Source organism: Bradyrhizobium lupini (genome assembly GCF_040939785.1).
GTDB classification, from domain to species: Bacteria; Pseudomonadota; Alphaproteobacteria; order Rhizobiales; family Xanthobacteraceae; genus Bradyrhizobium; species Bradyrhizobium canariense_D.
Genome location: NZ_CP162553.1, coordinates 4826281 through 4937567, shown reverse-complemented (window position 1 = coordinate 4937567; position 111287 = coordinate 4826281). Strand labels below are relative to the sequence as shown.

At 64.0% G+C, this 111287-nt stretch carries 109 protein-coding genes, 2 tRNA genes and 6 pseudogenes (2 of these 117 only partly in view); 54 read left to right on the top strand and 63 right to left on the bottom strand.

All coding sequences use genetic code 11. The features are described from left to right. Nucleotides 1-381: the 3' portion of a hypothetical protein gene (locus AB3L03_RS23450; protein ID WP_368507100.1), read on the top strand. The gene continues 93 nt to the left of window position 1, outside the view; only the last 381 of its 474 coding nucleotides appear in the window; the start codon falls outside the window, past its left edge; it ends in the stop codon at nt 379-381. A 3-nt stretch (nt 382-384) separates the two neighbouring features. Here AB3L03_RS23450 and AB3L03_RS23445 read toward each other — a convergent pair whose 3' ends face one another. Continuing rightward, nucleotides 385-984: a TetR/AcrR family transcriptional regulator gene (locus AB3L03_RS23445; protein WP_368507099.1), complete on the bottom strand. Its 600-nt coding sequence runs from the start codon at nt 982-984 to the stop codon at nt 385-387. 110 nt (nt 985-1094) lie between these two features. On the opposite strand from AB3L03_RS23445, the gene AB3L03_RS23440 reads away from it, so the two are divergent. Continuing rightward, nucleotides 1095-1472 (top strand): tautomerase family protein, encoded by a 378-nt coding sequence (locus tag AB3L03_RS23440; protein ID WP_026232569.1) that lies wholly within the window; start codon nt 1095-1097, stop codon nt 1470-1472. A gap of 10 nt (nt 1473-1482) precedes the next feature. On the opposite strand, the gene AB3L03_RS23435 is transcribed toward AB3L03_RS23440, so the two are convergent. Together AB3L03_RS23435 and AB3L03_RS23430 are read right to left on the bottom strand one after the other, a co-directional pair. Further along, nucleotides 1483-2412: a GTP-binding protein gene (locus AB3L03_RS23435; protein ID WP_026232568.1), complete on the bottom strand. Its 930-nt coding sequence runs from the start codon at nt 2410-2412 to the stop codon at nt 1483-1485. A gap of 3 nt (nt 2413-2415) precedes the next feature. Next, nucleotides 2416-3906, bottom strand: a complete 1491-nt coding sequence (locus AB3L03_RS23430) for an amidohydrolase family protein (RefSeq protein ID WP_368507098.1) — start codon at nt 3904-3906, stop codon at nt 2416-2418. A gap of 925 nt (nt 3907-4831) precedes the next feature. Here AB3L03_RS23430 and AB3L03_RS23425 point away from each other — a divergent pair. Continuing rightward, nucleotides 4832-5857 (top strand): alpha/beta hydrolase, encoded by a 1026-nt coding sequence (locus AB3L03_RS23425; protein ID WP_204512316.1) that lies wholly within the window; start codon nt 4832-4834, stop codon nt 5855-5857. On the opposite strand, the gene AB3L03_RS23420 is transcribed toward AB3L03_RS23425, so the two are convergent. The 3 genes from AB3L03_RS23420 to AB3L03_RS23410 form a co-directional block, all read right to left on the bottom strand. After that, complete coding sequence (locus AB3L03_RS23420) at nt 5854-6279, bottom strand: hypothetical protein (protein ID WP_204512317.1); 426 nt, start codon at nt 6277-6279, stop codon at nt 5854-5856. The two genes, AB3L03_RS23425 and AB3L03_RS23420, sit on opposite strands and share 4 nt — an antisense overlap. A gap of 503 nt (nt 6280-6782) precedes the next feature. After that, a tRNA-Glu gene (locus AB3L03_RS23415) sits at nt 6783-6857 on the bottom strand. Nucleotides 6858-7084: 227 nt separating this feature from the next. Continuing rightward, nucleotides 7085-7429 carry a hypothetical protein gene (locus tag AB3L03_RS23410; protein ID WP_018453628.1) on the bottom strand — a complete coding sequence of 115 codons (345 nt, stop codon included), beginning with the start codon at nt 7427-7429 and terminating at the stop codon, nt 7085-7087. Here AB3L03_RS23410 and AB3L03_RS23405 point away from each other — a divergent pair. The 3 genes and pseudogenes from AB3L03_RS23405 to AB3L03_RS23395 all read left to right on the top strand — a co-directional run bounded on the left by AB3L03_RS23405 (nt 7428) and on the right by AB3L03_RS23395 (nt 10082). Then, nucleotides 7428-8434: pseudogene (locus AB3L03_RS23405) on the top strand (RluA family pseudouridine synthase). The gene AB3L03_RS23410 and the pseudogene AB3L03_RS23405 sit on opposite strands and share 2 nt — an antisense overlap. A 217-nt stretch (nt 8435-8651) precedes the next feature. Further along, the gene (gene rpoH / locus AB3L03_RS23400) at nt 8652-9551 is read left to right on the top strand and encodes an RNA polymerase sigma factor RpoH (protein WP_007596598.1); all 900 of its coding nucleotides are present in this window, start codon (nt 8652-8654) and stop codon (nt 9549-9551) included. Between the two features lie 189 nt (nt 9552-9740). After that, the gene (locus tag AB3L03_RS23395) at nt 9741-10082 is read left to right on the top strand and encodes a hypothetical protein (protein ID WP_018453625.1); all 342 of its coding nucleotides are present in this window, start codon (nt 9741-9743) and stop codon (nt 10080-10082) included. A gap of 184 nt (nt 10083-10266) precedes the next feature. Here AB3L03_RS23395 and AB3L03_RS23390 read toward each other — a convergent pair whose 3' ends face one another. The 4 genes from AB3L03_RS23390 to AB3L03_RS23375 all read right to left on the bottom strand — a co-directional run bounded on the left by AB3L03_RS23390 (nt 10267) and on the right by AB3L03_RS23375 (nt 13747). Continuing rightward, a complete protein-coding gene (locus AB3L03_RS23390) occupies nt 10267-10893 on the bottom strand; it encodes a peptidoglycan recognition family protein (protein WP_085349601.1) in 627 nt (208 codons plus the stop codon). A gap of 34 nt (nt 10894-10927) precedes the next feature. After that, nucleotides 10928-12139, bottom strand: coding sequence for a GGDEF domain-containing protein (locus AB3L03_RS23385; protein ID WP_204512319.1), 1212 nt, complete (start codon nt 12137-12139; stop codon nt 10928-10930). Between the two features lie 565 nt (nt 12140-12704). Next, a complete protein-coding gene (locus AB3L03_RS23380) occupies nt 12705-13316 on the bottom strand; it encodes a LysE family translocator (protein WP_368507097.1) in 612 nt (203 codons plus the stop codon). A 56-nt stretch (nt 13317-13372) separates the two neighbouring features. Next, a complete protein-coding gene (locus AB3L03_RS23375; RefSeq protein ID WP_018453620.1) occupies nt 13373-13747 on the bottom strand; it encodes a response regulator in 375 nt (124 codons plus the stop codon). Nucleotides 13748-13877: 130 nt separating this feature from the next. On the opposite strand from AB3L03_RS23375, the gene AB3L03_RS23370 reads away from it, so the two are divergent. After that, nucleotides 13878-14711 (top strand): SDR family oxidoreductase, encoded by an 834-nt coding sequence (locus AB3L03_RS23370; RefSeq protein ID WP_204512321.1) that lies wholly within the window; start codon nt 13878-13880, stop codon nt 14709-14711. 195 nt (nt 14712-14906) lie between these two features. On the opposite strand, the gene AB3L03_RS23365 is transcribed toward AB3L03_RS23370, so the two are convergent. Next, nucleotides 14907-15713, bottom strand: coding sequence for a lytic murein transglycosylase (locus tag AB3L03_RS23365; RefSeq protein ID WP_018453618.1), 807 nt, complete (start codon nt 15711-15713; stop codon nt 14907-14909). Between the two features lie 503 nt (nt 15714-16216). Between AB3L03_RS23365 and AB3L03_RS23360 the strand changes: the two genes are divergently transcribed. Beyond that, nucleotides 16217-16453 (top strand): hypothetical protein, encoded by a 237-nt coding sequence (locus AB3L03_RS23360; RefSeq protein ID WP_007614643.1) that lies wholly within the window; start codon nt 16217-16219, stop codon nt 16451-16453. A gap of 18 nt (nt 16454-16471) precedes the next feature. Here AB3L03_RS23360 and AB3L03_RS23355 read toward each other — a convergent pair whose 3' ends face one another. The 3 genes from AB3L03_RS23355 to dnaG form a co-directional block, all read right to left on the bottom strand. Then, nucleotides 16472-16849 carry a DUF393 domain-containing protein gene (locus AB3L03_RS23355; protein WP_368509068.1) on the bottom strand — a complete coding sequence of 126 codons (378 nt, stop codon included), beginning with the start codon at nt 16847-16849 and terminating at the stop codon, nt 16472-16474. Nucleotides 16850-17058: 209 nt separating this feature from the next. Beyond that, complete coding sequence (gene rpoD / locus AB3L03_RS23350; RefSeq protein WP_368507096.1) at nt 17059-19209, bottom strand: RNA polymerase sigma factor RpoD; 2151 nt, start codon at nt 19207-19209, stop codon at nt 17059-17061. A 377-nt stretch (nt 19210-19586) separates the two neighbouring features. Further along, nucleotides 19587-21599 (bottom strand): DNA primase, encoded by a 2013-nt coding sequence (dnaG, locus tag AB3L03_RS23345; RefSeq protein ID WP_018453614.1) that lies wholly within the window; start codon nt 21597-21599, stop codon nt 19587-19589. Nucleotides 21600-21760: 161 nt separating this feature from the next. Here dnaG and AB3L03_RS23340 point away from each other — a divergent pair, with 161 nt between their 5' ends. Beyond that, a complete protein-coding gene (locus AB3L03_RS23340) occupies nt 21761-22324 on the top strand; it encodes a chlorite dismutase family protein (RefSeq protein WP_368507095.1) in 564 nt (187 codons plus the stop codon). On the opposite strand, the gene AB3L03_RS23335 is transcribed toward AB3L03_RS23340, so the two are convergent. Beyond that, on the bottom strand, nt 22321-22719 hold the full coding sequence (locus AB3L03_RS23335; RefSeq protein WP_018453612.1) for a gamma-glutamylcyclotransferase: 399 nt from the start codon (nt 22717-22719) through the stop codon (nt 22321-22323). The genes AB3L03_RS23340 and AB3L03_RS23335 overlap by 4 nt on opposite strands. A gap of 45 nt (nt 22720-22764) precedes the next feature. Further along, nucleotides 22765-23676, bottom strand: coding sequence for a transglutaminase family protein (locus AB3L03_RS23330; RefSeq protein ID WP_018453611.1), 912 nt, complete (start codon nt 23674-23676; stop codon nt 22765-22767). A gap of 91 nt (nt 23677-23767) precedes the next feature. Between AB3L03_RS23330 and AB3L03_RS23325 the strand changes: the two genes are divergently transcribed. Continuing rightward, the gene (locus AB3L03_RS23325) at nt 23768-24574 is read left to right on the top strand and encodes an N-formylglutamate amidohydrolase (protein WP_247296173.1); all 807 of its coding nucleotides are present in this window, start codon (nt 23768-23770) and stop codon (nt 24572-24574) included. Between the two features lie 11 nt (nt 24575-24585). Here AB3L03_RS23325 and AB3L03_RS23320 read toward each other — a convergent pair whose 3' ends face one another. Next, a complete protein-coding gene (locus AB3L03_RS23320; protein WP_085384410.1) occupies nt 24586-25206 on the bottom strand; it encodes a LysE family translocator in 621 nt (206 codons plus the stop codon). Nucleotides 25207-25317: 111 nt separating this feature from the next. Here AB3L03_RS23320 and AB3L03_RS23315 point away from each other — a divergent pair, with 111 nt between their 5' ends. The 3 genes from AB3L03_RS23315 to AB3L03_RS23305 are packed head-to-tail and all read left to right on the top strand — an operon-like array spanning nt 25318 to nt 26604. Continuing rightward, a complete protein-coding gene (locus AB3L03_RS23315; protein ID WP_368509067.1) occupies nt 25318-25632 on the top strand; it encodes an ArsR/SmtB family transcription factor in 315 nt (104 codons plus the stop codon). Continuing rightward, nucleotides 25625-26095 (top strand): SRPBCC family protein, encoded by a 471-nt coding sequence (locus AB3L03_RS23310; protein ID WP_204512327.1) that lies wholly within the window; start codon nt 25625-25627, stop codon nt 26093-26095. Before AB3L03_RS23315 ends, AB3L03_RS23310 begins: the two co-directional genes overlap by 8 nt. Continuing rightward, nucleotides 26092-26604, top strand: coding sequence for an SRPBCC family protein (locus AB3L03_RS23305; RefSeq protein WP_247361000.1), 513 nt, complete (start codon nt 26092-26094; stop codon nt 26602-26604). The genes AB3L03_RS23310 and AB3L03_RS23305 overlap by 4 nt, the downstream gene beginning before the upstream one ends. Nucleotides 26605-26622: 18 nt before the next feature. Here the strand turns inward: AB3L03_RS23305 and AB3L03_RS23300 are convergent, their stop codons facing one another. Beyond that, the gene (locus AB3L03_RS23300; protein ID WP_007614662.1) at nt 26623-26847 is read right to left on the bottom strand and encodes a hypothetical protein; all 225 of its coding nucleotides are present in this window, start codon (nt 26845-26847) and stop codon (nt 26623-26625) included. Nucleotides 26848-27207: 360 nt separating this feature from the next. Here AB3L03_RS23300 and AB3L03_RS23295 point away from each other — a divergent pair, with 360 nt between their 5' ends. Both AB3L03_RS23295 and AB3L03_RS23290 read left to right on the top strand, forming a co-directional pair. Further along, complete coding sequence (locus AB3L03_RS23295; RefSeq protein WP_018453605.1) at nt 27208-28014, top strand: transglutaminase family protein; 807 nt, start codon at nt 27208-27210, stop codon at nt 28012-28014. Beyond that, nucleotides 28014-28205, top strand: coding sequence for a hypothetical protein (locus tag AB3L03_RS23290; protein ID WP_368507094.1), 192 nt, complete (start codon nt 28014-28016; stop codon nt 28203-28205). Before AB3L03_RS23295 ends, AB3L03_RS23290 begins: the two co-directional genes overlap by 1 nt. A gap of 27 nt (nt 28206-28232) precedes the next feature. Here AB3L03_RS23290 and AB3L03_RS23285 read toward each other — a convergent pair whose 3' ends face one another. Next, on the bottom strand, nt 28233-29006 hold the full coding sequence (locus AB3L03_RS23285) for a DUF2189 domain-containing protein (RefSeq protein WP_018453603.1): 774 nt from the start codon (nt 29004-29006) through the stop codon (nt 28233-28235). A 310-nt stretch (nt 29007-29316) separates the two neighbouring features. Here AB3L03_RS23285 and AB3L03_RS23280 point away from each other — a divergent pair, with 310 nt between their 5' ends. Continuing rightward, nucleotides 29317-31545, top strand: a complete 2229-nt coding sequence (locus tag AB3L03_RS23280) for an ATP-binding protein (RefSeq protein ID WP_368507093.1) — start codon at nt 29317-29319, stop codon at nt 31543-31545. On the opposite strand, the gene AB3L03_RS23275 is transcribed toward AB3L03_RS23280, so the two are convergent. The 6 genes from AB3L03_RS23275 to AB3L03_RS23250 all read right to left on the bottom strand — a co-directional run bounded on the left by AB3L03_RS23275 (nt 31546) and on the right by AB3L03_RS23250 (nt 36791). Further along, nucleotides 31546-31989, bottom strand: a complete 444-nt coding sequence (locus AB3L03_RS23275; RefSeq protein ID WP_018453601.1) for a hypothetical protein — start codon at nt 31987-31989, stop codon at nt 31546-31548. It abuts the gene before it with no gap. An 81-nt stretch (nt 31990-32070) separates the two neighbouring features. Next, nucleotides 32071-32538: a MarR family winged helix-turn-helix transcriptional regulator gene (locus AB3L03_RS23270; RefSeq protein ID WP_018453600.1), complete on the bottom strand. Its 468-nt coding sequence runs from the start codon at nt 32536-32538 to the stop codon at nt 32071-32073. Nucleotides 32539-32547: 9 nt separating this feature from the next. Beyond that, on the bottom strand, nt 32548-34158 hold the full coding sequence (locus AB3L03_RS23265; protein WP_204512330.1) for an acyl-CoA synthetase: 1611 nt from the start codon (nt 34156-34158) through the stop codon (nt 32548-32550). Nucleotides 34159-34276: 118 nt separating this feature from the next. Beyond that, on the bottom strand, nt 34277-35413 hold the full coding sequence (locus AB3L03_RS23260) for an epoxide hydrolase family protein (RefSeq protein ID WP_247296249.1): 1137 nt from the start codon (nt 35411-35413) through the stop codon (nt 34277-34279). Nucleotides 35414-35573: 160 nt separating this feature from the next. Then, nucleotides 35574-36029 carry a GatB/YqeY domain-containing protein gene (locus AB3L03_RS23255; RefSeq protein WP_018453597.1) on the bottom strand — a complete coding sequence of 152 codons (456 nt, stop codon included), beginning with the start codon at nt 36027-36029 and terminating at the stop codon, nt 35574-35576. A 33-nt stretch (nt 36030-36062) separates the two neighbouring features. Beyond that, nucleotides 36063-36791, bottom strand: coding sequence for an alpha/beta fold hydrolase (locus AB3L03_RS23250; RefSeq protein WP_204512331.1), 729 nt, complete (start codon nt 36789-36791; stop codon nt 36063-36065). 146 nt (nt 36792-36937) lie between these two features. Here AB3L03_RS23250 and carA point away from each other — a divergent pair, with 146 nt between their 5' ends. Then, nucleotides 36938-38128, top strand: coding sequence for a glutamine-hydrolyzing carbamoyl-phosphate synthase small subunit (gene carA / locus AB3L03_RS23245; RefSeq protein ID WP_026232561.1), 1191 nt, complete (start codon nt 36938-36940; stop codon nt 38126-38128). Between the two features lie 165 nt (nt 38129-38293). Then, nucleotides 38294-38815 (top strand): hypothetical protein, encoded by a 522-nt coding sequence (locus AB3L03_RS23240; RefSeq protein WP_247360997.1) that lies wholly within the window; start codon nt 38294-38296, stop codon nt 38813-38815. Between the two features lie 124 nt (nt 38816-38939). On the opposite strand, the gene AB3L03_RS23235 is transcribed toward AB3L03_RS23240, so the two are convergent. Then, nucleotides 38940-39464, bottom strand: coding sequence for a Dps family protein (locus AB3L03_RS23235; protein WP_007596666.1), 525 nt, complete (start codon nt 39462-39464; stop codon nt 38940-38942). A 113-nt stretch (nt 39465-39577) separates the two neighbouring features. Between AB3L03_RS23235 and AB3L03_RS23230 the strand changes: the two genes are divergently transcribed. Then, complete coding sequence (locus AB3L03_RS23230) at nt 39578-40279, top strand: class I SAM-dependent methyltransferase (RefSeq protein WP_247296182.1); 702 nt, start codon at nt 39578-39580, stop codon at nt 40277-40279. 264 nt (nt 40280-40543) lie between these two features. On the opposite strand, the gene AB3L03_RS23225 is transcribed toward AB3L03_RS23230, so the two are convergent. Beyond that, nucleotides 40544-40915, bottom strand: a complete 372-nt coding sequence (locus tag AB3L03_RS23225) for a helix-turn-helix transcriptional regulator (protein WP_247296184.1) — start codon at nt 40913-40915, stop codon at nt 40544-40546. A 112-nt stretch (nt 40916-41027) separates the two neighbouring features. Between AB3L03_RS23225 and AB3L03_RS23220 the strand changes: the two are divergent. The 3 genes and pseudogenes from AB3L03_RS23220 to greA all read left to right on the top strand — a co-directional run bounded on the left by AB3L03_RS23220 (nt 41028) and on the right by greA (nt 46490). After that, nucleotides 41028-42196 (top strand): annotated as a pseudogene (locus tag AB3L03_RS23220) (MFS transporter). Nucleotides 42197-42339: 143 nt separating this feature from the next. Beyond that, nucleotides 42340-45804, top strand: a complete 3465-nt coding sequence (carB, locus tag AB3L03_RS23215) for a carbamoyl-phosphate synthase large subunit (RefSeq protein ID WP_204512333.1) — start codon at nt 42340-42342, stop codon at nt 45802-45804. Between the two features lie 212 nt (nt 45805-46016). Continuing rightward, nucleotides 46017-46490: a transcription elongation factor GreA gene (gene greA, locus AB3L03_RS23210; protein WP_007596674.1), complete on the top strand. Its 474-nt coding sequence runs from the start codon at nt 46017-46019 to the stop codon at nt 46488-46490. 116 nt (nt 46491-46606) lie between these two features. On the opposite strand, the gene AB3L03_RS23205 is transcribed toward greA, so the two are convergent. Further along, nucleotides 46607-47086, bottom strand: a complete 480-nt coding sequence (locus AB3L03_RS23205) for an Lrp/AsnC family transcriptional regulator (RefSeq protein ID WP_007596676.1) — start codon at nt 47084-47086, stop codon at nt 46607-46609. A 264-nt stretch (nt 47087-47350) separates the two neighbouring features. On the opposite strand from AB3L03_RS23205, the gene trxB reads away from it, so the two are divergent. From trxB to AB3L03_RS23180, 5 genes are all read left to right on the top strand, one after another. After that, complete coding sequence (gene trxB, locus AB3L03_RS23200; RefSeq protein WP_018453588.1) at nt 47351-48316, top strand: thioredoxin-disulfide reductase; 966 nt, start codon at nt 47351-47353, stop codon at nt 48314-48316. A gap of 5 nt (nt 48317-48321) precedes the next feature. After that, a complete protein-coding gene (locus AB3L03_RS23195) occupies nt 48322-49245 on the top strand; it encodes a LysR family transcriptional regulator (RefSeq protein WP_007614700.1) in 924 nt (307 codons plus the stop codon). 462 nt (nt 49246-49707) lie between these two features. Beyond that, complete coding sequence (locus AB3L03_RS23190) at nt 49708-50616, top strand: 4-hydroxy-tetrahydrodipicolinate synthase (RefSeq protein ID WP_204512334.1); 909 nt, start codon at nt 49708-49710, stop codon at nt 50614-50616. A 178-nt stretch (nt 50617-50794) separates the two neighbouring features. Further along, entirely contained in the window at nt 50795-50941 is a 147-nt protein-coding gene (locus tag AB3L03_RS23185; RefSeq protein WP_166517545.1) for a hypothetical protein, read from the top strand. Between the two features lie 96 nt (nt 50942-51037). Next, a complete protein-coding gene (locus AB3L03_RS23180; protein WP_007596684.1) occupies nt 51038-51217 on the top strand; it encodes a hypothetical protein in 180 nt (59 codons plus the stop codon). 131 nt (nt 51218-51348) lie between these two features. Here the strand turns inward: AB3L03_RS23180 and AB3L03_RS23175 are convergent, their stop codons facing one another. Both AB3L03_RS23175 and AB3L03_RS23170 read right to left on the bottom strand, forming a co-directional pair. Next, nucleotides 51349-52026: a ParA family protein gene (locus tag AB3L03_RS23175; protein ID WP_007596685.1), complete on the bottom strand. Its 678-nt coding sequence runs from the start codon at nt 52024-52026 to the stop codon at nt 51349-51351. A gap of 459 nt (nt 52027-52485) precedes the next feature. After that, complete coding sequence (locus AB3L03_RS23170; RefSeq protein ID WP_085348773.1) at nt 52486-52860, bottom strand: hypothetical protein; 375 nt, start codon at nt 52858-52860, stop codon at nt 52486-52488. Nucleotides 52861-53183: 323 nt separating this feature from the next. Between AB3L03_RS23170 and AB3L03_RS23165 the strand changes: the two genes are divergently transcribed. From AB3L03_RS23165 to AB3L03_RS23145, 5 genes are all read left to right on the top strand, one after another. Beyond that, nucleotides 53184-54350 (top strand): CaiB/BaiF CoA transferase family protein, encoded by a 1167-nt coding sequence (locus AB3L03_RS23165; RefSeq protein WP_368507092.1) that lies wholly within the window; start codon nt 53184-53186, stop codon nt 54348-54350. Beyond that, nucleotides 54347-55276 carry a CoA ester lyase gene (locus AB3L03_RS23160; RefSeq protein ID WP_368507091.1) on the top strand — a complete coding sequence of 310 codons (930 nt, stop codon included), beginning with the start codon at nt 54347-54349 and terminating at the stop codon, nt 55274-55276. Before AB3L03_RS23165 ends, AB3L03_RS23160 begins: the two co-directional genes overlap by 4 nt. A 6-nt stretch (nt 55277-55282) precedes the next feature. Then, nucleotides 55283-56221 (top strand): AEC family transporter, encoded by a 939-nt coding sequence (locus tag AB3L03_RS23155; protein ID WP_247296200.1) that lies wholly within the window; start codon nt 55283-55285, stop codon nt 56219-56221. A 237-nt stretch (nt 56222-56458) separates the two neighbouring features. Continuing rightward, nucleotides 56459-57529, top strand: coding sequence for a hypothetical protein (locus tag AB3L03_RS23150; RefSeq protein ID WP_085354353.1), 1071 nt, complete (start codon nt 56459-56461; stop codon nt 57527-57529). A gap of 47 nt (nt 57530-57576) precedes the next feature. After that, entirely contained in the window at nt 57577-57750 is a 174-nt protein-coding gene (locus tag AB3L03_RS23145) for a hypothetical protein (RefSeq protein WP_368507090.1), read from the top strand. On the opposite strand, the gene tenA is transcribed toward AB3L03_RS23145, so the two are convergent. Then, on the bottom strand, nt 57744-58418 hold the full coding sequence (tenA, locus tag AB3L03_RS23140) for a thiaminase II (protein WP_368507089.1): 675 nt from the start codon (nt 58416-58418) through the stop codon (nt 57744-57746). The genes AB3L03_RS23145 and tenA overlap by 7 nt on opposite strands. 489 nt (nt 58419-58907) lie before the next feature. Here tenA and AB3L03_RS23135 point away from each other — a divergent pair, with 489 nt between their 5' ends. Further along, nucleotides 58908-59312 (top strand): nuclear transport factor 2 family protein, encoded by a 405-nt coding sequence (locus AB3L03_RS23135; protein ID WP_368507088.1) that lies wholly within the window; start codon nt 58908-58910, stop codon nt 59310-59312. 211 nt (nt 59313-59523) lie between these two features. After that, nucleotides 59524-60408: a hypothetical protein gene (locus AB3L03_RS23130; RefSeq protein WP_368507087.1), complete on the top strand. Its 885-nt coding sequence runs from the start codon at nt 59524-59526 to the stop codon at nt 60406-60408. Nucleotides 60409-60619: 211 nt separating this feature from the next. Here AB3L03_RS23130 and AB3L03_RS23125 read toward each other — a convergent pair whose 3' ends face one another. The 3 genes from AB3L03_RS23125 to AB3L03_RS23115 form a co-directional block, all read right to left on the bottom strand. Then, the gene (locus tag AB3L03_RS23125) at nt 60620-61828 is read right to left on the bottom strand and encodes a hypothetical protein (protein ID WP_368507086.1); all 1209 of its coding nucleotides are present in this window, start codon (nt 61826-61828) and stop codon (nt 60620-60622) included. A 324-nt stretch (nt 61829-62152) separates the two neighbouring features. Then, nucleotides 62153-62229: transfer RNA gene (locus AB3L03_RS23120), tRNA-His, on the bottom strand. 193 nt (nt 62230-62422) lie between these two features. Next, nucleotides 62423-62854 (bottom strand): phasin, encoded by a 432-nt coding sequence (locus tag AB3L03_RS23115; protein ID WP_368507085.1) that lies wholly within the window; start codon nt 62852-62854, stop codon nt 62423-62425. Between the two features lie 526 nt (nt 62855-63380). On the opposite strand from AB3L03_RS23115, the pseudogene AB3L03_RS23110 reads away from it, so the two are divergent. Together AB3L03_RS23110 and AB3L03_RS23105 are read left to right on the top strand one after the other, a co-directional pair. Beyond that, a pseudogene (locus AB3L03_RS23110) lies at nt 63381-66796 on the top strand (PAS domain-containing protein). A gap of 185 nt (nt 66797-66981) precedes the next feature. Then, a complete protein-coding gene (locus tag AB3L03_RS23105; RefSeq protein WP_018453571.1) occupies nt 66982-68151 on the top strand; it encodes an AI-2E family transporter in 1170 nt (389 codons plus the stop codon). Nucleotides 68152-68241: 90 nt separating this feature from the next. Here the strand turns inward: AB3L03_RS23105 and AB3L03_RS23100 are convergent. Then, nucleotides 68242-68388: pseudogene (locus AB3L03_RS23100) on the bottom strand (acetyl-CoA C-acyltransferase); the annotation flags it as partial. Between the two features lie 90 nt (nt 68389-68478). Here AB3L03_RS23100 and AB3L03_RS23095 point away from each other — a divergent pair. After that, nucleotides 68479-68973, top strand: coding sequence for an MAPEG family protein (locus AB3L03_RS23095; protein WP_143273320.1), 495 nt, complete (start codon nt 68479-68481; stop codon nt 68971-68973). A 3-nt stretch (nt 68974-68976) separates the two neighbouring features. Here AB3L03_RS23095 and AB3L03_RS23090 read toward each other — a convergent pair whose 3' ends face one another. Further along, on the bottom strand, nt 68977-70980 hold the full coding sequence (locus tag AB3L03_RS23090; RefSeq protein WP_368507084.1) for a BTAD domain-containing putative transcriptional regulator: 2004 nt from the start codon (nt 70978-70980) through the stop codon (nt 68977-68979). Between the two features lie 151 nt (nt 70981-71131). Between AB3L03_RS23090 and AB3L03_RS23085 the strand changes: the two genes are divergently transcribed. The 3 genes from AB3L03_RS23085 to AB3L03_RS23075 all read left to right on the top strand — a co-directional run bounded on the left by AB3L03_RS23085 (nt 71132) and on the right by AB3L03_RS23075 (nt 73066). Then, nucleotides 71132-71320: a hypothetical protein gene (locus AB3L03_RS23085; RefSeq protein WP_018453567.1), complete on the top strand. Its 189-nt coding sequence runs from the start codon at nt 71132-71134 to the stop codon at nt 71318-71320. Nucleotides 71321-71362: 42 nt separating this feature from the next. Then, complete coding sequence (locus AB3L03_RS23080; protein ID WP_368507083.1) at nt 71363-71590, top strand: hypothetical protein; 228 nt, start codon at nt 71363-71365, stop codon at nt 71588-71590. Between the two features lie 570 nt (nt 71591-72160). Further along, on the top strand, nt 72161-73066 hold the full coding sequence (locus AB3L03_RS23075) for a hypothetical protein (RefSeq protein ID WP_368507082.1): 906 nt from the start codon (nt 72161-72163) through the stop codon (nt 73064-73066). 87 nt (nt 73067-73153) lie between these two features. Here the strand turns inward: AB3L03_RS23075 and AB3L03_RS23070 are convergent, their stop codons facing one another. The 11 genes from AB3L03_RS23070 to AB3L03_RS23020 all read right to left on the bottom strand — a co-directional run bounded on the left by AB3L03_RS23070 (nt 73154) and on the right by AB3L03_RS23020 (nt 84399). Next, nucleotides 73154-74326 (bottom strand): acetyl-CoA C-acyltransferase, encoded by a 1173-nt coding sequence (locus AB3L03_RS23070; RefSeq protein WP_007596708.1) that lies wholly within the window; start codon nt 74324-74326, stop codon nt 73154-73156. A 151-nt stretch (nt 74327-74477) separates the two neighbouring features. Continuing rightward, nucleotides 74478-76067 carry a phosphoglycerate dehydrogenase gene (gene serA / locus AB3L03_RS23065; RefSeq protein ID WP_247337608.1) on the bottom strand — a complete coding sequence of 530 codons (1590 nt, stop codon included), beginning with the start codon at nt 76065-76067 and terminating at the stop codon, nt 74478-74480. A gap of 213 nt (nt 76068-76280) precedes the next feature. Then, on the bottom strand, nt 76281-77453 hold the full coding sequence (locus AB3L03_RS23060; protein ID WP_085348790.1) for a phosphoserine transaminase: 1173 nt from the start codon (nt 77451-77453) through the stop codon (nt 76281-76283). A gap of 79 nt (nt 77454-77532) precedes the next feature. Beyond that, on the bottom strand, nt 77533-77724 hold the full coding sequence (locus AB3L03_RS23055; protein WP_368507081.1) for a hypothetical protein: 192 nt from the start codon (nt 77722-77724) through the stop codon (nt 77533-77535). Nucleotides 77725-77895: 171 nt separating this feature from the next. Then, nucleotides 77896-78360 (bottom strand): GNAT family N-acetyltransferase, encoded by a 465-nt coding sequence (locus tag AB3L03_RS23050; RefSeq protein WP_368507080.1) that lies wholly within the window; start codon nt 78358-78360, stop codon nt 77896-77898. A gap of 25 nt (nt 78361-78385) precedes the next feature. Next, nucleotides 78386-78976 (bottom strand): glutathione S-transferase family protein, encoded by a 591-nt coding sequence (locus AB3L03_RS23045; protein ID WP_085348793.1) that lies wholly within the window; start codon nt 78974-78976, stop codon nt 78386-78388. A 68-nt stretch (nt 78977-79044) separates the two neighbouring features. Next, complete coding sequence (locus tag AB3L03_RS23040) at nt 79045-79923, bottom strand: outer membrane protein (protein ID WP_231190258.1); 879 nt, start codon at nt 79921-79923, stop codon at nt 79045-79047. A 167-nt stretch (nt 79924-80090) separates the two neighbouring features. Further along, nucleotides 80091-80930 (bottom strand): outer membrane protein, encoded by an 840-nt coding sequence (locus AB3L03_RS23035; protein ID WP_204512350.1) that lies wholly within the window; start codon nt 80928-80930, stop codon nt 80091-80093. Between the two features lie 235 nt (nt 80931-81165). Then, nucleotides 81166-82416 carry an MFS transporter gene (locus tag AB3L03_RS23030; protein ID WP_247296232.1) on the bottom strand — a complete coding sequence of 417 codons (1251 nt, stop codon included), beginning with the start codon at nt 82414-82416 and terminating at the stop codon, nt 81166-81168. Between the two features lie 251 nt (nt 82417-82667). Beyond that, complete coding sequence (gene glmM / locus AB3L03_RS23025; protein WP_018453554.1) at nt 82668-84011, bottom strand: phosphoglucosamine mutase; 1344 nt, start codon at nt 84009-84011, stop codon at nt 82668-82670. 220 nt (nt 84012-84231) lie between these two features. After that, on the bottom strand, nt 84232-84399 hold the full coding sequence (locus AB3L03_RS23020) for a hypothetical protein (RefSeq protein WP_368507079.1): 168 nt from the start codon (nt 84397-84399) through the stop codon (nt 84232-84234). 53 nt (nt 84400-84452) lie between these two features. Between AB3L03_RS23020 and AB3L03_RS23015 the strand changes: the two are divergent. Next, nucleotides 84453-85669, top strand: a pseudogene (locus tag AB3L03_RS23015) (L-lactate dehydrogenase). A 116-nt stretch (nt 85670-85785) separates the two neighbouring features. On the opposite strand, the gene AB3L03_RS23010 reads toward AB3L03_RS23015, so the two are convergent. From AB3L03_RS23010 to AB3L03_RS22975, 8 genes and pseudogenes are all read right to left on the bottom strand, one after another. Further along, nucleotides 85786-86409 carry a hypothetical protein gene (locus tag AB3L03_RS23010; protein WP_204512353.1) on the bottom strand — a complete coding sequence of 208 codons (624 nt, stop codon included), beginning with the start codon at nt 86407-86409 and terminating at the stop codon, nt 85786-85788. Nucleotides 86410-86424: 15 nt separating this feature from the next. Next, nucleotides 86425-87051 carry a hypothetical protein gene (locus AB3L03_RS23005; RefSeq protein WP_368507078.1) on the bottom strand — a complete coding sequence of 209 codons (627 nt, stop codon included), beginning with the start codon at nt 87049-87051 and terminating at the stop codon, nt 86425-86427. 66 nt (nt 87052-87117) lie between these two features. Then, complete coding sequence (locus AB3L03_RS23000; protein WP_368507077.1) at nt 87118-87951, bottom strand: shikimate dehydrogenase; 834 nt, start codon at nt 87949-87951, stop codon at nt 87118-87120. A gap of 94 nt (nt 87952-88045) precedes the next feature. Continuing rightward, entirely contained in the window at nt 88046-89800 is a 1755-nt protein-coding gene (locus tag AB3L03_RS22995; protein WP_018453548.1) for a SulP family inorganic anion transporter, read from the bottom strand. A gap of 109 nt (nt 89801-89909) precedes the next feature. After that, nucleotides 89910-90182: a helix-turn-helix domain-containing protein gene (locus AB3L03_RS22990; protein ID WP_007614761.1), complete on the bottom strand. Its 273-nt coding sequence runs from the start codon at nt 90180-90182 to the stop codon at nt 89910-89912. A gap of 358 nt (nt 90183-90540) precedes the next feature. Beyond that, nucleotides 90541-92588 (bottom strand): annotated as a pseudogene (locus AB3L03_RS22985) (elongation factor G). Nucleotides 92589-92756: 168 nt separating this feature from the next. Then, nucleotides 92757-93236, bottom strand: a complete 480-nt coding sequence (locus AB3L03_RS22980; protein WP_026232551.1) for a DUF992 domain-containing protein — start codon at nt 93234-93236, stop codon at nt 92757-92759. A gap of 160 nt (nt 93237-93396) precedes the next feature. Beyond that, nucleotides 93397-94599 carry a pyridoxal phosphate-dependent aminotransferase gene (locus AB3L03_RS22975; protein ID WP_007596745.1) on the bottom strand — a complete coding sequence of 401 codons (1203 nt, stop codon included), beginning with the start codon at nt 94597-94599 and terminating at the stop codon, nt 93397-93399. A 635-nt stretch (nt 94600-95234) separates the two neighbouring features. Between AB3L03_RS22975 and AB3L03_RS22970 the strand changes: the two genes are divergently transcribed. From AB3L03_RS22970 to AB3L03_RS22945, 6 genes are all read left to right on the top strand, one after another. Continuing rightward, on the top strand, nt 95235-95885 hold the full coding sequence (locus tag AB3L03_RS22970) for a glutathione S-transferase family protein (protein ID WP_018453545.1): 651 nt from the start codon (nt 95235-95237) through the stop codon (nt 95883-95885). 151 nt (nt 95886-96036) lie between these two features. Beyond that, on the top strand, nt 96037-96213 hold the full coding sequence (locus AB3L03_RS22965) for a hypothetical protein (protein ID WP_007614766.1): 177 nt from the start codon (nt 96037-96039) through the stop codon (nt 96211-96213). A gap of 37 nt (nt 96214-96250) precedes the next feature. Further along, nucleotides 96251-96445: a hypothetical protein gene (locus AB3L03_RS22960; RefSeq protein WP_018453544.1), complete on the top strand. Its 195-nt coding sequence runs from the start codon at nt 96251-96253 to the stop codon at nt 96443-96445. Nucleotides 96446-96574: 129 nt separating this feature from the next. After that, nucleotides 96575-97387, top strand: a complete 813-nt coding sequence (locus AB3L03_RS22955; RefSeq protein ID WP_368507076.1) for a PAS-domain containing protein — start codon at nt 96575-96577, stop codon at nt 97385-97387. Nucleotides 97388-97453: 66 nt separating this feature from the next. Next, nucleotides 97454-97909: a GNAT family N-acetyltransferase gene (locus AB3L03_RS22950; RefSeq protein ID WP_085348803.1), complete on the top strand. Its 456-nt coding sequence runs from the start codon at nt 97454-97456 to the stop codon at nt 97907-97909. A 274-nt stretch (nt 97910-98183) separates the two neighbouring features. After that, nucleotides 98184-99125, top strand: a complete 942-nt coding sequence (locus tag AB3L03_RS22945; protein ID WP_368507075.1) for an aldo/keto reductase — start codon at nt 98184-98186, stop codon at nt 99123-99125. 18 nt (nt 99126-99143) lie between these two features. Here the strand turns inward: AB3L03_RS22945 and AB3L03_RS22940 are convergent, their stop codons facing one another. The 3 genes from AB3L03_RS22940 to AB3L03_RS22930 form a co-directional block, all read right to left on the bottom strand. After that, complete coding sequence (locus AB3L03_RS22940; protein WP_007596764.1) at nt 99144-99467, bottom strand: antibiotic biosynthesis monooxygenase; 324 nt, start codon at nt 99465-99467, stop codon at nt 99144-99146. An 80-nt stretch (nt 99468-99547) separates the two neighbouring features. Beyond that, nucleotides 99548-100765 (bottom strand): DUF1501 domain-containing protein, encoded by a 1218-nt coding sequence (locus AB3L03_RS22935; RefSeq protein WP_026232550.1) that lies wholly within the window; start codon nt 100763-100765, stop codon nt 99548-99550. A 2-nt stretch (nt 100766-100767) separates the two neighbouring features. Further along, entirely contained in the window at nt 100768-102357 is a 1590-nt protein-coding gene (locus tag AB3L03_RS22930) for a DUF1800 family protein (RefSeq protein WP_018453539.1), read from the bottom strand. Nucleotides 102358-102471: 114 nt separating this feature from the next. Between AB3L03_RS22930 and AB3L03_RS22925 the strand changes: the two genes are divergently transcribed. Next, entirely contained in the window at nt 102472-102663 is a 192-nt protein-coding gene (locus tag AB3L03_RS22925; protein ID WP_083926324.1) for a cysteine-rich CWC family protein, read from the top strand. A 69-nt stretch (nt 102664-102732) separates the two neighbouring features. Here AB3L03_RS22925 and AB3L03_RS22920 read toward each other — a convergent pair whose 3' ends face one another. From AB3L03_RS22920 to AB3L03_RS22910, 3 genes are all read right to left on the bottom strand, one after another. Next, the gene (locus AB3L03_RS22920) at nt 102733-103431 is read right to left on the bottom strand and encodes a glutathione S-transferase family protein (RefSeq protein ID WP_018453538.1); all 699 of its coding nucleotides are present in this window, start codon (nt 103429-103431) and stop codon (nt 102733-102735) included. Between the two features lie 113 nt (nt 103432-103544). Further along, nucleotides 103545-103775 carry a hypothetical protein gene (locus tag AB3L03_RS22915; RefSeq protein ID WP_018453537.1) on the bottom strand — a complete coding sequence of 77 codons (231 nt, stop codon included), beginning with the start codon at nt 103773-103775 and terminating at the stop codon, nt 103545-103547. Next, nucleotides 103772-104551, bottom strand: a complete 780-nt coding sequence (locus tag AB3L03_RS22910) for a TSUP family transporter (RefSeq protein ID WP_368507074.1) — start codon at nt 104549-104551, stop codon at nt 103772-103774. Before AB3L03_RS22910 ends, AB3L03_RS22915 begins: the two co-directional genes overlap by 4 nt. A 122-nt stretch (nt 104552-104673) precedes the next feature. On the opposite strand from AB3L03_RS22910, the gene AB3L03_RS22905 reads away from it, so the two are divergent. From AB3L03_RS22905 to uvrB, 4 genes are all read left to right on the top strand, one after another. Then, complete coding sequence (locus AB3L03_RS22905) at nt 104674-105591, top strand: LysR substrate-binding domain-containing protein (protein WP_368507073.1); 918 nt, start codon at nt 104674-104676, stop codon at nt 105589-105591. A 116-nt stretch (nt 105592-105707) separates the two neighbouring features. Next, nucleotides 105708-105935 (top strand): hypothetical protein, encoded by a 228-nt coding sequence (locus tag AB3L03_RS22900; RefSeq protein ID WP_007596778.1) that lies wholly within the window; start codon nt 105708-105710, stop codon nt 105933-105935. A gap of 58 nt (nt 105936-105993) precedes the next feature. Next, entirely contained in the window at nt 105994-106224 is a 231-nt protein-coding gene (locus AB3L03_RS22895; RefSeq protein WP_018453534.1) for a hypothetical protein, read from the top strand. Nucleotides 106225-106325: 101 nt separating this feature from the next. Then, the gene (uvrB, locus tag AB3L03_RS22890; RefSeq protein WP_368507072.1) at nt 106326-109298 is read left to right on the top strand and encodes an excinuclease ABC subunit UvrB; all 2973 of its coding nucleotides are present in this window, start codon (nt 106326-106328) and stop codon (nt 109296-109298) included. A gap of 250 nt (nt 109299-109548) precedes the next feature. Here uvrB and AB3L03_RS22885 read toward each other — a convergent pair whose 3' ends face one another. Together AB3L03_RS22885 and AB3L03_RS22880 are read right to left on the bottom strand one after the other, a co-directional pair. Then, nucleotides 109549-109752, bottom strand: a complete 204-nt coding sequence (locus AB3L03_RS22885; RefSeq protein ID WP_231190249.1) for a hypothetical protein — start codon at nt 109750-109752, stop codon at nt 109549-109551. A 120-nt stretch (nt 109753-109872) separates the two neighbouring features. Further along, complete coding sequence (locus AB3L03_RS22880) at nt 109873-110112, bottom strand: hypothetical protein (protein WP_018453532.1); 240 nt, start codon at nt 110110-110112, stop codon at nt 109873-109875. Between the two features lie 266 nt (nt 110113-110378). On the opposite strand from AB3L03_RS22880, the gene AB3L03_RS22875 reads away from it, so the two are divergent. After that, nucleotides 110379-110831, top strand: a complete 453-nt coding sequence (locus AB3L03_RS22875) for a nuclear transport factor 2 family protein (protein ID WP_247299169.1) — start codon at nt 110379-110381, stop codon at nt 110829-110831. Between the two features lie 218 nt (nt 110832-111049). Then, nucleotides 111050-111287, top strand: partial view of a nuclear transport factor 2 family protein gene (locus AB3L03_RS22870; protein ID WP_018453530.1) — the 5' portion only. It continues 203 nt past the right edge of the window; only the first 238 of its 441 coding nucleotides appear in the window; it begins with the start codon at nt 111050-111052; its stop codon lies beyond the right edge, outside the window.

The following is a 111287-nucleotide window of genomic DNA, read 5'->3' as shown; positions in this document are numbered from 1 at the left end:
GTCGAGAGTTACGATGATTTTGGCCGCGTCACGCTCTCGCTGTTCCGGTTCATCACTGCCGCCTATGAGACCGGCGCGTCCGATTGCTGGGAGGCGGCCTATCGCTTTGCCGACGAGGCGCCTGGCATCACCGACAGTCCGCTGCTGGTCGCACGCGTTGCCGCGCTGGTCAGAATCCTGCGCAGCGGCCGGCCTTGCCAATTGTGCTTCATGCCGCCATCGTGCCGGCGCCTGTCGAAGGACGAGGCGGAATTGATGCGGCTGCTGGCGGTCGCACGCGGCAAGCAGCCGGGCGAGCTCCAAACTGTCGTCTGCCAGTTCGTCGGCAACGAGAACGAGACCGTGACGACGCGGGCGGTCAACGCGCTCGCGGTCTGCTGACCCCTAGCCGCCCTTCCTGCCGAGCACGAGATCGATGGTGTGGGACGCGATCTTGCGCAGCTGGGGCTCGTCGCCGAAGGCACGTTCGAGCACGGCGAGGCCGCGCGTCACCGTGATGATGTGCAGCGCTGCGGACGCGGAATTGCCGTTGAATTCACCGCGCGCCGCACCCGCCGACAACGTCTCCTGAACCAGAACGGTGATGCGCGAGATGAGGTTCGCGAAGGCCTGCCGAGCCTCCTCGTCGAGCCCCTCGCCTTCGGCCGCGCCGAGCTCCATCAGCCCGCGCGTCGTCGGACATCCGCGCGGGGGCGTGCCGGCGCGGAAGTTGCTGATGGTCAGGTCGAAGAACGCGGTGAGGCGTTTTCGCAATGAGCCCGCACCCAGCGCCTTTTGCAGGGCGACGAGATAATCGCCCGCGTAGCGCTCGTAGGCCTGGAGGAACAGCGCCTCCTTGCTGCCGAAGGCGCTGTAGAGGCTACCGCGCTGGACACCGGCGTCGCGCGCGATATCCGACAGCGAGGTGCCGCGGACGCCCTTGCGCCAGAACTGGTCGAAGGCGATACGCAGGACATCGTCGTGGTCGAACTCGCGCGGCCTCAAGCTTTGCTCCTAGCAAGCATATTTGACACGATGTCAAAAACATGATTTCTTGACGCCGCGTCAAAAACAAACTGGGGCCGATGCGCCCTTTCGTCAATGAGGATTTCGCGATGCCTCTCCTCCACATTTCGATGCGCGCCGGAAAGCCGGAAGTCTACCGGCAGGCGATCCTCGACGGCCTCTACCGCGCCATGCGCGAAGCGCTGAACGTCCCTGAAGGCGACGAGTTCATGACCATCAGCGAGCTTTCGCCCGCGAACTTCCGCTGCGGCAATGCCTACGGCGTCACGCGCAGCGACGATGCCGTGCTGATCCAGATCACCGTGTTCGCCTCGCGCACCCCCGAGCAGAAGAAGGCCCTGTACCGGCGGATCGCGGACCTGCTCGGCGAAAAACCGGGCCTCCGCCCCGAGGACGTGTTCGTCAACGTCCTCGATGCGCCCGCGGAGAATTGGTCCGTTGGAAACGGCATCGCACAATTCGCCTGAAGCGGCAGCTTCAACGATCCGCAACGCAGGTCTCCATGATCCCGTCGAGCTCCGCCTTCGAGAGCACGCCTAGCTCGACGATGAAGACAATCCGCGCGCACGGCACGCCCGGCGTCGGCGCTTCGCCTGGGGCCAGCGTGGCGCGGCCGGCGGCGAATTGAAACACCATCTGGCGCCCCGGCTGCTCGACGGTCTCGAACAGGCCTTTTGCCCGCGCGAGTTTTGGCGCCAGTCGGCCGATCGCCTGCTGCAGGCGGGCCAGCGAAAGTGGCTGGTTCGAGGTCCAGCTCAGCGTTTCGAAGCGTTGCTCTGCCGGACGTTTCGGTCCGGATTTGCGCGGCGCGGGCGCACGATCGACGGTCGCGGGAAACAGCAGCGCGGATGGAATCTCGCCGTGCTGCGCGTCGACCACCACGGCAGGAACGCGCTGCGCGCGGATGGCCTCGCGGATACGCGCGCCCGCACCCTCATCCGCCAGATCCAGCTTGCTCAGCGCCACGATGTCGGCGACGCGCAGCTGCGAACGGTGCAGCGCGTCGTCGAGAGCGGCCGGCGGTGTCGCCGTGTCCATCACACAGAGCACCGTTTCCAACGGCGCTTCGCGCAGGATCACGGGATCCATCAAATTGCGGACGATCTCGGCGGGATCGGCGACGCCGCTGGTCTCGATGACGATGTATTCCGGCTTCGGATCACGCCGCAGCAGCGTCGCAAGCGTGCGCAGCAGGTCGCCTTCGAGCGAGCAGCAGATGCAGCCATTGGCGAGGCTGACCACGCCGTCGCTCGCGCCCGCAATCAGCTCGGCATCGATGTTGATCGCACCGAAATCGTTGACCACAGCGGCGATCCGCCGCCCCTCCGCATGCGCCAGCAGATGGTTCACGACAGTGGTCTTGCCGGCCCCCAGAAAGCCCGTCACCAGGAGAATGGGGACCGGCATGTCTCAGCTCCCGACGACGGGACGGCGCACGGGACGGCCGGGCCGCACCGCGACGTCCAGCACACCATCTGTGATTAACGGCTGGCCGCTGACGATCAGATGCCGCACGCCTTCGGAGGGACGGTTCATCGCCGTGAACGTCGCGCGGTCCGAGAGCTTCTCGTAGTCGAACACGACGATGTCGGCATCGGCATCCTTCGCGAGCCGACCTTTTGCGCGCATCGCGGGCGTGCTCTGCGACAGGATCTCCGCCGGGATCAGCGCGCATTTGCGCACGCCTTCGAGCAGCGACACGGTCTTGCGCTCGCGCACCCATTCGCAGATGAATTTCGTGAAGCAGCCCGCCGAGCGCGGATGCGAGGTGGCGTCATCCGGCAGCGGCCAGGCATCGCCGGTGTAGGTCTTGCCGTCCGACGTCGTCCACGGCATCGCGTCGGAGGCGATCGCGCCGCCGGGATAGAGCACCGACATGTCGAGGAGGTCGCGGTGATGCGCATTGTTCTCGGTGTCGAGGATGTGCCACAGCACCAGCGAGGACGGCTCTTCCGCCTGCGCCTTCAGGAGCTCCTCGCGATCGCTGAAGCGATGGCCGTCGGTGACCCGCTGCACGGAATCGTAACCGGTGCCGTTGCGCTCGACGAATTCGGGGTCGCTGAAGAAGGCGGCCGCCAGCACGGTCGAGCCGGTGCCGTAGGGATAGGCCTCGACCGTGATGGGCAGGCCCTGCGCCTGCGCTTTCGCGATCAGCACGCGGCAGCGCTCGACGTCGGTCTTGCTCGACGAGTTGAAATGGCAGATGTGCATGTGCGCGCCGGTGGCTCCGGCATAGCCGATCAGGCGGATATAGGCTTCCGCCGCGCTCTCGGGATCGATGCGCGACATGTAGGCGACATGGGTGAAGGTCGGCACGTCCTGCGCGGCCGCGAGCTGGCAGACCGCGGTCAGCTCCTGCACGCCGGCGCCCGGCGCATAGGCGTTCAAGATCCCGATGCCGATGCCGCCCTCGTTCAGTCCGCGCGAAAGGCGCTCGAGGATGCCGGCAACCTCCGCATCGCTCGCCACGTTGTCCATCCAGCGGCGATCGCGCATGGCGTTGCCGAACGCCTCCAGCGAGCTCTCCGCATTGGAGCCCGTCATCGCGCCAATACGCGCGAAAGCCCAATTGGTGGCCGCGCCGTAGTTCAACACGCGCCCCTTCCGCGCCTGGCGCTCATACCAGGACCCGACCGGCAGCACGCCCGCTTCGAGATCGAGCGTCGTCGTGACGCCGTCGAACGCCTGCATGCGATCGGCGGGGAGCGACTGGCCATGCGCGTGCAGGTCGATGAAGCCGGGGGCGACCACTAGCCCCGTCGCGTCGATCGTCCGCTCGGCGCTGCCGAGCGAAGCGCCAACCGCGGCGGCCTTGCCGTCCACCACCGCCACATCCCCAACCGCGTCCATTCCGCTGGCGGGATCCACCACCCGGCCGCCAGAGATCACCAAGCCGCTCATGTCAAAATTCCTCCGCGCTGAATTCGCATCAAGGCAGATTCCGGGAGGGACGACCACCTCCACCGATGCTGACGCATCATGCTCGCAAGGAAGGCTCGAAAGGGAGGCTCGAAAGGGAGGTCAGTTTGCATGCGGGTTGCGGACACGCGCTCACAGCCTCGCGGCATGTTTTGCCCGAGCTATGCTTCTCGCTTCACCCCCTCGAAAAGAAAGGGCGCAGGGAAGACCGGGCGCAGGCTGGCACCCATAAAAACCCCCATGCGAACTGATTGCACACGCAATGCATAGGGGAGACACAGGGCAGCCGAGACCAGGCCTTCCCTGCGCGATGGTTTGACGGCCTATGCCGCGCTCTCCCCGGAGACGAGTTCCTTTTTGTCTCCGTCACCCCCGCGAAATGCACGGCACCGCGCCGGTTGACGCGCTGACGCCTTCGCAAAGGCTTGACCGTAGCAACGACGGCCAGGACCACACGGTTTCGCCGTACGCAGGCTGACCCTGCTTCGCCCAAGCTTCGCAGGACATGGCCCTGCTTCGCCAGAGGCTTCGCGAGGTTTGAGCGCCGTCCGTCGATGCGGTTCGTGCCATGCTCACGAGGTTCATCTCGCCCTGCACGCACAAGCCCGCCTTTAACGCCGCCCGCGTCCACCGCCACTCCCAACCCGCGTTCGTGACGACGTACGACCGCCCCTTTTGTGGGCTGGGATGGCCGACACATACGATATTTCCGAATTTCGGTAAGCTGGAATATTTTTGCGGAGAGGGATTGACTTGCGTTTGCGCCTGTTTCGCCCGACCCTCGGAGACGACGGACGTCACGACCATACAAGGGACCCGCGAAGCTGCTTCGCCGTCTTCTTGCCCCCATTGTCATTCAGGAAGTTAGATGGGGCGCTACGGTGGACAAAGTTCCCAAAGGTTTCGTGTGATCGCTCGACCTCTTCTGCAACGCGACCCCTGTCATTCTATTTCGCGCCGCGCTCTCCTCGGCGGATTTATGTCGGCGGGGACCGCCCTCGCGCTTGGCGGATGCGCCGGCTTGGGTGCGACCGGGGCGCGTTTCGACGCGTCATCGCTATCCCTTGACCCCACATTGCTCGTCGCTACTACGCGCAAGCCCGTCAACGGTGGTCGCACGAAACCCTGGTTCGGGCCGGAGCGCGCAACCAACATGACGGTCGCGCGGGCGAAGCTGGTAGCGCCGGACGAGAGCCGACTTTCTCTCGCCTCGGTCGGATTTGGCGATTGGCGCCTTGATCGGCTCGAACCGGTATCGGCAGACGTTGGCGATCTGGTTGCGCAGGCCGGCGGAGGAGACGTGCTGATCTATGTGCACGGCTTCAAGCAGACGTTCGAGACGGCGGTGCTGGATGGCGCCCATCTCTCCGATGGGATCAAGTTCCGCGGCCGGACCATGGTGTTCTCCTGGCCCTCCAAGGCAGGACTGTTCGACTATGCCTATGACCGCGACAGTGCGATGTGGTCCCGCGACGAGTTCGAGCGCGTGCTCTCCACACTCGTGTCGGCGCCAGGCACCGGCCGCGTGAACATCGTTGCGCACAGCATGGGAACCATGCTGTCGCTCGAAAGCCTGCGTCAGCTCTATGCGCGATACGGCGACACAGTGACGAGCAAGATCGGCGCCGTGGTGTTTGCCGCGCCCGATATCGACATGGACGTGTTCTCGTCAGCGATCCAGCGCATCGGTCCGCTTGCGGGCAAAATCACCGTGATCGCCGCGACGAACGATCGCGCACTGGCGTTGTCGGGACAGATCGCAGGTGGAATGACCAGGGTCGGCGCCGCCGAAAAAGCCGTCATCGCGCGCCTCGGCGTACGCGTGGTCGATGCGTCAGCGGAAGGCTGGGGCATCATCAACCACGATCTTTTTCTGTCGAATGCCGAAGTGCAGCGGGTGATCCGCCGCTCGATCGACGGCACGATCGCTTAGGAGAGCGCCTGCGCCAGGTCGCTAGAAGCTTGCTCGTGCGCACGAAACGGTTTGGTTTTGCAGTGTCGCACGCGAATGGCGCGCCCTGGTTGGTTTATATCGGCTGTGCGGCAGCCCACATGGTACGGTAGCTGTCCAATTTTAGAATCGGCCGCCTCTGACTCGAATCGCGTTACGGAGGCCGGCGCCCGTTCCGCCAAATGAGCGAACGACTGAGTGACTATCCAAACTTCTTTGTCGTCAACAATGATCAGGCGATCATGCAGTTGGCGAGGCGAAGTTAAACGCGCCTCCAGTGGCCGATTTTGAAACTGGCTTTGCCAGCGCTCGACGGCGGGCTTAAGGGACGATTTCACATAAAACGGATCGACCAGAATCTTAAGCAGAACATTTTCCGCCGCGAGCGGTGCAAAATCACGCAACAGCTTCTCATCAGAATAGGGATCGACAATGAATAGCTCAGTGTCGCTAAGCTGAAAACTCGAGCGATAGCGGCGAGTGCATCAAACGAGTTGCCGGCGGGAATATAGGCGCCTTGCAAGTTGGGAGTCGATTGTGACTCTACACGCGCAAACGTTCGAAAGAGAATGCTAGCCGCTTTAGAGACCGCTTGCCCATGCCTATAGGAGTTCGATTCCCCGATGACGGCGTCCATCGCGAGTACGAACCCCGCTGCATCGAGCGACGATCCGCCGGCTTCGACCATAGCCGCGGCACGACCGAGCCACATTCGCCCTTCCGGGGTGTTGGATGCCGAATTGTGAAAGTTTGGCATCGTATCGATGAGGTTGCGTAGCTCGAAAAGTACTCGCTCGATTTCCACTCGGCAAAATCCGGCAGGGGATGAACGGAGAACATACGCGATCCCACTCTATCGGGAGTGGGACGATTGCCTGAAAAAAATCGAAGGAAATCAACCGAAACTTGGCGCTCCCTAGGGGAATCGAACCCCTGTTTCAGCCTTGAGAGGGCCGCGTCCTAACCGCTAGACGAAGGGAGCGTTGAGCGAGAGGACATAGCCTCGAATTTTGCCGGCGGCAAGCGGGGATCGAGGGGTTTCGGATGCTCGCTCTCCGCTGTCGTCCTGGCGAATGCCAGGACCCATTACCCCGTATGCGGATGGTTAAGGCATATCTGAACGACGATCTCGTTCGTGCAACCGGATTCGGTGGTTATGGGTCCTGGCCTTCGCCAAGACGACGATGGCGGCGAGTTCCGAGGCCGTACTCACGGCTCATTGGCGAATTTCAGCTTTCCAGCCGGCTTCAACGTGTGGGCATCGAAGGTGCGGATCTCGGTGACGCCGCCGATGTCGAGCGTGATCACGAGCCGGTCGCCGGCGACGCCGCTCGAGACGATTTTGGCGCCCTTCGGGAGAGTCGCGGTGACGTCGCCTGCCGGCTCGGGCGCCCTTCCCTCGGACTTGAAAAGGCGGTAGCCCACCGCGATCAGCACGGCGCAGATTGCCAGCGCCGTGGTCAACCCCGCGATCAGCATCATCCGCCGCACCCGCGCGAACAGCGCGGCCTGCTCGGGGCTCGGTTCGGGAACAACGGTATCAGACGTCGTCATGGAAAATTCTGGCTCTGCGCAAAGGTTGGAGGTTGTCGTCGAAGGCTCCGAGGGCTCGACCCGGCTCGACCGCGTGCTGGCGCTGCACCTTGCCGAGCTATCGCGATCGAGGCTGAAAGCCCTGATTCTGGGGGCGCGGTGAGCCTCAGGGACGCCGCGATCCGGGACCCCGCTTATCACGTCGCCTCCGGCGATACGATCACAATCGACGTGCCGGAAGCGGCCGCGCCGGAGCCGAAAGGCGAGGATATCGCCCTCGACATCGTGTTCGAGGACGACGACATCGTCGTCCTCAACAAGCCGAAGGGGCTGGTGGTGCATCCCGCGGCGGGCCACGAGACCGGTACGCTGGTCAATGCGCTGATCGCCCATTGCGGCGGCTCGCTCTCCGGCATCGGCGGGGTGCGCCGGCCCGGCATCGTGCACCGGCTGGACAAGGACACCACCGGGTTGATGGTGGTCGCTAAGAACGACCTCGCGCATGCCTCGCTCACCGCGCAATTCGCCGATCACGGCCGTACCGGGCCGATGCGGCGCGGCTACATGGCCTTCGCCTGGGGGCTGCCGGGCCGCCATCGCGGCACCGTGGACGCGCCGATCGACCGTCACCCGCATGCGCGCGAGAAAATGGCGGTGCGCCAGGGCGGCCGCGAGGCCGTGACGCATTGGGAGCTTCTGGAGAGTTTTGCCGGACGCGACGGCAAGCCGATCGCGACGCTGCTCGCCTGCGAACTCGAGACCGGACGCACCCATCAGATCCGCGTCCACCTCGCCCATATCGGCCACCCCCTGATGGGCGACGCCGTCTACGGCCCGCATTTCAAGACCAAGGCGAACCAGCTGGGCCCCGAGTCGCAGGCCGCCCTCGCCGCGCTAGGGCGGCAGGCGCTGCACGCCTACCTGCTGGTATTGGAGCACCCGAGGACTGGAGAATTACTTCACTGGGAGACGCCTCTGCCGGAGGATTTGCTTCTCCTTCAGGGGGCCCTCAAGGCGGCGCTATGACGCAGGCCGCTTCAGAAATGCTTTACATTACAAAAAGTTATAGCTGCCACACGGGGACGTGACGTCAGCAATCCTTCCCTTTTTGCCTTCCGATGGAGTATATTGCGCTTGCGTTGAAGACCAACGCGGAACATCGCAGCACCGATCGGCTTTAACCAAGCGGTCGTCTGCCTGGCCCGCCGCTATCGGGGGCCTGAACCTGTTTGGAGGGCGCACTATGGCCCGTACAGCTACCCTGCCGGTCCTTAATGGCGAATCCGGCCTTTCCCGTTACCTCGGCGAAATCCGCAAGTTTCCGATGCTGGAACCCCAGCAGGAATACATGCTCGCCAAGCGTTGGCGCGAGCACGATGATCGCGACGCCGCGCACCAACTCGTCACCAGCCATCTCCGTCTCGTGGCCAAGATCGCCATGGGCTATCGCGGCTACGGCCTGCCGATCTCCGAGGTCGTCTCGGAAGGCAATGTCGGCCTGATGCAGGCGGTGAAGCGGTTCGAGCCCGAGAAGGGCTTCCGTCTCGCAACCTACGCGATGTGGTGGATCAAGGCGTCGATTCAAGAGTACATCCTGCGTTCGTGGTCGCTCGTGAAGATGGGCACCACCGCGAACCAGAAGAAGCTGTTCTTCAACCTGCGCAAGGCGAAGAGCAAGATTTCCGCTCTGGACGAAGGCGATCTTCGCCCCGACCAGGTGGCCATAATCGCAAAGCGTCTCGGCGTCACGGCTCAGGACGTGGTGGACATGAACCGCCGCCTCGGTGGCGACGCGTCGCTCAACGCTCCGATCCGCGACGACGGCGAAGCCGGCGAATGGCAGGACTGGCTGGTCGACAATTCGCCCAACCAGGAAGCCATGCTGGCCGAGCACGAGGAGTATGATCACCGTCGTGACGCCCTGAACGGCGCCATGGGCGTGCTCAACCCGCGCGAACGCCGCATCTTCGAGGCCCGCCGCCTCGCCGACGAGCCGATGACCCTGGAAGACCTTGCCGCCGAGTTCGGCGTGTCGCGCGAGCGCGTCCGCCAGATCGAGGTCCGCGCCTTCGAGAAGGTGCAGTCTGCGGTCAAGGGCACGATCGCAAAGGCCGAACAGGCCGCGCTGGAAGCCGCGCTCTAAGCGCGAGGTTTTGGCGCCAGAGATTGGCGGATCGACAAGAGACAGAAAGCCGGCGGCGACGCCGGCTTTTTGTTTGCGTGTGAGGCGCAGCATGTTCGCGGGGACGCGGACCAGGCATCTTGAACCCGCGCTGCCGGTTGACCGACCAAAGGGATCGGGCCGACAGCATCAAGAGAACGGACACGCGCCGTGTCGATCATCCTGCAATCCACCGTGGGCGGCTTCTCCGCCCAGTTCATGCGCAAGCTGCCGCTGGTCGAGCAGGCGATGCGCGAGCACGGGCTCGAGCCGTCGGAGTTCGTGATCTCGAAGGACTATGCCTCGACCGCGACGATCCCGCTCATGGGCCCGTTCTTCTTCAATTACAGCGTCTATTTCGGCGAGGAGACATTCACCGTCACCGAGCCGAACGACATGGTGTTCCTGGACTACTTCTTCAAGCGCGTGCTGGCCGCGGACGGCCCGCCGGAACTGCCGCGGCGACCGGGCTTGATCCGGCGGCTGTTCGGGTGGATGTCGGAGCCGGTGTGATTGATCTTCCCCTCTCCCCTTGCGGGAGAGGGTGGCTCGCCGCGATAGCGGCGAGACGGGTGAGGGGTTGTCTCCGCGAGCACGTCTCTCACATCGTCATTCGCGGAGACAACCCCTCATCCGGCGCTTCGCGCCACCTTCTCCCGCAAGGGGAGAAGGGAAGAGCGCATCGTCGGCGCTTCGCTCACTCCTCCCATGTCCGCGCCAGCGTCGCGAGCCAGCAGCCTTCGCAATAGCGGGCGTCCTTGTAGTCGATCCAGTTGTGCGCATAGACGCGGTCGAGCGGGATGCCGTAGCGCGCGCGCAGGATCTGGACGAGGATCTTCCACGCCGCGACCTGCGCCGCGGTCGGGCCCGTCGTGACGTCGGGATAGTTGCCGGCGAACTCGACGCCGATCGAATTGTCGCGCACCACCTGGCGATAGGTCGGCTTGTTGTCGATGTACTTGTTGTCGTTGCGGTTGGCACCATCGCCGTGGGTCGGCACCAGGTTTTCCGCGACCGCCCAATAGACGGTGCCGTCGGTCTCGACCCACAATGTGACGCCGCGACGCGTGGGGTTCTTCGCTTGCACCTCGGCACCGCCCCGCGCCGAGCCGGCCGGTCCCTCGGTCTGGTGCACGATGATGTTGCGCCACGGTTTTGCGTTGCCGACGTCACCCCATGGCGCCAGCCACACCATCTTCAGGCCGGGAATGTCGGGCGTGCCGGAGGCGCGCGCGAGCTTTGCGAGCTCGGCGTCGGTCGCAGCGGCAGGTGCGATCAGAGTGAGAGCGGCGAGAACGGCCGCGAGCAGGCGAGAGATCATCATGTGGGTCCAATGCGGACCTGACGTTAGCACGCCCTTACGCGAATTTGCGCAAGGCCTCGCCTGGACCGATCGGGTCAGGCATGAGCGGCGGCGCCGGATCGTGGACGGCAAAGTCGTTCTTGCCGTTCTTCTTGGCCGCATAGAGCGCGTGGTCGGCATGCGCGATCAGGCGGTCCGGAAAATGGCCGACGCCGCGGTCCCACTGCGCTACCCCGATCGAGATCGCGATCGGAATGTCGACGCCGGTGCAGGTGACGGCATCCTGGCGGCAGACCTCGAGCACGCGGCGGGCGATCGCAGCCGCCTCGCGCAAGGTCGACGAGGGCAGCACGACGCAGAATTCGTCGCCGCCGGTGCGGGCGAGCATGTCGCCGGGCCTCAAGCGCGTCTGCGCCATCAGGGTGAAGTGCTGGAGGCAGGCATCGCCCGCGGCATGGCCATGGGTGTCGTTGATGGTCTTGAAGCCGTCGAGATCGATGACCAGCAGCGAGAACGGCTCGCTGCTGCGCTCCGAGCGGGCGCATTCTTCGCTCAGCCGCTGCAACAGATGCCGCCGGTTGGCGACGCCGGTGAGATCGTCGAGTAGCGCGAGGTCGGCGACCTCGTTGCGCAAGCTGTCCATCGCCATCAGCAGGAAGCCGAAATTGAGCGTCATGGACAGGAACAGGAGACCCAGCACCATGACGCCATGAGCCTGGCCGCCGGCGCTTGCCGAGAAATCGCCGCCGAGCAGATTGCCCACCGTGCGGACGACGAGGATCGCGATAATGGCGAGGATGACGATGCCGGACAGCCGGGCGCCCGGACTGACGCGGCCTTCCGGCGGCGACAGCAACAGACGCAGCGCCAGCACCAGCGGCACGGCCTGACCGAACGTGTAGCAGAGCATGCGCAGCTGCATGTTGTCGAAGCCGACCACGAAGAACACGACGCCGGCGAGGCTTAAGCCTGCTGTTGCGATCATGACGCGCCATGAGACGGGCCGGTGATAGAAGCGTTGAATGCCCATGGCGGCAAGGCAGCTCGCCGCGATGACGCCGGCGGCGCCAAGCAGGAGCGGCAACGGAGACGCGACGAACAGGCGCAGCAGGGCCGTCATCGCGCCGGTCGCGCCGATAAAGGACGATGCCATCCAGAACCGCGCGGCCGCGAATTTCGGATAGGTGCGCATCACGTAGGCCCAGATCAGGCCGAGCGCCAGGAAGTTGACGACGAACACGGTCCAGAGTGTCGGCACGTTCAGCATGGCGCACGCGGCGCGCGCAGCGTCGCGCCCTCCGTCCCTGCCAGCTGACCGTCCATGATCCCGTCCCCGTTTTCTTGGGGGGACAATGCCGCCGCCGCGCTTAACGGAGTCTCACTGCGATCCGCGAAAGCATGACTTTGGTTTTGGATTCATGAACGGCTGGCGCATTGTCGGATCGTTAGGCATGCCGGCGACGCGGATTCGTGAGCCAAAATCACCCGAAAATGCATCTGAGCTGTGGATAACGCGATGACACGGATGTGACAGCGCGGGGCAGAAGCGCGCGAATCTGCTGAGCTTGTCATCGAGGATGTTGCGAGGCTGGCCCTCCGCCGAGCATCCCTCGTGTCGCGTTTCACCATTAACCCTGAAGAGGATCCTATGGCTAAGAAAGCGAAGAAGGCGAAGAAGGCGACGAAGAAGAAGGCCAAGAAGGCAGCGAAGAAGAAGTAGCGAGGCTTCTTATTCTTTGCCCGGGTGGAGCACGCTCCGCCCGGGCGTCGGGTGGGAGTTCTGAGTTGGAAGATGGCGGGCGCAAGGCCCGCTTTTTTATTGGCTGGAGAAGCTATCGCTCCGCGAACGCCAGCTTGGCGCCGAGCGCGGCGAAGCCGGCGGCAAAACTCCGGCGCAGCCAGGCCATGACACGCGGGCGGGAGATGACGCGCTCGCGCACCGATGCCGCACAGAGGCCGTAGACCACGAACACCGCAAACGTCATCGCCATGAAGGCGCCGCTCAACTCCAGCATTCGCGCCAGCACATGGGCTTCGTCCGCGGCGATGAACTGCGGCAGGAAAGCCAGGAAGAAGATCGACAGTTTTGGATTGAGGATGTTGATCAGGAAGCCGGTCACGATCACCCGACCGACCGAACGCTCGCGGATCTCGCCGTCGACTGCCAGCGCCCCGGTCTCGCGCAGCGCCTGCCAGGACATGTAGAGCAGATAGGCGACACCGCACCATTTCAGCGCGGCGAAGGCGAGCGCGCTGGTGTGGAGCACGGCGGCGAGCCCCAGCATCGCGGCCGTCATGTGCGGCACGATTCCGAGGGTGCAGCCGAAGGCAGCGGCGATGCTCGCGCGCGAGCCGCGGGTCAGCGCGGCCGCCAGCGTGTAGAGCACGTCGGTGCCGGGCGAGGCGACGACGATCAGCGAGGTGAGCAGGAAGGACAAGGTCATGGACCGACCTTATCACCGCGCCGCGGACCACGAAAGCCGGCCTGCCGGATCGACCCTCAGGACAGCTGCGCGATCTCGGCCTCGCGGAGCACGTCGAGCGGCGCCCATGGCTTGGCCCAGAACTTCGCGCCGTTCGGCAAGGCCTGCATCAAGGGCCGGCCGGAGGTGACGACGACGTCGAGCTTCGGGTTGCGGTCCTTGGCGACATGCGCGAGCTCGACGCCGTTCATGCGGCCGGCAAGCTGAACGTCGGTCATCATCAGGCAGAGCGCGCCGGCGCTCTTCTCCAGCACAAGCTCGGCCGCCTCGGCGCTCTCGCATTGAATGACGTCGTAGCCGCTTTCTTCGAGAAGAAGACTGAGCATCTCCCTCTGCATGAGGTCGTCTTCCACGATCAGTGCGGTGGCTCGAAACGGCTTTGCTTGTCCCATCGGCGGCTCCCAATGCTGCCTGTCTTCATCAAGTAACGTAGGTTAAGGTGGGAACCGCCATGCGGTTCGGTTCCAATATGAAAAAATGTAAATCATAGTTCCGCTCAAGTGGCTCGACGGGTGGATCATCATGACTGCAATCCGCGGCGCCGCCGCTATCACCGGAGCGGCAAGCGGCATCGGCCGCGCACTGGCGATCGAGCTTGCACGGCGCGGCTGCGATCTCGCGCTCGCCGATCGCGACGAGCCCGGGCTGAAGACGCTCGCGGCCGAGATCGGCGCCGCAAGCAAGCTCAGCCTGCATCGCGTCGATGTCAGCGAGCCCGACGACATCGCGCAATTCGCGCGTGAGGCGGCCACCGCGCATCCCGCACTTGGCATCGTCGTCAACAATGCCGGCGTTGCACTGATGGGATCGTTCGAGGAGATCGACCAGGCGCAGATGGACTGGCTGTTCGACATCAATTTCTGGGGCGTGGTGCACGGCACGCGCGCCTTCCTGCCGCATCTGAGGACGAGGCCAGAGGCGCACATCGTCAATTTGTCCTCGATCTTCGGCATCATCGCCCCGCCGGGACAGTCGGCCTATGCCGCGGCGAAATTCGCGGTGCGCGGCTTTTCCGAGAGCGTGCGGCACGAGCTGGCCATGGCGGGCAGCCCTGTCAGGCTGTCGGTCGTGCATCCTGGCGGCGTCGCCACCGCCATCGCCCGCAACTCGCGCACCGGGGTCGGCGTCACCGACAACGCACGCCGGTCGCAATCGATCGAGCGGTTCGAGAACGCGGCAAGGACCACGCCCCGGGACGCCGCGCTGCGCATCATCAAGGGCATCGAGAGAAACGAGCCGCGCATCCTGATCGGCAACGACGCCCGCTTCATGGATCTCCTGCAGCGCTTCCGCCCGGCAACGTACTGGGCGCCGTTGCAGCGCAAGCTGGAGAGGATGGCGAAGGGGACGGAGTGAGGGGCGCCGTCGAATTAAACCGTCGTCCTGGCGAGCGTTCACGGACCTCTCCGTTGTCATTCCCCGCGAAGGCGGGGAATCCAGTACGCCGCAGCCTCTCCGTATTCTCGCGCGGTCTCTGGAATACTGGATCGCCCGCCTTCGCGGGCGATGACACCAAGTATGTGCGCGAGTGCTCCGTCTCTTTGGCTCCCCTCACTGCCCCGCCAGCCGATCGGCAAAATACCCGATCGTCTTGCGATAGATCACCGCCCTGTTCCATTCGCGCATGGCCTCGAAATTGGCGGTGCCTTCGCTGTAGGGCTGGCCCATCTTGAAGCCGCTGGTGTGGAGCAGGTTCGCGGTCGAGGCGAGCACGTCGGGGACGCTGTGGCGGAGATCGACGTGGCCGTCGCCGTCGAAATCGACGCCGTACTTGATGTAGGAGGACGGCAGGAACTGGGTCTGGCCGATCTCGCCGGCATAGGCGCCGATCAGGTCGCGCAGCGGCAGGTCACCGCGCTGCACGATCTTCAGCGCCGCGAGCAGCTCGCCCTGGAATAGCTCGGTGCGGCGGCAGTCATGCGCGAGCGTCGCCAGCGTGCGGACCACCGGCAGCTTGCCGATGTCGCCCTTGCCGAAATCGCTCTCCAGCCCCCAGATCGCAACCAGGATATAGCGGGGCACGCCGAACTGCTGCTCGATGCGTGAGAGCAGCGCGGCATGGCGCTGCAACAGCGCCTTGCCGCCATTGATGCGGCCGGGGCCGACGCGGGTCGAGACATACTGCTCGAAGCTCTTGTTGAAGGTGTAGCGCTGGCGCCGGTCGAAGGCGAGCACCGCGCCGTCCTGCTGCACGCCGCTGAGCGCCGCGCTGGTCACGCTCGCCGAGACGCCGGCGGCCTGCGCTTCCGAGGCCATGCTGGCGACAAAGCTGTTGAAGTCGCCGCCGCAGCGCGCGGCTTGCGCCGATCCGCCGGCCAGACAGGCGATGAAGGCGATGGCCAAGGCGTATTTCGACATTCGGATGAATCCTACAGGGAATGGGCGGGAGAGCGGCGCGCGATCATGCCCGGGAACCAGATTCGCGTCAAAGCGGCAAATCCTCACCAGAACCAATCGCATCCTGGCTCGACGAATGAAGTCCGATGTCGCGACCACTGCATATCTCATGCGCTCGCTGCGGCATCGCAGCGCCAGCGATTTGCCTTGCCATGGCATGGCGCCGGTTATAACATTCTATTCTAGGTTGTCGCCCCGCCAGCCCCGGGCGACGCTGAAGACCAAAATAAACGGCGGGCTTCGCGGCCCGCCGTTTGTTGAGGCAAGGGTGAGGCAAGGATCTCCTAAGGAGCGCATCGGGTTTTACGAAGCGTTGGACTCTTCCGCCCGACATCGAGGCGCCTCGTAAATGGGTTCGTCGATCGATCGCGCAGCTGGTTCTGCCGCTGCAGGGTCCGCGCCCAGCCACCGGAAACCTGCCAAAGTCATTTGACTATGGCCCCCTGATCGACGAAAAGCCGGCCATGGCCAAAAAACCCGGAACCAATCCCAAGGGCGAATTCGCCTTTTTCAACGTCTTCTATGAAGACGGCTCACAACGCTCCAACCGGCGCGTGCCCGCCGAATTGCTCGGCGGCCTCGACGGCGACGAGCCGGCCCGCGCCTATATCATGGAGCAGGACCGCGAGATCGCCGAAAAATCCGGCCGCCCGGCGCTTGAGATCAAGAACCTCGAGCGGGTCGGCGCGAAGAAGAAATAGGTCGACCCAGGCAGGCGCTCACCAGCGCCCGCTCCGCCTGTTCCAGGCAAACAGCAGATCGGCAAACCGGTTATAGAAGAACCGGGTGAACGGCAGCGCCACGCGATTGCCGAACAACTCCGCAAGCCGCCCCTCCCCCGGCGTCAGGCCCCACAGCGCAACCGCGACATCCGCGCCGACGATGAGTTGGCCGGCCTCATCGGTCGCATGCAGGCGGCGCCTGACGTCGTCGAGCGTGGCGCCAAAGTGCGCCAGCGCATCGGGCTGCTCGTTGATATCCCTGAATTGGATCGTGCCCGCGCGCACCAGCGCCAACAGCTTGTTGCGCTGCCAGTCGATGCCGGCATCGCAGACAGGGCAACGGGTGTTGTACCAGACGGTGAGGTGAGCCGGCATCATCGAAGCATAGATGTCGATCTGTGCGACGTCGAGGCTGGAGCCATCCACCCGGAATTCCAGAATCGATGCGCCTCTCTCGTCGGATGTATATTCGATTGGAAAAGCATGAGCCTCTTTGGGCTGAACGCTGTCGAACTAGGCATGAACGAAAACGGCGGGCTTTCGCCCGCCGTTCTTGTTTCAACAGCCAAGTGGCGGCGTTTGAACTAGTTATCCAGGAACGACCGCAGCTTCCGCGACCTTGACGGGTGCTTCAGCTTGCGCAGCGCCTTCGCTTCGATCTGACGAATACGCTCTCTCGTCACCGAGAACTGCTGGCCGACTTCTTCCAGCGTGTGGTCGGTGTTCATGCCGATGCCGAAGCGCATGCGCAGCACGCGTTCTTCGCGCGGGGTGAGCGAGGCCAGCACGCGCGTGGTGGTCTCGCGCAGGTTGGACTGGATCGCGGCGTCGATCGGCAGGATCGCGTTCTTGTCCTCGATGAAATCGCCGAGATGTGAATCCTCTTCGTCGCCGACGGGCGTCTCCAGCGACAGCGGCTCCTTGGCGATCTTGAGGACTTTTCGGACTTTCTCCAGCGGCATGCCGAGCTTCTCGGCCAATTCCTCAGGAGTGGGCTCGCGGCCGATCTCGTTGAGCATCTGGCGCGAGGTGCGCACGATCTTGTTGATCGTCTCGATCATGTGCACGGGGATGCGGATGGTACGCGCCTGGTCGGCGATCGAGCGGGTGATCGCCTGCCGGATCCACCACGTGGCGTAGGTCGAGAACTTGTAGCCGCGGCGATACTCGAACTTGTCGACCGCCTTCATCAGGCCGATGTTGCCTTCCTGGATCAGGTCGAGGAACTGCAGGCCGCGATTGGTGTATTTCTTGGCGATCGAGATCACGAGACGGAGGTTGGCTTCCACCATCTCCTTCTTGGCCTGGCGGGCTTCGCGCTCGCCCTTCTGCACCGAGTGCACGATCTTGCGGAACTCGATAATCTCCAAGCCGGTCAGCGCAGCTAACTGATGCACCTCGTGGCGGAGGTCCTTGATGCGGTCCTTCTCGTGATGGACGAAGTTCTTCCAGCCCTTGGCCGACAGCTTCGAGACACGGTTGAGCCAGCGCGGATCGAGCTCCGAGCCGGTGTAGTTGCGCAGGAAGTCTTCGCGCGCGACGCCATGGCTGTCGGCAAGGCGCATCAGGCGGCCCTCATGCGAGACGAGGCGCTTGTTGATGTCGTAGAGCTGCTCGACGAGACTGTCGATACGCGCCTGGTTCAGGCGCAGCGACTTCACCTCGACGATGATCTCGTCCTTGAGCTTGCGGTATTTGCGCTCCTGGTGCGGCGAGAGCGAGGGCCCGTGCGAGGTGCTCTCGAGCTGGTTCTGGATGTCCTGCTCTTGCAGCTTGCGCAGCTTCTTGTAGCTGTCGGCGATCTTGTCGAAGATCTCGACGACCTTCGGCTTGAGCTCGGCCTCGATCGCCGCAAGCGACATCTGGTTCTCGAACTCGTCGTCCTCGTCCATGTCGGCTTCGGCGGCGGACTCCGCGGGATCCTTCGCGGCGTCGCCGGCATTGCCGGGCGCAGGCGCGGCGCGGAACGGGGTCGGCGCCGGCGGTGCGGCGGGCGGCGCGACATGCGCCGGCGCGGCGCCGGTAGCCTGGCCGCCTTCGGCCGACGCTTCACCGGTCTCGCCGTTCGGACCGGCGATCATCGCATTGTTCATGCCGGCCTTGGCGTCGGGCCCAGCATAGGTGGCTTCGAGATCGATGATGTCACGAAGGAAGATCTTTCCTTCGTTGAGCTCGTCGCGCCAGATGATGATGGCCTGGAAGGTCAGCGGGCTTTCGCACAGCCCTGCGATCATCGCCTCCCGGCCGGCCTCGATGCGCTTCGCAATCGCAATTTCGCCTTCGCGCGACAGCAGCTCGACGGTGCCCATCTCGCGCAGATACATGCGCACGGGATCGTCGGTGCGCTCGCCCGGCTCGCTCTTCTTGACCTCGGTGACGGCCTTCTGGGTGACTTCGACGAGCTCGTTGTCGGTCTCGTCCTCGCCGCCCTCGTCCTTGTCCTCCTCGCCTTCGCTATCGTCGGCTTCGGTGACGTTGATGCCCATGTCCGAGAGCATGGACATGATGTCCTCGATCTGCTCGGGAGAGGTCTGGTCGGACGGCAAAACTTCGTTGAGCTGATCGAAGGTCACGAAGCCGCGCTTCTTGGCCTGCTTGATCATCTTCTTCACGGCCGCGTCGGACAGATCGAGCAACGGCGAGGGCGCGTCCTGGGAGTCCTTCTCCGGCGCGTCCGCTGCCTTGTCGTCTTTTTCCTTGTCCTTCGCCTGCAGCGTCTTTGCCTTGGTGGCCATCCATTGCTCCTAAACGCGTTTCACACAGACGTTCGCCGCGCCCGCGTGAAATCACTTGAACCTGTTGCTCGATGCTCTCGCTTCGTCAGATCTCGACACGGAAAGGGCGGCGCGGACCTCTTGTCGCCACCCCCGACCTTTCACTCGCCGGATTTGCCTAACGCTTCGTAGAGCCTCTTTGTCGCAGCGGATGCAGGTGTAGTGCCAACAGCAATTGCGCGGATTCATTCCTGACGCGTCTGTTCTGCCTGCGGCCGCCTGGTGGCCAAAGTGCTACAAGACCGTTAAGCCTCGATTAACCCTGTTTTTGCCGCCAAACCTCGGATTTGGCGAGTCTTTTAGCGGTTCCGGTCCCGGCCGTCCGCATGATTCTTTCATCACACGCTCTTCTGGAACCGGCCCGACAGCTCGCCAAAACCCTCGATCAGGGCCTCGGTGCCGTCGACTTCGCCTATCCGAGCCTTGACGTCGCGCAGCCACGCCATGTTGGCCTCGCTGGGATCTTCCCCCAAGGCCAGCTCGGCGTCTTTCAGCTCTCTAAGTAGTGAATGGTACTGCCGATGCAAGGCGACCAGCTGATGCCAGGTGGAGAGAACGTCGTCCCGTGCGGCGCCCTCGCGGGCGCCCCACACCGCCGCGGTCGTGATGCCGCCCTCAACCCTTTGAAGGGCCTGAGAAAATCCACCCTTCTCGAGGTCGCTGCGCATCTTCTCGGCGAGCTCGCCGGGGTCCGGCGAATGGTGATGGTCGTTGGCGAAGGCGGCGATGATGCCGGCCCGGAGCTTATGGACCTCGGGATGGGCCAGCTCCAGGGCCGCGACTTCCTCGAGATGATCGTGGAGGAGCCAGGGGTGGTTGATCAGGATTTGCAGGATCAGGGCCTCCCGGCGGGAGATGGCGCTGCGTTGGCCGCGCATGATCGGGCTTGCCGCCAGCTGCGCGCTCGCCGCCTGATAGGGCCCGGAGGGCAGCTGGATCGGGCCGGGCGGGCCGCGGCGGCCACCAAATCCCTGACCGCCGAATCGATTCGCGCCTCCCCCACCGCGGGGCTGGAACTGGCGACCGCCGGGCCCGGGGCGGAAATTGCCACGGCCGGCGCCAAAGCCGCCGCGCCCGCCTTCGGGGGCAAAGGCACGCTGGAGCCGCTCGGCAAGATCCTGCCGATAATAGCGCCGCACCACCTCGTCGCGGATGCCGTTGGAGAGCTCCTTGATGCGCGCCTCCAGCGCGGCGCGGCGCTCGGGAGTGGCGAAATTGCCGCCTTCGAGCTCGCGCGACCAGATCATCTCGGCGAGCGGACGCGCCGCCGCGATCACCTCCTCGATCGCGCCGCGACCGCCGGAGCGCACGAGGTCGTCGGGGTCCTGCCCTTCCGGCAGCAGGGCGAAGCGCAGACTCTTGCCGGGCGCGAGGAAGGGTAAGGCGAGATCCGCGGCACGATAAGCGGCTTTCTGGCCGGCGCGGTCGCCGTCGAAGCAGAGGATCGGCTCGTCCGCCATTTTCCAGAGCAGCGCGAGCTGGTTTTCAGTGAGCGCGGTGCCGAGTGGCGCCACGCTGCCGGCAAAGCCCGCGGTGACCATGGCGATGACGTCGACATAGCCTTCGACCACGATGAGGGGGCTGCCGTCATGGGTGGCTTTGCGCGCGGTCTGGTGGTTGTACAGATTGTCGCCCTTGTGGAAGAGCGGCGTCTCCGGCGAGTTCAGGTACTTGGCCGGAACGTCCTTCTCCAGCGCGCGCCCGCCGAAGGCGATGACGCGGCCGCGCAGATCCGTGATCGGAAACATCACGCGATCGCGGAAGCGATCATAGGGCACCGGGATGTCGTTGCCGGCCACCAGCATGCCGGTTTCGACCATGTCGTCGACGGAGACGCCGAGCTTGCCGAGATGCTCTTTCAGCGCAAAGCGATCAGGTGGCGCATAGCCCAGCCGAAACTGCAATTGCGTCGCCGGCGAGATCGCGCGGTCGGCGAGATAGCCGCGCGCCTTGGCGCCGACGCGAGAGGCCAGCGTCTCGGCAAAGAACTTGGCGGCGAGATCCATGACGTCATGCAGCGAGCGGCGCCGCTGCTCCTGACGCGCCGCATCCGGTGTCACCGCTGGCAGCGGCAGGCCCGCCATATTGGCGAGCCGCTCCACGGCCTCCGCGAACGGCAGGCCGTCGGTCTCCATCATGAAGCTGATGATGTCGCCGTGCTTGCCGGAGGAGAAGTCGTGGTAAAAGCCCTTCTGGTCGTTGACGTAGAAGGACGGCGTCTTTTCCTGCTGGAACGGCGACAGCCCCTTCCACTCTCGCCCCGCCTTCTTCAGTTTGACGCGCTTGCCCACGACTTCGGAGACCGAAAGCCGGGCCCGAAGCTCGTCGAGGAATTGGGGCGTGAAGCGCATCAGGTTGATTTCTGGGGTGAGTCGGGCGTTTTGCCAACGAATAGGCATATAAGGATGCCCCCGGGAAATACGATGCACTTAGGGCTTCTCCCGGCTATTCACAGGTCGAAGATTCGACGGAAAGCTTGAACCCGCCCCGGTTCCACGCTTCCATGGGGGCCATGTTCAGGACCTTCCGAGGCGGCCAGAGCGGGGGTTGGCGCATCACCTCGATTTCGCCGGTGACGGGCGAGCCCCTCGCCTTCATGCCAACGCTGTCGGTCACCGACAGCGAGGCCATCGCGTTGCCGCTGGTGCCCTCGCGCAATGCCTGGCGCCTGGTCGGTGTCGCGAGCAGCTTGCGCTACACCGAGCGCCCGGAGAAGCAGCATCTCACTTCCGTGCAGGCCGGCCTCGGCCGGCTGGAAGCAACCAGTGGGGCGCTGATCCCGATCCGCAAGTCGCAGGCCTGGTGGGATCTGACCCAGGAAGAGCGCCGCAGGATCTTCGAGGACAAGTCGCATCACATCGCGAACAGCCTGCGCTTCCTGCCTGCGATTGCGCGGCAGCTCTATCATTGCCGCGACCTCGGCGGGCCCTTCGACTTCCTGACCTGGTTCGAATTCGCGCCTGCGCACGCCTCGCTGTTCGAGGAGCTGGTCGCGATGCTCAGGCGAACCGAGGAGTGGAGCTATGTCGAGCGCGAGGTCGACGTGCGCGCAGTGAAGGAAGTGCTGTCGGGCTAGAGCCCAAGAAAGCGGCCGGATTCGATGCGCGGCAGATCGGTGACGGGCCAGTTGTAGATGTAAGTCCAGGCCGGTGCCGTCACCCCGTCTGCACCTGTCACGTCGACCAGCTGGCGCAGATATTCGGTCGGCTCCGGAAAGCCCTCGCCGCAGGCCTCGTACATGTCGAGCTCGCGCAAGAGTTCGTCGGGCACGCGCAGGTGAAAGAGTTCGCCGTGGACGCGGTCGGACGGCACATCGGAGAGCAGCAGCCCCGGATAATGCTTCACCAGAACGAGCCGGCCGCGGCAGGTCGCTTCACCCAGAAAATCCGCGTGGCCCGCAAGCAACCGCGCCATCGGATGGTCGAAGCCGCGCATCAGCGTGCCGTAGACGAAGAGACGATTGGAGGTCATGGCCTTCTATAACCATCAATCGGCAGCGTGCAAATCGCAGCGGATCTACAAAACCTCCGCCTCGAGTGTCTCGCCGCTGCATTGCTCGTCCGACACCACCCTGATGGTCACGTCCATGGCGTCGAACGCGCCGGCAGGGCCGATATAGACGCCGTGCAGCGGGATTGCCTGGCGCGGATCGCGGGCGACCGCGACGCGGATGAGGTCGCGGGTGCCGACGATGCCGTTGGTCGGATCGAACTCGATCCAGCCCGCGCTGGGCAGGTAGACCTGGACCCAGGCATGCGTCGAACCGCCGCCGACATGGCGCTGCTCGATATCCTCCGGCAGGAAGATGTAGCCGGAGACGAATCGTGCGGCGATTCCGAGATGACGCAGCGCCTCGATCATGAACAGAGCGTAGTCGCGGCAGGTTCCGCTACCGGACTGCAAGGTGTCGAGCGGATGCTGCGTGCCCAGCTCGTGGCGCTTGCGGTACTTGAACCGCTCGCGGATACCGTGGGTCATGCCGCTCAGGATCTTGAAGGTCGGCGTCGGCGCGTCCTCGTCGAGAAAGCCGCGCGCCCATTCCGCGATCTCGCCATCGGGATCGGTATATTGCGGCGTGATGTAGTGGACGAGGTCGGGAAACTCCTCATCGTCATACGCGAAAGGATAGAAATAGGCCGAGTCGTCCGGCGTCAGCGCGAACTCCTCGACCGGATTGTGCTCGACGGTGACGTGCCAGTCGAAGATCAGCGCGTCCGCGCGCTCGTCGAAATTCGCGATCGCGACGGAATTGCCGAACACGTCGTGGATCCAGTGCAGCGACATCGGCTCGGGCGATATCTCGAGCCTGGAGTCGAGCACGCGCAGATCATGCCCGTCGCGCGGCCGCAGCATGATCCTGTGTTCGCCGAACGCCACGGGGCGGGTGTAGCGATATTCGGTCTTGTGATGAATCGTCAGCAACGGCATCGTCAGGCAATCATGGTGATGTCGGGCGGACCAATCTATAGCAATCCCGCCCGATTCTTCGGGGTGACTGCTGTTTCATTAGGCAATCAGGATGGCTTTAGACACAATCGGGGCGACCAATCAACTCCTCAGCGAGGGTGACGTCCCCCCGGTGCACGAGGTGAATGCGCAAGGGACATCGCCTTTTTTGCTCACCTCGGACCACTACGGAAGGGTCCTGCCGGCTGCGCTTGGCGATCTTGGCGTCGCCGAGAACGAGCTGACGCGGCATATCGCCTGGGACATCGGCATTGGGGGCGTCGCCGACCGGCTGGCAGAGATGCTGGGCGCACATCTGATCGCCCAGCGCTATTCGCGGCTGGTGATCGACTGCAACCGCCCGCCCGCCGCCGTGAGCTCGATTCCCCTGATTTCCGAAGCAACCGCGATCCCGCGCAACGAGGGAATTTCGGAGCAGGAGCGCAAAGCGCGCCGCCGCGAGATTTTCGAGCCCTATCACCGGCATATCCATGCCGCGATCGACCGCCGCGTGCACGACAAGCGGCCGACGGTGCTGGTGTCGCTGCACAGCTTCACGCCCGTTTACGCCGGCGTCGCGCGTCCCTGGCACATCGGCGCGCTCTACAATCGCGACACCGTGCTGCCGCAGCTGCTGCTCAGGCATCTCCGCAGCGAGAGCGATCTCGTCGTGGGCGACAACGAGCCCTATGCGGTGAACGACCTCACCGACTACACCATCCCCGTGCACGGCGAAGCTCGCGGCCTCGTCAATACCGGCATTGAGATCCGCCAGGATCTGATCGCCGACCAGTCTGGCCAGCAACAATGGGCCGAGCGGCTGGCGCGGATTTTTGCAGAGATCGAGGTTGAACTGCGGGCGGAAAGGCTGGTCGATTAGCCCGACGGCGGTTATTTCGCCCTGGTCAGCGCCAGCCAGATGCCGCCGCCGATCATGAAGCCGCCGGAGATGCGCGACATCATGCGGGTGCGGCGAGCCGAGAAGAACTTCCGGGCCCGCCCCGCGGCGATGGCGTAGAGCGCGTCCGTCATCACCGCAGTGACCATGAAGGTGGCTCCCAGCAGCGCGACCTGCGGGAAGTGGTCGCGGTTCATGTCCATGAACTGCGGGATGAAGGCGCCGAAGAACACCAGCACCTTCGGGTTCGACAGCAGCACCAGGAAACCTTGCAGGAAGAATCCGCCGCGCGGCGGCGCCGGCGGCTCATCCACATTGACGCCCTCGACCGGCGCCCAGATCAGCTTGATGCCGAGCCAGACCAGATAGGCGGCGCCGGCAAAGCGCACCCAGTCGAACCAATACCCCATGGTCGCCATCAGCGAGGTCAGTCCGACCGCGACGATGCCGATGACGATGGCGAGGCCGGCCTGCGCACCGGCCACATTGGTCAGCGCCGCGCGCGTGCCGTGGCGCAGCCCGTTGGCGATAACGAGGGTGACGATCGGCCCCGGCAACAGCGCGAGCGCGATGCAGGCGGCAAGGAAGGCGAGATAGGCTTGCAGAGACATCATGGGGAGGACTCGCTGGGAGCGGTTTGCGGCATTAATGCATGGCGAGGGCGGGAACGGAAGTCACGACCTTGCGCTTGACATGCAATCATTTGGTTGCCTATTATCGCCGCCATGGATGAGGTCTTCAAAGCGCTCGCCGATGCGTCACGACGGTCGCTGCTCGACAGACTTCACGCCAGGAACGGCCAGACGCTGAACGAACTCTGTGAAGGCCTCGCGATGACGCGCCAGGCCGTGACCAAGCACCTTGCCATTCTGGAAGAGGCCAATCTGGTCACGAGCATCAGGCACGGCCGCGAGAAGCTGCACTATCTCAATCCGGTTCCGATCCATCAGATCGGCGAACGCTGGATCAAGAAATTCGAGCGCGGCAAGCTCGCCGCACTCGGCGAGTTGAAACGCCAGTTGGAGAAGCGTGATGAGTAAGCCGCAATTCGTCTATGTCACCTACATCGAGACAACGCCAACGAGGCTGTGGGAGGCGCTGACATCGAGCGAGTTCACCAAGCAATACTGGTTCGGCGCCGAGGTCAGGTCCGACTGGAAAATCGGCTCCCCTTTCGCGCTGCTGCTGGACGGCGAGACCACCGATTCCGGCGAGATCCTCGAAGCCGATCCGCCGCGGCGGCTGTCTTACAGCTTCAAGCACCAAAAATACGAGGAGCTGCGCGGTGAGCCGATCTCGCGGGTGGTCTTTACCATCGAACCGTTCGGCTCGCTCGTGCGTTTGACGGTGCTGCATGACGGCTTCGTCGAAGGCGGCAAATATTTCGGCGCCGTTTCCAACGGGTGGCCGGCGATCCTGTCCGGGCTCAAGAGCCTGCTGGAAAGCGGCAAGGTGCTGGCCATTCCGCACGCAGCCCTCAACAAGGGATTCGATGCAAGATGAACCTCGATCGGTTCAAGCCGCTCACCGTCTACACGATTTACATCGCCGCGACGCCGGACCAGGTGTGGGAGGCGCTGACCTCCGCCGAGTTCAGCCGCCAATATTTTTCCGGCTTTGCGGTCGAGATGGAGCCAAGACTCGGCGGCAAATTCGTCGTGCGCGCGCCTGATGGCTCGGAACACATTTCGGGCGATGTGTTCGAATACGATCCGCCGAACAAGCTGACGGTGACGTGGAACGTCAACTGGCCCGACCTCGTCGCAAAGCTCGGCGCGACGCTTGTCACTTACGAGATTGAACAAGCCGGCGAGGCCGTCCGCCTCACCGTGAGCGAACGCCACGACCGCCCGCTCAGCGACGACATCCTTTCCGGCGGCCGCACCGGCTGGCCCGCAATCCTGTCGGGGCTGAAGAGCCTGCTGGAAACGGGCAAGGCGCCGCAGATCAAGATGGCGCCGCCGGCGCAGATGCTGGAAGCGTTGAAGGCGATGGGTATCAAGACGCCGTAGCGGGCGAACTCCGTGTCGTCATCGCTTCTTCTTCACCGGAGGCGGATTGATTTCGTCGATCTTGCGACTGCAATCCGCTTCCGAGTCGTGCGGGCCCGAGACAAAGGTCCCACTGACCTTGATCGCGTACCAGCCCGACTCGACGCCGAGCCGGAGCGCTTCTTCTGTCTTGACGTGCCGTGGCGAGAGAGCTTGCATCGGTTGAGTTTGCATCGGGTGCTTTCGGTTGGCGTTCGATCTCATGATCGATCGCGGTGAAACCTTCAGGTGTCCGCGGCACGCGCCTGCCGCGTCCAACTCACCGCTGGAGTGGGCAATATGCGCGACGACCGCTGTTACGACGTCGCTACGAGTCGGCTCCGCCGCTGCGAGGGAATGAGGCGCTTCACGTCGCGCGAATAGTCGTGGCGCTGCATAGGCGCAGAAACGACAGATCTTTCGACATTCCCGCACCGTGCGCGCAATCGCCGCAATTAGCTATCATTTTCTCGCCCGTGCCGCACTTTTGAGGCGCCAATTGCCGCCCGCGACCGAATAAGCCGTCAAAGCCTTGTGATCGGCCGCTTCGTAGCCATGTTACGAGCTTAGCCAAGGGAAAATCGTATGAAGCTCCGCGTCGGGTTTGAGATGCTGTACGAATTCCCGCAGCCCACGCCTATGATCATGGTGCTGGGCACGCACTTCACCCGCGCCTCCGATGTCATCGTGCCCGACCTGCTGACCACCAGACCCTCGGTGCCGATCACGCCCTATCGCGACCTCTTCGGCAATTGGTGCAGCCGCATCGTGGCGCCGGCTGGCGCCTTTCGCCTTGCCGGCGACGGCGTCGTGAGCGACAGCGGCCTGCCCGATCCAGTGTTCCCGAACGCGGCTCAGCACGCCGTCGAGGCGCTGCCGACCGACACGCTCGTCTATCTGCTCGGCAGTCGCTACTGCGAGACCGATCGCCTGTCGGATATCGCATGGAAGTTGTTCGAGCACACGCCGCCCGGCTGGGCGCGGGTCCAGGCCATCTGCGATTTCGTTCATCGTCACATCGCCTTCGGCTATGAGCACGCGCGCGCGACCAAGACGGCGCGGGAAGCCTACGACGAAGGCAAGGGCGTGTGCCGCGACTATGCTCATCTTGCCATCGCGTTCTGCCGCTGCATGAACATCCCGGCGCGTTACTGCACCGGTTATCTCAGCGACATCGGCACGCCGAAGCCCTGGGCCGTGGGAGATTTCGCCGGCTGGTTTGAGGCTTATCTCGGCGGAAGCTGGCACATGTTCGATCCGCGCAACAACACGCCGCGGATCGGTCGCGTGTTGATCGCACAAGGACGCGATGCCGCGGACGTCCCGATCACCCAAACCTTCGGTCCGAATACCCTTGTCAATTTCAAGGTATGGACCGACGAGGTTGCCTGATGAGAGACAGCAGCGTTGCACTCAGCGCCGATGAATTTGCGTCCTTGGCCGAGATCGGCAAGGGCAAGGCGCAAGGCGAAATCCCGCAAGCGCACGGCGAGCGCCTGACCAACCTCGGTTATGCAATCAGGCGCCTCGGCGAACTCGAACTGACCTCATCCGGCGAACGCCGGCTGGCAACCGGCGAATAGCTCGCTGCCGTTGCGTCCGGCTTCCCGCTACGCCACCGGCACCACGATCCGCCGATAAAGATGCCAGGTCGCGTGCCCGAGCACGGGCAGCGTCACCACCAGCCCCAGAAAATACGGCAGCGCCGAGACGATCAGGACCATCACGATCACCGCGGCCCAGCCAATCATCGGCAGCGGGCTGGCCACGACCGCGCGCACGCTTGTCACCATCGCCGTGACGAAATCGACCTCGCGGTCGAGCAGCAGCGGAAACGACACGACCGTCAGCGAAAACAGGATCAGCGACAGCACCGCGCCGACCGCGTTGCCGATGCCGAGGAACAGCAGGCCCTCGTTCGTGGTCAGCACCACCGTCATGAACTCCTGCAGGCTCGAGAACGAGGCATGCAGGCCAAGCAGCAGCGCGATCAGAAGCCGCACCTGATACATCCAGACCACGAACACGAACAGCGTGACGAAGGCCATCCAGCCGATCTCGCTGCGCGCGCGCACAGCCGACCAGATCGCGCCGAGCGAGACGGGCTCGCCGCGCTCGCGACGGCGGCTGACTTCATAGAGCCCGATCGCCACGAATGGCCCGAGCAGCGCGAAGCCGGCGGCCAGCGGATAGACCAGATAGACCATGCCGAACGCAGTGAAGCACAGCATGATGGCGATGCCGCCGGCGGCGTAGAGCGTACCGAAGCAGAGGCCGTAAAGCGGCAGCGCCTGGAAATCCCGCAGGCCTTCGACCAGCGCCTCGGCGATGTCGGTCGCCGCGACGGGACGCACCACCGGGTCGACCTTGCCCGAAATGGACATCAGCTTCCTCCTCGTTCGCCGGCGCGATCTCCGTCGCACGCGGATTGACTCGATCTTAGCGTCCCCGCGGCAGGTGCGCACGCGCGAGTTGTTGGCTGGACGACAGTATCCCGAAGCCGCCGGCGCAGACCCGGGAAAACCACCGCGCCGACGGCGCGCGTCCTTCGGGAAGCTCATCCGTCCTGCCCGCGGCTCGAAATCTTTCCCCGTCGGGGACTTTTTCGACCCGATGCCTATGGACTGAGCGGCGGGTGGTGCCGCAAATTGAGTCTTTGAACGAGCGCGATGACTCGAATGGACCGTCCGACCGATGAGCTTGCGTACCCGACTACTGATACTCGTCATCGCGGCCATGCTGGTGCCGGCGAGCCTCGTCGGGCTGCGTTTCGTGCAGAACCGGAGCAGTGAAGTCAACGCCGCCCTGGCCAATCTGTCGGCCTCGGCCGACGACATTGCGAGCGATCTGGGTGGGAAGATTCAGGGCACCGCTCAGCTTCACTATGGTCTGGCCCGCGCGCGCGACCTCGACACGCGCGACAAGGCGGCGTGCTCGGCGTTTCTGTCGGACGTGCGCGAGGAATACCCTCAGTTCACGGGAATCCTGACCATCGATCCGGACGGCAGCCTGTTCTGCGACTCGCTGCGGACCAACCGCACCCTCGATCTGAGGGATCGCGCCTATTTCAAGCAGGCCCTGGTCTCGCGCAACGTCGTGGTTGAGCCGGTATTCGGCCGGCTGACCGGAATATCGGTGCTCCAGATCGCATATCCGGTGCGATCGGAGGCGGGCGCGCTGAAGCTGGTGCTGCTTGCCTCGTTCAACCTGCGCAAATTCGCCGAGTATCACCACAAGCGGCTGCTCGCCGAGAAGGATATTCTGCTCATCGACGGCAAGGGCACCGTTCTCGTCGCTCCCTCGGGAGCCGGCTGGACCGCGCCCGTGGGCGCGTCGATCGCGGGATCCGACCTGCTCGGCTTCGCGACGGCTCCCGATCAAAAGGCATTTCAGGAAGTGACCGATCGCGACGGCCGCACGCAGGTCTGGGCCGTCGCCCACTCACCTTCGATCCGTGATGCCGGCCTCTACATCCTGGTCGGACGGTCCAAGGACGGATTGGTCGCGGCGGCGAATCGCCGGCTCTATGAGGATATGGCGATCCTCGCGGTGGCCTTGCTGCTGCTGCTGGCCGGCGTATGGATCCTCGCGACCGTGAGCGTCGGGCGCCAGGTCGGGCGGCTCGCCAACATGGCGAAGAGACTCGGGCTCGGCGATCTCAACGCGCGAATTCCTCCTCCCCATCCGCGCGGCGAGCTGGGCGGATTGATGACCCTGCTCAACGACACTGCCGAATCGCTTGAGCAGCAACGGGCGGCCATCGCGGACCTCAACCAGAAGCTCAGCCAATCCCAGAAGATGGAGGCCATGGGTCAGCTCACCGGCGGTGTGGCGCATGACTTCAACAATCTCCTCACCGTCATTCTCGGCAATTCGGAGCACCTTGCCGACAGGCTGGCGGGGAACAAGGAGTTGCACCGGATCGCCGGCGACATCGCGACAGCTGCCGAACGCGGCTCCGACCTGACGCGGAGCCTGCTCGCCTTCGCGCGCAAGCAGCCCCTGAGGCCGCGAGACATCGACATCGGCGAAAAGATTAAGGAGGTGGAGCACTTGTTGCGCCGCCCCTTGGGCGAGCACATCGAATGCACCTTCGCGCTCGCACCGGACCTGTGGTTGATCAGCGTCGATCCCGGCCAGCTCACGACTGCGCTGCTCAATCTCGTGCTCAACGCGCGCGATGTCATGCAGTTGGGCGGCAGGCTGACCATCGAGGCGCGCAACGTCTCGCTCGGTGAATCCGACTTGGACATCAATGGCGAACCGCGACCAGGCGACTATGTCATGGTGGCCGTGATCGACACCGGCAGCGGCATGACCGCCGAGGTGGCGAGCCGGGCGTTCGAGCCGTTCTTCACCACCAAGGAGGTCGGCAAGGGGACCGGGCTCGGCCTGAGCATGGTCTACGGTTTTGTGCGGCAGTCCGGCGGGCTGGTGCAGATGCAGTCCGCACCGAGACAAGGCAGCACCGTCAGGCTGTTCTTTCCCCGCCTGGCAACACCGCCAAACGAGGACGCCTCACCCGCCGAAGGGATCGTCACGCGCGAAGGAAGCGAGACCATTCTCGTCGTCGAAGACAACGACATGGTTCGGACTTATGTCGAAAGCGAGCTGAAGACGCTCGGCTATCGCGTCATCACGGCCGCGAGCGGCCCGGCGGCGCTCGACTTGTTGCGCCAGTCCGGGGATATCGACCTGCTGTTCACCGACGTCGTGATGCCCGGCGGCATGTTCGGGCCGGAGCTTGCCCGGCAAGCAATCCAGCTGCGACCCGGGCTCAAGGTGCTCTTCACCTCCGGCTACAGCCAAAATCCGGTCTCGGCGCCCGACGCAATCGGCGATGCCCGCATCCTGACCAAGCCGTTCCGGCGGCGAGACCTCGCCGCCATGCTGCGATCTGCGCTGTCGACGCCGTCGCGGTAGTCAGGAGCGCGACGCGAGGAGAAGCGCCGCACCCAGATTGGCCACGAACAAGGCCGCGTCGATGACGAAGATCCTGAGCATCGGGCCTTTCAACACGGGCCAATAAGCGACCCCGACGCGTCCTCCGCGCAGCAGGACCGGAAGGTTGTAGGCGAACTGGCTGAAATGGCAGGCGGCAAAGAACAGGAACAGCACCAGCTGCGCTTCGACCGGCTGGAAGAAGACCGGACGGGCTGCCAGAAGGTAGAGCGACAGAAGGCCGATCGGCAGATTGATGCCGCCAAGGAATGCCACGCTGGCCGACAATGTCGGCGCGATCGGATTGGTGCGCTCTTCCCGCGGCAGGAGAATCTTCAGTGTATTGGCTTGCGCAATGCTGAACTGGATGAAGGCGCCGCCGAACCAGAGCGCGTTGAGGAGCAGCACGATATCCGAAAGACGCATGGCGGAGCCCTCCCACGGCTCGTTGGCCAGGAAAGTGGCAAAGCCCGCTCCTCATGTCAACCATGTTGACTTCAGGAATCGTCAGTTGGTGTCGGCGATCGCCTCCATCACGCCCATCCACGCAGCCGCACCTGTCGCTCCGACGCGATCGAACGCCTCGCGCAGCACCTTGCGCTCGTGGTCCGATGCGCGCTGCTCGATGCGCTGCCCCGCGGCCGTCAGGCGCAGCAGCTTCGAGCGATGCTGCTCGGGCGAGCGTTTTGAGGTCAGGAGCTTGCGCTCAAGCAACAAATTGAGCGGCCGGTTCAGGGCCTGCTTGGAAATGCCGAGGATCTCGATCAGCGAGCCGATCGCGATATCGGGCCGGCGCGCCACCACGTAGAGGATGCGATGGTGCGGGCGCGACAGTCCTTGCTTGGCGAGATATGCGTCGGCTTCGAGTGTCATGCCGCGCCAGCCGTAATACATGAGCTCCAGCGCCGCATCGAGTTCGCTCAGCTTCGCAAGTGAAGCGCGGTGAAGCCCCGCGGCTTGAGACGTCTTTGCCATTGCAGGAAGCTAACCCCTCGTCCGCAGCTCGCGCCGCAGCACCTTTCCGGTGGCGGTCATTGGAAGTGTCTCCGCGAACTCCACGAACCGTGGGTATTCGTGGGCGGCGAGTTGCACCTTGACGAACTCCTGGATCTCGCGCGCGAGTGCGTCGCTGGCGGCAAAGCCCGGGCGCAGCACGATCCAGGCCTTGATCGATTCAGTGCGGATCGGATCGGGAATGCCGACCACCGCCGCCATCGCCACCGCCGGGTGCTTCATCAGCGTGTGCTCGATTTCGGACGGGCCGACACGATAGCCGGCGGTGGTGATGACGTCGTCCTCGCGGCTGACGTACCAGAAGTAACCGTCCTCGTCCTGCACCCCGAGATCGCCGGTGAGCAGGAACTCGCCGGCATATTTCTTCGACGTTGCCTCCGGATTGCGCCAGTATTCGAGCATCGTGCAAGGACAGGGTTGGCGCACCCCGATGATGCCGCGCTGGCCACGTGGCTGCTCCTCGCCTCTGTCATTGACGATGCGGACGTCGAAACCCGGCGTCGCCTTGCCCATCGAACCGGGGCGGATCGGAAACAGATTCGCGTTGCTGCCGATCACGAGATTGCATTCGGTCTGGCCAAACACCTCGTGCGCGTCGACGCCGAAGGTCTCGCGCACCCAGCCGAGCAGCTCGCCGCCGAGGGACTCGCCGCCGGTAAAGATGCTGCGCAGCTTGATGCCGGAATGCGTCACGCCGGCCTGCCGCATCAGCTTCAGCGCGGTCGGCGGCAGGAACACATTACGCACGCCGAGATCGGCCATCATCTGCATCGCCGCTTGCGGCTCGAACTTTCGCGCGCGGTGACCGACCAGGGGAATGCCGTGGTACCAGAACGCGAACAGGCCGTTGATGAGGCCGCCGATCCAGGCCCAGTCCGCCGGCGTCCACATCAGATCGCCGGGGCGCGGCAGGAAGTTGTGGCACATCTCGACATTGGGGAGATGTCCGAGCACGACGCGGTGGGCGTGCAGCGCGCCCTTCGGATTGCCCGTCGTGCCCGAGGTGTAGATGATCAGCGCGGGATCGTCAGCAGACGTGTCCACCAGCCTGAAGTCGGGCGATGCAGCCTTGACCGAATTCCAGAACGATGTCGTACCCGCCGGCGTTCGTTCGCCAACGATGTAGACCTTCTTCAGCTCCGGCAGACGGTCGCGAATCTTCGAAAGCTTCTCCCAGCCACCCTCGTCGGTGACGATCGCCCTCGCTTGCGAGTTCGACAGGCGGAATTCCAGCGCGTCTTCGCCGAACAATGCGAACAGCGGAATGGAGATCATCGCCGAACGGAACGCGGCCATGTGCGCGATCGGCAGCTCCAGCGACTGCGACAGGAACACCGCGACGCGGTCGCCGCGGACAAGGCCATCCGCCCTCAGCACATTGGCGAAGCGGCGCGACATCTCCGCGACATCGTCGAAGGATGTGCGCGTGATGGCGCCGTTCTCATCGAGATAGACCAGCGCCAGCCGGCCGGTGCCGTCGGCGTGGCGATCGCAGCAGGCCTCCGCCAGGTTGAAGCGCGCCGGGATCTCCCAGCGGAAATTGCCGTAGAGTTCGTCATAGGTGCTGGCTTCGGTGAGCATGGTCGTTTCCCGGCAGCGTCGTCTGACCGGACTTGTCCCGGCCATCCACGTTCTTGTTTGACCTGAGTTTAAGGGCGCGGATGCCCGGGACAAGTCCGGGCCTGACGGAGAATGCGTCTCAGCGCACCGTCCGGAAGAACTTTCTGACCTCGCCGACATACAGCTCCGGCTGCTCGAATGCGGCGAAATGGCCGCCCTTCTCCATCTCGCTCCAATGCGTGATGTTGCGGAAGTTCGGCTCCATCCAGCGCCGCACCGGCGTGATGATCTCCCTGGGAAAGACAGCCACGCCCGTCGGCACCTTGACGACCGGCGTGGTCCGGCGCTTGCCAAAGCTTTCCCAATAGAGCCGCGCCGACGAGGTCGCGGTCTCCGTCGCCCAGTAGAGCATGACGTTGTCGAGCAGCTCGTCCTTGGTGAAGATGTTCTCGGGATGACCGTTGCAATCGGTCCAGGCCCAGAATTTTTCCAGAATCCAGGCCGCCTGCCCGCTCGCCGAATCCGTCAAGCCGTAGCCGAGTGTCTGCGGCCGCGTCGATTGCTGCTTCGAATAGCCGGAGTCGAGGTCGACGTAATGCTGGAGGCCGGCGAGCGCGCGCTTCTCTTCCGGCGTCGGTTCGCCCTCGACTTTCGGCGCGGCGTTGAAGGCGAGCGTGATGTGGATGCCGGCGCAATGCTCGGCGTCCTGCATGCCAAGCGAGGTCGTCACTGCCGAGCCCCAGTCGCCGCCCTGCGCGCCGTACCTGATATAGCCGAGCCGGTCCATCAGCTGGGCCCAGGTCGCGGCGATACGATCGACGCCCCAGCCGGTGGTCTTGGGTTTGCCGGAAAAGCCAAAGCCCGGCAGCGACGGGCAGACAACGTGGAAGGCATCGGCAGGATTGCCGCCATGCGCGACAGGATCGACCAAGGGCGCGATCACCTTCTGGAATTCGACGATCGAGCCGGGCCAGCCATGGGTGATGATCAGCGGCAGTGCCGACGGCTCCTTCGAGCGCGCATGCAGGAAGTGGATGTCGAGCCCGTCGATCTCGGTGGTGAACTGCTCGAAGCAGTTGAGTTTCGCTTCGCGCGCGCGCCAGTCGTAGCCATCAGCCCAATAGGTGCAGATTTCCTGGATCCATGCCAGCGGCGCGCCCTGGCTCCAATCATCGACCAGCTCCGCCTCCGGCCAGCGCGTGCGGGCGAGGCGCGACTTGAGGTCGGTGAGGACGTCGTCGCTGATGGCGATGCGGAACGGCTTGATGGCGGTCATGGGAGAGGCCCTGCTCATCGGAGGTTCTCGTCATGGCCGGGCTCGTCCCGGCCATCCACGTTCTTTCTCTCCATTTTGAAGAACGTGGATGCCCGGCACAAGGCCGGGCGTGACCAGGATGATAGTCTGTCAGCTCCTGGCAAACCTTCGGCGCGGCCGCCTAGCCCGTCAGAGCAGCCTTCACCAAACCAGAGGCCTTGCCGAAATCCATCTGGCCGGCGTACTTGGTCTTCAACACGGCGATCACCTTGCCCATGTCCTTCATGCCGGCGGCGCCGGTCTCGGCGATCGCGTCCGAGATCACCTTCTTGACGTCGTCATCCGACATCTGCTTCGGCAAGTACGCGGAGATCACCGCGATCTCGTCGCGCTCCTGCGCGGCGAGTTCGGCACGGCCGCCCTTCTCGTAGAGCTCAACCGATTCCTGGCGCTGCTTGATCATCTTCTGAAACACGCCGAGCAAGTCCGCGTCCGAGAGCGGCGGCTTGCCGTTGCCGCGCGCCTCGATGTCGGCGTTCTTGATGGTCGAGTTGACCATGCGCAGCGTGGACAGCTTGCGCTCTTCCTTGGCCTTCATGGCCTCCTTGACCGCATTGTTGATGTCGTCGCGCAGCATGATCGTGATCCCCTAGACTATCCGACGCCTGATCTAGGCCGTTCGCAGCCCGGAGACAACCGGGGTTCCCAGCCATTCGACCAGCGCCCGCACCGTCGCCGCAGGCTGCTCCGGTTGCGGCAGGTGTCCGCAATTCTCCAGAACGACGAGCCTTGCGCCGGCAATGCCCTCCGCCATCTCCTTCGAGAATGCGTTGGGAATCGTGTTGTCCTGATCGCCCGTCAGCACCAATGTCGGGCATTTGATCGTCGCAAGCGTCGGCCGTGAATCCACCCGCGCGATGATCGCGGTCTGCTGCCGCAGATAGCCTTCGACGCCGACGTCATCGCCCTGCTCGTGTACGAGCTGGCGAATGCCTGCATCGTCGCGGCGCGACGGATGCACCAGTTCGGGAAACATCTCCTCGCGCGCGGCACGCAGCTCCCCGCGCCGGGCCAGCTCCATCAGGCCGCGGCGGCGTGCGGTCGCCTCCTCCGTGTCGGGCCGCGCCTGAGTGTTGATCAGCGCGAGCCTGGCCACCCGCTCGGGCGCCTGGCGCATGATCTCGAGGGCGATGTAGCCGCCCATGGAATGGCCGGCGAGCGCGAAGCGCGGCGGCGCCTCGCTCAGCACCCGCCGGGCGATCGCCGCCATGCTGTCATCGCGAATATGGTTGGCGACCATCACCGGGCCGAACTGCCACAGCGACGGGATCACCGGTGCATAGATCCGGGCCGAGGAGGCTAATCCCGGAACCAGCAGAATCGGCGTCGTCTGGTCCATTATTGCCTCCCGAGCCCCGGAATTTGCCGGAAATTATGCTGCGGAGCTTAGGGGCCCAAGCCGACCTGTCAAATATGCAAAAACGCATGTGAATCGGCGCATCTCCGCTTTGACGGCAGCGCCCGCGGGGACTATGAACCGGGCTCATGACACAACATGATAACGATCACGCTTGGCCGGACCACAAACCGACCGCGCTGTTGGTGCTTGCCGACGGCACGGTGCTCGAAGGCTTTGGCCTCGGCGCCGAAGGCCAAGCCGTCGGCGAGGTCTGCTTCAACACCGCGATGACCGGCTATGAGGAGATCCTCACCGATCCCTCTTATGCCGGCCAGCTCATCACCTTCACCTTCCCGCATATCGGCAATGTCGGCACTAACGACGACGACATCGAGACGGTGAACATGGCCGCGACGCCCGGCGCGCGCGGCGTGATCCTGCGCACCGCGATCACCGATCCCTCGAACTATCGCGCCACCAAGCACCTCGACCAGTGGCTGAAGGCGCGCGGCATCATCGGCCTCTCCGGCATCGACACCCGCGCGCTGACCGCGCTGATCCGCAACAAGGGCATGCCCAACGCCGTAATCGCGCACGCCAGGGACGGCGAGTTCGACCTGCACGGCTTGAAGGAAGAAGCGCGCGAATGGCCCGGCCTCGAGGGCATGGACCTGGTGCCAATGGTCACCTCAGGCCAGCGCTTCACCTGGGACGAGACGCCCTGGCTCTGGGACAAGGGCTTTGGCCGCCAGGACAAGCCTGAGTTCAACGTGGTCGCCATCGATTACGGCATCAAGCGCAACATTCTGCGCCTGCTCGCCGGCGTCGGCTGCAAGGTAACGGTGGTGCCGGCAACGACGTCGTCCGAGGATATCCTGGCGATGAAGCCGGATGGCGTGTTCCTGTCGAACGGTCCCGGCGATCCGGCCGCGACCGGCAAATATGCCGTGCCCGTGATCCAGGACGTGATCAAGTCGGGCACGCCGACATTCGGAATTTGCCTTGGCCATCAGATGCTCGGCCTCGCCGTCGGCGCCAAGACCAAGAAGATGCACCAGGGCCATCACGGCGCCAATCATCCCGTGAAGGACGAGACCACCGGCAAGGTCGAGATCACCTCGATGAACCACGGCTTTGCCGTCGACGAGAGCACCCTGCCGACGGGCGCGACGCAGACCCACATCTCGCTGTTCGACGGCTCCAATTGCGGCATCCAGCTCGACGGCAAGCCGGTGTTCTCGGTGCAGTACCACCCCGAGGCCTCACCGGGTCCGCGCGACTCGCACTATCTGTTCCAGCGCTTTGCCGATCTGATGCGGCAGAACAAGAGCGTGTAGGGCGCGCGCTCTCCTGCAACTGCTTTGACGACATCGAGCCCGGGCCTTCGCCCGGGCTCTTGTCGTTCCGGGCGCAGCGCAGCGCGAATCCGGAATGACAGCGGAACGAGGAACGCCGCTTAACTCCCTTCGTTGATCACTGCTACGCTCACGCAGGAGCCTCTTATGTCTGTCGTCCGCGACAATGCCGAGCCGCTCGCCATCGTATTTGAGGATGACGGGCTCGTGCCCAACAATATCCTCCCCTTCCTGGTCTACCAGGCCGCGGTGAAGCTCGATTCCAGACAGCCGGAAGAGACGATCGAACGCTTGTTCGAAGCGAACGGCTGGGGCGGCACGTGGCGCAATGGCGTGTTCGATTATCTGCATTATCACGCAACGGTGCACGAGGTGCTCGGCGTTGCGCGTGGCAGCGCGCGCGTCCGCTTCGGCGGCGACCACGGCCAGGAGCTGGAGATCAAGGCCGGCGACGTCGCGATCCTGCCCGCCGGCACAGGTCACCAACGCATCAAGGCCAGCGCGGATTTCTGCGTGATCGGCGCCTATCCGCCGGGCGCGAAGATGGAGGTCACCCGCGCAACACCGGAGAACCACGCCAAGGCGCTGAAGACGATTCCAAACGTCGCGCGGCCGCCGGCCGATCCGGTGACGGGCAAGAACGGGGCGTTGATGCGGTTGTGGCGGTAGCTACAAAGACGGTGCAGTAGGGTGGGCAAAGCGAAGCCTGCCCACCAAACAGTTTGAACTGCGGAGAGATAGTGGGCACGGCGCGCGAAGAGCGCGCCTTTGGCCACCCTACGACAGTGTGCCCCTACGCCTCGTTCGCGCCTTCCTGTCTTGTGGCTTCGAACAGGAACCAGGTGCGGCGCTCGGTCTCGTCGATGAAGTTCTCGAGGATGCTGGCGCTGGCGACGTCGCCGGCGTCGTCGCAGACCTCGTGCGCCTTGCGCATTGCGGCGGCGACATGCTTGTTGTCCTGCATCAGCTCGCGCAGCATCTCGCGCGGCGGGACATAGTCTTCGTTGTTGTCCTTGATGGTCTGGAGCTTGGCGATCTGCCCGATCGATTTCAGCGTGGTGCCGCCGATCTTGCGGACGCGCTCGGCGAGCTGGTCGGTGGTGGCGAAGATCTGGTCGGACTGCTCGTCGAGCAGCAGATGATAGTCGCGGAAATGCCGGCCGCTGATGTGCCAGTGGAAATTCTTGGTCTTCAGATACAGCGCGAACGCGTCGGCCAGAAGCACGTTGAGTGCCTCCGAAACCTTGTTGACCGCCTGGGACGACAGATCGGTGGGCGTGTCGAGGTCGGGCGAGACCTTTTGTGGAGCTTTGCTCACGGGAAACCTTCCTGTTAGGACGCAGACATTGACGGCGCGCCGCCGCACCCCTAACGCAGGCGGGCAGCGCCGGTTCCTGCAACGGAACCGTTTGGCCGGGGCCCTCGACGACCATGGACGATTGGATCGATTATTACGACTCGACGCACACGATCTATGTCAGCAAGCTGCATCGCGACTTGCACTTCCAGATCATCGCGCGGGACATCATCGGCTACATCTCTTCGCCCGAGGCGACCGTGCTCGACTATGCCTGCGGCGAGGCGCTGTCGGCGAGCCAGGTCGCGGCGGCCTGCGGCAAGCTGATCCTCGCCGAGCCTGCGCCCGGCGTACGCGGCCGGTTGATCGCGCGGTTTGCCCCGAACACGAAAATCCGCGTCCGCTCGCTCGACGACGTCCGCAAGATGCAGGAGCAGTCGATCGATCTCGTCGTGATGAACTCGGTCGCGCAATACATGACGCCGGACGAGCTCGACGCCGCGCTCCTCAACTTCTCCCGTATCCTGAAGCCCTCGGGCAAGCTCGTGCTGGGCGATATCCTCCAGCCCAATGTCGGCATGTTCAGGGACGTTACGGCGCTGCTCAGCTTCGGCCTGCGTCACGGCTTTTTGAAAGATGCACTGATCGGGCTGATCAGCACCGCACTGTCGGATTACCGTCAGCTGCGAACGCGCATCGGGTTACAGCGCTACAGTGAGGAGGAGATCACCGCCACGCTCAAGGGAGTCGGCTTCGCGGTCCAGCGTGCTCACCGCAATATCGGCCACAATAGCTGGCGCATGACGTTCGTCGCGCGGCCGCCGCTGGTCCGTTGAGCTTGGTGGATCCGTTAAGCATAACGTCTGCCTGAGGTGGCTTGTCGCACCCCGATCGGTAATGATCGCCGCGGCCCGGTGGCGGAAGTGTCTACGCGAGGGCGATGCATCGCTCTTTATCCTGGTTCAAATCCAGGCCGGGTCTCCACGCTTCGCCCCTCACGGGGCTACGCGTGGCGCAGCCACGCGAGGCCCGAAGGGGGCTAAGCGTGTCCGGCGTAGCTGGAGCGAAGGGCAAGCGTAGAGGGACTGGCCGCCCAATCCTCAATCAGCCTCAACCACTTCACATTCCGACACAAGCCGCAGCCGGTCGGCATCTTTTGCCGCGGAGGTGATGACAGCATCGAGCAGGCCCGGAAAGCGTGCGTCCAGATCGTCGCGGCGCAGGCGCACGAAGCGGTTGGTGCCGGCGACGCGGGTCTGCATCAGGCCGCATTCGCGCAGCTTGGCGAAGTGATAGGCAAGATTCGACTTGCCGCTGAGCCCGTTGAAATCGCCACAGCACAGCTCGCCGCTGACACGTTCCTGCTGCGCGAGCTGGTACACGATCGCCAATCTGATCGGATCGCTCAGGCAATCCAGAACCATCGGCAGTTCGATCTGCTCGCGGGTGGGGTGGGGTGGGGTGCGGCTCATCGTCCGAAGAGCATAGCGAAATGACCTGGATGTTCAATAGTTCTTGAACCAATTGACTCCTGACCCGGTCCCATCAATAGTTCAATAAACGTTGAACATAGGGATTTCTCCGATGAGCGTATTCTGGTTGGCCTTGGGAGCCTTTGCGATCGGCACGGAAGGCTTTGTCATTGCTGGGCTTTTGCCGTCGATCGCCACGGACCTGGCGATTTCCGTCCCCGCCGCCGGGCAGTTGGTCACAGCCTACGCCCTCACCTATGCGGTCGGCTCGCCGATCTTGGCGGTGACACTGAACAATATCGACCGCCGCACCGTGCTGGCCTTGGCGCTATCGACCTTCATCGCCGGAAACCTCGCGGCGATGGTGGCGTCGAATTACGCCCTGCTGCTGGCCTCGCGCATGCTGATGGCGCTGGGCTCCGGGCTGTGCATGCCGACCGCGCTGGCCGTATCCGTGGCCGTCGCCGCGCCGGAGCGACGCGGCCGCGCGGTGGCGCTGGTTACCTCGGGCCTCACGGTTGCGACCGTCATCGGCGTTCCCCTCGGCAATCTCGTCGGCAGCCTGCTCGGCTGGCGCGCGACCTTGCCATGGTCGCCCTGATCGGTGCCGTTGCGCTCGCCGGCCTCCTGCTCGGTCTGCCCCGCGGCCTGCCACGCAACACGGCCTCGCTCAGCGATCGGCTGGCAGTGGCGCGTCACCGCAATGTCCTGACGGCGCTTCTGATCACGATTTTATGGGCGCTCGGTGGCTTCACCGTCTTCACCTATTTCGCGGTCCCGCTGCGCGGCCTTGGATTCGATGCGTCGCAGATCAGCCTCGCGCTGCTGGTGTTCGGCGGCGCCGCCGCGATCGGGAACATGTTCGGTGGCGTCCTGGCCGACCGGCTCGGCACGCTCGCCACAGCAGGTCTCGGACTTGCCGGCATGGCCAGCGCGCTGATCCTGCATTCGCTGGTCCTGAAGCTGATGCCGGAACAGGCGCATTACGCGGTGCTAGGTGCGATCTTCCTCTGGGGCATCTCGGGATGGGCGTTCTACCCGGCCCAGGTCGCCAGCATCATCCGGATCGAGCCACAGGCCTCGATGATCGCGCTCTCGCTCAACGCCTCGGCCATGTATCTCGGCTTTGCGATCGGCGGTGCCTTGGGCGGCGCCGTGCTTGCGGCGTGGAGCCCCGCCGATCTCGGCTGGGTCGGCGGATTGAGCGTTTCGGCCGCTCTTCTGGTCCATCTCGCCCGCGGTTGGCAGGCCCGGCCAAAACCGATCAAAATTGCCGGTTGATGGGCGTTTTTCGGGGTTTCGCCGCCCCGAAAACTGGTCTAAGACCCACCCCGCGCGCGAGGGGGGACCACCGCGCTCTCGGCCAAAGGGACGCGCAGCAGGCGCGCCCTTTTTGTGCCCAGATTCCACTTCGGCGAGAGTTGATGCCCAAACGTACAGACATCACCACCATCCTGATCATCGGCGCCGGTCCCATCGTGATCGGCCAAGCCTGCGAGTTCGACTATTCGGGCACCCAGGCGGTGAAGACGCTGAAGGAAGAGGGCTATCGCATCGTCCTCGTCAATTCCAATCCGGCCACCATCATGACCGACCCCGAATTGGCCGATGCGACCTATATCGAGCCGATCACGCCCGAGATCGTCGCGAAAATCATCGAGAAGGAACGTCACGTCATTCCGGGCGGCTTCGCGCTGCTGCCGACCATGGGCGGACAGACCGCGCTGAACTGCGCGCTCTCGCTGCGCCAGCAAGGCACGCTGGAAAAGTATGACGTCGAGATGATCGGCGCCACCGCGGACGCGATCGACAAGGCCGAGGACCGCCAGCTGTTCCGCGAGGCCATGACCAAGATCGGGCTCGAGACGCCGAAGTCGCGGCTCGCCAACGCCTCCGCCCTGAAGAAGTCCTTCCGCGACAAGTACCAGGCCGAACGCGCCAAGGCATCGGGCGCTGCACTCGAAGAGCTCGAGCGGCAATGGGCACTCGGCGAAAGCGACCGCCGCAAGCGCTACCAGGAATATGCGCTTGGCCAGGCGCTGATGGCGCTGTCCGAGATCGGCCTGCCCGCGATCATCCGCCCCTCCTTCACCATGGGCGGCACCGGCGGCGGCATTGCCTACAACAAGGAAGAGTTCCTCGACATCATCGAGCGCGGCCTGGATGCGTCTCCCACCAACGAAGTGCTGATCGAAGAATCCGTGCTCGGCTGGAAAGAGTACGAGATGGAGGTGGTGCGCGACAAGAACGACAATTGCATCATCGTGTGCTCGATCGAGAACCTCGATCCGATGGGCGTGCACACCGGCGATTCCATCACGGTGGCGCCGGCGCTGACGCTGACCGACAAGGAATACCAGATCATGCGCGACGCCTCGCTGGCGGTGCTGCGCGAGATCGGCGTCGAGACCGGCGGCTCCAACGTGCAGTTCGGCGTCAACCCGGAAGACGGCCGCATGGTCGTCATCGAGATGAACCCGCGCGTGTCGCGCTCTTCCGCACTGGCTTCGAAAGCTACCGGCTTTCCGATCGCAAAGGTCGCCGCCAAGCTTGCGGTCGGCTACACGCTCGACGAAATCGCCAACGACATCACCGGCGGCGCCACGCCGGCCTCGTTCGAGCCGACGATCGACTATGTCGTCACCAAGGTGCCGCGTTTCGCTTTCGAGAAATTCCCCGGTGCCTCCACCACGCTGACTACGTCGATGAAGTCGGTCGGCGAAGTCATGGCGATCGGCCGCACCTTCCAGGAAAGCCTTCAGAAAGCATTGCGCGGGCTCGAGACCGGCCTCACCGGACTTGACGAGATCGAGATCGAAGGCCTCGGCCGCGACGACGACAAGAATGCGATCCGCGCTGCGCTGGGCACGCCGACACCGAACCGGCTGCTCCAGGTCGCGCAGGCGATGCGGCTCGGCTGGTCGGACGAGGAGATCTTCAATTCCTGCAAGATCGATCCGTGGTTCCTCAGCGAGATGCGCGGCATCGTCGAGATGGAAGCGAAGGTCCGCAAGAACGGCCTGCCGGGCAACGCCTTCGGCATGCGCACGCTCAAGGCCATGGGCTTCTCCGATGCCCGGCTCGCGGTGATCGCGGAGACGACGGAGGCCGAGGTCACGGCGAAGCGCCACGCGCTCGGCGTTCGCCCGGTCTACAAGCGCATCGATACCTGCGCGGCCGAGTTCGCTTCGCCCACCGCCTACATGTACTCGACCTATGAGGCGCCATTCGCGGGCACGCCTGCGGACGAGAGCTCGCCGTCCGACAGGAAGAAGGTCATCATCCTCGGCGGCGGACCGAACCGCATCGGCCAGGGCATCGAGTTCGACTATTGCTGCTGTCACGCCTGCTTCGCGCTGCACGACGCCGGCTACGAATCCATCATGGTCAACTGCAACCCGGAGACGGTGTCGACCGACTACGACACCGCCGATCGGCTCTATTTCGAGCCGCTCACCGCCGAGGACGTGCTGGAGATCATCGCGAAGGAACGCACCAACGGCACGCTGCACGGCGTCATCGTGCAGTTCGGCGGCCAGACCCCGCTCAAGCTCGCGCGTGCGCTGGAAGCCGCCGAAGTGCCGATCCTCGGCACCTCGCCCGACGCCATCGACCTTGCGGAAGACCGCGACCGCTTCAAGCGGGTGCTCGACAAGCTGCGGCTGAAGCAGCCCAAGAACGGCATCGCCTATTCGGTGGAGCAAGCGCGCCTGGTCGCAACCGATCTCGGGCTGCCCCTGGTGGTGCGCCCGTCCTACGTGCTCGGCGGCCGCGCGATGCAAATCGTCCGCGAGGAAAACCAGCTCAGCGATTACCTGCTCGGCACGCTGCCGGAGCTGGTGCCGGGCGACGTCAAGGCGCGCTACCCGAACGACAAGACCGGCCAGATCAACACCGTGCTCGGCAAGAATCCGCTGCTGTTCGACCGCTATCTGTCCGATGCGACCGAGATCGACGTCGACTGCCTCTGCGACGGCAAGGACACCTTCATCGTCGGCATCATGGAGCACATCGAGGAAGCCGGCATCCATTCCGGCGACAGCGCCTGCTCGCTGCCGCCGCACTCGCTGGACGACAAGATGATCGAGGAGCTGGAGCGGCAGACCCGCGAGCTGGCCCTCGGCCTCGACGTCGTCGGCCTGATGAATGTGCAATACGCCATCAAGGACGGCGAGATCTACGTGCTCGAAGTCAATCCGCGGGCCTCGCGCACGGTGCCCTTTGTCGCCAAGGTGGTCGGTACGCCTGTCGCGAAGATCGCGGCGCGCGTCATGGCCGGCGAGAAGCTTGCCGATTTCAAGCTGAAGAAGGCGAACCTCGATCATGTCGGCGTGAAGGAATCGGTGTTTCCGTTCGCCCGCTTCCCCGGGGTCGATACCGTGCTCGGCCCCGAGATGCGCTCGACCGGCGAGGTCATGGGCATCGACCGCTCCTTTGCGGTGGCGTTCGCCAAGAGCCAGCTCGGCGGCGGCACGCGGGTGCCGCGCAAGGGCACGGTGTTCGTTTCGGTTCGCGAGAGCGACAAGACGCGCATCACCGAGGCCGTTCGCGAGCTGCATTCGCTCGGCTTCAAGGTGCTGGCGACGTCGGGCACGGCCCGCTTCCTGACCGACCAGGGGATCCCGACCGAGAAGGTGAACAAGGTGCTGGAGGGCCGGCCGCACATCGTCGATGCCATCACCAATGGCGACGTCCAGCTCGTCTTCAACACCACCGAAGGCCCGCAGGCGCTCGCCGACAGCCGTTCTCTGCGGCGCGCGGCCCTCTTGCATAAAGTGCCGTATTACACCACTCTTTCCGGGGCCGTGGCGGCCGCGCAGGGCATCCGCGCCTATCTGGGCGGGGACCTTGAGGTTCGGACCCTGCAGAGCTACTTTTCGGAAACCTGATCGCGAGCGGAAGGCCCAACCTTCTGTTAAGTGATTGGCGGTGAAGCCACTATGGCCGGAGGAACTGTCCGGCCATATGGTTGTTCTGTTCCGGTGCCAAGCCCATATGAACGTTCGGCGGCACGCGCGTTGAGCCCCCGGACAGACTGACGAATCAAGTTGCGTGCGCGCTGACTTTTCAGGGCGCGCGCGACCGAAGGACGAGAGAAGAGATGGAAAAGGTACCGATGACAGCGGGCGGCTTTGCCGCGCTCGGGGAAGAACTGAAGAAGCGCCAGTCGGAGGACCGTCCGCGGATCATCGAGCATATCGCCGAGGCGCGCTCGCACGGAGACCTTTCGGAGAACGCGGAATACCACGCCGCGAAGGAAGAGCAGTCCCACAATGAAGGCCGCATCGCCGAGCTCGAGGACAAGCTGGCGCGCGCCGACATCATCGACATCTCGAAGCTGTCCGGCGACACCATCAAGTTCGGCGCGACCGTGACACTGGTCGACGAGGACACCGAAAAGAAGACGGTGTGGCAGATCGTCGGCGAGGTCGAGGCCGACGCCAAGAAGGGCCGCATCTCCATCACCTCGCCGCTCGCGCGCGCGCTGATCGGCAAGAAGAAGGGCTCAACAGTGGAGGTCAACGCACCCGGCGGCGCCAAGGCTTATGAGATCACCAAGGTGGAGTGGCGGTAACGATTTGCCGTCGCGCGTGATTTGAAAAGGCCGCGCGATGCGCGGCCTTTTGTATCTAGTGTTGCCGAGGGGGTGCGGCTTACTCCACCTCGCTCCGCCTGCGGGGAGAGGACGAACTACCTTCTTCCTCTCACGTCGAGCGGCACGGCCGCCTCGTATTTCGAATTGTGCAGCACCAGCGAGGTCCGCACGTTGCGGACGTGCGGGGCGGCGGTCAGGTGGGTGACGAAATCCTGGAAGGTGGCCATGTCGGGTGCGACGCATTTCAGGATGAAATCGACTTCGCCCGACAGCATCCAGCACTCGCGCACCAGCGGCTCGGCGCGGACGAACTCCTCGAAGGCGCGCAAATCGGCCTCCGCCTGGCTGGAGAGGTGCACTGCGGCAAACACCGTGACGTCGAAGCCGAGCTTGCGTGCATCCAGAAGCCCGCGATAGCCGTGGATATACCCCTCCTCCTCCAGCGCCCGCACGCGGCGCAGGCAGGGCGGGGGCGAAATGCCGACGCGCTTGGCCAGCTCGACATTCGTGATTCGACCGTCGGCCTGAATCTCGGTGAGAATCTTCAGGTCGATCTCGTCTAGGTTCCGCGACACGTGATTGGAACTCCTGGTCTTGCGGCGGTATCGGTGGCTTTGTCGCAATCCTCATAGCCCAGACCGCACGACCGGCGCAATTTTATTGCGCGTGCAGCGCAATCGACTTTTGTTCCCTGTTGGAAAAATCCGCCGATAGGGAATGCAATTCTTGCATAGCTCACCAGAAGGCTTAGATTACCTCTGATATTTCAGCGCCTCCGCGAGGCCTCCCGGCACGTTCCGCGCCCGCGCTGCAGTCCCCCGTGAAAGGCATCTGTCGAAATGTCCGCCGCTGTCCATGCAAAGGTCGTCATCATCGGCTCCGGCCCCGCAGGCTACACGGCGGCGATCTACGCCGCGCGCGCGATGCTCGAGCCGATCCTGATCCAGGGCATCCAGGCAGGCGGCCAGCTCACCATCACCACCGACGTCGAGAACTATCCCGGCTTCGCCGACGTGATCCAGGGCCCCTGGCTGATGGAGCAGATGGAGAAGCAGGCGCTGCATGTGGGCACCCAGATCAAGACCGATCTGGTGACGAAGCTCGACACCTCGCAGCGACCCTTTCGCCTCACCTGCGATAGCGGTGACGTCTATCTCGCCGACACCGTGATCCTCGCCACCGGCGCCCAGGCGCGCTGGCTCGGGCTGCCGTCCGAAGCGAAATTCCAGGGCGGCGGCGTGTCGGCCTGTGCCACCTGTGACGGCTTCTTCTACCGCAACAAGCAAGTCGTGGTGGTCGGCGGCGGCAATACCGCGGTCGAAGAAGCCCTGTATCTCACCAACCATGCCTCGCAGGTCACCATCGTGCATCGTCGCGATCACTTCCGCGCCGAACGCATCCTGCAGGAGCGTCTGTTCAAGCACCCGAAGATCAAGGTGGTCTGGGACTCAGCCGTCGACGAGATCTGCGGCACCGAGAACCCGAACAAGGTCACCCATGTGCGACTGAAGAACGTCAAGTCCGGCGCGTTGACCGATGTGCCGACCGACGGCGTCTTCATCGCCATCGGGCATGCCCCGGCGACCGAGCTCGTGGCTGGGCAGGTCAAGCTGAAACCGTCGGGCTATGTCGAGGTCGCCCCGAACTCGACCGCGACCTCGGTCCCCGGCCTGTTCGCCGCCGGCGACGTCGCCGACGAGACCTATCGTCAGGCGGTCACGGCGGCCGGCCTCGGCTGCATGGCGGCGCTCGAGGCGGAACGATTTTTGGCCCTGCGCGCCAGCGAGCGCGCGGCAGCGGAATAGACATCATGGCAAGAACACGCGACGGATTTACGGATATGGACTGGGACAAGCTGAAGGTGTTTCACGCCGCGGCGGAAGCGGGCAGCTTCACGCACGCGGGCGAGCAGCTCGGCCTGTCGCAATCGGCGGTGTCACGCCAGGTCTCGGCACTGGAGCAGGAGCTCTCGGTCTCGCTGTTCCACCGCCACGCCCGCGGCCTGATCCTCACCGAACAGGGCGACCTCCTGTTCCGCACCGCCCATGACGTCTTCATGCAGCTGCAGGCGGCGCGCGCGAAACTGACCGACAGCCGCGAGCGGCCGAGTGGCGATCTCAAGATCACCACCACGCCCGGCGTCGGCATCAACTGGCTGATCCCCAGGCTCGGCGAATTCACCGCGCTCTATCCGGAAATCCGGATCTCGCTGATCGTCACCGACGAGGAGCTCGACCTGTCGATGCGGGAGGCCGACGTCGCGATCCGCACCCGCAAGCCGACGCAGCCGGATCTCATTCAGCGCAAGCTGTTCGCGATGGGCTTCCACGCCTATTGCTCGCCTGATTACATCAAGCGCTTCGGCACGCCGCGCACGCTGGAGGAGCTCGACTCCCACCGCATCATCACGCTCTCTGACGGCAACTTCGCCCCGCATCTTCAGAACCGCAACTGGCTGGTCGAAGCGGGGCGCAACGGCTCGGGTCCGCGCGAAGCCTATTTCAGGGTCAACAACATTCTCGGCCTCGTCCGCGCCTGTCAGCAGGGCCTCGGCATCGCGGCGCTGCCGGACTATCTGATCGAAGAACAGAGCCGCCTCGTGCAGCTGTTCGGCGAATCGGATTCGATCCAGCTCGATACGTATTTTGTTTATCCGGAAGAGCTGAAGACGGTCGCGCGCGTGCAAGTGTTCCGCGACTTCGTGGTGAGCAAAGCGCAGCGCTGGCCGTCCTGATTTCCGCATGTCTGACATGCGGCTTGGACGCTTGATGCATGGCGCGAGGCTAGCCCATAATGTTTCTACGCTGAGCCTTCGCGTTGCGCATTTGTCCCCCTCCTCCAGTGGCGCGGGAGTTCAGTAATCCCTCTTGGAAGGTGATTGTGTCGGCCTCACGTGGCCAATACCTTAAGCCGGGCTCGATCGAGCCCGGCTTTTTTTGGCAAATCCGGCCATCGCCCTCCGCGTGTATTGACAGTTCCATGCTTACCCCGCATCATTTGCGAATGATCACGAAGTCGTGCGCAATCTCTTCGCAGGCAGTCGCCTCGAAAAAAGGCCCCCATCTGGGGACCTCGGATTTTTGCGCGCGCTAACAGCCTTCGTCATCGCGAGCCGAAACTTCGAAAACCCCGCCGCCTGGACGGGGTTTTTTTCATGTGCCCCGTCTCAGGATTTTTCCCGAGAAGGAGATGGAACATGACCGGACTACAGGAACAATTGCACGGGCTCTGGCTGCCGCTGATAACGCCGTTTCGCGACGGCGCTCTCGACGAGAGGTCGCTGCGCCGGCTGACACGGCATTACAGCGGGCAGGCCGTCGACGGCTTCATCCTGGGGGCGACCTCCGGTGAAGGCATGACGCTGCGCGAAGCCGAACTCGAACGCCTCGTCGCCATCGTGCGCGACGAGCTGACCACCGGCCACAGCAAGCTTCCGATCTGCCTCGGACTTTCAGGCGCGGACACCTCGCGGCTGAAGGAGCGTCTCGACGAGACCGCGGACTGGCCGATCGACGGTTATCTGATCGCGAGCCCGTATTATGTGCGGCCCTCGCAGCGCGGCCTTCTGGCGCATTTCGAGGCGCTCGCCGATCACGCCGCCTGGCCGCTCGCGCTCTACAACATCCCCTATCGCACCTCGGTCAACATCACCAACCAGACGCTGCTGCGGCTTGCCGGGCATCCGAACATCATCGGCCTGAAGGATTGCGGCGCAAGCCGCGAGCAATCCATCGCGCTGCTGCGCGACAGGCCTGCGGACTTTCGCGTGCTGACCGGCGAGGATGCGAATTATTTCGAGGCGCTCAGCGACGGCGCCGATGGCGGCATCGTGCTGTCAGCCCATCTCGAGACCGCGACGTTCGCGGCTGTCCATGCCGAGCTGAAGCGCGGCAATCACGATGCAGCGCTGGCGCGCTGGCAGGAGGTCGCGGACCTGACGCGCCTGTTGTTCACCGAGCCCAGTCCCGCGCCGGCAAAATACTGGCTGTGGCGCACGGGTTTGATCGACAGCCCCGAAGTGCGCCTGCCGATGGTCGAGATCGGCAGCGAACTCGCAGTCCAGCTCGACCGCGAGATCGAACGGCGGATGCAAGTCGCGGCGTAGCTGATAGCCCCTCACCCCACCCTCTCCCCGTAAGAACGGGGAGAGGGTGTGATAGAGCGTGCGCGTGGTTAACCCCGCCCCAACGGCCTTCGCTGCTGCCGCATGGCGCATCCACGGCTCGTTTACGCAATCGCGCCTATCGTCTTCATTCAAAGTCTTTTCAAATGGGGGAATGATCATGGGGCAACGCATCCGCCCGACGGCGGCAGACATGTTCGCGTCGGCTGATTTCTTGCGGGGAATTGTGGTGGTGTCGTCGTTCGGCTTCTGGGCGGTGATGCTCGGCCTGATGCCGGTGCTGGTGTTTCGAGTCTGGCTGGCGTGATGCCAGCGCGCCGCGATGGTTAACTCGTGGTAGCAGCTGTGTTCAAAAGCGCGCGAAACTGCGACCCGGAATTTTAAAATATCCCGTGTAGCGTTCATGCCCATAAGCGAAGAAATCGCGGGGGCGTTTGTGAATAGTCATAACGAGATGGCGTCGCATTACGACGCTGGACAGCAGGGCTTTACCACCGAGGACATTCTCTGGGCCGCCGGCATCTGGTCGGTGATCCTCACTCTGTCGCCGGTGATCGTGTTCTACATGCTGATGGTGGCGTAACTTCCATCCACTTTCTTGAGCACGATCTTATCGGAAAACCGCTTCACACTTTTCCGGATCGTGCTCGCCCGAAAAACGCAAAACGCGCGGAGGTCCGCGCGTTTTTCGTCCGGGGAATGGATTTATGAAAATTACGCCGCCTGCTTGTGCATTGCGCCGGACGCCGACGCCGTGCCGCGAATAGCCTTCACCGAACGTTCGATCGCCGCCCACAGCCTTGCGATTTCCTGCGCCGCACGGCTCTCGGCCTGATATTCCCGCGCGCCCTCGCCGTGGCTCAGCGCCATCAGCAGATCCGAACGGTTGGTGATCTGGCCGCCCCACACCGGAGCACGGAACTTCGCCAACGCCTCGCGGGCGATGGTGACGATCGGGCTTTCGGACTCGTCGCGGCGCGCCGGCGCACCGTTGAGCACGACCGCGTAGGGCTTGCGCGCCGCACGGCACATCTGGATGGTTTCCTGCACCGCGTTGACGTCGAACACGCCGGGACGGGCAGGAATCACCACCATGGTGGCATTGCGGATGGCGTCGTCGACGACGGCCGACAGGTTTGGCGGCGTGTCGATCAACACCCATTCATAACCGTCGCGCTTGGCCGCGGAGACGATGCCGCTGACCGAGTTCACCGCGGACTTGATCGGCGGCTCGTTGGTGCCACGCAGCTTGTGCCACAGCGTGAGCGAGCCTTGCGGATCGGCATCGACGAGCAGGATCGGCTTGGTCGCCTTGATCTGCGCGGCGAGATGCGCGGCCAGGGTACTCTTGCCTGAGCCACCTTTACGCGATGCAAAAACAATAACGTTCATACCTCTGCCTCCAGATTGACCCCAGGCGGCGAAAATGAATCACCGCGGTGATTCGGGAAAGAAAAATTTATCATAAGTTATGCTGGCGCCATGAAATAACAAAGCGCGTTGGCTTTTGAGTCACACTACTGCGTGCGACGACGGCTGCGAGCTGCATCGCAACACCTTTCGCGCCAGCAATCGTGCGTTTTTTGAGCAGCCTTGGCAGGACGAAGCGGAATGCAACCTCGCCGCGCAATCCGTTTCGCTAGCCGTTTCCATCCCGCCTTATCGCAAGCGTCCGCACGCGGAGGCGAACAAAGGAGTCCGGTGGCTGGTGTGGGGCTGATGCCTGGGTCAGTTTGACTCAAGGGGCGAGCGAACGAGGGCCGCGACACGCAAATGCCCGGGACTTCAAACGCACTGCGCGCTGTGGCCCGGGCATGATCGAGTTTCAAAAAGGGAACGCGGCGCCCGCGCTCAGCCTTCGCTGGCTTTCTTCTTCTTGGCCGGCTTGGTGCTCTTCTTCGCCGTCCGGGCCGAGCTCCTGGGCGCGATGCTGGTCGGCTTGCCGGCGCGGGGCGCGGCCGCCATGCCCGGCTCCGGTCCAGGCCGGAAGAAGGCCCGGCACTGCGGCGAGAGCTGCGACTTCTTCTGGATCATGCAGGCGGTGATGGCGTCGACGTTCGGAACGAACTCGCCGCACAGCCGCATCGCATCCGGCGTGCAGGCCTGCTGCTCCTCCTGGGAGTAGGCAAAGCCTTCACCCGGCTGGATCAGGACGGCCAGGGCGATCCCCGTGATCGCGGCAGCCGTGTATGTCTTCACGGATTTCTTAAAGCGGAACGCCGGCATCGATCCCCCCAAATGTCGAGTCGGAGGCGATAGTGGGTGAACGGGGGTTCGTTGGCAACCGAGGGGAGATGCGAAAGGCGGGACGTGTGCGGTCTCGGCAACAGGGACCCCCAAAAACAAAAACCGCGAAAACAACCCCATGCACAGTAGCCAAGTCCATGTGGCGATTGAACTTTGCGGATCGCATTTTTGCGGATTTTACGAAATAGATTTGACTCGTCGGGCAAAACAGGAGCATGATGCCATCATCACAGAACGTGCGTGGGGTGGTCGGCTTGTCTCCTGCGCTGGACAAAAGCGTGAGCGGGAGCGGAGACGATTGCATGGAGCGACATGAGGCGGAGCTGCCGCTGTCGGGCGTGACGGTGGTCTCGCTCGAGCAGGCGATCGCGGCTCCTCTGGCCAGCCGGCATCTTGCGGACTGGGGCGCGCGCGTCATCAAGATCGAGCGGCCGGGCGATGGCGATTTCTGCCGCGACTACGATCACGTGATGAACGGGATGTCGAGCCAGTTCGTCTGGACCAACAGGTCGAAGGAAAGCCTCGCCATCGACATCAAGAGCCCTGATGGCCAGAAGGTGCTCGAGGCCCTGCTGCCGCAGGCCGACGTCTTCATCCAGAACCTGGCGCCCGGTGCGGCGGAGCGGCTGGGCCTCGATGCCGCTTCGCTCCTGCGGAAGTTTCCCCGGATCATCGCCTGCGACGTGTCGGGCTATGGCGCGGGCGGTCCCTACAGCGACAAGAAGGCTTACGATCTCCTGGTGCAGTGCGAGGCCGGCGTCCTCGCCATCAACGGCACCGAGGCGGAGCCTGCCAAGGTCGGGCTTTCGGTGGTCGATATCGCCACCGGCATGTACATCCTCAACGGCGTGCTGATGGCGCTGTATCGCCGCGAGCGCACCGGCAAGGGCACCGCCTTCCAGGCCTCGCTGTTCGATTCCATCACGGACTGGATGAGCCATCCCGCCTTCTACACGCAGAGTACGGGCCGGCCGCTGCCGCGAACCGGGGCAAGGCACGCAACGATAGCGCCGTATGGCCCGTTCCGCGTCGGAGACGGCAACACGATTTTCTTCGGCATCCAGAACGACCGGGAATGGCGATCGCTGTGCGCCGTCGTGCTTGGCGAGGCGGCCCTTGCCGACCACCCCCGCTTCCGCAGCAATCCGCTGCGCATGCAGAACAGAGACGATCTGCAGGTCCATATCGAGCAGCGTTTTGCAGCGATGACCAGTGACGAGGTGCTGCGGCTGCTCGACGAGGCCTCGATCGCCAACGCGCATCTGAATTCGGTCGAGGCGTTCCTGGAGCACGAGCAGCTCCGCGCCCGCTCCCGGGTGCAAACGGTGGGCACTCGTTGCGGCCCGGTGATGAGCTTCCTGCCGGCTCTCACCATTCCGGGCCTGTCGCCGCGGATGGATCCGGTGCCTGACGTCGGGCAGCACAACCAATCCATCCTCAGCGAGCTCGGTCTCGCAAAGGAAACATGACGATGGCGCCTCAGCGGCCGACGCGGGTCTATCTGGCCGTTCCCGCGCATCGCTCCCGTCTCGTCGCCAAGGCGGCTGCCTCGGCCGCGGATGCGGTGTTCATGGACCTCGAGGACGCCGTGCCGCCCTCCGAGAAGAGCGCGGCGCTGGAGGAAGCTGCGCGGGCGCTGTCCTCGCTGGATTGGGGCAACAAGGTCGTCGCGGTCAGGCTCAACGCCGTCGACAGCCCCTTCATCGCGCAGGAAATCCGCAAGCTCGCCGCACTGCCCCGGCTGGACTCGGTGATCGTGCCGAAGGCGGAGCGCCCGAGCGACATCGCCGCCATTGCCGATCAGCTGCGTGCGGCCGCGCCCGATCGCCCCTCGCCTGTTGCGCTCGAACTGCTGATCGAGACCGCGCTGGGTCTCGTCAATGTCGACGCGCTCGCCGCCGCGCACGACAGCGTCGCGGCCCTTCATCTCGGTGTCGGCGATTTCGCGGCGTCGATCGGCGCCCGCTCCTCGGAAATCGGCGCATCGCCGGACGGCTACCGCCACGTCGGCTCCGCCCAGAGCGGCTATGCCTCCGCGCCGCTCGACCTGTTCGCCTATCCGATGATGCGCCTGCTGGTGGCCGCGCGCGCGTTCGGCCTGCGCGCCATCGACGGTCCGTGCGGCGCGTTCCGGGATGGCAGACTGACGGAAAGCAGCGCGCTCAAGGCGGCTGCGATGGGTTTTGACGGCAAGCAGGTGATCCATCCCGACCAGATCGAGCCGACGCTGCGGGCGTTCGTCCCGTCCGACACCGAGCTCGCGCACGCGCGGCGGGTGGTCGCGGCCATGGAGCACGCCGAGGCGCAGGGCCAGGGCGCGGTGACGCTCGACGGCAAGATGATCGACTATGCCAATGTGCGGATGGCGCGCCGGATCATCGAGATGGGGTCGTAGCGGCGCATGACCACGGTGCTGATCGTCGCGCCGGTGTTTGCGCTGATCGCGGCCGGCTATGCCGCGGTGCTGTTTCGCTTCGTCTCGGAGACCGCGCACAAGGGCATCAGCGAATTCGCCTTCAGCATCGCGATTCCCGCGCTGCTGTTCCGCACCATCGTCGTCTCGGAATTTTCCGGCGTCAGCCCGTGGCGGATGTGGGGCGCCTATTACGGCGCGCTCGCGCTGACCTGGATCGCGGCGCTCCTGCTCTCGGCGCTGCTGCGGCAGCGGCGCGAGGACCGCGAGGACGGCGTCGTGTTCGCGATCGGCTCGGTCTACGGCAACATCGTGATGCTCGGCATTCCCCTGACGCTCTCGGCGCTCGGCAATGAGGCGGCAGGCCCGATGGCGCTGATCCTGTCGGTGAACACGCCGCTGCTCTGGCTCTGCGGCACGCTGCAGATGGAGCTGGTCGACCGCAAGCAGACCGCCTCTGCCGCGTCGCTGATCCTGCCGGTGCTGCGCGATCTCGCCCGCAACCCGATCATGCTCGCGATCGGCTTCGGCCTCGTCTGGCGCCTCACCGGCCTCGGCCTGCATCCCGTCGTCGACCGGACCGTTGAGCTGCTGGCGCAGGCGGGATCGCCGGCGGCGCTGATCGCGCTCGGCATCAATCTGTTCAGGTTCGAGGTCAAGGGCGAGATGTTGAGCGTGGTCGTGATGAGCGCGCTCAAACTGCTGGCGATGCCGGCGGCCGCCTTCGCGCTGGCAAGGATGCTCGACCTGCCGCCACTCGCGGCCGGCGTCGTCGTGCTGTTTGCGGCGATGCCGACCGGCGCCAATGCGTATATCTTCGCGGTACAGTATCAGCGGCTGGTGAACCCGGTATCGGGCGCGGTGGCGCTGGGCACGCTGCTGGCGGCTGTGACGTTGCCGGTGGTGGTGTGGGTGGTGGCGAGGTGAGGCAGGCTGTGCGCGATAACTCGCTTGGAGCAAAACTTCTTTGATGTCATCCAGCTGTTGGCATCGAACGCAATCCGCATATCAGCGTTCGTGGCGACACCTTGTCGTCGCTGTCCAAAGCTGTGTGATCTGCGTGGAACCCCTGACAGCACACGCGTGATAAATCCATTTCGGCGCATTGAACCGGTCGAAACGCTCAACTGACCAAAAAGAGATCTGCAATAAAGGAGCAGTTCCATGGGCATTCCCAAAGATGGGACGGTTTCGGTCCGCATCACATGCGTTGGTCACGCCAGCCGACGCTGGAGAGGTGCCCGCACGAAGGCGGCGGCGTCCGCACTGAATCAGCGCCTGTCGGAATTCAGGGCGAAAACGATCTTCGACCAGGTCGATCCCATCGTCAAAATGCAGCTGCCGGGATTGCCCGTCGCGCTTGGCCAAAAGGCAGTCGGGAGCACGGAACCGTTTCCGACGGCCGGCGAAGATAACGCCGCCATCGATCGCAGTGTCGTCCTCATGGTCGACCTGGTTTGGACAGGTACGGGCGGTTACAAGAAGGTGCACCGTCCGCCTCGGCTTGTTTATGCGCCGAGCACCTTCTGGGAGATGAAAATTGCAGCGCTCTTTGGTGCCTCGGGTATCGGCGTCAAATCGAGCTTGCTCCGCGTGAAGATCAAGAACTTGAGTACAGGGCGCGAACTTTCGCTTTTTGGGCCGATTATCGGCGGTGATCTGACCATCGGAGCCGGCATGTTCAAGAAGGTGCCCAAGGTGTCGCCCGTGAGCTTCGACAAGTTCGATCCCAAACAATTGCGGGATGCGCAAGTGGGCAAGCCGGTCGTGTTCACGACACCGCTCATGGACTTCGACGACTGGATCAACGGATCGGAAGGCCAGCTCGTGCGGGTCGTTCACGGTCATCTTAAAACCGGCGTGACCAAGTCGCAGACCAGCTTTCTCCAGTTCGTCAGCGTCGATACTCATCCCGGCTCATTGGTCTTCGATCTGAAGGCGCTCGGTTTCTCGTTGGGTATTCCCGAGGTATCCAATCAGGTGCAATCCGGAACACTCAAAGCCGAAAATCATCCGTCAGACCAGTATCTCGTCGACACACCTGATGACGTCGTTCCTGTCCAAGTCGCACAGCACCGCAGCGAAGGCCTTCTGATCAGCTTCCCAACTGAAAAACATCACTGGACGGATTTGAGTTCGAGCCAGCAAGAGGAAGTGAAGCGATTTGTGTTGAACAGAACGGCAGCCATTCGCGCTTTGTCTGACTTCAAGGATGTGGTCGCCCCGACGCCGTGATGGGGCGGGTAGCTGGCAGACTGATTTCCCGACGGAGCTGTGGCTTCGTGCTTCGAGGGGGCGAGAAGCCGAGCATCCTGGCGGGATGCGCGCTCGAGCCACTGCAGGTGCCGACCTGCGCGAATACGTACATCTTCGCGGTGCAGTATCAGCGGCGGGTGAACCCGGTGTCGGTTGCGGTGGCGCCGGGCACGCTGCTGGCCGGCCGAAAGAGTTATTGAACGCGCTGGCCCGCGCGCCAGGCCATCTCCCAGAAGTCTGCCTCGAGTCGGGTGGCTTCCTTGAAGATCGCCATCAGCTCTGCCTCGCGCGCCGGCGTGGCGTAGAGATCGGCCAGATGCTCCATATGCGCCCGCGCCTTGGCAGCGACCTCCTGGTACGGCGCGCCGGCGTACTCGGCGATCCAGACGCGATAGGCGTTCGTCGCGGCGTGCGCGAGGGGTAGCGAGGCGAGCCGCGTTGCGATCTCCGCGTACCCGATCACGCAGGGGGCAAGCGCCACCTTGAGTGCCAGCAGATCGCCGCGCATTCCCGCGTCGAGCACGTAGCGTGTATAGGCCAGCATCTCGGCCGCCGGCGGGGCCTGTTCAAGGTCGGCCGGGGACAGACCCCAATCGGCGCAGAGCTTCACATGCAGGTTCATCTCGACATCGAGGATCGCCGACAGGCCGGCGGCGGCTTCACGCATGTCGGCAAGTCGGGGCGACTTGTAGACCGCGAGCGCGTAGGCGCGAGCGAACTCGATGAGGAACAAGTAGTCTTGAACGAGATAGTGACGAAACGCCGCTTCGGGGAGCGAGCCGTCTGCCAATCCGTTCGTGAAGGGATGCTCGGTGTAAGCCCGCCACTCAACGGATGCTGCTGTCTTGAGACGCTCGAAGAAGCTCACGATCTTTTTTGCCCGGCTTGCTTGTCGGTAAACGTCTTTGGTTCGCTACCGATAGCGCATTGCCGACCGAGGAGCTACGGTGACCGCGCACAAATACTGGCTTTGAGCGGCGTTGCGGACACTCCCCGCGTCGAGAGCTTTGTGCACTGTCACCGTAATGCTGGAGAGTGCGCCGCACCAATGCCCAAATACCCAATCAGCGCAGGCCCAGGAACGAGAGCACCACACCAATCACGACGACGAGTCCGACCAGATAGATAATACCGTTCATGTCTCAGCTCCTCAGCGTTGTCAGTCCTGCCGCAACACAAACACCCAAGGTCGTGAAAAGGTTCGGCGTGGCCCCACGCCGTTTTCTCCTGAAATCGGGGAACGAAAGCGAACGCCCCTGCTTCGTGGCGTGCTGAGCCCTCCCCCTCATCTCGATGATTTTGCGTTTACACGCAAAGGTCGATAGGCTGCACCGATACGTCCTGCAGGGAGGGTGACATGGGACAGCGTGAAGAGATGCTGGCATTGATCAGACGCGCTTACGCCGCACGCGACGGCGGTGACGCCGAGGGCTTGGTGACAGCCTTTCATCCCGAAGGTCTGTTCACCCTGATGGGCGACAAGAGCGCCCTCGAACTGACAGGGAGTATGCAGGGGCACCCGACCCTGCGTGGGGCCTTCAGTAGATTGATTGAGGAATTCGGCTTCGAAGGTCGCCAAATCCTGGCCGAGCTGGTCGACGGAGATCGCGTCGCCGTTCATTCCCGCGTCGTCGTTCGACACCGCCCGACCGGGCAGGCTTCCAGCACCGAGATCCTGGACCTGTTCAGATTTCAGGACGGCAAGATCGTCGAGCTGATTGAATTTGCGGACACTGCACAGATCAAGGCGATGATCTCCTGAGGGGGATGAGGTTGGATTGTATCGTCCTCGCGCAGGGATAGACGCCCGGGCATCCGTGATATGCGCGTTAGAACTGCCGGCGATGCCGGCGGCTGCGTTCGTGCTAGCCAAGCTGCTCGGTTTGGCTCAGGTCGCGGCCGGCCTGGATCGTGCTGTCGCCGCAAACCGGATAATTTGCTTTTGCTTCCTTCATTTCTATAGGACGGAATTCATGACGTTGATCGTGGGCTATGCGAATGAAGAAATCGGCTTTCTAGTGGGGGAGACTCTTTTAACTCCTCTATTGGAGGTGAAAGGTAATCCGATCGGGCCAGTGAGTGGCGAGTTTCACGGCCTAAAGATACAGATCATCGACGATAACACGGCCGTTGCGTTTGCATCATCAAATGCAGCTGATGCGGCACTCACACTGATTGGCCAGCTTGCACAAGAACTCGTGCAGAACGCAAAATTCGACCCGGCGACCCGACTGGCTGAGCGTCACGCCGAACTCTTAGCCTCAAAAAAAAGCGATCCACCAGACTGTGAGTTTCTCGTGCTCCGGATTGATGGTGATCGCAAACGCCTTGCACACATCACAGACGGCGTCCTCAAATATGTTGAACGAGCCTATATTGGCGACCCTGCCCAATATAGGAGACTTTTAGAGCTGAAGAAGCCATACGTCGGCCCGAAACAGCAGACGACAGTGCACTTAGACGGCACAACAACAATCGAATCCATCGTGAACAGTGCAGGACTAGTAGAATTCGTAGAAATCGGATTGGCGCTTCAAGCGCTGGTGGAGCAGCGACGAGGTGAGGGAATCGGCGCGATTGCCGGGAATATCATCCGAGTCGTGGACGCGAGAATCTCTCGTAAGCTGGAATACCTACAGACGCACGAAGCGAGTATTACGCAGGCAGAGGGAAAGGCGGGCTATTCGCTCTTAGCATCCAATTCAGGGAAGCGCGGAGTTGGTATCTACTACGTTGCAGGCAAAGTTGGGTTCGTTATGATTGCTGGAGATACGGAACCATGCCGTAAGCTGCCAGCGGAAACGATGGATGAATTTAAGCAATTTGCGAAAAGCCAATTCGATCTAAATCTCTGTTAGCCGTTTAAGGTTGAGGCATCATGATTTAGTCAGGTGCGCGATCATCAATCCTGCTTAAGAATCGCGTGATGCCATCTAGTTGGGCTGTATTTTCGGGCATTCTATGCAAGTGCCTAGGCGATCGCTCTATTCTTTTCCCGGAGGAGAGCTTCGAGATTACCGGGGACTTCCAGACCGCGTCCGGCTCGTGCGATTATCCACCACGCGGATCCTAGGACGCCTGTGCAGGAACGTCCTTCTTTTTGTCCGCTCGTAACAAGTCAACCTCTTTTTGAATCACGCGGCGACACATTGAACGTAAGCGGCTGAGAAGCGTGCGCTCGTGAGCATTCAAGCGATGCTTACCCCGGTGGACTATCTGGGATCGAACATCATAAATGTCGCTGAACGTTTTATAGAGATCCTCACGCTCCTCTTGGCTTGATCCGATCAAGTACGCACATCTGTTTCGAAGTAGCTCATTGAGCCCAATTTCTTTTGAGGCAGCTTTGTCTCCGAGCAAAATTTCCAGGACCACCATGGCTTGGATAAAGGGCAGAAGTGGATCTGAGCCTGTTGCGCTGTCAAAATACCATTGCGACGCAAGCATTATTGGCTCGGCGCGTTTGCCCGCCGCGATGACCTGAGCCATTTCCTCTAGGATACGCGGACACCAATGAACTCGTTTTTCTGGCGTGTTGACTAAGTCGCCCATTTCGAGTTTTTCGAGGCCCCAGCTTATCCTATCGTCGAGCTCCAGTTTTCGCTCCGCTCGCCAATTCCCTTCGTTATCCTTGCGATGGACGAAGTAGCCATATTTCGGAGGGTAAACCGGATAACTTGAGTTGACTTGAAAGAGCCGTAGCGCAAGGCCGAGACCGCAGACGGAGCGTATAAATCGACGCGCCTCTAGGTCAGGGGCTGAACCTCCATACGGACCAATAAATCCTTCGACGTCCCGCTGGATGTGCACTGCATTTTCTTCCCAAGTCAGCGGCCCCGTAAGAAGCGAAGACAGTAACCCGCCTCCGAAGCGCTGCGCTTTGTCCGCATCTTCCTGCACGTGCAGCGGAAGTAAATCAGACAAGTCTTTCGAGGTACGCACCAAGCGTGAGGAAGTCGTCTCGAACGTCCATTGATTTCTCTCGTCGGGCAGACATCCCCATAGCGCCTTCGGTAACGGGCACGTTGTCCTGTATTGGTTGGGTAGAGTTTCAAATTGACCAATAAGCCGCGCTGTGACCGCAGCGGAATTTTCATAGCCAGCGACTTCAACTAGTTTCTTTCGAGCCGGCTCTTTCTCATATTCGGCGCTTTGTAGCTCGATCGCGAGCGTGTCCAAGATGAACTCGACCAATGGATAGTCGTCGACATACGCCAGCAGGGCGTCGTGGATCGGCCCACGTTGAGGCAGCGCCTCGTCCGCCATTAAAAGCAACATGACGCCTCCTGATGCTCGTCTAAGGAATTTGCCGTGATCCATCTCGATCAACGGGAGCGCACGCGCGACAATCTCCGCAATTTCTAGCTTTTGCGTTTGGATGAAGGTCGATGGCCACAGCTCTTCCCCGCGGGTGATTTCGAGAATGGTACACGCGGGAGTTTATTTGGGACGGGAGAGACGCGCAGGAGGCGCAGTTATGCAAGGGGAAATTTTGGAGATTCAGTGTACATTCCACTTGCGCTGACATGTTTCGCCCTCTCAGACGACGCAAATAGAAGTGTCTATCAATGAGATTCTGACAATGAGGGCCGTCCGCGCCGCTGGTACAGTTGGGTGGGCTCGAACCACCGACCTCCTGTTCCACAGACAGGCGCTCTAACCAACTGAGCTACAACTGCATCCTTGCGAGCCGCCCGAGGGGCGCCCTTGATAGGGCCGGTCACCGAGGGGGCTGGACGGGGCGGAAACTAGGTGCAACGGGCGTTTTTGGCAAGGCCGCAACACCCTCAAAACGTCCCGCAAACGAGGTTATTTCCAAAGCAAAACCCGGGCTCTAGGCCCGGGTTTCTTAATTGAGACGGCCGCGCCAGATCAGGCGGCGGGGTAGAGCTTCGCGGCAGAGGCCTTGATCGGCTCGGCGGCGGCAGTGGCCGCGCGCTGGGTGATCTCGGCGAGCTCCCGGGCCTGGGCCTGGAAGGTTTCGAGCTGCGCCTTGGAATGGTTGGTCCACAGCGCGAACGCATCCTGCGGCGCCTTCACGCTGAACAGCTCCTGGGTGAAGTCGAGATGGGCCTTGGTGTTGGCCTTCGCGAACTCCATCAGCTTGGCGGTGTATTCGCTGACGCCCTTGTGGGCGGACGCGAACACGGCCTCGACGGTGCCGTTGTGGGTCTCGGCGGCGTCCTTGAACTTGGCGTAGTTCTCGCGGGCCTGCGACACGCCCTTTTCGGCGAACGCACGCATCTGCTCCGGAACCTCGAACGGAATGACGGAGGCGGAGAATGGATCAGTCGTACCTGTCATGCTTTGTCCCTCACACTAATGAAAAAACGGAGTGAGCCTTCAGGCGCGCCCGCCGGCCAACCGGGTGACGGGTGCGAAGACTGGAAACACAAAACGAATGATGGCTCGCCCAGCGCGGAGACCATGCCTGCCTAAGATGTCAACATTGTGCAACGCAACGGGTTTTGGGGTGCATTGCGCAAATTTAATCGCGGGGAGGATGAGGTTCCCGGGATCGGGAACCGGTGGTTGAGGTAATCAGGTGGTGCCTGAGCGCGCGCCTCGTCCTTCGAGACGACCGCTGCGCGGTCTCCTCAGGATGAGGCTGGGCGGCATGGGTATCTGCGGACGCGGGGATCTCGAAGGATGGGGATGCGAACGGGCTACGGCTTGCGGGGTCAGGGACATTAAGGTTATCGCGGCTTTAGGCCTTGGCGGCTAGGCTTCGGCCGTGGACCTGCCCGGCCCTGCGGGCGATACTAACCCTTTCTTAAGGCTGTCATTCCCGGCAGCCTGATGCGCACAAGCGGGACGCGAAGCCGGTCGGATGACGAGTTCGGATTTCCAGTTGCGAGGCGTGGGCGATCCCCGGCTGGCCGTGCACGCGACCTCGCCGCTGCCCGCCTGGCTCTGGTCGATCGACGGCACGCGCGTGCTCTGGGCCAATCCGGTCGGGGCAAGGCTGTTCGGCGCGGCCAATGCCACGGCGCTGGCGGACAGGATTTTCGGGCCCACCGACGGCCACCGCCGCCAGATCATCCGGCTTGCCGGCCGGCTGCCTCCGAACGGCGCGATCCGGCTCGAACGGCTGCGCGGCTTCGGCGCGCGGCTCGGCACGCTGATGACCTGCGCCTGCGCCCGGCTCGACTTCGCCGATGGCGGCCGCGCTGTGCTCGTCACGGCGATGGACCCCGGCTTGCGCACCATGCCGCTGGTCGAGCGGCTGCTTCGTCTGGTCGACGGCGCCAAGACGCCGATGGCGGCGTTCGCGCCCGACGGACTGTTCGTCGGCGCCAGCGAAACGGCCCGCACCCTGCTCGGCTTCCGCGATCTCACCGAGGGGGCCTCGAGCAGGCGCGCAGCGATGCGCTTCGCCAGGGCCGCGCCGAGACGCCGATCGGCATCGGCCAGATGGTGCTGCAGCGGGTCGGCAGCGGGGCCGATGTCGGCCTGGTCGCGCTGATCGAGCCTGCCGTGCAGCAGGCGGCGGCTGGGACTGATGAGGTCGAACCCGAGGCCGCTGAAGAGGTCGCGCGCGAAGAGATCGCCCGAGAAGACATCGCTCAGCATGAGGCTGCGCCGCCCGCTGCTCCAGCCGCCGTGCCGCAGGATGTGCAAGCCGCGCCGTCGCACGAGGCGCCATCAGAGATCGCGCTGTTCGACGCCTTCGCCGAGCCGGTCGACGCGCCGCAAGCAACGATCGCGCACGAACCGCCTGCAAGCGAGCCGGCGACCGAGATCGTCTCGATCCAGCAAGCCGTCGAGCAAGCGGCCGAAGCGCGCGCCGAGGTCGAACCGAAGACTCCGGTTGAAAACTCGGCCGAAGCCATGGTGTCGCCGCAGGCCGCGCCGACCGTAACCGGCATGGTCGAGCCGCCGTCGGGCCACGAAGAGCCGCCCGCACCGCGTCAGCATCCGCTGCGCTTCCTCTGGAAGGTGGATGCAGAGGGCCGCTTTGTGCTTCTCTCCGACGAATTCATCCACCTGATCGGGCCGCGCACGGCCGCCGGCTTCGACCGCCCCTGGCGCGAGATCGCCGACGCCTTCGCGCTCGACCCTGAAGGCCGCGTGGCGCAGGCGCTTGCCAGCAAGGACACCTGGGCCGGGATCACCGTGAACTGGCCGGCCGATGGCGGCGAGCATCTGCCGGTCGAGCTTGCCGGACTTCCGGTTTATGACGGCGAGCGCAATTTCGCGGGCTTCAGGGGATTTGGCGTCTGCCGCGATCTCGACGGCCTCAACCGGCTCGATGCGCTCAGGCGTTTTGAGCTTTTGGCCGAACCGGCGGCGCCGCAAAGCCTGTCCGCCGATGTGATCGAGCCGGAGCCTGAGCCAGAGCCGCCGCCTCCGCCGATCGAGCCGCCCGCACCTGAGCCCGCGCCTGAAGCCGAACTGACCGACCCCACAACCGACGCGAATTCACATCCAACCGATCCGGAAACGCCAGTGGAAACGCCTCCCAATGTCCTGCCGTTCCGAGCGCCCGGCGACACGCGATCGCCGACGCTGACGCCGGTCGAGAACAGCGCGTTCAACGAGCTCGCCCGCCAATTGTCCGAGCGCCTCGAACGCGACAAGGAAACCATCGCGGCATCGTCCGAGCCGCCGGATGCCGAGATCACGCCTGAGGCGCCGACGCCGGAGCCCGAGCCTGAGACGCCGCACGCGCCGGCCGAATGGCTGACCGCGCCCGCGCCGCCCGCGCACGGCCACAGCCCGCGCGACCGCGCGCTGCTCGACCTGCTGCCGACCGGCATCCTGATCTATCGGCTCGACCGCCTGCTCTACGCCAACCCCGCGTTTCTCGCGCGCATGGGCTATGCCAGCCTGAGCGCACTTGAGAACGCCGGCGGGCTAGATGCACTCTATGTCGAGCCCGGCGTGTCCGCGGCCAGCAGCACGTCGCAAGCCGGCACGCCGGTCACGATCAGCGCGACGCTCGCCAATGGCGAAGCGCCGCTGCCGACCACCGAGGCGCATCTGCACGCGATCGACTGGGACGGCGAGAGCGCGCATGCGCTGATCTGCGCGCTGCCGCAGGCAGCGCCCGCTGCGCCCGTCATCGCCGAGACCGTCACCGCCGAGACCATTGTCCCCGAGACCTTCCCCACCGCGCCGGAGCCCGACGCCGGCGAGGCGGCCGCGGAAGATCTCGCCGCGATCCTCGACACCACGGCCGAGGGCATCGTGATGTTCGATGCCGAAGGCAACATCCACGCCTGCAACCGCAGCGCCGAGGCGCTGTTCGGCTATGACGGCGAGACGCTGATGCAGCAGAATCTGGTGACGCTGTTCGCGCCGGAGAGCCAGCATGTCGTGATCGACTATCTGGAAAACCTCAAGAGCCAGGACATCGCGAGCCTGCTCGACCACGGCCGCGAGGTGCTGGGGCGCGAGAAGAAGGGCGGCGTCATTCCGCTCGCGATGATCATGGGCCGCACCCGGCCCGACGGCCCGAACTTCTTCGCCGTGTTCCGCGACCTCTCGCACAGCAAGCAGGGCGAGAGCGAGCTGACGCAGGTGCGACGTCTGGTCGACGGCGCGGCCAATGCCAAGGCGGACATGCTGGCGCGGATCAGCCACGAGATCCGCACGCCGCTCAACGCCATCATCGGCTTTTCGGAGGTGATGATCTCGGAACGCTTCGGCACGCTCGGCAACGAGCGCTACGGCGAGTACATGAAGGACATCCGCGCCTCCGGCGAGCGCGTCATCGCCATCATCGACGACCTGCTCGAGCTGTCGCGGATCGAGACCGGCAAGCTCGACCTCAACTTCGCCAACCTCAACCTCAATGATCTGGTCGAGGCCTGCGTGGTCGTGATGCAGCCGCAGGCCAATCGCGAGCGCATCATCATCCGCACCTCGCTCGGCCATGCCCTGCCGCAGGTGAGCGCGGATGCGCGCGCGATGCGGCAGATCACCATGAACCTGATCTCGAACTCGATCCGGCTCGCCAGCGCCGGCGGCCAGGTCATCGTCTCGACCGCGCTCACCGACCGCGGCGAGGTCGCACTTCGCATCCGCGACACCGGTCACGGCCTCAGCGAGCGCGAAGTCGCCGCCGCGATGGAGCCGTTCCGCACGCCGCCGCCCGGCGACGCCGAAGACAGTTCGGCGCTGAGCTTGTCGCTGACCAAGGCCCTGGTCGAAGCCAACCGCGCCCGCTTCAACATCAAGAGCGCGGCGAACTCCGGCTCGCTGATCGAGGTGGTGTTCGCACCGGCACTGGCGCAGGCGTAAGCGGCGAACGCGATTTCCTGCCCGCGGTGCACGGGCGGCTTCGGCCGAGCCGCGCCCCGCGAAGGGCGCCATTGCGACTTCTTCCCGAGCGGAACCGAAGCCCCTCGTTGCGGCTTGAAGCCTGGACCCAGCGTTTCTCCTGCTGATCAGTTCGACACTGCAGCTCCCGCACCCAGCGACTTCAAATGACCGAACGAGCGAAATCCGTGGCATCGAAGCAGCGTCCGCCCAAGCGGAGCGAGGCGGCGCGGAGCGAGGGCGGCCCGACCACGACTGAGCGAAAGCCGCTGCCTACCGGCGCGGGCGCGCGCATGAACGCACGGGTCGTGCTTGCCCTTGCGCTGGTCGCACTCGCGTTGTGGACGGCGGCGGGCTTTCTGCCCGCAGTGATCTGGGCCGCGATACTCGCAACCAGCCTGTGGCCGCTCTACACCAAGTTTGCGGCACGCGTGACCTCCGGCCGCTCCAGCCTGGCCCCGCTGGTCTTCACGCTCGTCGTCGCCCTCATCCTGTTTACGCCGATGTCGCTTGCCGTCTATCAGATCGCGCAGCAAGGCGATCTGCTCGTGGGCTGGATGAAACAGGCCGGAGAGAGCGGGATCGAAGTGCCTGATTGGCTCGCCCGCCTTCCGATCGCCGCAGAGAGCATCGAGCAGTGGTGGCGCAGCAATCTTTCCGATCCCAAAGCCGCGACCGCATGGCTGAAAAGCGTCAACGCAGACAACGCATCGGAACTGTTTCGAACGTTCGGCGGACAGCTGCTTCATCGCCTGTTTCTTCTGTTCTTTTCGCTGATCGCCTTGTTCGTCTTGCTGCGCAACGGCCGGTCGATCTCGGACCGCGTGCTGGAAACCTGCGATCGGCTTTTCGGTGAGGCGGGAGAGGGTCTCGCCGAGCAAATGGTCGATGCGATCCGCGGCACCGTGAACGGTACGGTGCTGGTCGCCGCAGGCGAGGGATTATTGATCGGCGTGGCCTATTTCGTCGCGGGCGTGCCGCATGCCATCGTATTCACGATATTGACCACGGCCTTCGCCATGCTTCCGTTCGGCGCCTGGCTCGCTTTCACCGCTGCGGCGGTGGTGCTGGTCTCTGGCGGAGGCAGCGGCTTCGCAGCCGCGGGCGTCTTCTTCTGGGGCGCGATCGTCATGTTGGCCGGCGATCATTTCGTCTGGCCGACCCTGGTCGGCGACTCCGCGCGGCTGCCGTTTCTGTTCGCGTTCGTCGGGATCTTCGGAGGCTTGGCTGCCTTCGGCCTTCTGGGCTTGTTTCTCGGCCCGGTGATCATGTCGGCGTTGCTGGTGGTCTGGCGCGAGTGGGTGTTCCGACCTGTCGCGCCCGAGAAGAACGGTTGAGTTGCCGCGGGCGTATCCCCAAGCACACGCCAGAAAGCAAAAGGCACGGCGCTTGCGACGCCGTGCCTTCCGCATTCACGAGGCTCGATCTCAGCTGTAGATTTCGAACAGTCCCGCGCCGCCCTGGCCGCCGCCGATGCACATCGTCACGACGCCCCACTTCGCCTTGCGGCGCTTGCCCTCCTGGAGGATGTGGCCGGTGAGCCGCGCGCCGGTCATGCCGAACGGATGGCCGATCGGCGCTGGCGAAGGCATAAGGCGAGATCAGGCTGGGACTGGACTGGCGGCTGCCTTTACGTAGTGGCGCAACCCGCTCGGACATGTAGTATGGCCCTGCCGGAGCGGGGTACCAAATTGGACGGAATCAATCTTCACGATCCCCTCTTCGCCACCTATGTCGTTGCCGCCAGCTTGATCATCCTCAAGGCCGTGGCGATGTCGTGGCTCACCGTGGTCCGGATGGTGAGGGCCCAGGGCGGCTACCGTTCGCCGGAGGACATCAAGAAGACACCACTGAATCCCGCACCCGATCCGGCGCAGCTTCTTCCCAACGAAGATGTGGAGCGGATCCGCCGGATCCAGATGAACGATCTCGAGAGCCTGCCGTATTTCCTGGCCGCGGGCTTTCTTTATGTTCTCACAAAGCCGTCGCTGCTTCTCGCGCAATGCCTGCTCTACGGCTACGTTGCCTCACGCCTGCTGCATTTTCTCGCCTATCTCACCGGGCAAATTCACGACATTCGCGCAATGCTGTGGACCGTCGGCTCGGTCATCCTGGTCTTCATGACCGTGCGCACGCTGCTCGTTGCACTCGGCGCTTGAGGCTCAGTCGGCCACGCCGGCGATCTGCTGGGCCGAAAGGTAGCGTTCAAGCGCCTCGTGCTGCTTGAAAAAGCGCATGGCGCGCAGATCGCGGATCGTCGTTTTTTGTGCCGCATCGCGAACCCGGGTGACCTCGCGGGCTTCCTCCAGCCGGCCGACCCCGACCAGGTTGGCCGCGAGCATGCGATGTCCGGTGCCGTTGCTCGGATTGTGCCGAACCGACTTGCGCGCCCAGGCAACGCCCTCCTCGTACTGCCCGAGGGCAAAGTAGGACGCGGTCAATCCCGTCATCCACATATGGAGCATGCTGTCCTCGGGGCTGAGGACGAGAGACCGATGCAGGCATGCGAGTGCGTTGGCATAATCGCCTCCCATGCTGTCGATCATTCCGAGTACACCCCATGCGAAAGCCGAACTCGGATTGAGCCTTGCGGCTTCGCTGGCGTGAATGCGCCCCTGATCGTTGTCGCCGGCGGGCCCAAACAGCGTGAAGCCATAGACAGCGTGGGCGAAAGCGTCCCCACTATCCTGCTCGACGGCGCGGCGCGCCAGACCGACCGCCTCGGACGCGGCATCCGCAGACATGTTGGCGCCGAGCGGCGGAGCCATCACGAGTCCCCAAGCCAGCGCCGCCAGCGTCGCCGTTCGCTCCTGATCGAGGCTCAGAGACCGCCGAAGCAGATCGATGGCCTTGACGATACCTTCGCGGGTGCCGCCCCATAAATGATGAAGGCCGCGCAAATACAGATCATAGGCCGAAAGATCAGTTGGCGGCTTGCGGCGTGCGCGTTCGATCTCGGCGCTACGAACGGCGGGATCGACGACTGCGGCAACACTGCTGCTGACGTCGTCCTGCAGGTCGAAGATGTCGACCAGGGGGCGATCGTAGCGATTGGACCAGACCTGGGCCTCGCTTCCGGTATGAGTGAGCTCGGCCGAGACGCGAATGCGGTTGCCCGCCTTGCGAATATGACCGCTCAGGACGTATTGCGCACCGAGTTGCTGCGCAATCTGCCGGCTGGTCATTCCCTTGTCCCGAAGGGCAAAGCACGATCCGGCCGCGATCACCACCAGCTCGCGAAAGCGCGATAGAGCGGTGATGATGTCTGCAGTGACGCCATCGGCGAAGTAGTCCTGTTCGGTTTCATCACCCATGTTGCGGAACGGAAGCACCGCCACGGAGGGCCTGTCGTTGCCGAACACGTGCTCCGCCTGGTGCGAAAGGTCTGCCGTCGGGTCCGCTGCCGGCAGAACGATCTTCTGCTCCTGGACCTTGCGCAATTCCGCAGCCAGCGCGCTGGTTGTGGCATCGGGCGCGGTGCCGAGCTCTTGCTTCAGAAAGGCAACGACGGCCTGATAATATTTGAGCGCCTCGGCGTTGCGGCCGGCCGCGGACAACGCGCGCATGATCAGGCGGTGCGCATCCTCGCGCATGCTGTTGAGTGCATTGGCGCGCTGGCCGGCGAGCAGGGCATCGCCGGCACGTCCGTCGGACAGTTCCTGGTCGCCGAGCGCTACCATCGCGCCGACAGCCAGCTCCGATAACCGCTCGCGTTCGCCGGCCACCCACTCGCTCCAGCCCTCAGCGTTGACCGCGATGTCATCGACGAGGCGCCCGCGATAGAGATCTGCCGCCGCGGTCAGCGCGTCACGGCTGCCCTTTCTGACAAGCCGCTCGAATTGCGGCACATCGCAGGTGATCACAACGGCATTCAACGAAATGAATTCGCCGTCACTCCTGAGAGCACTCTGACCAAGAACTTGACGCAGCTTGAACAGGGCCTGTCGCAGGTTTTGCTTCGCCTGCGCTTCGAAGTGCGATCCCCACAGCAAGGTCGAGAGTTTTTCGCGGTGCTGAGGCTGAGGTGCCGTGCAGGCCAGATAGGCCAGCAATCCCGCGAGCTTCTTGTTCGGTAAGCTGACGGCACCGTCCGGCCCGATCAGTTCAAAACGTCCAAGAAGTGCGAGAGTAAAACTTGGGCTGGGCGCGGGTGCAGTTTCGGTCATTCCGCCTCAAAAATAAGCAGATGCGCTCACGGATATACATCCTACACGAATTGCCGCCTTAGCGAACAATATTAACGCTGCAGTGACGGCCGAGTGACGCCGGCGACGACGACAGTGGGTTCAGATCGCATCGCGACGAGATGCCGGTTGGTTGATCGACGCGGAGCAATTTCATCCGGAAGTCAGCGTGCGCGCGCATCACCTCATCATGATCGTCGTTGGCTTGTTCGTGGTTCTCGCCGGATTCGACGCAGCGTTGACGACCTTTGCACACCCGACACTCAGGGCCGCTTCGCAGTCGGCGCCGCCCGTCGCACCGCTCCTTTTCGGAGGCGACTGATCGCACGCCGGCATCACAACAGCCATCAAACAGGAGGTCGCATTGACCGACATCGCACAGCAGGGAAGACAATCGCAGAGGTTTCTCGCGTCCGATCAAGAACAGCGATTGGTTGCGATGTGGAGACTTGGAGTGGTCGCCTTCTATGGCTCGCTCCTGGCGCTGGTGATTGCCTTCGCGGCAATGAGCAAGGCGCCCCGAGAGCGCCAAGCCAACCTGGCCTCCGACGATTTCGTTACCCACTACATTTCGAACCCGTCGGCGCCGTAGGCGATCGGGACGAGCGACAGCAAAGCATATGAGGACAATCGTGAACAATCACAACCGTGCTGCGTCTCCAATTCGGGCCAGATCTCCAGCATCGCACGACAGAAAGCGAACAGGCGGCGAGACGCGCCTGATGATCCTCGTTCTGCTGGGATTCGGCCTCGTTCACGTGATCGGCGCGATCCTCATTCAGCGCGCGTCGACCGAGCGAGGTGATCCGCCCCTGATCCTCGCTTCGCACACCGACTGACGGCCGCCACATGCAGCCGGTTCATGGGATTTGAAAACCAGGAGGCAACATTGCCAGCAATCATACGCACGATTTCCCGCACGGTCCTCTCGGTCATCGGTGCCGAATTGGCGAAGCACGCCCTCCTGTTATGCGCAGCGTGCGCCTTTGTGTTCGTGCTCTCACGAACCTACGGCCTGGATTTGAGCGCCGGATTCTTCTGACGTTCGCAATGGTGGCCGACATGACTGAAATCTGAAGACGCATCGTCGTCGATGCGCAAGTCCTGAGGAGCTGAGATGTACGTTGGCCGGATATTGTCCACGCTTGGCGGACAAGGACCTATGCTCCTGGTGATCTCGCTTTGCGCAGGGCTGATGATCACTCCCTTCGCTCATCTCGGCTACGATCTTTTGCCTTTTTCGGCATTTCTTCTGACGCTGGGCTCGTTTCTTACGGCGGGTCTTGCCCCCTCTGAAGCCAGCATTCGTCCGCTCCTGATGGGCGTGGTACTTGCCTGGGTTGGCCTGGTGCTGCCATTCGCTGCTGCGATTCTGCTGTCCTTTGCTCCGCTTGATCCTGCGCTGCGGGCCGGCGTTCTGCTTTCACTGCTGGCGCCGCCGGTCGGAAGCGCCGCTGCGATCGCCGGAATGCTCGGTTTGCGACCACGTCTTGCACTGCTCGTTTCCATCGCACTGACCTTGCTCACGCCGATCTCGATTCCGAGTTTTGCCACGGTGCTCGGGCTTGGAATTGCATTCGACATGGGCGGGCTGGCAATCCGGCTCTTCAGCATTATCGGCGCTGCAGGCCTGGTGGCCTTCTTAGCCATGAGGTTTCGTCGTCATGTGATTCCCGTTCTGCCCGATCAAAGCGCCGCCACCGGGATCGCCGTTGTCGGGCTCATGATCGTGGGGCTTGCCACCTCGCAAGGCATACGGGCGCAATGGACCAGCAACGCCCTGCGTTTCGACGTGATGCTCGCCGCGGCGATCGTGTTCAATTTCGGTCTGTGCGTCCTCGCTGCCGTGACGTTCGCGAGGCTGGGGTGGCAAACCGCCGGTACCATCGGTCTCGTGAGCGGAAACCGCAACGTCACGCTCGTGTGGGCAGCGGCGAGCTTCGGTCTGCCGTCGCTGGCGGAAGGTTATGTCGCTGCGTGCGTCATCCCGGTCCTCGCGCTTCCCCTCATCATCAAGCTTTGTCTTAGACTACCATCCTTCAGCCGCTTCATCCCACAAAACCGGTGACCCAAAGAGTACACGCCTGACCTGGTGCTCAAACAAAAAGGCACGACGCTTGCGACGCCGTGCCTTCCGCATTCATGAGGCTCGATCTCAGCTGTAGATTTCGAACAGTCCCGCGCCGCCCTGGCCGCCGCCGATGCACATCGTCACGACGCCCCACTTCGCCTTGCGGCGCTTGCCTTCCTGGAGGATGTGGCCGGTGAGCCGCGCGCCGGTCATGCCGAACGGATGGCCGATCGCGATCGAGCCGCCGTTGACATTGTACTTGGCGGGATCGATGCCGAGCTTGTCGCGCGAATAGAGACACTGGCTGGCGAAGGCTTCGTTGAGCTCCCAGAGATCGATGTCGTCGATCTTCAGACCGTGACGCTTCAACAGCTTCGGCACGGCAAAGATCGGGCCGATGCCCATCTCGTCCGGTTCGCAACCCGCCGCCGCCCAGGCGACGAAGCGGCCCATGGGATTGAGGCCGCGCTTCTCCGCGTCCTTGGCTTCCATCAGCACCACGGCCGCAGCACCGTCCGACAGCTGGCTGGCGTTGCCGGCCGTGACGAACTTGCCGGGGCCCCTGACGGGCTCGAGCTTGGCGAGACCTTCCAGCGTGGTCTCGGGCCGGTTGCACTCGTCGCGGTCGACGACGTAATCGACGATCGACTCGGCCTTGGTCGCCTTGTCGACCACCTTCATCTTAGTCTTCATCGGGACGATCTCGTCCTTGAACTTGCCGGCCTGCTGCGCGGCGGCCATGCGGCGCTGCGACTCCAGCGAATACTCGTCCTGATATTCACGGCTGAGATTGTAGCGCTCGGCGACGATATCGGCGGTGTCAATCATCGCCATGAAGATCGCCGGTGCCGTCTTGAGCAGTTCGGGATCGATCGATTCCTTCGGCGTGCCGCCGCCCGGCATCGAGATGCTCTCGACGCCGCCTGCGACGATGCAGTCGGAACCGTCCGAGCGGATCGAGTTGGCGGCCATCGCGATGGTCTGGAGACCGGACGAGCAGAACCGGTTCACCGAGACGCCCCCGGTCGATTTCGGCATTCCCGCCAGCAGCGCGGCCTGGCGGCCGATGTTCGGCGCGCCATGAGCGCAATTGCCGAGATAGCAATCCTCGACATAGTCCTTCTCGACGCCGGCGCGGTCGACTGCGTGGTGAATGGCGTGGGCCGCGAGCGACATCGGCGGGGTGATGTTGAACCCGCCGCGGCCGGATTTCGCGAGGCCCGTGCGTGCATAGGAAACGATGACGGCTTCACGCATTGTTTTCTCCCTTTCGAACGATTTTGACCGGAGCATCGGTCGAGGTTTCTCGGCGCCATTGGTACACAATGTCCGGCGGTCGCGGGAGAAATAAAAACGCCGCCCTCGCGAGAGGGCGGCGTTGTTCCGCGGGTCGGAATATGTCGGCGGATCAGAACGTCAGCGCCTTGACCTGCTTGACCTGCGGCAGAGCCTGCACCTTGGCAAGCAGATCGGCCGGCACCGCGCCGTCGACCTCGATCAGCGCGATGGCATCGGAGCCCGGCGCAACGCGGCCAAGATGGAAGGTCGCGATGTTGATCTTGGCATCGCCGAGCAGGCTCGCGAACTTGCCTATGAAACCCGGCTTGTCCTCGTTGGTCACGTAGATCATCGACTTGCCAAATTCAGCGTCGACGCGGATGCCCTTGATGTCGACCAGGCGCGGCTTGCCGTCGGCATAGACCGTGCCCGAGACCGACCGCTCCTGCCGCTCGGTGGTGACGGTGACGGTGATCAGGCTTTCATAGTCACTCTGGGCGGCGCGGACGATCTCGTCCACCACCATGCCGCGCTCCTTGGCGACGACGGGCGCGGAGACGACGTTGACCTCACCCAGCATCGGCCGCAGCAGGCCCGACAGCACGGCGGAGGTGATCGCCTTGATCTTCATCTCGGCCACGTGGCCCTCATAGGTGATCTCGACCTTGAGGATGCCGCTCTCGGTGAGCTGTCCCGCGAACGAACCGAGCTTTTCAGCGAGCGCGATGAACGGCTTCAGCTTCGGCGCCTCTTCCGCCGTGATCGAGGGGAAGTTGACGGCATTCGAGATCGCGCCGGTGAGCAGGTAATCCGACATCTGCTCGGCAACCTGGAGCGCGACGTTCTCCTGCGCCTCGGTGGTGGACGCGCCGAGATGCGGCGTGCAGATCACGTTGGGATGACCGAACAGCACATTCGCGGTGGCGGGCTCCTCGACAAAGACGTCGAAAGCGGCGCCGGCGATGTGCTTGGAATTCAAAGCGTTGACCACGGCCTGCTCGTCGACGAGACCGCCGCGGGCGCAGTTGATCAGGCGCACGCCCTTCTTCATCTTGGCGATCGCGGCTGCGTCGATGATGTTCCTGGTCTTCTCGGTGAGCGGGGTGTGCAGGGTGATGAAGTCGGCGCGCTTGAAGAGGTCGTCGAGCTCGACCTTCTCGACGCCGATGTCCCTGGCGCGCTCCGGCGACAGGAACGGATCGAACGCGATCACCTTCATGCGCAGGCCGAGCGCGCGGTCGGCGACGATCGAGCCGATGTTGCCGCAGCCGACGACTCCGAGCACCTTGCCGGTGATCTCGACGCCCATGAAGCGGTTCTTCTCCCACTTGCCGGCCTGGGTCGAAGCGTCCGCCTGCGGAATCTCGCGCGCCAGCGCCAGCATCAGGGTGATGGCGTGCTCGGCGGTCGTGATCGAATTGCCGAACGGCGTGTTCATCACGATGATACCCTTGGCCGTGGCGGCAGGAATCTCGACGTTGTCGACGCCGATGCCGGCGCGGCCGATCACCTTGAGGTTGGTCGCCTTCTCGAGGATCTTCGCGGTCGCCTTGGTCGCGGAGCGGATCGCGAGGCCGTCGTAATTGCCGATGATCTCGGCGAGCTTGTCCTTGTCCTTGCCGAGATTGGGCTGGAAGTCGACCTCGACGCCGCGGTCTTTGAAGATCTGCACGGCAGCGGGAGAGAGCGCGTCGGAAATGAGAACTTTGGGTTTGGTCATGGAGATGTGTCCTTCGCCGTCCCTAGAGGGAGATCGGCCTGAGGGCCGGAATGGGGAATTGCTCGGAAGCTCTTTGCTCTCCCTCTCCCCGTTCTTACGGGGAGAGGGTCGGGGTGAGGGGGCAGCCACAGGCGAGGTGCTCGCGGAGAGAGCCCCTCACCCGGATCGCTGCGCGACCCGACCTCTCCCCGTAAGAACGGGGAGAGGTAAAAACTACGCCGCCTTGGCGAGCGCGGCCTTGGTCTCGGCGAAGGCCCAGTCGATCCACTGGGTCAGCAGCGCGACATCACTGGCCTCGACGGTGGCGCCGCACCAGATACGCAGGCCGGCGGGCGCATCGCGATAGTAGGCGAAGTCGTAGCCCGCGCCCTCTTTCTCGACCAGCGCCACCAGCTTCTTGCTGAACTCGGCCTGCGCGTCCTCGGAGAGTGAGGTGATCGCGGGATCGGTGAACTTCAGGCACACCGAAGTGTTGGAGCGGATTGCGGCGTCCTTGGCGAGGAAGTCGATCCAGGGCGTCTTAGCCTTCCAGTCGGCGAGCACCTTGGTGTTGGCGTCGGCGCGCGCGATCAACGCCTTCAGGCCGCCGATCGACTTGGCCCAGTTCAGTGCGTCGAGATAATCCTCGACGCAGAGCATCGACGGCGTGTTGATGGTCTCGCCGACGAAAATGCCTTCGTTGATCTTGCCGCCCTTGGTCATGCGGAAAATCTTCGGCAGCGGCCAGGCCGGCTTGTAGGTTTCGAGCCGCTCCACCGCGCGGGGCGACAGGATCAGCATGCCATGCGCGGCTTCGCCGCCGAGCGCCTTCTGCCAGGAGAAGGTGACGACGTCGAGCTTGGCCCAGTCGAGGGGTTGCGCGAACGCGGCCGAGGTGGCGTCGCAGATGGTCAGGCCTTCGCGGGTCGCGCTGATCCAGTCGGCGTTCGGCACGCGCACGCCCGAGGTGGTGCCGTTCCAGGTGAAGACGACGTCGGACTTCGGATCGACCTTGGAGAGGTCGGGGATCTCACCGTAAGCCGCGTTGAGCTTGGTGACATCCTTGAGCTTCAATTCCTTGACGATGTCGCTGACCCAGCCCTCGCCAAAGGATTCCCAGGCGAGCGTGGTGACGGGCCGCGCACCCAGCATCGACCACAGCGCCATCTCGACCGCGCCGGTATCGGAGGCTGGCACGATGCCGATGCGATAATCAGCGGGCACTTCGAGCACTTCGCGCGTCAAATCGATCGCGAGCTTGAGCTTGGTCTTGCCGACCTTCGCGCGATGCGAACGGCCGAGCGCTGCGTCCTTGAGATTTTGGGCATTCCATCCGGGGCGCTTGGCGCAGGGGCCGGAGGAAAAATGCGGCACGTTCGGCCGCGAAGCGGGCTTCGCTACAGTCATCGTCTACCCTTCCAGATAGTAAGCCTCCCGTTGGGGGGAGGTGTCCCGCCGCGGCTGATACGGGAATCGGGAAGACCAGTCAAGGAAGTTCCGGCGGTTCACGCGCGGGTGATGGCGCCTCCGGTGCGATCTTGGGGGAATCGACCACCGCCAGCGCGTTCAGCAAGCCCGTGGCATCGCTGATCAATTGCGCGGCGCGGCGGCGGCTGCCGACTTTCAAAATGCATTTGTCATTGGCCTGCACGACGTAGCCGTTGCCGACCTTGATCATCGAATAGCTTGTCATCGAAATCCCCGAACCGATCGAGCCCGGTTTCGACGTCCCGTAGCACCGTTCGTTCCTTCACCAACGTGAACGCCGTGACGGTGGTTTATCAGCTCTTAATATGAACGTACGCGCGATCCGATTTCGCTGATCGCGCAAGGCTCATAGCGTGCTGCGTCAAAAGCGGACAGTCATGCCGACGTGACTCGCCGTGAACCCAAGCCGCTTGTAGAAGCGCTGCGCATCTGTTCGCGTCTGATGCGTCAGCAGTTCGACGAGATTGCAACCGCGCGCTTTCGCTTCCGTCACCGCCCATTGCACCAATTGCTCGCCGATGCCGCGGCTGCGGCAATCGGAAGCGACGCGGACGTCTTCGAGCAGACCGCGCAAGCCGCCTTGCGAGCTGAGACCCGGCAGGATCGCGAGCTGCAGGCAGCCGACCACCCTGCCCTCATTCTCGACAACCACAAGCTGGATATTTTGATCGCGCTCGACCCGCGCGAATGCCTCGTAATAGGACGCATGCAACGGGTCTTCCACGCGCTCGCGTGCGCTCCCGAGATGATCGTCGGCGAGCATCGTCACGATCGCAGCAACATCTTCGCGGCGCGCGGGACGAATGGAGACAGATTGGGCGTTCATAAAGTTACTCCTGCCTCAAGCGCGCCTAACGCACCTTGGGTATCCCGAGAAAGGTCTCGGCTTCGCCGATCCAGCGGCGGATGGCGGCATAGCGACCGAGATCGAAGCCGCCTTCATGCGCGACGCGCGTATAGGCAAGCAGCGAGACGTCGGCAAGCGAAACGTCATCACCGGCGAAGAAGCGGTTTGCCGCCAGATGCTGCTCCATGCGATCGAGCGCCGCGTAGCCGCGCTTGACCTTTTCAGGATCGAGCTCGGAGGCGTCCTTGCCGAGATAGACGAGCTGGAAGCGGCACACCGCGATATAGGGCTCGTGGCTGTATTGTTCCCAGAACAGCCATTCGTCCATCTTGGCGGCAGTGAAGGCGTCGCCCGGAATGAGCGCACTGTCGCGCGCGAGATAGCGGATGATGGCATTGGACTGCGCCAGCGTGCGACCGTCGTCGAAAGCGACGGTGGGCACCTGGCCGGCACCGTTCATCTGGAGGAATTGCGGCGTACGGGTCTCGCCCTTGCGGGTGTCGATCTCGATCCACTCGTAGAGCACCGCGAGCTTGTCGCAGACCCACTTCACCTTCAGACAATTGCCGGAATTGCTATCGCCGTAGATCCGCATCGGTGCCCCCGCGCATTCGGCGACAGAGCATCAGGACGGAAGGAACCTGTCAACAGAAAGCGGGCGACTCAGAACTGGTAGCCAATGCCGACGCGGAAGTTATTCAGGCCGACAGTGATGTCCTTCACGTCCGAGAAGCCGACATGCTCCCATTCGCCGCGAACCAGGATGTTGTTGCAGATCGCGTACTCGACACCGATACCGGCCGTCCATCCATACATGAAGCTGTTGGTGCGCAGCTCAGTCTTGTTAAACGTACCCGTGTCAATCGTGACCTGTCGATGGATCGTCGCCGTAACACCGCCCAGGACAATCGACTCGTCATAGTCGTCATGCTTGATGTAGGACACGGTCGCGAATCGCGAAACTTCAGCGCGCCCAATCGCCAGACCGGCGAAGGCATAGGGCATGAAGTCGCCGCCGTCCCAACCGACCCGACCGCGGAAGGTGGCGTAATCCTTCAGCTTTAGCGCAGCACCACCACCGAGTGAAGTGACGTAGGTATAGGTATGGCCCGTTGGCGCCGTCTCACCGTCGAGAATGCGTGTCATGGAATCACTTGCCGAGCTCGATATATTCTTCATGTAGCTGTAATTGGCCTCGACGCCGAACACTGCATCGTAGAGCTGCCAATTGCGGCCGACATAGGCGCCAAACCCGGTCGACTGCACGTGGTTACTCGGCAGCAGCGACCAGCCGCCGACTGGCGCCTCAAGGATGCTGTTGCGAAGCATGAAGTCGGTCATCGTCTTCGGAGCATGACTGAAATCAACATCGGTCGTGGCAAACCCGAACTGGCCGCCAACATAAAAACCGTCCCAATTGTGGGACGTCTTTGACAGCCCGTCGGTGAAGCTACCTCGGAGGATGGGAAGATCGGAGAGATCGGCCGCGTGCGCCGCGGAGACCGTCCCCAACATCGCCGCCGCCAACAAAAGCCTACGCATCGAACACTCCATCGAACTCGAACTTTCACTCGTGATCATGGCTCGTTAACCTTAACCAATGGTTGCGTAGGAGGCTTTCGTCGCCGCCCGCCATGAAAAATACGCAAAGCAAAACGGCGCGGGATGATCCCGCGCCGTTAAGAAGTCCTAACCGATCAGGCTGACGATCAGCCCTTGGTGACGAGCGGCGGCATGTAGGCCGGCGGGCTGTTGAGATCCCAGCGCACGCCGAGCTTGACGTCATGCGAGGTGAGCTCCTTGATCTTGATTGTGGACGGACCCGAGGCGCTGTTGTCGAACAAGCGGTAGTTGCCGGGCGCAGCATCGCCGAGGTTCATGTAGCTGTAGGCCAGTTCGACCGTGAAGCCGGGGTTGACCTTGTAAGCGAGACCGGCGTGTGCGGCCCAAGCCAGGTTCCACTTTCCGCTGTCGGCGAAGTAGGCGACGCTGGCGCTCGGGGTCGGGGTCAGCGCGGCGAGATATGCAACGCCGTCGTCACGGAAACCGCTAATTTTGTTGTAGGAGCCGCCGACACCGGCGCCGATGAACGGCGTGATGCACCACCAGGTGCCGAGATCGACATAGGCGTTGGCCATGACGACCCACTCCGACTTGCTGCCGCTATAATTGTCCGAGCCAACGAAGCCCGGCCCAATGACGTTATCAGCACCGTGCAGGTTGGCCTTGCCCCGGTATTGGCCGATCACGTCGGTGCGAAACCAGTTGTTGAAGCGATAGCCGACGCCGAGGTCGAACAGCGGTGACGAGTCGAAGCCAAGCCCCTCCGTCGTTTTAGTAAACCCAGGCGCTACCGCGCCGTCGATGCGCTTGGCGCTCTGGTTGGTCATGCCGACGTCGCCGCGCAGGTACCAGCCACCGAAGTCGGCGGGCGGAGCCGGGGGCGCGTACATCGGAGGGGGCGCCGCGATCGGCATGTCGGCGGCGAACGCCATCGAGGAGATCAGGGTTGCCGCACCCGCGGCAAGGAGAGACTTAACGCTACGCATTGGCTTCGTCCTTTTGGCCGGTGAGGCAATACGGCGCCTCACGTTCTGGAAACTCACGGCCCGGACGATGCCAGCAAATGCTTAAGCGCCACTTAACCCTAATTTTTAAGGTTGATTTTTTCTCAACTCGCACGCGCGGGCGTCGCGAGCGTTGCAAAAATGCAGCGCCAAATGCGACGCCGTCGCCGCATTTCCTAACGATGTATGAAGCCGCGTTGCAGCAAGTCAGAATATGTTAACGCGCGTGCCGCGGCAGCTTGGGCAGGAATACCGCAAGCAGGCCGATCGCCGGCAGATAGGCGCAGACCTGATAGACGAACGCGATCGAGGTGTGGTCGGCGAGCTTGCCGAGCACGGCGGCGCCCAGGCCGCCGATGCCGAAGGCGACACCGAAGAATACGCCGGAGATCATGCCGAAGCGGTGCGGTACCAGCTCCTGCGCGAACACGATGATCGACGACGTCGTCGAGGAGATGATCAGGCCGATGAGCACGGACAGCACCGCGCTCGCATAGAGCCCGGCATAGGGCAGCGCCAGCGTGAACGGCAGCGCCCCCAGGATCGAGATCCAGATCACGATCTTGCGGCCGAAGCGATCGCCCAGGGGACCACCGAGAAAAGCGCCGACCGCGTTCGCTGCGAGGAAAATGAAGAGATACATCTGCGCGGCTTGCGTCGATACGCCGAAGCGGTCGATCAGATAGAAGATGTAGTAGCTCGACAGGCTCGAGACGTAGAGCTGCTTCGAGAACAGCAGCGCGACCAGCACGAGGAGCGCAACGACGACGCGACGCGAATTCGGCGCGTCGGGATGGGCTTGATCCACCACCGCCTTCTTCGCCTTGATCTGCGGTTCGTACCAGCGGCCGATGCGCCAGAGGATGAGGATCGCGAGGAAGGCGATCGAGGAGAACCAGGCGATGCTGCCCTGCCCGAACGGCACGACGATGAGCGCGGCGAGCACCGGTCCCATCGAGGTGCCAAAACTGCCGCCGAGCTGGAACACCGATTGCGCAAAACCGTAACGGCCGCCGGAGGCGAGCCGCGCGATGCGCGCCGACTCCGGGTGAAACACCGCCGAGCCGAGGCCGACCAGAGCGGCGGCGACGAGGATGACCAGATATTGGTGGGCGGCACTGAGCAGCAACAGACCGAAGAAGGTCGAGGCCATGCCGATCGACAGCGAATAGGGCTGCGCCTTCTTGTCGGTGTAGTGGCCGACCACCGGCTGGAGCAGCGAGGCCGTGAACTGGAAGGCCAGCGTGATCATGCCGATCTGCGCGAAGTCGAGCGCGTAGGTGTCCTTCAGGATCGGATACACCGAAGCGATCAGCGACTGCATGGTGTCGTTGAGGAAGTGCGAGAAGCTGATGCCGGCCAGCACGACATAGGCCGGCCCCGCGGCACTTTTGGCGCCGGGTGCGACGTCGCTGACGAGGACGGGCTCCGTCAGTGTTTCCTCTGAGACGACGACAGGCTTGTTCACTGGAGCATCCCGACGGGCGCGGCAGATTGCCGCGACAAGCTAGTTACGATGCGCGCGGCGACCGATCCACCGCCAAACGCCCATGGCTGGAATGCGCTTCGCCAGATTTCGCGGCCAAACTGCGGCCTGCATGGTTCGAGACGCCCGCCTGTGGCGGGCTCCTCACCCTGAGGGTCTACGTCTTCACCTGGAAACAAAACCTCATCCTGAGGAGCCCGCGACAGCGGGCATCTCGAAGGATGGCTGCGAGTTCAGGCCGCGGCGTTCCCGAGCGCCGAGACGATGGTATCGACGACGTCCTCGACCAGGATGCGATCCTCGCCCTCGCCCATGACGCGGATCACCGGCTCGGTGCCGGAGGAGCGGATCAGCAGGCGGCCATGGCCGTTGAGCCGCTGCTCGCCGTCGGAGATCGCCGATTTGACGTCGGAATTGTCAAGCGGCTTGCCGCCCTTGTGACGGACGTTCTTCAGGATCTGCGGCAACGGATCGAAGCGGTGGCAGACTTCCGACACCGGCCGGCGCAGCTTCTGCACGACGGCAAGCACCTGCAATGCGGCAACGAAGCCGTCGCCGGTGGTGGCGTAGTCGGACAGGATGATGTGGCCGGACTGCTCGCCACCGAGATTGTAGCCGCCGTTCAGCATCTGCTCGAGCACGTAGCGATCGCCGACCGGCGTGCGCACGAGATCGAGCCCCTGCGCATTAAGGAAGCGCTCGAGCCCGAGGTTCGACATCACGGTGGCGACGATGCCCGATCGCGACAGCCGGCCGTCTTCCTTCCAGCTCTGCGCGATCACCGCGAGCAGCTGGTCGCCGTCGACGATGTGGCCGCGCTCGTCGACCAGGATGACGCGATCGGCGTCACCGTCGAGCGCGATACCGATGTCGGCGCGCATCTCGCGCACCTTCTTCGACAGCGCTTCCGGCGAGGTGGAGCCGCATTCCTTGTTGATGTTGAAACCGTCGGGCTCGACCCCGATCGGGATCACGTCGGCGCCCAGCTCCCATAGCGCTTCCGGCACCACCTTGTAGGCGGCGCCATTGGCGCAATCGACCACGACGCGCAGGCCGTCGAGCGACAGATCGCGCGGCAGCGTGCGCTTGGCGAATTCGATGTAGCGGTCATGCACGCCGTCGATGCGGCGGGCGCGGCCGAGACTGGCGCTCTGGGCGAGACGCTTGTCGATGGGCTCATCGAGCAGCTGCTCGATCTGCTTCTCGACGTCGTCGGAGAGCTTGAAGCCCTGCGGCCCGAACAGCTTGATGCCGTTGTCCTCGAACAGATTATGCGAGGCAGAGATCATCACGCCGAGATCGGCGCGCATCGACTTGGTCAGCATCGCGACCGCCGGCGTCGGCATCGGGCCGACCAGCAGCACGTCCATGCCGACCGAAGTGAAGCCCGCGACCATCGCGTATTCGATCATGTAGCCGGACAGGCGGGTGTCCTTGCCGATCACGACCCTGTGGCGGTGGTCACCGCGCTGAAACGCCAGGCCTGCGGCCTGGCCGACCTTGAGCGCGAGCTCCGGCGTGATCAGTCCGTTGGCGCGGCCCCGGATCCCGTCCGTCCCGAAATATTTGCGGCTCATATCGTCCCCCACGCAACAACCAGGGATCCCCAGCGCAACCTCCGGGTGCCCAAGCGGGACCCGCATCCCTGATTTGCTGAGGTCTTATAGAGCCATCACGGCTAACTTGGCTTCAAAAAATATGATGAATCATTACGGAACCGGGCGGCTCCCGGCCCCGATAACGTCTTGTTAACATTATATTTCCGTTGAAGATACTGGAACAGGGCGGAACCGGCACCTAGTCCGAGCGCTTCACATGGCCGTCCGCGCGGCTCGGCGCCGGCTGGGTGACACTGACGGGATCGGAGCCCGGAAAGGTCTCTTCCAGACCCTCCTCCAGCGCTTCCTCGAGATCATGCTTCTCCTTGATGTCCTCCGGCGTCGGTCCGGTGTGCGGCCTGGTCATGGCGCCCTCCTCTCCACAAAGGATTTGCAAACGATTTGGCTGTGCATCCAACCATGCTAGATGACCCCTCGATCTTCCGATGCAAGAGTCTTCCCATACAGGACTCTTCCGACAAGACGGGCCGGGAAACGTTCATGAAGCACATCACCTGTATCGACGATCTTCGCACACTGCATCAGCGCCGCGTGCCGAAGGCGTTCTTCGATTATTGCGACCGCGGCTCCTACGCCGAGGAAACGCTGCGCGCCAACCGCGAAGACATGCAGGCGATCAAGTTCCGCCAGCGCATTCTGGTCGACGTCTCCAAACGCGACACCGCGACCACGATCCTCGGCGAGCCCTCGACCATGCCGCTGATCCTCGCGCCGGTGGGCCTGCTCGGCATGCAGCATGGCGATGGCGAGATCCATGCCTGCCGTGCCGCGCAAGCGGCCGGTATCCCGTTCACGCAGTCGACGATGTCGATCTGCTCGATCGAGGACATCGCGGCCAATGTCGAGAAGCCGTTCTGGTTCCAGCTCTATGTGATGAAGGACCGCGGCTTCATCAAGGAGTTGATCCAGCGCGCGATCGCGGCGAAATGCTCCGCGCTGGTGCTGACCGTCGATCTCCAGGTCATCGGCCAGCGCCACCAGGACATCAAGAACGGCATGACGATCCCCCCGAGTGGACGATGTCTAAATTTCTGGATTTCGCCACAAAGCCCGCGTGGGTCTCCGGCGTGCTGCGGGGCAAGCGCCGTACCTTCGGCAACATCGCCGGCCACGTGAAGAACACCGAGGACCTCAATCGCCTCGCCGAATGGACCGCCTCGCAGTTCGACACGTCGTTGAACTGGAAGGACGTCGAGTGGGTCCGCAGCATCTGGCCGGGCAAGCTGATCATCAAGGGCATTCTGGACGTCGAGGACGCCGAGGAAGCCGCCAAGACCGGCGCGCAGGCTCTCGTCGTCTCGAACCATGGCGGCCGTCAGCTCGACGGCGCGCCGTCATCGATCGAGGTGCTGCCCGAGATCGCCGAGGCGGTCGGTGACAGGATGGAGATCATGTTCGACGGCGGCATCCGCTCCGGCCAGGACGTGATGCGCGCACTCGCGCTCGGCGCGAAGTCCTGCATGATCGGCCGTGCCTACGCCTATGGCCTTGGCGCCGGCGGTCAGGCCGGCGTCGCCAAGGCGATCGACATCATCCAGAAGGAGCTGCTCACCACCATGGGCCTGTGCGGCGTCAACAGGATTGACGAGATCGACGAACATATCATCGCGATGTGAACCGCAGCGGCAGTGCCGTAGGGCGGGCAAAGCGAAGCGTGCCCACCAATTCGCAAATCGTAGGGTGGGCACGGCGCTTCGCGCCTTTGCCCACCCTAAGATTTCAGCGTTCGCCCTCACATCGGCGGCGTCACCCCATCGCGGCCGACATTCACCCGGTTGGCCTCAAGCGAACCATCGTCCTTCTTCACCGCGCCGAAAATGATCAGCTTGGCGCCGGGCTTGAGCTCGGATTTGTCGCTGGCGACGAAGGTGACGATCGGCGTGTCCGGCGGCACCACGACTTTCTTCTCGCCGTCCTTGTACTTGACCGTGATGTTCTGGCCGTCGGTGCCCTTCACCGTCTGCGCCACGGTGGCGTTGGTCATGGTCGAGTTGGCGCGCGCGTCCCAGGGACGAAAACCCTCGGCCGCGCCGCGCTGGTTTTCGGGGAAGATGTGCACCGCGATCGCCTTCTGGGTGCCGTCGGGCTCGGGCAGGCCGGTGACGCCGATATAGGAGCCGTCCTTGATCTCCGACAACGACGTCTTCACCACCGCGAAGACGGCGACGTTGTCGGTCATGCGCACCTTCACGTCGGTTCCTTCGCGGGTCTTGATGCCGAGCGTGTTGCCGTCGACGCTCTCGATGGTGCCGCGGATGCGGACCGTCGGCGTCTGCTGCGCCAGGGCGGATGACGTGACGATGCAGGCGGCGAACGCGGCCACGCCGAGGCGTGATATCCAGATTCTCTTCGACATGTTGCTATTCTCCATTTACATCGGCGGCGTCAGGCCGTCGCGGCCGACGCTGACGCGGTTGGTTTCGAATGAGCCGTCCGGCAGCTGCTTCATGAAGGCGATCACCTTGGCGCCGGCCTTCAGATCGGATCTGTCGCCGGGGACAAAGGTCACCACCGGCGTATTGTCGGCAACGAACACCTTCTTCTCGCCGTCCTTGTACTTGACCAGCAGCGTATGACCGTCATTGCCGACCACGCTCTCCGACACGGTCGCATTGGTCATGCTGGAATTGGGCTTGAGGTCATAGGGTCGCGAGCCCTCGCCGGTGCCGCGCATGCTCTCCGGAAACACGTGCACCTCGACCGCGTTCGCGCCGCCGTCCGGTCCCGGCACGGTGGTGGCGCCGACGAAGGAGCCGGGCTTGATGTCGGCAAGTGAAATCTTCGTAATGCCCCACACGTTCACGTCGGAGGCGATGTGCAGCTTGACATCCTCGCCGCTGCGCGCCTTGACCTGCATCGTGTCGCCATTGACGCTTTCAATCGTGCCTCGCACGCGCGTCGGCACCGGCGCCCTTTGCGCAAGGGCCGAGAGGGTCGAGACGGCCACCATCGCGACGGCGATGAGCGGACGTGTGAAAGTTGCACGTTGAACAGACATGATGGTCTCCGATTGCGCCCTATTGTCCCCACGGACATAGAACTCCGGAGATTACGCGCTATTCTCTCAAGTCTTTGTGAGATCGGCCTCGACCAGCGCACGCAGCTCGGCCGTGACCTGCGGCCGCTGGCCGAACCACAGCTCGAAGCCGCGGACCGCCTGATGCAGCAGCATGCCGAGCCCGTCGGCGGTCTTCAGCCCGCGCGCCTGTGCGGCCGCCAGCAGCGGCGTCACCAGCGGGACATAGACGAGATCGGCAATCACGGCGCCATCCGGCAGGCGCGCCACTTCAACGTCGAGTGAAGGCTGGCCGTGCATGCCGAGCGAGGTTGTGTTCACGAGAAGTTTTGCACGCGGCAGAATATGGTCGATGCCGTCCCACGCAACAGGATGCACCTTCGGCCCGAACTGCCTTGCAAGCATCTCGGCCCGGCCGACGGTGCGATTGGCGAGATGGACGCGCTTGATGCCGCGTTCAAGCAACCCGAACACGATGGCGCGCGAGGAGCCGCCGGCGCCGAGCACCAGCGCCTCGCTGGCTGCGTCCCAGCCGGGCGCGCTGGCATCGAGATTGCCGATAAAGCCCTCGACGTCGGTGTTGGTCGAGCGCAGCTCGCCGTCTGCAAACCAAAGCGTGTTGGCCGCACCGACCGCTCGCGCGCGGGCATCGGGCGTCGACAGCTCGAGCACGCCTTCCTTGTGCGGGATGGTGACGTTGGCGCCGACGAAGCCGCGCAGCGACAGCCGCAGGACGAAGTCACGCAAATTATCGGGTGGAACCGCCTCGATGACATAGCCGCCCTCGATCCCGAGCGTGCGCAGCCAATAACGATGGATCAGCGGCGAGCGCGAATGCGCGGCCGGCCATCCGATCAGGCAGGCTGCGGGAGCCTTGGTCACGGTCGTCCTCCCCTGGGGTGGTTTCGGAGGCGATCCATTTCGCGTCCCGCAGGCGCTGTCAAGCGCGCGGGGCCGTCTCGGGAGAGGCTCGACGTCAGGTCGTGCCCGCCTCACCACCCGCGGGCAGCGCCGCGCCGCCCTTGATGTCGGCGACCGCACGCGCGATGGTCTCGCGATAGCGCGCGCGTGGCGGCGTGACGCCATGGGTGAGCAGCGCACGGCGGACCGCAGGCGACGCCCCTGTGATGAACAGCCGGATGCCCTGGCGGTGGGCCTTGGCGGCGACGCGGCCGAGCACGTTGGCCGCGGTCGAATCCAGGAACGGCACGTCGGCGAAATCGACCACAAAACCCTTGCGCTTGTCGGCGATGCCGTCGAGCACGCTGCCGATCGCCGAGGCCGCGCCGAAGAAGAACGCGCCGGTGATGCGATAGACCAGCACGTCGCGATCGACCGCGAGTGCGGGGTCGTAAGGCACGCGCCCGCCATTATCGTCATCGGGACGATCGGCGGCCACCAGTGGCGATCGTTCCTCGATGCCCGTCATTTCCGCCATGCGATGGATGAACAGGACCGCGCCAAGCGCGAAGCCAACCAGAATGCCCTCGGTCAGATCGCGGAAGATGGTGAGCAGGAAGGTTGCGAGCAGCACGACGGCATCGCCCCATGACGAGCGCAGGAGCGTCGCGAATTCGTGCTTCTCCGCCATGGTCCAGGCCACCACGACGAGCACGGCGGCGAGCGCGGCCAGCGGGATGTAGCTCGCGAGCGGCGCTGCGATCAGCATGAACAGCAGCAGGAAAACCGAATGCAGCATGCCCGCGAGCGGCCCCCGCGCGCCGGCGCGGATGTTGGTCGCCGTGCGCGCGATCAGCCCCGTGACACAGATGCCGCCGAACACCGCCGCGCCGACATTGGCGGCACCTTGCGCCACCAGCTCGCAATTGGAGCGGTGACGGCGTCCGGTCATGCCGTCGGCCACCACCGCCGACAGCAGCGATTCGATGGCGGCGAGCAGTGCGAAGGAGATCGCATCGGGCAGCACGGCGGTCGCCTTCGCGAGCGAGAATGCAGGCAAGGCTGGCGAGGGCAGTTCCCGCGGAATGCCGCCGAAGCGCGATCCGACGGTCTCGACCGGCAGCGACAGCACGGCACATGCGACCGCCGCGAGCACGACCGCGATCAGGATACCGGGCCAGGACGGCAGCCAGCGTCGCAGGCCGGCGATGATGGCAATGCTGACGATCGCAACCGCGACGGCCGACGGATTGACGGTGTGCAGGCCCCCGGCAAGCGCGACGAGTTTCGGGACGAATTCGCTGGGCTCCTTCGCGAGGAGCGTGATCCCGCCGAGATCGCGCAGCTGGCTGGCGAAGATGATGACGGCGATGCCGGCCGTGAAGCCAACCGTCACAGGATATGGAATGAACTTGATATAGGTGCCGATCCGCAGGAAGCCCGCAGCGATCAGGAACAGGCCCGCCATCAGCGTGGCCAGGACCACGCCGTCAACCCCGTGACGGTCGGCGGTCGCCGCAACCAGCACAATGAAGGCGCCGGCCGGACCGCCGATCTGGAATCGGCTGCCGCCGAGCAGTGACGCAATGAAGCCGCCGACAACAGCGGTGTAGAGTCCGCGGTCCGGCGTCACGCCCGAAGCGATCGCGATCGCCATCGACAACGGCAACGCGACGATCGCGACCGTGAGGCCCGCGAACACATCGGCACGGAAATCCGATAAGCCATAGCCCTCGCGCCATACGGTGACGAGCTTTGGCAGATAGAGTTCGGTAAAGGTCGGCCGACGAGGCTGGTGCAGCTTGCCTGCGTGTTCGCCTGTGATGCTCATTTCAGCAAAATGCTCCGCTGCCCACAACGCTCCGATGCATCGTGCGGCCGCGTATCGGGGCGCGACGGTGCGTTAGTTAAGACTGCTCCCGAGCATGATCATTGCGGGATCATGCTCCCACCCGACGCGGCGGCCCCGGCTCCTTGAGCCGAACGCCGCGTCCGCCGCCTTCGCTGCGCGCCTGTTCGCCGATCAGCTCGACGCCGGCGCGATCAAAGGCTTCGACCACTTTCATCAAGGTCTCGACCACGCCGCGGACATTGCCGGTGCTCGCCTCCATCCGCTGAATGGTCGGCAGCGAAACGCCTGCGAGCTCCGCCAAGGCCCTCTGGTCAATGCCGAGCAGCGCACGCGCTGCCCGCATCTGGAACGACGTGATCACCTTGGCCTCACGTATGAAAGATTATAAATGATGTCTGGAGCATGCACAATGATGTAAAATACATCATAAACGACCGAACGCAAGGGGAAGCTCGCCATGCGAGCCATCCGTCTCCACCGTCATTGCGAGGAGCGAAGCGACGAAGCAATCCAGAATTCCTCCGCGGAAAGACTGGATTGCTTCCGCCTTCGCTAAAGCTTCGGCGGACAAGTCGCTGCGCTCACACTGACGGTTGGGAGGAGCAGCGTGAGTCCAACCTTCGCCACGCCCATTGTGAAGCCCGTCACCCCACCCCTCTCCCCGTAAGAACGGCGAGAGGGAGTGAGACAGTGATGCGTCCCTTACTTCGGCAGACCGATCACGCCGCGTGCTGATGCGCTGCGATGATCTGGTCGGCGGCGCGCCCCGTGACTTCGGCCATGTGGTCGAACTGGCGGGTGAAGCTGCCGGCGCCTGCCGTGGCCGAGCGCAACTCAACGATCAATTCGCCGATCTCGGCTTCCGGCATCATGGCGCGGACGCAGTCCCATCCGCTCCAGCCGTCGCGGGTGTCAAAGCCGAGGATCTGGCCGCGCCGTGCCGACAGAATCGCATTGATCTTGGCGGTGGCGTCGGTCGGGCAGACGATCTCGACCACATGGATCGGCTCCAGCAGCACCGACTGGCATTGCGGCAGGCCCTCAGTGAGCCCGACCCGCGCCGCCGTGCGGAAGGCGAGGTCGGAGGAATCGACGCTATGATAGGAGCCGTCGGTCAGCGTCACCTGCAAATCGGTGACCGGGAAACCGAGCGGGCCGCGGGCGAGCCCGTCGATGACCCCCTCTTCCACCGCGCCGATGTAGTTGCGCGGGACCGCGCCGCCGACCACCTTCTCGGCGAACTTGAAGCCCTCGCCGCGCGGCAGCGGCCTGATGTCGAGCACGACATCGCCGAACTGGCCATGCCCGCCAGACTGTTTCTTGTGGCGGCCGCGCTGGACGATCGGCTTGCGGATGGTTTCCTGATAGCCGATCGCGGGGGATGCGAAGCGACCTTGACGCCGAAACGATCGCGCAGCCGCTCGCTCGCGACGCGCAAGTGCATCTCGCCCTGACCCCACAGCACGGTGTCGTGGGTCTGCGCGTTCATCACGAAGACGAGCGAGGGGTCCTCCTCGTGCAGCCGCATCAGCGCCTGGCCGAGCTTGACGTCGTCCTTGCGGTCGGTGGCCGCAACCGAGATCGCGAGCACCGGCGGAGTGGGTTCTACGGCGGTTAGCGCTGCCGGCTGGATCTTGCCGCTCGAGACCGTGTCGCCGGTCTTGATCGGGTCGAGCTTGGCGAGCGCCACCGTATCGCCGGCTTCCGCCGCGGTACGCTTGGTGTCGTAGGCCCCGGTGACGGCGAGGATGCCGGAGATGCGGCTGGCCCCTCCGGAGGAGGCTTGCAGCGTGGCACCGTCGTCGAGATGGCCAGCGAGCATGCGCGTCAGCGACAGCTTGCCGCCGTGCTGCGAATGCAACGTCTTGAAGACGAAGCCGAGGGCGTCCCTCGTTTCGGGAACGCCGAGACGTTTTGCCGTTTCCGCGATACCGGGCGCCTCGTGGCGCAACGCTTTCATCAAACGCAGCACGCCGTTTTCGCGTGCGGCGGCGCCCAGCAGCACGGGGCAGATCAGCCCGTCGCGCAATTCGCGGGCGAGATCGTCGAACACGGCATCGCGCGGCGGCTGGATGTCCTCGAGCAGCTGCTCCATCAGCGCATCGTCGTGATCGGCGAGCTTCTCCAGCATCGAAAAGCGGGCCTCCTTCTCGCGATCGAGATCGCCGCCTTGGAGCGCGACCACTTCGGAGGCCTTGTGCTCGCGGTAAATGAACGCACGCTCCAGCGCGAGATCGACGAAGCCCTCGATCAGTTCGTCCTTCCAGATCGGGATCTGGCGCAGCACCAGCGGTACGCGCGAGGCGGGCTGGAGCATCTCGAGCGTCTCGCGGATGCGCTTGTTGGCGCGGTCGATCTTGTTGAGGAACAGGAAACGCGGGATCTCCAGCTCCTCCAGCTCGCGCAGGATGATCTGAAGCTGCGGCAGCTTCTTCTCGTCGGCTTCGCAGACCACGATTGCGGCATCGACCGCAGGCAGCGCGGCGCGCATGTCGTGGGCAAATTCGACGGAACCGGGACAATCGAGGAAGGTGTAGCTGTCGCCCATGAAACTCGTGGTGACGGCAGTCAGCCCGACGGTCATCTTGTGATGACGGGCCTCTGGCGTGGCGTCGCCGACGGAGGTTCCGGCATCGACGCTGCCGGCGCGCGGGATTGCGCCCGTTCGCGCCAGGATGGCTTCGAGAAGTGTGGTTTTACCGCTTTGGAAAGGGCCCACCAGCGCGATGCACCGTGGACCTCGGGGACTTCTGACGTCTTGTCCCATTCGCCGCCTCCTTGGTGTGGAGCTCGGCCCATGATTGGGTCGGCAAACGCTGATGCTCTGCCCGTCCCCGAGATTTGGCAAGCATCAAAAATCGCTGCGGTGCGTCGTCGGTATTTCCTCCTCTCCCGGAGAGAGGTTGAGGAGGAGCGCTTCGGCTGGCGCCGAGTCTCAACGTCCCGGGCGGAGTTCCAGGCTCTCGAGGCCGGCGGCGACGTTGAGGCCGACCTGGCCCTGCACGCTGAGCGGCTGGAGCGCGATCGAATTGTTGGAGCCGCCGACCAGCACGTTGCCGCCGAGACCGACACCGACCGAGGCGCTGCCCTGCGCACCGGCGTAGTTGCCGGCGAGGTCGCCCGGGCCGAGCCGGTTCACCGGCGCGAACACGCCCCACGCCAAAGCCGTCTCCTGTGTGATGCCGATATCCAGACCGACCTTGCGGATCGTCGCAACGTAACGGTCGTCCGGCAAACCATCGACGCGCAGCACGCAACCGAGATGGGTCACCGATCCCACGATGAAGCCCACGCTGGCGCCGCCGCGGCATTCGAGCACGCCCACCTGCACCATCCGCGATTGCGCGCTGGCGCCCGTAACGGAGGCGACGAGGCTCGCAACGGCAAGCCCGGCGAGGAGGAGTGAACGGCGCATGAATATCTCCGGCGATGAATGTGATGCGAGCATGGAGGCGCGGCACACGCCGCGCGATGGTCTATGCCACAACAGTTCCGGTGGCGCCAGATCGTGCAGACTTGAAAGAAAAAGGGCCCGCATTGCGCGGGCCCTTTGATGTCACTTCATGTCTGTGAGTTCAGCGCAGATTGCCGCAGAAGCGCTGGATGCGCTTGCAGGCGTCTTCGAGGTCCGAGGTCTTGGTCGCGTAGGAGATGCGGAACGCGGGGCCGAGGCCGAAGGCCGAACCCTGCACCACGGCGACGCCTTCGGTCTCCAGCAGTTCGGTGACGAACGTCTCGTCATTGTCGATCACCTTGCCCGACGGCGCGGTCTTGCCGATGGTGCCGGCGCAGGACGGATAGACGTAGAAGGCGCCCTCGGGCCGCGGGCACTCGATGCCCTTGGCCTGGTTCAGCATGGAGACGACGAGATCGCGGCGCTCCTTGAAGACCTTGTTGTTGGCGGGGATGAAGTCCTGCGGACCGTTCAGCGCCTCAACCGCGGCCCATTGCGCGATCGACGACGGGTTCGAGGTCGACTGCGACTGGATCGTCGACATCGCCTTGATGAGCTGCGCCGGACCGCCGGCATAGCCGATGCGCCAGCCGGTCATGCAATAGGCCTTCGACACGCCGTTCACGGTGAGCGTGCGGTCGTAGAGTTTCGGCTCGACCTGCGCGACCGTGGTGAACTGGAAGTCGTCATAGACGAGGTGCTCGTACATGTCGTCGGTCATCACCCACACATGCGGATGCTTGACCAGCACGTCGGTGAGCGCCTTCAGCTCGGTCCTGGTGTAGGCAGCTCCCGTCGGGTTCGACGGCGAGCACAGGATCACCCATTTGGTCTTCGGCGTGATCGCGCGCTCGAGTGCCTCGGCCTGGAGCTTGAAGCCGGTCGCGGCGGTGCAGACCACCGGCACCGGCTCGCCGCCGGCGAGCGCCACCATCTCGGGATAGCTGACCCAGTACGGCGCGGGGATGATCACCTCGTCGCCCGGATTGATGGTTGCCATCAGCGCGTTGTAGAGCACCTGCTTGCCGCCGGTGCCGACGATGATCTGGTTCGCCTTGTAGACGACGCCGTTCTCGCGCTGAAACTTGGCGATAATGGCTTCCTTCAACTCGGGAATGCCGTCGACCGCGGTGTACTTGGTCTTACCGGCTTCGATGGCGTGGATCGCGGCCAGCTTGATGTTCGCGGGCGTGTCGAAGTCGGGCTCGCCGGCGCCGAGACCGATGACGTTGCGGCCCGCCGCTTTCAGCGCACGTGCTTTATCCGTGACCGCGATGGTCGCGGACGGCTTCACACGGTCGAGCGCAGCGGCAAGGAAGGACATCGTCATCTCCTGACAAGCGTCGTGAACCCTTTGGCTTCACGACTCCGATTGTGGGAATGAACCACCCTAAAACGAGTGCCGTTGCACCGCAAGAAACTTCGGTCCGATCCCGCAAAAGTTTACGTGTCTGGCGTTTCGAGCCGCGATTTCCCGCAATATTCCGTAACTTTGCCGCGCAAACCCCTCATATCCGACAACGCGTGTCCTCGGAGCAATTTTGCGGCCTTCGCGGGCTATGAAACGAGAACGTCGTCATGCCCGGGCCTGTCTCGCCTGCGCGGCCGAAGCCGCTTCGGCGAGGCGAAGGCCCGGGGCATCCACGTTCTTCGTGCCGTGTGCAGCGCGTAGATGGCCGGGACAAGCCGGGCCATGACGATGCGGAAGCTTCAGTGCCCAAGACGCGACCGCGGTGCTCGCACACGATCGCGTCGAGCAACGCACTTGCGCGTTGACGCAAGCGTGAACTGAGTTGGATGGTCGCACGGAAATGATCTTCCGCCGCATTGCAATGCGGTAGGGTTTTCGAGTTTTTCTATTGGCCGGGTCTTGCGGCGGATTCGCATCGGCATCATTGTTTAGCCGCGTTGCGGGGCAACAAGCGCCGCGCCCTACCGTCGTCCGGAATCATCCCCAGAATGTACAAGCTCTATTCGATGCAGCGCTCGGGCAACAGCTACAAGGTCCGCCTTGCGCTGGCGCTGCTGAACTTGCCTTACGAAGCGGTCGAGGTGGACATTCTGCGCGGCGAGAGCCGCACCCCGGACTTCCTGGCCAAGAACCCATCCGGCCAGGTGCCGCTGCTCGAGGTCGGCGACGACCGCTATCTCGCCGAGTCCAACGCCATTCTCTGGTACGTCGCCGTCGGCACGCCGCTCGCGCCGGAGAACCGCATCGATCGCGCCGACGCGCTGCAATGGATGTTCTTCGAGCAGCACGCGCTGGAGCCGAACATCGGCGCGGCCTATTTCTGGCTGTCGCTGGTGAGGGGCGGCCGCGACCTCCAGACTCATTCGCTGGAGGACTGGATGGAGCGCGGCTATGGCGCGCTCCAGGTGATGGAGAATCATCTCAGGACGAACGCCTATTTCGCCGCCCGCCAGCTCACGGTCGCCGACATCGCGCTGTACGGCTATACCCACCTCGCCGACCGCTGCGACTTCGACCTCTCGACCTTCCCGGCGATCCGGGACTGGCTGAAGCGCGTGGAAGCGGCGCCTGGCTACGTCGCAATGGACTGGCGGCCGGCCGACATCGAGGACCCCGCCAGCATCGCCGCTGGTGCCTGAGGGGCGAGCTCTGGCAAATAGCGGGCATAAAGGTCACCATTGCCGCAATCTCGCCATTTTCGCTCGATTGGCCGCCGCAATATTGCCGATTGCAACAGTGAAATTGTTCGATGTCGCGGGTGATTCGCTCGCGCGTTGAAGGATTTAGACCATGATTCGGGCGTCCGGCACGGCAGGCTTTCAGGGCCCACCCGCTACCGTTTCGTCTTCCCGGCTGACCAACGCGGTCGCGGCCTCGCTCGCCGTCGCCGCGCTCTCGCTGTGCCTGATCGTCACCCTGACGGTGCTGTCGACCAAGGCGACCATGGCGATGGGCCTGCCGGTCTGATTCCCGCTTCATCCTGGACCCGCCTTCAAGGCGCCGCATGGCCCGCGCCGACCGGCATCGCGACAGGACGTCGATGAAATCACCTGTGGTCATCGTTGCAATCACCCTGACCGCGGCCATCCTGGTCGCGGCATCGCTGTTGATCTTCGTCGGCACGCGCAAGGGCCAGGGGACGTCGAAGCTGAATGCGCCCGCGCTGCAACAACGTCTCAAGCACGCGCACTTGGTCTAAAATCATCCGAAAGCTTTGCGCGAGACCCAAAGCGCACCTTAAGCACACCGCGCGAAACCGCATCGCAATGGCGCAATCTTCGGTCAGTGTTGCCGCCTTACCTCGTTCACGAAGGAGCGAGACAGGCCCATGCGGTTGGGATGGCGTGCGATCTCCGGTCCGGCGCTGACGGCAGCGACTTTGCTGCTGACGATGTTTTTCGATCGCTTCGTCCCCGCTTCCTCCCCCGCGCCGCTGCTCGTCTGCATCGTGGCGCTCGCCGGCGCGCTCTCGGGTCCCGCTTCCGCCGTCGCCAGCGCAGCCATCGCCGTCATCGGCGCGGCACTGCTGCTCCTCAGCCGGCACGGCGTTGCAGGCCTTACCACGGCGGATATGATCCAGCTCGGCCTCCTGGCCGCGACGGCCGCGGGCACCGCAGGCATCACCGGCCTGATGCGCCAGCGGCTACTCGGCACGTTCGCCGCCGAGCGTCGGAGCCACGCCATCGCCGCGCGGCTGTCGGCCGCGCTCGACCAGGTCGATATCGGCATCGTGCTGCTCGATGCCGAGACGCGCGCCGAATTCATCAACCGCGCGTTCCGCGATTATTTTGCGGTGCCGGACGACATCGCCGACGGCAAGCCGCCGTTCGTCGCGCTGATGTATCACGGCCGCGATACCGGCGCGTTCGAATTGCCCGAGGACGAGCTCGGCACCTTCATCGCACAGCGCATGGAGACGGTGCGGATCGGCGATGCCACGCCGATCAACATCGCCTTGCGCAATGGCGAGGTGTTGCGCTTCGTCTGTGCCGTGCTGCCCGACGGCGGCCGCATGCTGAGCTACACGCCCGTGACCGACCTCGTGCGCCACACCGATGCGCCGTCCCGCGCCGACTACTATCGCTCACTGCGCGATCCCGCAGGCCGCAAGCTGATCCGGTATCTGCGCGTCGCGGAGTGATGCGCGATTGATCAGCACGTCCATCATCACGTATGAAGGACGCCTCATCGATCGCGGGAATTTCATATGTCGCTCACCATTCGCCCCGTCACCAGGCAGGACTACGATCAATGGCTGCCGCTGTGGGACGGCTACAACGCCTTCTACGGCCGCTCCGGTCCGACCGCGCTCTCGCCCGAAATCACGCGCGTGACATGGCAGCGCTTTTTCGATGCCTATGAGCCGGTACACGGATTGGTCGCCGAGAGCGACGGCCGCCTGCTCGGGATGACGAATTACCTGTTTCACCGCAGCACCACCGCGATCGAGCCGTCCTGCTATCTGCAGGACCTGTTCACGACCGAGGCCGCGCGCGGCAAGGGCGTCGGCTCGGCGCTGATCCACGGCGTCTACGAGCGCGCAAAGCTCGTGGGATCGCCGCGCGTGTACTGGCAGACGCACGAGACCAACGTGACGGCGCAGCGCCTGTACGACAAGGTCGCCGAGCGTTCCGGGTTCATCGTCTATCGCAAGATCTTCTGATCCTCGCGATCGCGCCGCCTGTGGATAACTCTGTCTGTCACCTGCGCGTAACATAGCGGGACTAGGCTGCAGCTGCGTCTGGTCAGCCCCCCGTCACCGATCAAGCGCCCCAAAGCGGTCCCCGTCAGTCGCCGCGTCTGACAGGGGCCGCATTTTTTTGTCGGCAGTCCTTGTCGGCAGCGTTGTCAGCATGGCAGCAACGCGGCGCACGGCTTGCTGCGGCGGGGCACCGCGGTCACAATGCGCCCCTGCCCATCTCCGACGGGGATCTCCCATGGAAATTCGCAATCTCGGCGCCTCCGGCCTGCGCGTGTCTGCGGTCGGGCTTGGCTGCAACAATTTCGGCCAGCGCACGGACCTGGAGCCCTCGCGCAAGGTGATCCACCGCGCGCTCGATCTCGGCATCACGCTGTTCGACACCGCCGACATCTATGCCGGCATGGGCGGTTCGGAAACGGTGCTCGGCACCGTGCTCGGCGACCGCCGCAAGGAGATCGTGCTCGCCACCAAATTCTCCAAGCCGATGGCGGCCGACGGAACCAAGCAGGGCGCTTCGCGCCGCTACATCATGAACGCAGTCGAGGCGAGCCTGACGCGGCTCAAGACCGACTACATCGATCTCTATCAGCAGCACGATTACGACCCGCTGACTCCGATGGAGGAGACGCTGCGCGCGCTCGACGATCTCGTCCGTCAAGGCAAGGTGCGCTACATCGGCAATTCCAATTTTCCGGCCTGGCGCCTAGCGGAGGCCGAGTTCACCGCGCGCGCGATGAATGTCAGCCGCTTCGTCTCTTGCCAGGACGAATACAGCCTGCTGGTGCGCGACATCGAAAAGGATCTGCTGCCGGCGGCACAAGAGTACAAGCTCGGCCTGCTGCCGTTCTTCCCGCTCGCAAGCGGGCTGCTCACCGGCAAGTACCAGCGCGGCGCGGCCGCCCCGACCGATACGCGCTTCGGCAAGGTACCGGCATTACGCGACCGCTATGTCACGCCGCGCAACGAGGACATCGTCGAGAAGCTCACGGCATTTGCGAAAGCGCGCGGGCACAGCATGCTCGAGCTCGCCTTCTCCTGGCTCGCCGCGCGCCCGCAAGTGTCGAGCGTGATTGCCGGCGCCACCCGCGTCGCGCAGGTCGAGGAGAACGTGAAGGCGATTGCGTGGAAACTCGGTGCGGAGGAGATGGCGGAGATCGACAAGATCACGCTGGGCTGATCTTTGCGGCGGCGCGCGCTACTTGGCGCCGCGCCCCACCGTCTGCATCACCTCGAAGCCCTCGAACTGGGGATGGCCGAGATAGGTCGGCTTGGTGTCGCCGGCCCGCGCGTGCGCGGCACGAAAGGCATCCGATTTGGTCCAGGCCTCGAACGCCGCATGGTTCGCCCACACCGTGTGCGAGGCGTACAGCGTGTGATCCTCGAGCTCGGGGCCACGCAGCAGATGAAACTCGACGAAGCCCGGCACCTTGTCCAAATGAGTATCGCGCGAAAGCCAGACCTGTTCGAAAGCAGCCTCGGAGCCCTTGGCGACGCGGAAGCGGTTCATGGCGATGTACATGGGTGATGGTCTCCTGACGTTCGGCCGATCATGTCGTCATTCCGGGACGCGCCGCAAGGTGCGGGCCCCGGAATCGTAGGTTAAGCAACCAACCCCTTCATCGGACGTGCGCTTGCGCTATCTGGAAACACCGTCTCGGCCAGCACGCGATCCGACAGGCCGAACTGGCCCTGCAGCACGCCCTTGATCACGGAGCGCAGATCGGTGGTGGGCTTGAGGTCGCGGGCCTCGAAAAGGTTGGCGGGCTTGAGGCCGGGCCAGTCGGCGATGACGCGGCCGCCCTTCACCGCGCCGCCGGCGAGCAGCGCGATCGTTCCCGTGCCGTGATCGGTGCCGTCTGTGCCGTTGATGCGCGCGGTGCGGCCGAATTCGGTGGCGACCACGACGACGGTGTCGCGCCAGCGTTCCCCTAAGCCGCTTTCGAACTCGGCGAGCGCACCGTCGAGCCCGCCGAGCAGGAATGCGAGGCGACCGACAGGGCCGCCTTCATTGGCGTGCGTGTCCCAGCCATCGAACGCGAGCGCCGCGATGCGCGGGCCGTCGTCGGACGCCATCAGTTTTGCGGCGCCGCGCGCGACCTGCCGCATCTGCGCGACCGCGTTGCCCGGCTTCGGCTTCATGTCGTCGCCGCTCGCGGCCTTTTCCAGCGCAAGGCCCTGCGACAGCACAGCCGCCAGCGCGGGATCGCGGTGACGATAGAGCTCGACCAGACGCATTGCGGTGTCGTCATCGGCTTGCGGCAGCGCCACCGGCGCCCAGCCGACGGTCGGCGCATTGCCGCGCAGCACCAGCGGCGTGGTCGGGCCGACGGCAAGAGCACTCGACACCCGCTCGCCGCGCGGCAGCGCTTCCAGCGCGCGGTTGAGCCAACCGGATTGCACGCGCCCCGGGCCGGCATAGCCGCTTTCGAGCACGTCCTGGCCGTCGAAATGCGAGCGGTCGCGATAGGGCGTCGCGACCGCGTGGATCACCGCGGCGTGCCTGTCGCGATACATGCGTGCGAACTCAGGCATCGCCGGATGCAGCGCAAAGAAAGTATCGAGCATGATCGCGGGATGCGCACCGTCCGCCGTGAGCGCGATCGCCCCGTGCAGGCCGGCATAATCGGGATCGCCGACGGGCGCGACGGTCGAAAGCCCATCAAGCGCGCCGCGCAGGATCACCACGATCAGGCGAGGATCGCGGCCATCCGCGGCGCGCGCGAATTTCGGCAAGTAAGCCCAGGCCGCGAACGAGGCGCCGCCAAGCAGGAGGCCGCGCCGCGAGGTGAGGAGCCGGTTCTCGACGCAGTCGATCATCATCATCTCCTCTGCATTTCGGGCGACATCAACAGCAGCGCCAGCGCCTGCTGCCGCGACTCCGCGCGCTCGATGGTCCGCCGCGTTTCGATCGAGGCCGCATCCGCGGCGGCAAATTCCAACAAATCGAGCGGGTCGATGTTGGGCCCAAGCCGCGCGCCCATTTGCGCGGCAATGTCGAGCCGGAGCTTGATGCCTTCCGGCGCAGCCCAGGCGGCATTGGTGTCGGCGAAACCATTCGGGCCGGCCGGCGACCACAGCGGCTGGCCCAGCAGATTGAGGTTGTTGAGATAGGCGCCGGGATCCTCCGGCACGCGCGCGAGCAGCCGGCCGCTCGCGACCAGAAAATCATAAGGGCTGCGCATCTTCGTCAGTGGCGCCTTCCACGCCTCGTCGGAATCGACCAGTGCGGTTGCCAGCGCTTTGAGATCCCCGTCGGTCTTGATGAAGACATCGCGCAGTCGCGCCACCAGCGCCGGCGGCGGATCGTCGGCGACGAAGTGGCGGACGAATTTGGTGGCGATGAAGCTCGCGGTCGAGGGATGGCGTGCGATGTCCGCGAGGGCGGCTTCGCCTTGCGCAAGGCCGGTCGGCTCGTAGGTCTTGCCGAGCAGCATTTGCGGCCCGGGCTGGTGCGCATTGACGTTGAACACGAACGAACCGGGCGCTCCCAGCTGTCCCTGCCGGCCAGCAAAGGTCCAGCCGGTGATGATGCGCGCGAGCGAGGTGACGTCGTCCTGCGTATAGCCGCCGCCGACGCCGAGCGTATGCAGCTCCATGATCTCGCGCGCGAGATTTTCGTTCAGCCCGCGCTTGCGGTTCTGGCCCGCGCGCGAGTCCGGTCCGAGCGATTGCTGGTTGTCGAGGAAGAACAGCATCGCCGGATGCTGCTCCACCGCTTTCAGCATGTCGGCGAAACGTCCGAGCACATGCGGCCTGATCGCCTCGCGCTCGAACGCACCGGCCCAGATCCGCGCCAGCTCGCCCTTGCTGGCGGAGATGCAGAAATGGTTGGACCAGAACACGACCAGCCGTTCGGTGAAGCCGCACTCGACCAGCGTCGCGCGCTGCAACCGCGCCAGTGCCTCGGCGCGAAAGGTTTTTTGGATGACGTTGAGCGGCTGCGGGGCGGGTTTTGCGGCAGGCGGCGCGGCCGCGTTGGGCTGCATAGTGTCCGGCTTGGCCATATTGTCCGCCGGCTTGTTGTCAGCCGGCTTATTGTTACCGGGCTTGGCCTCGGCCATCTGGCCGGCGATCTCGGTTGCCACGGCGTTCAGCGAGAGATTGCGGCGCGGTCCGGGCCTCTGATCGGCCGGCGCTTGCAACGGCGCTTCAGTCGGCGCGCCGGCCTTCGCGGCGGCCTCGCGCGCCTGCTTGACCTGATCCTGATAGGCGAACACGGCCTGCCCGAGCTGCGGCGCGGATTGCAGGCCCGGCGCCTCCAGCAGCACACCGTTGGGACGAGTGAGTTCCGCCTTCACAAAGCCGCGAGGATCGGAGGCCGCGTTGATGAGATCGCCGGATGCGCCGCCGCGGGCGCCGAAGCCGAAACGGTTGAGCGCGACGAGCGCGGCTTGCGAATCGCGGGCCATCGATATGTCCTTCGCGCGCTGCCAACCGCTTTCCCGATACGTGCGCGAGGCCTAATATACCGCAGCGGGAGATGAACCCGGCATGAAAACGACAGCCCGGCTTTTGCGCAAATCATGACAAATCGGCAAGACATTCCGGCGCAGCAACCCCGCCGCCTCGCCTGCTCTCGTTGCGGCGCCGAGTTCGGCTGCGACCTCTCCGGCACCTGCTGGTGCGCGGAAGAAACGGCGCGGCTGCCGATGCCGGTCAAGGGCGAGGATTGCTTGTGCCGGGCGTGCTTGCGTGCGGCGGCGGAGGCAACATAACCCTCCGCTTCCGCGGTATGGGTCCTAGCTTTCGCCAGGACGACGTTGAGGAGAGACGGCTCGCGACAACTACACTGGATGCCCCGGGGACTTCCGTGCCATGCCGTCGAACGCATCCAGCAGCTTTTCGCGCCAGGCGTAAACCGGGTCGTCCGCTTCCAGCAGCTTGAACGGGCTCGTCGCGCGCGCCCACTGAAAACCGCCGAACACGATGTAGTCGGCATAGTTCGGTGCGGCGCCGCCGATGAAGGGCTGCTTCTTGAGGGTCTGCCGCATCACCTCGAGCGATTTGCGGAAGGCGACCACGCCGGCATCGCGGCTGGCCATGATCTCTTCCAGCCTCTTGCCGCCGAAACGGGCCTCGCGCGACTGGCGGAAATAGGCGGCGTCGACCTCGTCCAGATTGTTCGGAATGTCGGCGATGATCAATGGAAAGATGCCGCCGACGATGGCGATGTCGCCCCAGACATTGAGCATGCGTGCCATGGCGCGCCCGCCCTCGCCGCCAAACAGCGACGGACGATCCGGAAACTTGTCTTCGAGATAGATCGCGATGGTCCAGGAATCGACCACCGGCTGGTCGTGATGCAGCAGCACCGGAACCTTCTCCGAGCCATGTGGCGCGATCGCGCTCTTCTCGGTGAAGCGCCAGGGCAACGTTTCCGCCGAAAGGCCCTTGTGCGCCAGCGCCATTCGCGTGCGCCAGCAGAACGGGCTGAACGGTCGCGAGGCGTCTGTGCCGACGAGTTCGAAGAGTTTGAGCGACATGAAAGGGTCTCCCGGTATTCCGTCATTGCACGCGAAGCGAAGCAATCCAGGACTGCCGCCGCGGAAGCATTCTGGATTGCTTCGCTTGCGCTCGCAACGACGGATGTGGAGAGCTAGCGCCCGTTCGTGCGCAGCAGCCTCTCGCCGTCCTCCGTCACCGCGATCACCAGGCCCATTCCGGGCAGCGTCTCGCGCGCGACATAGCCGCGGTCGGCGGCGTCTTCCCAGATGGTGAGGCGCGGGCACGACGTCTTCCAGGTCGCGATCACCTCGGCATAGGCGCGGGGCTCGCGCGCAACCCACTCGACGAAGTCCAGCACCAGCGGGTCGGCAGTCTCGCTCATTGCAAACCTCCCTTGTCGAAGGCTGCCAGCACCGGCGTGCGGACCAGCAGCCAGCTGCCATAGGCGATATAGTAGCAGGCGATGGTGGTGATCAGATTCATCGACCAGGCCACGAATTGCTGGTCGGTCATGGCTTCGAGGATGCGCCGCGCCAGCGTGGTGCCGAGCATGGATGCTGCGATCGCGACGGCCGCGAGCACGGGATCGAGCGTCGCCGCCTGGTCGATCACGCCGCCGAAATAGATCAGCTTGCTGAAATGGCTGACGAGCTGGCACATCGCCTTGGTCGCCACCTTCTCGCGCCGGCCGAAATCGCCGCCGAGGAAGAAGGTGTCGAGCAGCGGCCCCGACACGCCGGTCATCAGCATGAGGCCCATGCAGATCGTGCCGTAGACGGTGCCCTGCCAGAGACGGTCGGGATCCGGCTTGATGTTGGCGGGCAGCAGCCGCGCCATGAACGGCGTGATCCCGAGCAGCAGCAGCGCGACCGGCTTGTCCGGTACGTAGCGCGTGAGCGACCACGCCGCGAGCGCGACGGCCGCGCCGACCATATAGTTCGCGACCGGGCGCCAGCGGATATGCGTCCGCCAGAGAAAGGCGCGCCAGCCGTTGGAGGCCATCTGCGTGATCGCATGCAGCACCATCGCGGTCGGCAGCGGCATCAAGGCCAGCAGCACGCCGATCAGGATCAGCCCGCCCGCCATGCCGAACAGCCCCGACAGGAACGCGGTGCCGACCATCAGCAATCCAAGGGCAGCGATCATGATGGGCGTCACGTAAAAATCTCCCGGCCTTCTCCCCGCTCGCGGCGCGAAGCGAACGAAAGGTGCCCCGCTTGCCCCGTCTACGCAAACTGAGTTATCTTGGCCTGGCATCAGCTTTCCTGAGGGTCGGTCATTTGCGGCGCTTGCTGTTTCTCAACGGCATCAAGGCATTCGAGGCCGCGGCGCGGGCCGGCAGCTTTGCCGCGGCCGGCCTCGAGCTGAGCGTATCGGCAGCCGCCGTGAGCCGCATGGTGCACATCCTGGAAGAACGGCTCGGCGTCGCGCTGTTCGAGCGCAAGGCCAACAAGCTGCTGCTGACGCAGGCGGGCCGCGCCTATCAGAGCGGGCTGACGCCGATCTTCGATGCGCTCGCAAGCCTCACCGCGCAGGTGACGGCGCCCTCGAGCGTCCGCGTGCTCACCATCGGCATCGGCCACACCTTTGCGATGCGCTGGCTGATCCCGCGCCTGTCGGAGTTTCGCAGCGAAGAGCCCGACATCGAGGTGCGCTTCACCACCGGCGGCGCGTCGGTGCCGTTCGGCGAGGACTGGAGCTGCGGCATCCAGCTCGGCACCGGCGACTGGCCGGGGCTGGTGGCCGAACCGCTGTTCGCCGGCGACCTCACGCCGGTCTGCGTGCCCCGCCTCGCATCCTCGCTGAAGCGCCCGGGCGATCTCAAGGCACCGAGCCTGATCCGCGTCGCGCATTCGCCCGAGGACTGGCCGATCTGGCTCAAGGCCGCAAGCCTCGCACGCGTCAACGCGCGGGGACCGGAGTTCCAGTTCTACGGCCAGGCGCTTCAGGCTGCCGCCGACGGGCTCGGCATCGCCATGGGCATCCGGCCCTATATCGACGACGACCTCACCGCCGGCCGGCTGGTGGCGCCATTCGAGCTCTCGGTGCCCAAGGGCATGCGCTGGTACCTGCTCTATCGCAGCTTCCAAACCGAGCAGCGCGACTTTGCCGCGTTCCGCCGCTGGATCATGCGCGCGGCGTCGGAACCCGCCGCCCGTCCCGTCCGGCGGACCGGCCGCACCAGCGCGCGGAACTGACCTGCAACGTGCAAAAAAGCCCGCCGTTTGTGAACGGCTTCACATCCCAGAATCCGCAAACGTGGTCCCCTGACCCTCCAACAAGGCGCTCGAATAAAAACATTTTGGGGACTGCAATGACGACCCTTTACGACGGCTTTGACATCGAATCCTTCGAAGCTGGCCAGGGGCTGTGGCACGCCCGGATCCGGCGTGCCGATTTCAGCCCGGTTGCCATCGACGGCGTGCTGTTTCCGGCCATGGAAGTCGGCTTCGCCTGGCCTGATCCCGATGCCGCGATTGCCCATGCCAAGCACCACATCGATCGCTTCCGCCGGCGGGCCGACGACAGCGACGACGAATAAGCGAGCGGGACTGCAGGCGAACCAAGGAACGGCGCAGGGTCAAAGGGGGAAATCGGTCATGTCAGTCATCGAATTCGAAGACACGCCGCGGCCGAGGATTTACACCCGCAATGTGTTGTCCAGCTGCCCGGAATGCGAGGGCGATCTCACGGTGCTCCGCGTGATCGGCGGCCGTGCCGGATGCGAGTATTGGACCATGCGCTGCACCGATTGCGGCGGCATCCATCTCGACATCCTCGAGCCGCGTCAGGCAGCCGGGGACGATGAGGGACCGCTGCCGGCGGCCTGATCGCAAGATCCCAAGGCCTGCTGCCAACCTGCTGTCAGCAGTCTGAGCATTGCCGGGCATTCGCTCTTTATTGCGAGGCGGACTCGCCCCATATTCGGAGCATGGCGAAGAAACCTGCATCCTCCGAAAAGTCCGGCAAATCCCCCAAGGCCAAGGCTCCGAACGCCGCGCCGAATTCCAAGGCGTCTCGCCCCGACGTGCAGCCGATCGGGCCGGCGTTGGCCGAGTTGCTCAATCCCGCGATCAATCGCGGCGATGCCGGGCTCGGATCGGGCACCGGACTGCAGCCGCCGCCGGACAATTCGCGCGACCGCCGCTCCGGAGGCGAGGCCGCCGCGCATCGCGCGCGGGCCTCGACGCCGAAAGAGTTTCCGCAGGACAATACGAGGCCAATGCCGCTGCGGCCCAATCCGCAGCCGCCCGGCGCCCGCGACGCGGGCTTCGACGAGGCGCCGCAGGCCAATTACGGAACCGCGGCCACGATACCGACGCTCGATCCGGAACTGGCGCGTCAGCTCGGCCTCCCGACGGAAGAGGACGATGCCGAAGCCCTGGCTCGTCCGCCGCGCAGCAAGATGGAGGCGCTCGGCGTCAAGGCCACCGCCGACGCGCTGGAATCGCTGATCCGCGAGGGCCGGCCGGAGTTCCGCAAGGACGACGGCTCCACCAGGGTGTGGACCCCGCATCGGCCGCCGCGCCCGGAAAAGTCCGAAGGCGGCGTGCGCTTCGAGATCAAGTCGCAATATGAGCCGCGCGGCGACCAGCCAACCGCGATCGCCGAGCTGGTCGAGGGCATCAACCGCAACGACCGCTCGCAGGTGCTGCTCGGCGTCACCGGCTCCGGCAAGACCTACACCATGGCCAAGGTGATCGAGGCGACGCAGCGGCCCGCCATCATCCTGGCACCGAACAAGACGCTCGCCGCCCAGCTCTATGGCGAGTTCAAGAGCTTCTTCCCCGACAACGCTGTCGAGTATTTCGTCAGCTATTACGACTATTACCAGCCGGAAGCGTATGTCCCTCGCACCGACACCTACATAGAAAAGGACTCCTCGATCAACGAGCAGATCGACCGCATGCGCCACTCGGCGACGCGCGCGCTGCTCGAACGCGACGACGTCATCATCGTTGCCTCGGTGTCCTGCATCTACGGTATCGGCTCGGTCGAAACCTACACCGCGATGACCTTTGCCCTGAAGAAGGGCGAGCGCATCGACCAGCGCCAGCTGATCGCCGACCTCGTCGCGCTGCAGTACAAGCGCACCCAGGCCGATTTTACCCGCGGCACATTTCGCGTGCGCGGCGATGTCATCGACATCTTCCCGGCGCACTATGAAGACCGTGCCTGGCGCGTGAACCTGTTCGGCGACACCGTCGAGACCATCGAGGAGTTCGACCCGCTCACCGGCCACAAGCAGGACGAGCTCGAATTCATCAAGATCTACGCCAACTCGCACTATGTGACGCCGCGCCCGACGCTGGTGCAGGCGATCAAGTCGATCAAATCCGAATTGAAGATGCGGCTGGACCAGCTCCACGACCAGGGCCGCCTGCTGGAAGCGCAAAGACTGGAGCAACGCACCACCTTCGACCTCGAGATGATGGAGGCAACCGGAAGCTGCGCCGGCATCGAGAACTATTCGCGCTATCTCACCGGGCGCCTGCCCGGCGAGCCGCCGCCGACGCTGTTCGAATATGTGCCCGACAACGCGCTGGTGTTCGCCGACGAGAGCCACGTCACCGTTCCCCAGATCGGCGGCATGTTCCGCGGCGACTTCCGCCGCAAGGCGACGCTCGCCGAATATGGCTTCCGGCTGCCCTCTTGCATGGACAACCGCCCGCTGCGCTTCGAGGAATGGGACATGATGCGGCCGCAGACCATCGCGGTCTCCGCGACGCCCAGCGCCTGGGAGATCAACGAGAGCGGCGGCGTGTTCGTCGAGCAGGTGATTCGCCCGACCGGTCTGATTGATCCGCCGGTCCACATCCGCCCGGCCCGCACCCAAGTCGACGATCTCGTCGGCGAGGTCCGGGCCACGGCGCAGGCCGGCTATCGCTCGCTGATTACGGTGCTGACAAAGCGCATGGCGGAGGATCTCACCGAATATCTGCATGAGCAGGGCATTCGCGTTCGCTACATGCACAGCGATATCGACACCATCGAACGCATCGAGATCATTCGCGATCTGCGGCTCGGCGCGTTCGACGCGCTGGTCGGCATCAATTTGCTGCGCGAAGGCCTCGACATTCCCGAATGCGCGCTGGTCGCGATCCTCGACGCCGACAAGGAAGGCTTCCTGCGCAGCGAAACCTCGCTGATCCAGACCATCGGCCGCGCCGCGCGCAACGTCGACGGCAAGGTGATCCTCTATGCCGACCAGATGACGGGCTCGATGGAGCGCGCCATCGCCGAAACCGACCGCCGCCGCGAGAAGCAGGTCGAGTACAACACGGCGCATGGCATCACGCCGGAGAGCATCAAGAAGTCGATCGGCGACATCATGAACAGCGTCTACGAGCGCGATCATGTGCTGGTCGAGATCGGCGGCCACGACATGACCGACGACGTCATCTCGATCGGCCACAATTTTGAAGCCGTGCTCGGCGATCTCGAGACGAGGATGCGCGAGGCCGCCGCCGATCTGAACTTCGAGGAAGCCGCGCGCCTGCGCGACGAGGTCAAGCGCCTGCGCGCCACCGAGCTCGCGGTGGTCGACGATCCCACCGTCAAGCAGCGCACGGTGCAGGGCAAGGCCGGAGCCTATGCGGGCGCGAAGAAATACGGCGACGCCGCCAATTTGCCGGTCAGCGCGCTGAAGAACAAGAGCGCAGCCACAGCGCTCAAGGCCAGCGGCAGCAAGGGCTCGCGAATCCACAAGCCGCATCTCGACGAGATGCACGGCCCGGAATCGTTGCCATATCGGGGCGACCGCGCGCTGCCGTCGAAGCCGTTCGGTGGCGAGAGCCGCATCATCCAGCCGACGGATTCAAGGCAGTCAGGGCCGGAGTTCGGGCCATCGCCGAGGTCGAGCGGTGGGGCGCCGGGGCATAGGGGTGGGTGGAAGAAGAGGTAAGGGGGCGCGGAGCGCCGGCGCCGCCCATGGTTGTTCATGGCGGCGTCGGAGAATCATGAGAACGCGAACTCACCCCAGGCTCGCCGTCACCACCGCCATCACCGACAGCAGCAGCACGGTTGTCATCAGTTGCAGCGAGGCGACCGCCTGGGTGCGCCATGCCGTGATCTTGTCGGCGAGCGACAGATGGGCCTCGAAGACTTCGGTTCGTAGACGGTCTTGAACAAATGCGGGAAGCTCGGCCCGAAGCTCACTGCAAGCAGCGCATGGGCGAGCGAGACGATGACGACGAAGATGGCGACGCCGGGATCGCCGACCAGGTCGTGATGCCGACCAGCTTGAGCAGGAAGGCGGCGGCGGCGAAGGTCGGGAAGCTCTGCAGCGTCGCGGTCAGTGCGAGGCCTTCGAGCGCGTTGTGCATGCTGGACTTTCTGACTCTGGCGACGGCGGCCATGGCACGTCTCCCTGAGGACATGCAGATGAATCTAGCCGTCATCAGGGTGACCTGATGTGAGATGCGTCACGCCCATTTCCTCTGCGGGAACAAGGCGCGCGCGCCCCGCATGACCAGGGGTTACAGCTTGCCCTGCCCGTTCACCTGGCTCTGCTGTTGCCGCTGTCTCTCCTGCTCTTGCTGTTCCTTGGCATGGTGGCGGCCGTAGAGGCAGCCGGCGGCGGCGCCGAGGACGCCGTGATGGCCGGCATAGTGGCCGGCGACGCCGCCGACGACGGCGCCCTTGATGCAGCCCTTGGCGTTGGCGGCGGACGTCGCGCCACAGATGAGAAGTACGGCGATGGCGGCGAGGGATTTCATGGATCGATGTCTCCGGATGCGGTGTCGCACTCTCAACAGGCACGGGCCCGTCCCGGTTCCCGCGCGCGCACGCGATGCTTCGCTAGACCATGCAGCCGAACGCCTGCACGAATTCGTGAAGGCTCGCGCTCGCTCAACCATAAAAACCTGGCATTACGCTGGCGCGTCATACGTCAGCAATATCCCCTGTGGTTTGCGGATTGCCGGTGTCCGAGGCAGCGCGTTAGCCTTGCGCGAACTCCACACGGCCGATGAGGGCGGGCGGAATGACGGTCGAGAAGCTCAATCGCCAGCGCGTGCTGCATCTGCTCGACGCCATCTCGCGCAGCGATCTCGCTGCCGCGCTGTCGTGCTGCACCGACGACGTCGACTTCCTCACCCACGCGCCGATCGATGTGCTGCCGCACATGGGCCCCTGCCACGGCAAGCAGGAGCTCGGCGAATTCTGGCGCACCGTGCAGGAGCGATACGCCGAGATCCGCTACGAGGTGCCGCAGATCGTCGCCGAGGGGGACACGGTCGCGGCCTATCTGCGCGTGTTCTTCAGGAAGCGCAGCAACGACCGCATCATTCAGGTCGACATGGCCGTCTTCTACACTTTTCGCCGCGGCAAGGTGGCGCAGATCCGCGAGATCATCGATTCCTACGACCTGGTGCAGCAGGTGCTGGAACGTGAGATCGGCCCCCTGATCGTGGGCGAGCGGGTGGACGGGGGCTAGCTCTCTCCCAAACCGGCCCGGACCGGGAAAATACGGGGTTCTATTGTAAATCTCACACGCCGGAATCAATTGTGCATTGCGAAAACGTGAATTGCGTTTTGGCCGAATTGACGTATTTTGTTCGTATACAAATGAGTTGAGCGACCCCGCGGCATCTTTCCTGTGCGCTTGGGGTTGTTTTTTCGCTTTTTCGCAAGCCAGCTTCAGGACTGCCCAAGATGACAGAGCACAGCCTCTGGCGTTTCTCGCGTGCGTTGCACCGCGCGATCAACGACCGGCATTTCGAGGACATCGAGGCCCTGATCGACGAGGACGTCGAGTGGGCGCTCTATGGGCCGATCGACATGTTTCCGTTCCTCGGCGCGCGCCAGGGCAAGGACGCCGTGCTCGACGTCATCCGCCAATTCGCCGACAATTTCCAGGTCCGCCGCTTCGACCGCGAGAGCATCATGCTCG

Coding starts and splice junctions, on each gene's coding strand:
- AB3L03_RS23440 (WP_026232569.1), top strand. CDS start 1,095: ATGCCTCTCCTCCACATTTCGATGCGCGCCGGAAAGCCGGAAGTCTAC.
- AB3L03_RS23435 (WP_026232568.1), bottom strand. CDS start 2,412: ATGCCGGTCCCCATTCTCCTGGTGACGGGCTTTCTGGGGGCCGGCAAG.
- AB3L03_RS23430 (WP_368507098.1), bottom strand. CDS start 3,906: ATGAGCGGCTTGGTGATCTCTGGCGGCCGGGTGGTGGATCCCGCCAGC.
- AB3L03_RS23410 (WP_018453628.1), bottom strand. CDS start 7,429: ATGACGACGTCTGATACCGTTGTTCCCGAACCGAGCCCCGAGCAGGCC.
- rpoH (WP_007596598.1), top strand. CDS start 8,652: ATGGCCCGTACAGCTACCCTGCCGGTCCTTAATGGCGAATCCGGCCTT.
- AB3L03_RS23390 (WP_085349601.1), bottom strand. CDS start 10,893: ATGATGATCTCTCGCCTGCTCGCGGCCGTTCTCGCCGCTCTCACTCTG.
- AB3L03_RS23385 (WP_204512319.1), bottom strand. CDS start 12,139: ATGCTGAACGTGCCGACACTCTGGACCGTGTTCGTCGTCAACTTCCTG.
- AB3L03_RS23380 (WP_368507097.1), bottom strand. CDS start 13,316: ATGACCTTGTCCTTCCTGCTCACCTCGCTGATCGTCGTCGCCTCGCCC.
- AB3L03_RS23375 (WP_018453620.1), bottom strand. CDS start 13,747: ATGGGACAAGCAAAGCCGTTTCGAGCCACCGCACTGATCGTGGAAGAC.
- AB3L03_RS23370 (WP_204512321.1), top strand. CDS start 13,878: ATGACTGCAATCCGCGGCGCCGCCGCTATCACCGGAGCGGCAAGCGGC.
- AB3L03_RS23365 (WP_018453618.1), bottom strand. CDS start 15,713: ATGTCGAAATACGCCTTGGCCATCGCCTTCATCGCCTGTCTGGCCGGC.
- AB3L03_RS23360 (WP_007614643.1), top strand. CDS start 16,217: ATGGCCAAAAAACCCGGAACCAATCCCAAGGGCGAATTCGCCTTTTTC.
- AB3L03_RS23355 (WP_368509068.1), bottom strand. CDS start 16,849: ATGCCGGCTCACCTCACCGTCTGGTACAACACCCGTTGCCCTGTCTGC.
- rpoD (WP_368507096.1), bottom strand. CDS start 19,209: ATGGCCACCAAGGCAAAGACGCTGCAGGCGAAGGACAAGGAAAAAGAC.
- dnaG (WP_018453614.1), bottom strand. CDS start 21,599: ATGCGCTTCACGCCCCAATTCCTCGACGAGCTTCGGGCCCGGCTTTCG.
- AB3L03_RS23340 (WP_368507095.1), top strand. CDS start 21,761: ATGTTCAGGACCTTCCGAGGCGGCCAGAGCGGGGGTTGGCGCATCACC.
- AB3L03_RS23335 (WP_018453612.1), bottom strand. CDS start 22,719: ATGACCTCCAATCGTCTCTTCGTCTACGGCACGCTGATGCGCGGCTTC.
- AB3L03_RS23330 (WP_018453611.1), bottom strand. CDS start 23,676: ATGCCGTTGCTGACGATTCATCACAAGACCGAATATCGCTACACCCGC.
- AB3L03_RS23325 (WP_247296173.1), top strand. CDS start 23,768: ATGGCTTTAGACACAATCGGGGCGACCAATCAACTCCTCAGCGAGGGT.
- AB3L03_RS23320 (WP_085384410.1), bottom strand. CDS start 25,206: ATGATGTCTCTGCAAGCCTATCTCGCCTTCCTTGCCGCCTGCATCGCG.
- AB3L03_RS23315 (WP_368509067.1), top strand. CDS start 25,318: ATGGATGAGGTCTTCAAAGCGCTCGCCGATGCGTCACGACGGTCGCTG.
- AB3L03_RS23310 (WP_204512327.1), top strand. CDS start 25,625: ATGAGTAAGCCGCAATTCGTCTATGTCACCTACATCGAGACAACGCCA.
- AB3L03_RS23305 (WP_247361000.1), top strand. CDS start 26,092: ATGAACCTCGATCGGTTCAAGCCGCTCACCGTCTACACGATTTACATC.
- AB3L03_RS23300 (WP_007614662.1), bottom strand. CDS start 26,847: ATGAGATCGAACGCCAACCGAAAGCACCCGATGCAAACTCAACCGATG.
- AB3L03_RS23295 (WP_018453605.1), top strand. CDS start 27,208: ATGAAGCTCCGCGTCGGGTTTGAGATGCTGTACGAATTCCCGCAGCCC.
- AB3L03_RS23290 (WP_368507094.1), top strand. CDS start 28,014: ATGAGAGACAGCAGCGTTGCACTCAGCGCCGATGAATTTGCGTCCTTG.
- AB3L03_RS23285 (WP_018453603.1), bottom strand. CDS start 29,006: ATGTCCATTTCGGGCAAGGTCGACCCGGTGGTGCGTCCCGTCGCGGCG.
- AB3L03_RS23280 (WP_368507093.1), top strand. CDS start 29,317: ATGAGCTTGCGTACCCGACTACTGATACTCGTCATCGCGGCCATGCTG.
- AB3L03_RS23275 (WP_018453601.1), bottom strand. CDS start 31,989: ATGCGTCTTTCGGATATCGTGCTGCTCCTCAACGCGCTCTGGTTCGGC.
- AB3L03_RS23270 (WP_018453600.1), bottom strand. CDS start 32,538: ATGGCAAAGACGTCTCAAGCCGCGGGGCTTCACCGCGCTTCACTTGCG.
- AB3L03_RS23265 (WP_204512330.1), bottom strand. CDS start 34,158: ATGCTCACCGAAGCCAGCACCTATGACGAACTCTACGGCAATTTCCGC.
- AB3L03_RS23260 (WP_247296249.1), bottom strand. CDS start 35,413: ATGACCGCCATCAAGCCGTTCCGCATCGCCATCAGCGACGACGTCCTC.
- AB3L03_RS23255 (WP_018453597.1), bottom strand. CDS start 36,029: ATGCTGCGCGACGACATCAACAATGCGGTCAAGGAGGCCATGAAGGCC.
- AB3L03_RS23250 (WP_204512331.1), bottom strand. CDS start 36,791: ATGGACCAGACGACGCCGATTCTGCTGGTTCCGGGATTAGCCTCCTCG.
- carA (WP_026232561.1), top strand. CDS start 36,938: ATGACACAACATGATAACGATCACGCTTGGCCGGACCACAAACCGACC.
- AB3L03_RS23240 (WP_247360997.1), top strand. CDS start 38,294: ATGTCTGTCGTCCGCGACAATGCCGAGCCGCTCGCCATCGTATTTGAG.
- AB3L03_RS23230 (WP_247296182.1), top strand. CDS start 39,578: ATGGACGATTGGATCGATTATTACGACTCGACGCACACGATCTATGTC.
- AB3L03_RS23225 (WP_247296184.1), bottom strand. CDS start 40,915: ATGAGCCGCACCCCACCCCACCCCACCCGCGAGCAGATCGAACTGCCG.
- carB (WP_204512333.1), top strand. CDS start 42,340: ATGCCCAAACGTACAGACATCACCACCATCCTGATCATCGGCGCCGGT.
- greA (WP_007596674.1), top strand. CDS start 46,017: ATGGAAAAGGTACCGATGACAGCGGGCGGCTTTGCCGCGCTCGGGGAA.
- trxB (WP_018453588.1), top strand. CDS start 47,351: ATGTCCGCCGCTGTCCATGCAAAGGTCGTCATCATCGGCTCCGGCCCC.
- AB3L03_RS23195 (WP_007614700.1), top strand. CDS start 48,322: ATGGCAAGAACACGCGACGGATTTACGGATATGGACTGGGACAAGCTG.
- AB3L03_RS23190 (WP_204512334.1), top strand. CDS start 49,708: ATGACCGGACTACAGGAACAATTGCACGGGCTCTGGCTGCCGCTGATA.
- AB3L03_RS23185 (WP_166517545.1), top strand. CDS start 50,795: ATGGGGCAACGCATCCGCCCGACGGCGGCAGACATGTTCGCGTCGGCT.
- AB3L03_RS23180 (WP_007596684.1), top strand. CDS start 51,038: ATGCCCATAAGCGAAGAAATCGCGGGGGCGTTTGTGAATAGTCATAAC.
- AB3L03_RS23175 (WP_007596685.1), bottom strand. CDS start 52,026: ATGAACGTTATTGTTTTTGCATCGCGTAAAGGTGGCTCAGGCAAGAGT.
- AB3L03_RS23170 (WP_085348773.1), bottom strand. CDS start 52,860: ATGCCGGCGTTCCGCTTTAAGAAATCCGTGAAGACATACACGGCTGCC.
- AB3L03_RS23165 (WP_368507092.1), top strand. CDS start 53,184: ATGGAGCGACATGAGGCGGAGCTGCCGCTGTCGGGCGTGACGGTGGTC.
- AB3L03_RS23160 (WP_368507091.1), top strand. CDS start 54,347: ATGACGATGGCGCCTCAGCGGCCGACGCGGGTCTATCTGGCCGTTCCC.
- AB3L03_RS23155 (WP_247296200.1), top strand. CDS start 55,283: ATGACCACGGTGCTGATCGTCGCGCCGGTGTTTGCGCTGATCGCGGCC.
- AB3L03_RS23150 (WP_085354353.1), top strand. CDS start 56,459: ATGGGCATTCCCAAAGATGGGACGGTTTCGGTCCGCATCACATGCGTT.
- AB3L03_RS23135 (WP_368507088.1), top strand. CDS start 58,908: ATGGGACAGCGTGAAGAGATGCTGGCATTGATCAGACGCGCTTACGCC.
- AB3L03_RS23130 (WP_368507087.1), top strand. CDS start 59,524: ATGACGTTGATCGTGGGCTATGCGAATGAAGAAATCGGCTTTCTAGTG.
- AB3L03_RS23125 (WP_368507086.1), bottom strand. CDS start 61,828: ATGTTGCTTTTAATGGCGGACGAGGCGCTGCCTCAACGTGGGCCGATC.
- AB3L03_RS23115 (WP_368507085.1), bottom strand. CDS start 62,854: ATGACAGGTACGACTGATCCATTCTCCGCCTCCGTCATTCCGTTCGAG.
- AB3L03_RS23105 (WP_018453571.1), top strand. CDS start 66,982: ATGACCGAACGAGCGAAATCCGTGGCATCGAAGCAGCGTCCGCCCAAG.
- AB3L03_RS23095 (WP_143273320.1), top strand. CDS start 68,479: ATGGCCCTGCCGGAGCGGGGTACCAAATTGGACGGAATCAATCTTCAC.
- AB3L03_RS23090 (WP_368507084.1), bottom strand. CDS start 70,980: ATGACCGAAACTGCACCCGCGCCCAGCCCAAGTTTTACTCTCGCACTT.
- AB3L03_RS23075 (WP_368507082.1), top strand. CDS start 72,161: ATGCTCCTGGTGATCTCGCTTTGCGCAGGGCTGATGATCACTCCCTTC.
- AB3L03_RS23070 (WP_007596708.1), bottom strand. CDS start 74,326: ATGCGTGAAGCCGTCATCGTTTCCTATGCACGCACGGGCCTCGCGAAA.
- serA (WP_247337608.1), bottom strand. CDS start 76,067: ATGACCAAACCCAAAGTTCTCATTTCCGACGCGCTCTCTCCCGCTGCC.
- AB3L03_RS23060 (WP_085348790.1), bottom strand. CDS start 77,453: ATGACTGTAGCGAAGCCCGCTTCGCGGCCGAACGTGCCGCATTTTTCC.
- AB3L03_RS23055 (WP_368507081.1), bottom strand. CDS start 77,724: ATGATCAAGGTCGGCAACGGCTACGTCGTGCAGGCCAATGACAAATGC.
- AB3L03_RS23050 (WP_368507080.1), bottom strand. CDS start 78,360: ATGAACGCCCAATCTGTCTCCATTCGTCCCGCGCGCCGCGAAGATGTT.
- AB3L03_RS23045 (WP_085348793.1), bottom strand. CDS start 78,976: ATGCGGATCTACGGCGATAGCAATTCCGGCAATTGTCTGAAGGTGAAG.
- AB3L03_RS23040 (WP_231190258.1), bottom strand. CDS start 79,923: ATGCGTAGGCTTTTGTTGGCGGCGGCGATGTTGGGGACGGTCTCCGCG.
- AB3L03_RS23035 (WP_204512350.1), bottom strand. CDS start 80,930: ATGCGTAGCGTTAAGTCTCTCCTTGCCGCGGGTGCGGCAACCCTGATC.
- glmM (WP_018453554.1), bottom strand. CDS start 84,011: ATGAGCCGCAAATATTTCGGGACGGACGGGATCCGGGGCCGCGCCAAC.
- AB3L03_RS23020 (WP_368507079.1), bottom strand. CDS start 84,399: ATGACCAGGCCGCACACCGGACCGACGCCGGAGGACATCAAGGAGAAG.
- AB3L03_RS23010 (WP_204512353.1), bottom strand. CDS start 86,409: ATGTCGAAGAGAATCTGGATATCACGCCTCGGCGTGGCCGCGTTCGCC.
- AB3L03_RS23005 (WP_368507078.1), bottom strand. CDS start 87,051: ATGTCTGTTCAACGTGCAACTTTCACACGTCCGCTCATCGCCGTCGCG.
- AB3L03_RS22995 (WP_018453548.1), bottom strand. CDS start 89,800: ATGAGCATCACAGGCGAACACGCAGGCAAGCTGCACCAGCCTCGTCGG.
- AB3L03_RS22980 (WP_026232551.1), bottom strand. CDS start 93,236: ATGCGCCGTTCACTCCTCCTCGCCGGGCTTGCCGTTGCGAGCCTCGTC.
- AB3L03_RS22975 (WP_007596745.1), bottom strand. CDS start 94,599: ATGTCCTTCCTTGCCGCTGCGCTCGACCGTGTGAAGCCGTCCGCGACC.
- AB3L03_RS22970 (WP_018453545.1), top strand. CDS start 95,235: ATGTACAAGCTCTATTCGATGCAGCGCTCGGGCAACAGCTACAAGGTC.
- AB3L03_RS22965 (WP_007614766.1), top strand. CDS start 96,037: ATGATTCGGGCGTCCGGCACGGCAGGCTTTCAGGGCCCACCCGCTACC.
- AB3L03_RS22960 (WP_018453544.1), top strand. CDS start 96,251: ATGGCCCGCGCCGACCGGCATCGCGACAGGACGTCGATGAAATCACCT.
- AB3L03_RS22955 (WP_368507076.1), top strand. CDS start 96,575: ATGCGGTTGGGATGGCGTGCGATCTCCGGTCCGGCGCTGACGGCAGCG.
- AB3L03_RS22950 (WP_085348803.1), top strand. CDS start 97,454: ATGTCGCTCACCATTCGCCCCGTCACCAGGCAGGACTACGATCAATGG.
- AB3L03_RS22945 (WP_368507075.1), top strand. CDS start 98,184: ATGGAAATTCGCAATCTCGGCGCCTCCGGCCTGCGCGTGTCTGCGGTC.
- AB3L03_RS22940 (WP_007596764.1), bottom strand. CDS start 99,467: ATGTACATCGCCATGAACCGCTTCCGCGTCGCCAAGGGCTCCGAGGCT.
- AB3L03_RS22935 (WP_026232550.1), bottom strand. CDS start 100,765: ATGATCGACTGCGTCGAGAACCGGCTCCTCACCTCGCGGCGCGGCCTC.
- AB3L03_RS22930 (WP_018453539.1), bottom strand. CDS start 102,357: ATGGCCCGCGATTCGCAAGCCGCGCTCGTCGCGCTCAACCGTTTCGGC.
- AB3L03_RS22925 (WP_083926324.1), top strand. CDS start 102,472: ATGACAAATCGGCAAGACATTCCGGCGCAGCAACCCCGCCGCCTCGCC.
- AB3L03_RS22920 (WP_018453538.1), bottom strand. CDS start 103,431: ATGTCGCTCAAACTCTTCGAACTCGTCGGCACAGACGCCTCGCGACCG.
- AB3L03_RS22915 (WP_018453537.1), bottom strand. CDS start 103,775: ATGAGCGAGACTGCCGACCCGCTGGTGCTGGACTTCGTCGAGTGGGTT.
- AB3L03_RS22900 (WP_007596778.1), top strand. CDS start 105,708: ATGACGACCCTTTACGACGGCTTTGACATCGAATCCTTCGAAGCTGGC.
- AB3L03_RS22895 (WP_018453534.1), top strand. CDS start 105,994: ATGTCAGTCATCGAATTCGAAGACACGCCGCGGCCGAGGATTTACACC.
- uvrB (WP_368507072.1), top strand. CDS start 106,326: ATGGCGAAGAAACCTGCATCCTCCGAAAAGTCCGGCAAATCCCCCAAG.
- AB3L03_RS22885 (WP_231190249.1), bottom strand. CDS start 109,752: ATGGCCGCCGTCGCCAGAGTCAGAAAGTCCAGCATGCACAACGCGCTC.
- AB3L03_RS22880 (WP_018453532.1), bottom strand. CDS start 110,112: ATGAAATCCCTCGCCGCCATCGCCGTACTTCTCATCTGTGGCGCGACG.
- AB3L03_RS22875 (WP_247299169.1), top strand. CDS start 110,379: ATGACGGTCGAGAAGCTCAATCGCCAGCGCGTGCTGCATCTGCTCGAC.